The sequence below is a fragment of the Crocosphaera sp. genome (assembly GCF_030064895.1).
Taxonomy (GTDB): domain Bacteria; phylum Cyanobacteriota; class Cyanobacteriia; order Cyanobacteriales; family Microcystaceae; genus Crocosphaera.
The window spans coordinates 1-95,077 of the sequence record NZ_JASJEB010000005.1; the positions used below are offsets into that span (position 1 = coordinate 1).

A 95,077-nucleotide genomic window follows, 5' to 3' on the forward strand; every position below is an offset into this window, starting at 1 on the left:
GGACAAGTCAGAGCCGACTCCCTTGGATGAAGCAGGAAGTAAAATAAACTCAAACCAAGTTATCATGAGCCTAAAAACTTGATGGGTAAGTTTGAGTAAGTTTTATATAGCGGAGTCTAAAACAGTAAACGATTAGGATGAACATCGACGGTTCTAGGGAGTATTTTTTGATTGGCACAGCCTTCTGATGAAGTACAATTATCTTCATAAAGGGCTAACTCAAACCAAAATGTTGTACCGATTCCCACTTCACTAATCAAATTAATTTGACTATGATGTTTATCAATAATATTTCTAACAATTGATAGTCCTAAACCTGTTCCTTCAAGGGTATGAACTCGATTTTCTACACGGAAAAAACGATCAAAAATAGCCGCTTGATCTTCGGGGGCAATACCAATACCGCTATCAGAAATTTCTACTCTAACACAAGATTTATCATTAAATTGTTTTGATTTAGTTTTAAAATAATAAGCACGAATGACAATTATCCCCCCAGAAGTAGTAAACTTTAGAGCATTGCCAACTAAATTAGTCATTACCTGTAACAATAAATCATAATGTCCTAAGATTAAAGGTAAATTTGATTCAACTTCTTTCTTGAAAGTTAACTGCTTATCTTTGGCATTCAATTGATAACTTCTTAGAGTTTGTTCGATTAATTGGGATATATCTACCCCATTCAAATGATAGGTTTTAGAAGATTCTAAACGGGATAAATCTAAGACATCATTAACTAATCTAGTCAGGCGATCAGTTTCATGATTTGCAGTTTCTAGAAATTCTTTTTTTTCTGTTTCTGTTAAGTCTTCTCCAAATTCTGAGAGGGTTTCTATAAAAGATTTAATGTTAAATAAAGGGGTTCTTAACTCATGAGATACATTGCTAATGAATTGACTTTTAGCTTCGTTTAATTCTACTTCACGGGTAATATCTTGTACCGTCATCACTATTCCTTTCAGGGTTTCTCTCTGTTTATCAAAAACTTGAGTTAACAAAACTCGCACAATTCTTGATATAGGTTGGCTGATATTAATGCGATATTCTCCTGGGCTAATCCTGGGTTGTAAAGCTTGATTTTCCGAGGTTTCATCGGATTCTAATTCATCAGAAACAGTCGTACTTTGCAGCATCATTTGTTCTAAAGGAAGTTGTAACTGCTCCGTCAATTCTGAGGGTAAAAGTTCCAGTATATTTTGACCAATGACATTTTTCCCATCCCAAACAAACATCCGTCTTGCTGTGGGATTAACTAACAATAAGTTGAGATCAGCATCTAATAAAATTGCCCCATCAACAATAGTAGAAACTAAGGTATCTAATTTCGCTTTTTCTGCCGTTAATTCCTCTATATTTTGCTCTTCATAGCGTTCAAGACGTTTGGCCATTTCATTGAAACTAAAAATTAATTCCCCTAATTCCCCACCAAAGGGAAGATTAATTCTTTGTTTAAAGTTTCCAGCTGCAATATTTTTAACCCCCACTAATAATTCTTTAATAGGAAGAGTAATCGTTAAAGCATTAAAAACTGCCCCTAAAATGACCATAGCCCAAATAGCAACAAAAACAGCGATGGTAACATCACGGGTTAAATTAGAAGAATTAACCACTGTTGCATTGGGATTAATACCAATAGCTAAAAACCCTAAATTTTGCCCTTCATGTTTAAGAGGAACGAAAACATCCGTTACTTCCCCGTTGGGACTTTGATGTTGTCTAACTGAGGGTAAGCTATGGTCGTCGGAGGAAAAAGTAGGCAGTTGTAAACGACGTTCAATAGTCAAGGAATTTTGAACTTCAGCCGATGAATAGGGGATACCAAAGAAAATTTTTCCTGTGTTATCAGTGTAAATGATGTAACGAATACTGGAGGTGCTTTGATAAAAACGACTGGAAAAACGAGCAACTTCTGTTAAATTATCTTCAGCAACCAGAGGGGCTACATTAGAAGCGAGTAATAACCCCAAATCTCTACCAAAGCGCGTATCATTTAGTTGCGCGTCCCTCTGAATGGTATTAACTGCCCAAAAGGTTAAACCACTCATAAATAAGGAGACGGCCAGAGTAGCAACCGCCATTAACTTGGTTTGCAGGGTGAATTCTGACCACCAACGTCTGAGAATCTCTTGAATTTGGGATAGGAGGTGAAACAAGGCTAACTTAGTTCAAGATTTTTTTGCTTTTATTATCGCCACATAGGAGAGACGTAATCTCCCTCTTTTATGTTCTCATCTTACCCTATGTCTAGGGTAGTCTCCAATCAATTCTTTCAATATATTTTTTGATGCTTTCAGTAAAGGCAGCTCCAATTAATCCTTCTGCCTTCTGCCTTCTGCCCCCTGCCTCCTGCCTTCTTCAAGAATGAGGTTGTCCAAATAAGACTAGAGAACAACTTAATTTTTTGAGAACTTCTGTAGTAATATCACTCACGGCTAAACCACCTACGGTACGACGACGAAAGGATCTTAAAATCAACAAATCAAACTGATGAGAAGCGCGAATAATTACTTGTGCAGGATCATCATGAATTATCATTTTTATTTGATATTTTTCTGATAATTTGTATTCAGTGATTAACCGCAATAAGCTAGTTTTAAATTCTGCAATTTGGTCTTGTGGTGTTTGGCGATCGCAGATATGTAAGAGGGTTATTTTTCCTTGGTTAGAATCAGCAAGTAGTTGAGCAAATTTAATGGTTTCTAAAGTAACTTTACTTAAGTTTTTGATCGGCACTAAAATTCTGTTTAAGTTGACAGGATTATCCAACAAACGCATTACGGCAACAGGACAATGAGACGACCAAAATACAGTATCTAAAATTGTTCCAAATAGTCTCGCTTTTAAGCCGATATTTTCACTCCATCCCATGATAATTAAGTTAGCATTTTTTTCTTTTGCACTGCGACTAATTCCTTGAGCAACGTCATCATCAATACGAATAATAGGTTGAGCATCTACTTCAAATTCTTGACTAATTTCTATTGCTCGCTCCAATAATATTTGACCTTGTTTAAGGTTTCCATCTACTTGTGGATCATCCATGTGAACACCAGCATTAGCAATACAAACCGGAACAATAATCCCTGATTCTTGTTTAGCTAATAAAGAACCCATTTCCAGCAAATCTCGTTGAGTATAGGGATTATAAATAGGTATAACTACAGTAAAATGATCATTCTTTGTTTCAGTTTGTAATTGGGGCAACCATTCTTCTAAGGTATTTTCTATACTTCTATCTTCTTCATTTTCTCTTGTTTTTGGTAACGGCAATTTTGTGGCGAACTGTGCTGTTAAGACTGGTCCTAAAATAGAGGTAATTAACATTAACACAATAATGCTATTAAAAATAGTTTCGTTGAGCAATCTTTCCCCTGCTGAATTTTGAACCTGATAAGCAGCTAAAGCCGCAGCTAAAGTTGCAGCAACTTGAGGTAATGACAAAGACCACATAGTAAGTGATTCAGCCCAAGTATAACGATAAATAAACTTAGCAGCCGTTGCAGCCAGTAATTTAGCAACTATCAAACCACCAACAATACCAATTACTAAAGGTAGTTGAAATTCAATAGTCTTAATAAAAGCTGGAATGTCTAACAATAGTCCCATTCCTATAAAAAAGAAGGGAATAAATAACGTTCCTCCTACAAACTCTACCTTCTCTTTAACAGGACCATTTCCTACCACATCATTTACAGCTAAACCAGCCAAAAAAGCCCCAACAATTTTATCAACATTGATTAATTGTGCGCCTATAGCAGCTAGAAAAACAGCTAATAAAACAAATAAAAACTGATTACTTTCCTCATCACCACTGCGCCTAAAGTATTCTTTCCCTAACCAGCGAAAACCAAAAAGAATAATAACAGAATATAATCCCAAAGAAACCAATTGAATAACTAAACTAACCGCCGAAAAATCTCCACTATGAATAGAAACACAAATAGCTAACACTAACAAAGCAGCAATATCAGTAAAAATAGTTGCTCCAATAGTAACCATCACAGCTTGATTCTTAACCATTCCTAAGCGTTGAACAATAGGAAAACCTAACAAAGTGTGAGAAGCTAAAAGGGAACCAATTAAAATAGAAGAATTCCAGCCATAACCAAAACGAATACCAACATAAGTTCCCATTAATAGGGGCAAAAAGAACGTCAAACTACCAAAAACTAAAGAGCGTTCTTTTGTTTTGCGAAATTCATCCAAATCTATCTCTAAACCTGCCACAAACATGAGATAAATTTTACCAATATCGGAAAATAATGCGATACTCTCTGAATCAGCATCTAACAGATATAAGCCATCTTTTCCTAAGACAACACCAGCAAATAGTAACCCCACTAAACCAGGAAGACGTAACCGTTCAAAAATAGGCGGTAACGTCAAAATAACTAATAATAAGATTGTAAAAGAAACTAAAGGATTATTGCGTAAAAGAGATAACAAATTTTCCATTTAGGTTAATCTTAGCTGATTACTTTAATCATTTTGACATACTCCCCCATTAACCGCTACGCAGTATAACAGGGGATTAGTAATCTGCTGTTTTTGAGTTCAGAATTTGTGTGCGTGAAGTACCTCCATCACGTCACAGAGATAGGCTATGCCGGAATAATCGTCAAAAAACCGCGCTGCTACCTCATCCGAAATTTTTACAGCCATATCACGATTGGGAGTAAGCACCTCGAACTTTATATTTGAGTAGGTGTCGGAAACAGTGGGTCGTCCGGAGGAGCGCACGTTACGACTACCTTTACCGCCAGCGTCTACAACTGTGTAACCGGTAGCCCCGGCTTCATCGATAATTTTGCCGATTTTTTTCAGGAGCAACTTCTCCGTAACGATGACGAGTTTGGTGGCTTGCTGAGTCATTTTCGATACCTGTATTAATTAAACTAAATAGAAATTTGAGTAAACGGCAGCATTCTGTATTATGGCACTTATCTAGTGCAGCGTGGTGAAAATAACCCACCAGTCTCCAAAGGCTCAAACCCTTACCAATCAATACTTTTGCCTTTTGCCTTTTGCCTTTTGCCTTTTGACTTCCGCGTAGCGGCACTAGCCGCCGCGTTGGTCTTTGGGTTGGGGGAACACAGGCACACTGCGACCCCTCCCAAATCAGCCGCCAAGTGCCTGAGCCAGACCGATAAAGAGCGGTATTCCGATGGCCAGAGCAACCGGTGTACCGACGGCTGTGGAGGAACCAATATAGGCGGAGGGGTTAGCTGAAGGAATCCCCGCTCGTAAAGTGGGAGGACCTGAGATGTCGGAACTAGAGGAGGCGATAACGGCTAGGATTACTACTCCGCCAAGGCTAAATCCGGTGAGATAGTGTGCAATCAGTCCCAAACCGAAGGCAATAAGTCCATGTAATAACGGAGCTATAAAAGCATAGATGGCGTACCATTGACCGACTTTCCGTAGCTCGCCAATCCTTGCAGTGGCTTCCATTCCCATTACCAGCATCAATATGGAAAGTAACCCACGGAAGGGGGGAGCAAAGAAGTTATCATAGACGCTGTCAGGCACGGTTACCAAACCTAGAGCGAGGCCAAGTAGCAGTGCGGATAGGGCTGAACCCTGAAGACTTTCCTTGATAATGGGCCATATTTTCACCTTCTCGCTTTCGCGCTTAGGATACCCCTGTGCAGTAATGCTAGTAGTGCTAGCAGTGCTATGCTCTCCGTAATATTCTTGTTCGCCGTAAAATTCCTGCTTGCTACGATACTCCTCTTCAGCAATGCGCTGCTTTTTCTTGCTGGAATAAACACTGGCTAAGACGATAGCAGTCACGAGTGCTGGTATGTCCATGAAGGGATAGAGTGCTGCTGCCCAAGCTTCGTATTCGATACCTTCTGTTTCCATTAGGGTTAGGGCTGCAGCGAGGGTAGAACCACTCACCGCACCAAATAAGCCTGATGTGGCAATGGCATCTAGGGTTTTGACCTTCGGCATTTTGGCCAGGGTGTAGCGACCGATGAAGACTATTAATATCCCTGTTACCACAGCTAAAAAGGCGGGCAAAAGCATCGCCGCAAGGTTGGCATTACGAATGGCAATACCGCCGCTCAAGCCAACTTTGATGAGCAGCATGAAGACAATAAACTTATAAACAGCATCGGGAATTTGCAGTCTACTATTGACGGCTGCAACAACCATCCCACCAATTAGAAAGCCTAGTGTGGGGGACTGCAACTTGCCTAAAAAGAGCGTCACGAAATCAGATAAAAAATCCATATTGTAATTTCTCCTTAATTATTTCTTAGGGGTCAGGAGATAACAGAATAGAGTTAAATCAATTACCCTTTTATTTCTCATTGATTTAACTCTATCTCATTTTGTCCATAAAAGCTCAAAAAAATCCAAAAATTTGAGAAGTATTATTTTATTTAATTGATAATTTAAGCTTATGATTTCTAGCTAAGTCATAGGCTTTACTGAATTAACCGTGTTTCAAGAAAAAAATTAAGGATTGATGACATTATGGTTGTTTATCCTTTCGTTTCCTTGACTATATTTTCCATAGTTAACTAAAAATAAATATTTATTCCTCTATTAACTTCCCTTTATTTATGATCCCAAACAAATTATTAAGTTTTATGGATAAAATATATTTTGTAGCGAATGTTACAGAATTATTTGTTATAAATAGTAATGAGGGTGAAATAAACCAAAGAAGAAATCACCATAAGCAATGGGAGTTTAAAAATTATGTCTACCCAACAACAAGCAAGAGCGTTAATGATGCGTCATCATCAAATGGTCAAAAATCGTCAACAATCTATGTTAGGACGCGCGGCCGCTGAAATTGGTGTTGATGTTGAAAAAGATTATTGGACTACCATTCAAGGTAAACCCTGTTCTGGTTTCCGTAGTTCTTATGATCGTTGTCATGCTGCGATGAGTTAGTAATTTTTAATGTTTTTTCTTGATCATAGTAACTCAATGAAACTATTGCAGTATCGACAATCATAAGGTGTTCTTAAGGAGAAGGACACCTTATTTTGATAATGAAAATATTTATAGTATTTTCATTATTATTTATCGGAATTAAGACAAGAAAATTTTTTCCAAGATAAAAATACGATTATTTAATTTATCTTAATAAAAAGTCACTTTTAAAGAATTTATATTGGCGAGAAGATCAGGTTTTGCAGCTAAGATTATTTGATAAAATATAGATAATGATTTAGGAAAATATAATCATGTTATTAACTATAAAAGCTAAAGCAGTGTTTATAGCATCTTTGATAGTTGGTATTTCCTTAGCCTCTTCACCAGTCGCTTCTGCACAAGAAGGTCCTTGTCTAGGAATTTCCGATAAAAATCCTTATCCTTCCTATGAATCAACCATAAATCCCTTTCCAAGAAACCAATTACCTCCAGGTATTTTTGGTGGTGAATTAGACCAGGGTTTAGTGAGGACATGGAATCCAAATTCAAATGTTAATTTACGTCAACAAGCTAATACGAGTAGTCAAGTATTAAGAAATATTAGCGATCGAAGTGTAATACCACTATATGGTGGATATTACTCTGAAGATAATTATTGGTGGTGGTTTACAGAATATGAAGGGAAGAAAGGATGGATTAGATCCGATTATGTATGCGGTGATCCTCAATAATGCGATGCGATTGAGGCAGATTTCAGATTAAGACATCTCCCCAGAGCAGTACGCTGGTGCTTACTACTGGATTGGTTTTGACTATATTTCAAACCTAATTCAGTTATTTGGTTTAGAGGATAAAAGTCATCTTTGCTGTGGTGGATAGTGATAAATCGGTTATATTAAGGGAATGTTACAAATTTATGATAAAGTAATCCCTGTTTAATCCTATTCATCTTTGAGAACATTATTGAGCCAACTTACGTCTATAAGACCAATACCAGCCTGATCGGGCAATCGTATAATGACACAATTACACCACGCCTTTACTCTATTCCTCAGTTTGCTGGTGGAAGCTTTCCCCTTTTTGCTGTTAGGGGTATCCTTATCAAGTGCCTTACTCCTCTTCATAGATGAGGGAAAGTTAATAGCAACTATTCCTAAAAATCCCTTATTAGGGGCGATCGCCGGTAGTTGTATCGGTTTTCTTTTTCCGGTGTGTGAGTGTGGAAATGTGCCAGTAGCGCGACGGTTTCTTCTACAGGGACTGCCCAACTCAGCAGCTATCGGTTTTTTATTAGCAGCCCCCACAATTAACCCGATTGTAATTTGGTCAACCTGGGTGGCGTTTCGGGGTCAACCAGAAATTGTTTTTTATCGCATTCTTTTCTCTTTGATCATCTCCATTGCTATTGGTTGGATTTTCAGTGTACAAAAAGATCCCCGTCCCATGCTACAACCTTTATTGGCCAAACGGATCACCATGTTATCCCGTAAACCCAAGTTTGCCCGTTCCAGAAAACAAGAACCAAGCTTAAAAGAGTCGATGTTATTACAGTCGGGGACATTTTTACTGGGAAGCGATAAAGGTCCAATGCGACTAGATGAAACATCAGTGGCAACATTAACCATGAGTTCCGATCAATCATCGGTTCTGAATGGACGTTTAAAATTATTTCTGGAAAATGTTACCCAAGAACTGAGAGAATTAGGAGGGATGTTAATTGTAGGCAGTGCGATCGCGGCTTGTCTACAAGTCTTTGTTCCTCGCGAGATTGTTTTGAGTTTGGGACAGGGAAGCATTAGTTCAATCCTGGCCATGATGTTATTAGCGGCCATTGTTTCTATTTGTTCAACAGTAGATGCATTTTTTGCTTTATCTTTTGCCTCAACTTTTACCACGAGTTCTCTGTTAGCATTTCTGGTGTTTGGGCCGATGATCGATATTAAAGCTGTTGGTTTAATGCTTTCAATTTTTCAACCCAGAATGATAGTTTATTTATTCGCACTGGCCGGACAGTTAACCTTTATCTTGGCTTTGTTTCATAGTTACTTTCTCTGAAATACCTGTCTTAAGTAATGGAGAATGGATAAGTCGAGTGTAGAATAAGGAAATATTAAATTCTAAATTCTTATCTCTCCTGTAAAGGATCGGTTTTCGGCCGAATTAATTCATTATCAATTGTCAATTATCCATTGATAAAAGAGGTCAAATAATCTTGATGAATGTACTATCTAAATTGAAACTTACTCCTAAGCTAAAGCTTTTTTTACCAGGTTTAGATATCTTAGCTATTCTCGCTTGGGGTGTTCTACTCTTCAAATATTGGGTAACCCGTCAGCTAAGATTATTAATCCACCCTAACTATAATTTGCTGGTTCTTGCCACTGGTATCCTCTTAATTATTTTGGCAGGTATCAAAGCTTGGTTATGGGTTCAAACCCTGCGTCAAAAGGGTAATAGTGGGGAAACCGTGGAACATATCACTATTTTTCCCCCAGGATGGGGTAGTAGTTTCTTGATTATTTCTGCGATCGCTGGTTTTATTATTCCTCCGACCATTTTTGATAGTCAAATGGCTTTGCAACGGGGTATTTCAGGAACTTTACCCATCACCCAAAGCGAAATTCAAAGCTTTGCCTTGAATATTAAACCAGAAGAAAGATCGCTAATCGACTGGATCAGAACCCTTAATGCTTATCCCGAACCGGATGCTTATAAAGATCAAAAAGCCAATATAACGGGGTTTGTGGTTCATTCTCCTTTACTCCCTGAAAATTATATCTTATTGAGTCGTTTTATTATTACCTGTTGCGCTGTGGATGCTTATCCGGTGGGACTTCCTGTTAAGTTAGAACGAGATCGTAGTAATTATCCTCCCGATACTTGGCTACAAATAGAAGGGGAAATGATGACGGAAACCCTGACTATTGATAGACAAACTATGCAACAAACACGGGCGCAAAAACGACAGTTAGTGTTATCGGCTAATAGTATTACGACTATTCCGACTCCTAATGATCCTTATGGGTATTCTAATTAGTTATCAGTGATCAGTTATCAGTTATTACTTCTCTATATAAAATGATGAATAAACTTATATTAAAAGAACCAATTGATAGACTCTCTGTATTATTAATTGGAGGGTTTAGTGTCCTCATTGCTGGTCTAATGATTGGGGATAAACTTTGTGGGGAAAATTGTTTTTTAAGAAAAGGTCCCCAAGTTGAAAAGTTTAGTTGGCAAGAACAAATTATTAGTAATAAAGATCGGGCGTTTATTTTGACTTTTGATCGTCCGATGGACAAAGAAACAGTGGAGAAAAATTTAGTTATTGATCCCCCTCTTCCTGGTAAAGTAAGTTGGGCTGGCCGTCGTTTAGCTTACACAGTAGAAGCTCCTGTTGCTTATGGACAAACCTATACGGTTCAGTTAAGCGAAGCAAAAGAAAAATTTCGGGAAAATAATCAACAAGGTCAAGAAATGGAACCCTTTGTAGGAACATTTCAAAGTCGTGATCGCGCTTTAGCTTACATAGGAACTCAAGGGAAAGAAAAGGGTAAACTCGTTTTTTATAACATTACCCAACAACATAAACGTATGTTAACACCACCTGATTTAGTGGTAATGAATTTTGAATTTTATCCCGAAGGCGATCGCATTTTATTTTCTGCTTATCAGGAAGGTTTAGGTATTGATGGACTGCGAAAATTGAAACTTTATACGGTTACTACTGGGGTTATTAATGGAGTGGAAGATAGTAAAAATAATCCTCCTGGTAAAATAGAAGAAATTTTAGATAACGAAACTTATCAAAATAATCAATTTGATCTTTCTGCTGATGGTGAAACTATTGTTATTCAAAGAGTTAACCGAGAAAATCCGGCTGACTTCGATTTATGGATAGTTAGAAAAGGAGAAAAACCAGAAAGGTTAAAGGTAACAGGTGGTCATTTTGAAATCACGCCTGATAATCAAGCATTAGCTGTTGCTAGGGGTGAAGGGATTGGAATTTTACCATTAGAACCGGAATCAGAACCTTTAGACTTTTTACCTAAGTTTGGTCAATTATTGGATTTTTCTCCTACAGGAAATTCAGCCGCGATGGTTGATTTTAATACAGATAACGCGAATTTGCGTTACACAAGATCATTATTCTATGTTAATAATCAAGGCATTCAAAAAGAACTTTTAAACACAGAAGGATCCATTGTTGATTGTCAATTTACTCCTACGGGAAATCAATTATATTGTTTACTTACCGAACTATTAGAAGGAGAAGAATATCGAGAACAACCCTATTTTGCTAAGTTTGATATTAAATCAGGAGAAGTTATGCCCTTAGCTAAATTATCCGATTATCAAGACATCAAACTTAGTTTATCTCCTGATGGATTAGCCTTATTATTTGACCAAGTTTTAACCAGTGATGATCCTCGCTTAAAAGATAATTTAACTAATAATTCTGGTCAGGCGATCGTAGGGGGAAAATTATGGTTATTAATTCCTCCCATTAACAATAACCCTGATAGTAAACCAGACTTAAAAGAGTTGCCTTTAGTTGGTTTTCGTCCTCAATGGCTACCTTAAATATTTGTCACACAGTTGCTGAGTTTAATTAATATCATTCTTCAAAATGGCACAAGATGTGAGCCAAAAAGTTATACAAAGATAGTATTATTATACTATTTGGCAATTTTTGCAACATTACCTAATTTTTACTCCAATATTTGAATAATTTAGGTAAATACCAACCAATTACTCCTGATATAAAAGCGGCGAGAATACTTAACAAGACAAACCAGGTGAATGGATGAACTTTTTCTCCAGATAAGGATATGGGATTTTGTGGTGTTACTTGACCCGAACTAGAAGCAATTATTCCGCCAATTGTTATTGCAGCACCAGCAGAAGAAATGCTCGATTGTAGTTGACGATCTCGTTCGGCTTGATCTATCTCAACAATACCACGAATGGAATCAATAGCTCTTTCTAATAAACTGGTTCCTTGGACAAAATAGCTTAAATCGGCTTGAATTTGTGCTTGAAAAGTTTTGCAATATTCATTAGAGAATTGTTCTAGAAAAGCTAAAGCTTTTGGTTCACTTAATTCTAGTTCTTCTCGAATAAATTGTATTGTTGTATTGTAATTATCAGTATGGATAAAAATACTGTTGCGGCGAAATTCTAACTTTCGCAAAAGTTGAGCATATTTAACACTTTGCTTCGTTAGCTCTTTAAGCTCATTTTTAAGTAATTTAAGATCATCAATAGTAAGGAGATCGCCAGAAGAGATATCTGTAAATATTTTATTAACTGATTGCTCTACATTTTCATATTCTTTATAAATTTCCTGATAAGTATATCGACTATTGTGAAATTCTCTGATAACTTTATTACGAAAGAAAAGCAAGTCAACTAATAAATCGGAAGCAGTCTCTAACTTATCAAATGTTGCAGGATCTTGAAATAGCCATACTAAAACATGACGATAATTTTCTTTTGATTGAATTAAGCCATATTCAAAGATCGGACTACCTAATAAATCTCCTTCAAGGTGAAATATAGGACATTGCGTTTTATCGATAAAAAAAGCTTCCAGGCATTCATCAGCTAAATGTTTTAAATATTTACGACCTAACCTTTGTTGTTCCTTATCTATCCAGGCTGTAATTATTAAAGTTTGTCCTAAATTACTCTCAATAGAATCTGGTAATAAGCAGGAATTAGGATTAAACTCTTTCAGAATTGAAGTTCTAGTTTTTATTCTGGTATTCTCAAGTTTTTGCAGATCTGGATTAGGAAATCCTAAAGAAAAACTCAAACCATAACTATCATCAAGTTGAACAGGATAAACGAAACCCTCTAACTCAAATGCTTCATTCTGATAATTAATTTTAGCATTTATAGGTAAGTCAGCCTCATTAGACTTTAGCAGATTCAATTTTTTGCAATTAAGCTCCTTCTCTTTTAAATCTAGTGTTTCTTTGATATAAAATTGAGGAAAAATAACGTCGTGACATTTATCCCATAATAATTTTTCATTTAATTTCTCTTTACTGCCAAGGTTAGGAGTTTTAAATAAATGAAAAGCATATAAAGAAACTTGCGGGGAATAGATAATTTCAGCCATAAAATTCCCTGACTAATTATTATTTTCTTGAGAAACTTGAGATTTCTGTGCTTGAGTCTCCTCTATTTTTTTCTCAATTTCATTTATTAATTCTGATTCTGGCAAAGAAATATTGGATATCCATTGTTCCTGATCAGCTTGATTACCACCCTTGTGTCTTATTGCTCTTGCTCTTAAACTTCTCATTCTTAAACTTTCTCCCAAGGGTTGATGATTGGCACACCAGTCTACAATAGCATCAGCGATCGCATCATCAGATTGATCGTTTTTCAACTTTTTTAGGGTTTGGGAGAGTTGTGATAAGTCTTGTATAGCTTGTGAATCTAAATTTTCATTCGTTAATAAATCACAAAAACCTATAAATATTTGACGATCATTCATTAGAAAATACTCCAAAATTACTGACTGGTTTAATTATATTTATTTATAATTTACTGTCCGATGGCACAAAATGCAGCCCAATAGATTGGTTTAGCATAAGGTTGCTCTTTGTCTGCTGATTTGACCTCTCGTTCTAGTTCTTTTTGTCTGTCTGGATCTAAGTTAAATTGTTGCATCCATTCTAATACATCTGTCTTGGTAACTGAACGTAACCATAATTGAGCAGAATTAAGGGCTTGGGCAACAGATGGATGATCTAATACTATCAGATTCTCGTAAAACTTAATCATTAAAATTGCCGTGGCAGTATCGCTGACAGCCCATTGACTAGCAACGATACTAGGGCTACCCGCCACTAAAAAGCCACTAGGTAACCCAATATATTCATCTCCACCACTTTCAGGATTAGTTAAACCCGTTTCGCAAGCAGAAAGGGTGACTAATCGACAAGGAGATAAATTCAAAGTGAAAATTTCCTTTAACAGCAAACATTGCTGTAAGTCGTAATTTTGTTGCTCAGTGGATTGAATAAAGCGTGAAGGTTCCGTTGTCGATTTACCTTCAACCTCAGATCCTGATAGTATCAGAGGTGAACTTAAAGGTGCTGCAAAATTGAAATAGCTATGGCAGGAGAAGTGAATAAAATTAGCTGCTTGTAACTCTTTTTGTGTTTTCTTTTTCTTCCATGCCGCTTTAGTCGCATTTTTTTCCTCCAAGACAAAGGAATCATCAAAATATTGCTGAATCGCTTTCACTTCCACACTGGCAAAATTAAGATCCTGGGTTGGGTTTTGAATCGCAAACAAACCTCGATCCCTATCCCCTGGAACATCAGCCTGAGAGCGTTTTTGACTTAGCTGCAATAGCTGACAACTAGGAGCATAGCGAACACCATCAGTAAACTTATCCAATAAACATTGATCCACATCAATCGGTAAGGCATTGAGGGGTAACAGGTGCAGATAGCTATGGGGAACTAAAATCAGTTGATTGCAGTTGTCGGGAATTTTCTCCAGTATCGACTTAAGTTGCAGCAGGTTAGCTAACTCTTCGAGACGAGATTCCAAGGTATTACCCCAATGATAATATTTATCCTGATGGTAGTCTGCAAAATAGTCCCGTTGCCATTGATCTAATTGCTCTCTTTCTGCGGAGGTAAACTGCCAAACTTCAGCTTGTTGACTGTTCTTGGTGATTAAAAAAGTATAGAATCCCTGATCTGTAAGATACCATTCAATAATTGCCGTGCGATCGCCGATTTGGTCAATAATTTCTGGGTAACGAATCGGTTGAACCGCCTGAGTTAGAGCATAAGCAGGATCTAATTCAATAATTTCTTCCAGCACCTGATCGAATTGTTGCTGTAAATCCTCTAAGCGTGTCCTTAACTGCCTAGCATAGAGTTGATTTAAATTAACGCCAGTATCCTTAGTAACTGCCTCACTTTGGATCTCGTCAATTGCTTCAAGATCGTCATCCTCCGTAAACAAATTATCTATTACATTATCAACTATAGATTTAGATTGTTCTGCCCCATCCTCTGGAATATTATCCAATTCCTGCTGCTTGGCTAAAATTTCTCCCTTCAAGTTGTCCAAACGTTGCAGAACTTCTTTACTAATTAGATTGGATTTATTATCCAAGTCGGAAAAAAGCTGCACCAGATTTCGCGCTTTACTTCGCTCTACATATTCCAGTGCCAACTTTGGTTGATCGTTATTAAGACAAGCTTGCACAGTTTGAGTATAAATATCAATCGCCTTGCTTATAATCTCACTACGATGCTGATCGCTACTCGCCCAGCTACAACTAACCTCTACCGCTTGAATCGCTGCGGTATAACCTTCTATGGCTAACTGCCATTTTTCCTTGTTAAACGCCGCATCTCCCATATCTCGCCCAGACTGCAAACGCCTTTTAGGGAAAGCGGTGGGAGCAAATATCTCCAGAGAAGCACGAAAATAACTAATTGCTCGATCTAGATTTCCTAAATCACGATATACAGTAGCCAAATTATATTGAGTCATCGCCCAATTTTCAGGAAATGATTCTCGGGTGTCTATTTCTAATGCAGCTTCTAAACAAGTAATCGCTTCTGGGTATTTACTCGCTTTACAATATGCGATTCCCAAATTATTTTGAGTACCTGCCCACTTTTCAGGAAATGATTCTCGGGTGCCTATTTCTAATGCATTTTGGTAATGTTTGATCGCTAAGTCAAACTTTTCTTGATCATAATAAACATTCCCCAGATTATTTTGAGTCATCCCCCAATCTTCAGGAGATGCTTCACGGGTGCGTATTTCTAATGCATTTTGGTAATGTTTGATCGCTAAGTCAAACTTTTCTTGATCACGATAAACACTCCCCAGATTATTTTGAGTCATCCCCCAAGATTCAGGAAATGATTCTCGGGTATATATTTCTAATGCATTTTGGTAAGATTTGATCGCTAATTCAAGGTTTTCTGAGCGATCGCCTCTTATTCGCTCTGCATTAAGAATGCCTAACTGATTCTGAAGCATTGCCCATGCTGTGGGAAAATTAGAGCGAGTAATATACTTAATCAAGACTTCACCTATGGCAATAGCAATCTCAAGCTGACTAGCACGATTTCCTCTGGGAAATTCGTAAATGTATGTGCTAAGCGTCAATAGCTTATTGAGCAAAATGAGTTTTTGCTTACCACCCGACTGTCGTATTTTTAATTCAGCCTCTTCACGTACCATCAAGGCGAAGTTATCGGTTAGCTTTTCCTGATACTGTTCTAGAAGTTGATCAACAGCTTCCTGACTTTTAAGACAAGCATCTAAAATGCGTTGCAAAACGTCACGAGAACTAATCTCATGATTTCGTTTCTGGGGGTCAAATCCTTTCGACTTCTTCGACTTCTTCGACTGCTTAGAATTTTGCGACATAATTAACCAACTGACGACGCAATGTCATATCAAACCTTTTACTAGAGTATCATGGACTTTAACAGCCCTTCGGGCGAGGCAGGAGGCAGGGGGCAACCCACCCCTAACCCCTCCCAGGAGGGGAACAGGAGGGAAGATTTTTAGTTAAAGTCAAGCCCATCTTGGTGCGCTTTTTGCCTCGCCCAACTGGGTTTAAGTCCCCCACCAAAATCTGCGATTTGGTGGTCTCGGGTTAGATGCGGGTTAAAATCCCCATCTATACCGGCCTCCTGCCTCCTGCCTTTCAACTCCTGCCTTCTTTTAACTAAGTTCTCGTATATCCGAGACTGTCCCATTCACCGCAGCAGCGACAACCATCGCCGGACTCATTAACAAAGTTCGTCCTGTGGATGATCCTTGACGGCCTTTAAAGTTACGATTAGAGGAAGAGGCACTAATTTGATCCCCTTGTAACTTATCGGGGTTCATAGCCAAACACATAGAACATCCGGCTTCACGCCATTCAAAACCAGCTTCGACAAAGATTTTGTCTAACCCTTCTTTTTCGGCTTCTACTTTTACCCGTTCTGAACCCGGAACCACAAATGCTTTGACCCCATTGGCTACATGATGGCCTTTTGCAAACTTAGCAGCTTCTCTTAAGTCGCTAATGCGTCCATTGGTACAACTCCCAATGAAACAGACATCAACTTTTGTCCCTTTTATGGGACTTCCAGGGGATAACTGCATATAACTGTAAGCTTCTTGGGCGATCGCGCGATCGCCTTCGGGTAAACTTTCAGGGGTGGGAACGGGTTCGCTGATACCAATACCTTGACCGGGTGTAATACCCCAAGTTACCGTAGGTTCGATCTCAGCAGCATCGAAGGTAACAATATCATCGTACTCTGCATCGGCATCAGAAGCCATACTACGCCACCAACTAACCGCTTTTTCCCATTCGTCTCCTGTGGGGGCAAAGTCTCGCCCTTTTAAGTAGTCAAAAGTGACATCATCGGGGTTAATATAGCCACATCTGGCCCCACCTTCGATGGACATATTGCAGACAGTCATCCGTTCTTCCATAGACATAGATGCAAAGGTGGTTCCGGCGTATTCGTAGGCGTATCCTACACCCCCTTTAACCCCGAGTTTACGGATGATATGGAGGATGACATCTTTAGCATATACCCCCGGTGGTAAAGTGCCATTAACTTCGATTTTACGCACTTTTAGCTTGGATAGGGCAAGGGTTTGGGAGGCTAAGACATCTCGTACTTGAGAGGTTCCGATGCCAAAAGCGATCGCCCCAAAGGCCCCGTGGGTGGAGGTATGGGAGTCACCGCAAGCAATGGTCATTCCGGGTTGGGTAAGTCCTTGTTCCGGGGCAATGACATGGACAACCCCTTGATTCCCGGAACCGATATTATAGAACCGAATACCGTTATCTTTGGCACTATTTTCTAATGCTTGTATCATCTCTTCTGCTAGGGTATCAACAAAAGGACGGGCCTGGTTTTCGGTGGGGACGATATGATCAACGGTGGCCACTGTGCGATCGGGATACATGACTTTGAGTCCTCTTTCCCGTAACATGGCAAACGCTTGGGGACTCGTGACTTCGTGGATCAAATGCAGTCCGATGAAGAGTTGGGTTTGTCCTGAAGATAATATTTGAACGGTATGGGTATCCCAAACTTTATCGAAGAGTGTTCCTTTACTCATGGATGTTTCTGGCTTTTCTTTATCACGCTATCTTTTTATTATGAAGGGTTTTAGGGATTTGTTGACGACTTTTAAGCCATGATTTAATTTTTGTTCATTGTTGTTAGGTTGAATTTTGAGATCACTGTTAACATCAAGGATAAGCTATTCATAATGAGACCAAACAGAAACAACTTTAATTACTCTGGTTTCGTCATTTTAATAAGATTTATTATTGACGGGAACATTTAAGTCTTTGAGAATTCTATCAACTCGTGTGATACTTTTTCCTTGTTGATAAGCAATGGAATTTTCAATATATAACTAAAAAAAGAGGAGTCCTAAAACAATGTTAAAAAAAATAGCGATCGCAGCTACTGCGGCCACCTTTTGGATGGGTTTAACATCAGTGAGTTCTGCACAAAAATTCACAGATATTAAAGACAACCCCTACGAGTCTGAAATTGACCAAGCAGCCAATATGCTAATTATTTCCGGGTTTCCTGATAAGACTTTTCGTCCTGAAGAAACTGTAACCAGAGAACAGGCCATTTCGATGATTATTGATGGACTTCAGACATTAGTTGCGGTCAATATTAATGAAAAACCTAACCGTCGTCTGCGACCTTTTCTAGATGTAGATGATTCTCGTTGGAGTGCAGCTAAAATTAATTGGGCGCAATGGAATATTATTCCGGAAGGAACAGCGACAGGAAATTTTAGACCTACTGACTATATTACCAGAGCAGAATTATTAGCTTTTCTTCGTCGTTCCGCAGAACTTCTGAAGGCGAAGTTAGGGCGAGAAACTGTTTTAACGAGTAATAAAAAAGAAGTTAAGTTTAGTGATGTTTCAGGGTATAATCAGCAATTAACCTTACAAATGTCTGCCTATTGTGGTGTTGCTTCTCCTCTGAATGAAAAGGGAACTAATTTTGCTCCTAATGAACCTGCGAAAAGAGACTATACAGCAGCCGCAATTTTAAGAACTATTAATTGTGTTAGAAACGATTATAACTAACCACAGGGTTTGAATTAAAGCATCAATAAATTGGTGGGTTGTGGTGCATTTATTTGGCATTTAACCCACCCTTAATACTAAATCCGCTTTAGATAGTAGACAATCATTTTGATGAGCAGAGGAAGCAGGAGAGGCAGAGGAGGCAGGGGGAGACAGAATATTACTCTACGATAATAAGCAGATTGGGTATAACACCTTCCAGGAAGGGAAAAGTATGGTAAATAATTAACCTAAATAATTAAGATTAAGTATTAATTTTGCCAAGCTCCTTGTTCCCTTAAAATTAGTTTTTCTCCTTGATAAACGAGAAGTAGGCCATCATTTTTAACAATATAACGATAGTTACCATTAATAAATTCGTAACCCAAAAATCGGCAAGGGGTGACACCATCGGCACAAGTTGTATGGATAGTTTTACCAACTAATTCTATACTGTCTCCTGTATTAATATTAATGCCTTGGTATGAGACATTATTACAAGTAACTGCCCCTTCAATACAGTTAGAACGAAGAACAATATTTACATTTTCAGTCCTTAATCTTTGGATGCTAACACTATCATAAATTTCAACATATAAATTATAGGTTGCATTGCCTCTTGTTCCCCCCACAATAATTTTATAGTCCCCATTCATTGGTAAAACAAGACCAATATCTGTAACTTCTTCTGTAAGAATAGTATTATTAGGAGAAACTAAATCAAAGACAGCATTATTTTCCAAAGAAGTTAAAGAGATTTTCATAATTTGTGACTGGTTAGCCCTTAATAAATAAATATCCCTTGTTCCCCTAACCACAGAATCATTAACCGTAGTTGAAATTTCACCGCGATTAAATTGAATGCGTGTGGTGCGATCTCTTTGTGTAATAATATTGATTGAAGGTTGTGCTTGAATAGAAGTTGGGTTTAAGCTTGAACAAAGAAGACATAAACCCAACAATAATTTTAAAGATTTCATAATTAGTTATTGCTTAATGAACTAAGTTTTTTAACATCTTCATCACTGAGTAACCAACCCATTGCCCCTGCATTTTCTTGCGCTTGTTTAGCATTTTTTGCACCAGGAATAGGGATAACATCACCTTGAGCAATTAACCAGTTAAGAGCAACTTGAGCAGGAGTTTTGTCGTATGTTTCTCCTAGTTGTTTTAATTGATTAATAACTGGTTCAATTTTCTTTAAACCTGATGCAGAAAATTTAGGGTCAATTTTTCTGGCACCTATAACTTCTTCTTGTTTTTCTGGGGTATATTTTCCTGTTAATAATCCTTGGTCTAAAGGACTATAAGCGAGAATTGTCACTCCCAATTCACGGGCTTTATCTAAGATACCATTCTTTTCTATGGTTCTAGTTAATAAAGAATAACGCACTTGATTAACCGCCAAAGGAACATCATAAGTGGCTAAATAATCATAAGCTTGCTGCATTTGTTTAGCGGAATAATTACTAACTCCAACAGTAAGAATACGACCTTTTTTTACCTCTGTGGCTAAGGCTTTCATTAAGGTTTCTTGTCCCATGAAAAAATCAAAGGGCATATGCACTTGATATAATGCAACTTGATCGACATCTAATCTGTCTAAACTAGCGGTTAATGCTTCGGTAACTGCATCCCGATTAAAACGCCAGGGTAAGGGAAAATATTTGGTGGCTATTTGCACCGGTTGGCTGTTTTGTTTGAGAAATTTACCGATTAGTTTTTCGGACTCTCCTAACCCGTAAACCTCTGCAGTATCAAAAAAGGTTGCACCGGCTGCTACGGCTGCATTAAAGGCTTGTTGTACGTCTGTTTCGCCATAGTTGGAACCGTAACCCCAAAATAAATTATCTCCCCAGGCCCATGTCCCGATACCTAAGCTAGGAAGTTGAATGTTTCTCACGGATAGTTGATTGCTTTGCATAGATTCTTTGATGACGGTTCGTTACATTTATTTACATTATTTTAAAACATCTCAAGTTTTCTTGAAGGAGGCAGGAGTTTGAACATTGGAAAAAGATAAGCTGTTAAGGGTCTAAATTATGACCCGACAATGAGAATTTGTATTATAAACTTATTAACTATTTAATTTTAGTCCTATGGTTGCTCTATCTAAATCTTCTCCTCTCACTCCTGAAGAATATCTGGAATGGGAAAAAGAACAGGAAATCAAACATGAATATATAGCTGGAGAAATTTTTGCAATGGCTGGTGCTTCTGATACTCATGTTACTATTTCTCTTAATATTGCCTCTTTATTACGAAATCACGTAAGAGGATCAAATTGTCGAGTATATATCAGTGATATGAAAGTAAGATTAGAAAAGTTTAATCGTTTCTTTTATCCTGATGTCCTAGTTACTTGTGATTTAAGAGATCAAGAAACAAACAATTATAAATGTTATCCAAAACTAATTATTGAGGTTTTATCGGACTCCACAGAAGCGTTTGATAGAGGAGATAAGTTTATTGATTATCAAAGCTTAGAAACTTTAGAAGAATATGTGTTAATTAATACTAAACTCAAGCGAATTGAATGTTTTAGAAAAAATGAGAAAGGTTTATGGGTGTTGGAAGTTTATCATGCAAACTGCACTACTTTTCTGCTACAAAGTATTAATTTTAAGGGATATTTAACAGAAATTTATGAAGATGTTATATTTCAGGAATGACAAATAAATATAGGAATCAGTAATAAAAAGACTACATAAGCTGTTGTGCATTTAAACCACATATCATTAAGTTAAGCAACATATTATAAAACCCTCTCCCCGTCTCCCTTTCCCCCCGTCTCCCCGTCAGTTTAGTATAGTAAATTAGATGCTTAACATCGCCCCCCTTATTAAAGAGGGGCAGGGGGGATTACTAATTTTTATTAGCTTGTTGTGCCTCAGCTTGAACACATTCTAAAACTCGGACCATAGCGGCCACAGTGTAGTCACGGGTTGCTTTTTCGTCGGGTCTAAAAGCGGTTCCCCGTTCATTCATAGGGGTCGCTACACCACAATAACTAGACATTTGAGTGATAACTGAGTTCGCCCAACTCCCAGAAGTATCAGAAAAGGCGATCGCTTCTTGGGTTTGTTGTAGTTCTCGTGGTAAGTCTAAGCGATTTTTCAGATGGATGGCCATACGACGCATGGTATCCATTAACTCAGCCCGACTAATGGGTTCACCTGGTTGTAAAGTATTATTAGGGTTGCCAATATTGAGGAAATTCCACTGGGCCCACTTAATTTTTTTGGCACTCCAACGGGAATCATCCACATCTTTAAAAGGAACAACATCTCTTTCTGGGGTAGCATCTAAATCAACTTTATAGACGGTTCCAATGCCATCAACCGCCATAGAAATCAACTCTTCGCGGGTCACAGGTTGGTCAGGACGGAAGGTATTATCATCAAACCCAGACACTAAACCCATTTTAACCCCTTTGTTGATTTGGGCTTGGTAAACGTTGTTGTTAGTATCTGTAAAACTAGGTTTAGAAGCGGTTTGGTTAGGGGAGGTACTGTTGCCCGGTGAGTTATCAGCGATGTCACCACCTGCTGCGATCGCTGCTTGAGAACCGCTAAAATAGAAGTGGCCTAGAACTTTATCTTTATAGGTGCGTTTGGTGAATTGCCAACCAGGATAAAGGTTAATTTTCATGAACCCTTGGGCCATTCCTTTGGTGCTACCAAGGACAATTTCAGTGTAACCTGCGCTTCTGGGACTTCCTACTAAGACTAATTCTCCACCACGGGGAACCACACGCAATAAATAGTCTAAACCGAGATCATTACCGTCGAGACGAATGGAATAACCGTTACTGTCTGTAGAACGACGACAAATGCCGGTAAAATCAAAATTGAGTAATAAAGGTTCGATTAAGACGGGGTTAGCACCATTTTCTGCCCAACAGTCTCTTTTGTCAGGAACTTGTTCGATAACTAAAAGGTCATATTTTCCTTCTCCGTAGGGTCTAGCAACGGCGATAACTTTACTTTGATCTAAAGCAGTCTCGCTGAAAGTGGAAGCTTTAACGGGAAGATTGACGGGAATTAAACTACTAAGGGTAACAGTTGCTAAAGTAGCTAATTTTAGGGGTAATCTAGATATTTTCATGTTTTAAACTATAAGGTGATGTTCTAGGGTTTCTAGAATAATAGCGAAAGACAATCCCATTCATCGCTTTTTGTAGACCGATTTCAGGGGAATGGAGTTCCATTTATAGCAGTTTTCAATTTAGTGTGGGAACCTGAGTTCGGAGTTAGGAGTTCGGAGTTCGGAGTAGGGGTCAACGGCCGTTGACCCCTACTTTGTTGGTGAAAGAATCAGTGTTTGAAACTTCTGATTTTGATGAAATGAAAACTGCTGTTAATAGAATTATGACAAAGCTGCTCAATTTTGAGTTGATGGGAGTGACAATTATTAAATTGCCTATTCATTATCAAAATTTTCTTGAAAATAAATTAAGTTTTAAGATGTGTCATTTCATTTATCATTCGTGAGGAAACTGGTATAAGCTGAATGCTTAAAATAAATAATTAACTTCTATTATTTCTGTATATTCAAATTCATTAGGACTTTGTTGAACTAAGGGATAATCAACACCATGAAGACAAATTGTATCTTTTTCGCAGTCTGGTTTCGGTGAATGATAGACTAGAACATATTCTTTTCCCACATAATTATTTGTTTCTTCTTGTACTTCACCACGCCATTGAGTTTTGGTTACTAAAATAATTAATTGATTGGCTAATTTAGGAATTGATTTGGCTACTTGTCTACGATAAATTTCATCTAAACTACCAAAAGGAGAGTCCATAACAATAGGAAAGGTACTACTATCGGGACCCATTAAAGTATTTTTTTGACTCCAGTTTCTCACACTATCAATAATTCCCCCAATAAAGGAAAGACTTAAAATTTGATTTTCTCCTGTTGAAGCGGCGACATTAACAGCTTTTCCTGATGTATTTTCGATTAAGTTTAACTCATAATTTTCGCTGAGTCTAGGAATATAGGGAGTAAAAGAAATAGAATTAAAAATAGCTTGAACTCGTCTTTCTAAAGAGATACGAAACTGTTTTTCTAGACGACTTCTAACTTCAATTAATCGTTTTCTTGCTTCTCTAGCTGCTTCAATTCTTCTTTTGGCTAAAATTTGTTTTGCTTCTTTTAGTTTTTGTTTATTAATCTCTTTATCTAAGGTTTGTATTTCTTTTTCAACAGTGGTTAATTGTTGTTTAATTCCTCCTTGTTCTAGTTGTAATTCTCGAATTTTTTGTTTGATTTTGTCTAAATTTTCTTGTGATTTTCTAATCTCAGCATCAGGATAATCACGAAACTTTTGATTAATCTCGTCTAATTCTCTTTCCACTTTAGATAGTTCTAGTCTAGATTGTTCAAGTATAGCTTGTTTGTCATCCACATTTTTCCAAAAATTAATCACCTTTTCTTCTATCTCACTAACTTGAGATTCTAAGCGGATAGCTGATTCTTCAATAGCAGCGATTCCAGCTTTATTCATCCATTGTTTTACCTCTTCATAATAAGAATTTCCTTCGATTAATTCTTGACCACAAATACAGATTTGACGCTTTAATAACTGTTCTACAAATTGTTGTTTAATTCCACTGGGTAATTCTCCTCGTTGGCGTAAATCTGTAATTATTGCATTAAATTTAGGAATAACACGGTTTAAAAGTATGAGATGACCTTGATTAGAAATAGCATTTTTTATCTGTTTCTTGGCATTTCTAATCTGATTTATTAAATCATGTTCTTGTTTTTCTAATTTTATTTTTAAGTTTTTTATTTGTTCGTTAGCACTTAAATCAATTAATTTTTTTGATAATTTTTGTTGTTTTAATTCTTCGGATTTTATGGTTTCTATAATATGTTCTTGTGTTTGTTGGAAGTTATTTCTTTCTTCTTCTAATTTTGTTTTTTCTTCAAGCTTTTTCTTGATATCAATATCTCCAATTATTTTTAGTTCACCTTCTAATATTTTTTCTGCTTTTTTCAGATGATCAATGGAACGATCCAATACATTTACGCCTAAAAGTTCTTTTGTATCTTCAGCAATACCACTCTTATCATTACTACGAAAAATATGATCAATATGTTCGCCATCAAAAAAGAAATATTGATGTAAACTTTCTGGTAAAATTCGGTTAATAATATGCTCAGGTTGTTGTGAAGGAGGATACCAACGACCATCTTCTGTTGCTACTAACATAAATAATTTATTTTCACTGTATTGAATCTTCCCATTTTGATCTAAACAAGCGTAACATTTTCGTTTAACTTGATAACGTTTATGTTCATGTTCAAAATAAATTTCTACCCAACACTCTACAGATGTTCCTATTTCAACCTGCATAATTGCCCGTTTATTAATTAATAATTGAGGGGCAATAAAAGCAGCCGTAAACTTCTCGTATAAAACCCAGGTAAAAGCGTTTAATAATGTAGTTTTACCAGACCCATTATTTCCATGAATAATGGTGGTATTTTCTTCATCAGAGGCAAGAATAATCTCTGGAGTTATGCCATAAAATTGTCTAAAATTGCATAATTGAATCGATAATAATTTCATTGAATTACATCTTTAATAATTTGAACTATATCATCATTAATATTTCTTGGTGATCGCTGAGATAATTTACTTTTTTCTAAAGCCAAAACTCGTTCAATAATCTGATAAATTTCTGGTGATGCAGTGGTAATAGGTTCTTGAACTTGACTAACATTAACATCTTCATCCATCATTACTAATCGCTAATTTATTTTTTCTATAGCATCACAAAAAATGCTTAGGACACATATAGCATTTCCCATACTTGTAAGGTACAGAGTTTTCTAGTTTTAGGAGTTCGGAGTTCAGAGTTCGGAGTTCGGAAGCGCGATATTAGGTGTACCTCATGAGTCAGAGAAAAGCTATAAATAAAATTTCCTAAAAATAATCTGTAAGGCTATATCCCCCGATTATTACACAAATAACAGAAAATCCCTATTAAACAACATAAAATGTTATCAAATAGGGATCTTTTTCTTCTTTTTTGCTATTGACTTTTAAAAGAAACCTAAACGATAGCCACTATTTTGATAGTTGGTGTTCTGTCTGTTGGAATCTAGAGACAAATTAGACTGTAAAGTAAGAACAAAATCTTGCGCCGGTTCAATCGCAATAACAGTTGCTTCTCCACCGCCAATAATTCCAGCTTCTGGTAAACCCCATCCAGCCAAAGTTCCTACCGCGGCCCCGGCTAATACTTCTAACGCATCAATGCGACGATCGCCTGTCACTCCTGCAATAATAGCGGCGGCCCCGGCCCCGGCTACCGTACCCCCTAAAATTTCTACCACACTCGCCCCTTCTCGGATGGTTTCAGTTCGAGTCACCACTCTAGATGTAGCATTAAAGGGATATCGTTGACCATTAATAATGATTTCACGGGCAATAAATTGAGATCCGCCACGAACCGGTCTAATTTCTCCGTTAACTTCGCTACCAGCCGGAACTAATACGTTGCGGTTATTGTCACGGATGGTTGCTGCGGTTCTCAGGGTGATAGGTAAGGTTTCTTCTGGACTGACCAAAATTCTTTCCCCGTTTTCAAACTGCATGGGAATGCGGGTTCCAGCAGGAATGGTAACGCTGGTGTTGACAGGAGAGTTGTTTTGAGGGGGACTTGGTAATAATTGCGCGCTTGCCGGTTTTAAGTTAGAAAATGGCGAAATTGCTGTAATTCCCATTAATAAGGCGATCGCACTAGCTATTCCTGATTTACCATAGTTTAAGTTCAACATAATATACCCTCACGTTTTGAAGTCAGAAGTCAGAAATCAGAAGTTTTAATTCAACTTAATTTCATCATAGAACAAAGTTTTATAGGATGTCAGTCCCATAATTAAAAATAAAGTTCCTTTCTTAAGTGGAAAAAAGGGGAAATCTTTAACGAAGTCAGAAGTAAGAAAATAGGAGTTTAACTCATGAATGAATCCGTTACAGTTATAGCACTAAGCATTTTGGTTAGTAGGTTTTTTTGTTCCCTGTTCCCCATTCCCCGTTCCCTTTCACCAAAGTCTATATGTCCTAACTATTTTTTGTAGTGCTACAGGTATGACTTGGTAGAAGTCCTGAAAGGTATTGAAAACAAATTTGAAAAAATAGAGATAAAGTTTGAGAAACTAACCACAATTTTGGAAATCACCTCAATTGACTTCTATTTCACTAGAAATAACAAGGGCATAATCTTGAGGCCCCTCAGGAATATCAGATCCAATTACAGTGATTGTCCATTCTCCGATTTCTGGAGACTTTACTACAACACCTTCAACATTGTTAATCTCATCAGGTTTTCCTTGTTGCTCAAAATCATTACCCAGATATAATCTGCCTGTAGGACTAGTTAATCTTAAATTCAGATTATTGACCAGTCCTTCTCCGGGATAATCAGTGTAGACTAAAGTCACTTTAAGCGGTACCACTGAACTTTTAATCATTAATTGATACCGACGAGATTCGTCTGTTCTTAATCCTTCCCACTCATCAATAAACTTTACTTTTGTAGAAGAGGGAGGATTAAGAACTAGAGAAAGATTAATCCTACCCCATCCTTGTTCATTATTAGGCCATTGGTCAGAGGAAGGATGTTTATAGCGATAATTAATCAGTTGAGCAGAGTGAATTAGAATCCCTTTGACCAACGCAGAACTAGGATTGCTGATTTTCTGTTGTTCTCGCAAATATTGTCGCACTAAAGCTGCAGACCCTGCCACCAAGGGAGTTGCCATTGATGTCCCCCCCATGTACATATAATGGCGTTTTGCTGGGGTAAATGCACCCCAAGCAAAATGATTACTAGCAATTTGGGAAGAACGGGTTGATAAAATAAAGGTTCCAGGGGCAATCACATCAGGTTTATAACGACCATCTTCACAGGGACCTCGACTGCTAAAAGCAGCAATATCATCAATACAGTCGGCCATTTTGTCTGATTTAATAGGGTCATAGGGAAACTGATCTGGCCACCATTGACCATAGGTATCAGAAAATTGAGCATGGCGTTGATTTTCTGAGGCACCAACGGTTAAACAGTTTTTAGCAGTGCCAGGGGAATTAACACTTCCAGGATCAATTCCCATTGTTGAAGAATTCTGTTCTCCATCATTACCTGCAGCAACCACCACTAGAAAATCTTTATGCTGCCAAACAAATTGATCTAATTGAAAAGCACGTCGATCGTATTCCCCAAAATTGCTACGACCCCACGAATTGGAGTGAATTCGCGCCCCTTGATCATAGGCTTCCTGAAAGAGGTCTTTTAAATTCAGTGGAATGCCATATAGACCTGATTTAGGTGGCATTTCCCCATAAGTATTAATATACCATAAAATTCCTTGAAGATTCCACTGAGGCATTTGTTCAAGGGCTTGAAAAATTAACTTTGCCTTTGTTGCCATTCCTGTTGGTTTAACAGAAATTCCTAGTTCTTCTGCAAATGTTCCATCTCCTAATGCACTACCAGATACATGGGTCCCATGTCCTGAATGTTGGTCAATGGGGGGATCTTGATGACCAAAATTTGATATATATTCTTCACGCAGCAGGGTGGTAGGAACAATGGGATAACTTCCCAGAAACTCAACCCTATCTTTAAAGTCCGGGTGTATTGTCTCTATATCTCCTGTATCTAGTCCTGTATCTGCGATCGCAATTTTTTCTCCTTGTCCCGTTAAGTCTAAATCAGTGGTTTGGGGATCGGGATTGGACGTAATAACTTTTTCAGCGATAATATAGCGTGCTTGTTCATTAAATAGTCGAGGAATAGTTTCTTCTTCTAAGGATTGTAATCCTGTTAATTGAGCAATATTTTCAAAGGATTCTAAGGCATTGGCATCTTTGCTAACATCAATCACTAGGGTTGTTTTGCCTGGACGGTTGGCAATACGAATTCCTTTATTTTCTAATTCGTTCGCCCCTTGATTGCGGTCATCTTCCGTAAAAAAATCAGCAATTAAAATTCCTGGTACAGTATTTTTCTTACGGCGAGTGTTTGATTGGGAACTCGCTGCTTTGATTCTAGCTTGGGCGATTGCTTTTTTGAGTTCTTCTTCTGTGGCATTAACAGGCGTTTGATCGATATTTTGTAAGTTTTGAGGATTAACTCGAATTCTGGGAATGTAAGGTTTGATGTTTTCAACCCCTTCCACATTGTCCTTGATTTGTTGAATGATGTCCTGATTAGGAACAGAGACAACAATTTCTCTACGACCAATGGGACGTAAAATAGTAGTACCTAGATTCTCGATCTGAACTTTCCAGTCATCAAGAATAGGCATATTGAAGTAAATAACTTGATCTCGCATAGTTCCTTTCTTGAGCTTGAGTTTAAGATTTGTACTAGATTCAAAGTCGGAACGGATTTCCATTGAGGATAGGATTTCTATGATATAACCTGGATAAAGTTCTTTTATCTTGGCTATCATACTAAGGTTAACTGAAACTATAACAAAATGCTTATAGGAACGGATAATCCCTATTTCAGGAATTATAGTCCTAACTTGGTCTTCAGAACAGTAAATTCGACACCTTTTATATAATCTGGCTGAAATTTTTTCTATCGCAACATTAAGTAAATCTGACTTGTAAGGTGGCTTCTCTGTAATTTTTTCTAAAACTTTTAATTCGTATTCTCCCCCCAGTTCATTCATCCACATCAAAGCCTTTTCGAAATCAGACTCATCTGAGGGAGCAAACAATGTCACTATTCTTTGAATTGTTTCAATATAAAATCTAACTGTTCGGCTCAAACTATTAAAATCATCTAATTTAATATTCTTTTCGCCACGAACTTTATCCAGTGTTTTCACTGATTCGTCTAGACATTTTCCCATTGCAATTTGATCTTGTTGATTTAGATCCCCTGGTTGCTCAATAACTTTTTGATAAATTCTTTCCAATATTTCACGCTGTTCATCAGCTATTATCTCAATTTCTTTAGGAGGCGAAGCCAAAGTTTTTTTGATCATAATCATATTAATTGGCAAACAATCTACAGAGAATCTAGAATGAGGAAACATCCCATTTTCGTACGCTCATCACTCAAAGCCACGACAGACAGGTATTTAAGTCACGTTTAAACGGTTAAGTTATTTTTATTGGGATATCCCCCAGAATATACTATATACCCAACGACATTCTATCTTTAATTTTATCTAAATCTAAGCCTAACTTAACATTTCTTTTACTTCTGCAAGAAGTTGACCAGGTAAAATTTCGATTTTGTGGAGAAACTTCCTTTTAGGATTATTTTGAATTTCTTGTTCTATCTCTTGATCATCGATTTTAGAAAGGTTACTTAAAATAATAATAGGTAAACTCTTATTTTCTTCTATTATTTTCTTATAAAAAATAATCCCTGTTCTTAATCCTCTCTCAATACCTTTTTCTTTTGATAATTTCCCACCTCGCATCATAATATCAAGAATCAGTAATTTTATTTCTTCTTGACGCTTATCAAAGTATTCTAAAGCATCATCAATATTTTCAGCTAATTCAACTTCATAGTTAGATAACTTTAGTTCATTAACATATACCTCCATTCTTACTGGTTCGTCATCTACAATTAGAATCATTTTATATCTCCTTGATTGATTACTGTTTAGGTGGGTGTTTAGGTAAGAGAAGATGAAACTCTGTCGGATCTCGATTATACTTTAATATTAAATCACCTCCTAATTGTTTCATAATATTTTTTGAAATTGACAAGCCAAGTCCCGAACCTAATACGTCCATTTCTTGTGCTTGCCGACTACGAAATCCCTGTTGAAATATTCTATCACAATCTTCTTCATTTATTCCAATGCCCCAATCTTGGAATTTAATAATGAAGAGTTCTTTTTTTTCTTCAACTTCTAAGAAAACTCTAAATTTATTCGGATCCTTTTTTAGAGAAGTAGACAATTCTTTAGAGTATTTAATTGCATTCACAAAAAGATTAGAAACTACTTGATTTAGCTTTGTTCTATCTGTAGAAATTTTAATCATATCAACGATTTTAGGATTGTATCTTATATTTTTAGGAGAAAGTTTAAAATTTCTAAATGTAGGACTTAATTGATTAATAGTTTTAACAATGATATCTCTAACAACATTCGTTCTGGCAAAGCGTAATTCGCGAGCATTGGATGTTCCTAGTAGATATTCTATTTCTCCGACCTGATTGGCTAAACTTTCCGCATCAGCCAATATATCATTTAATTTAACAATAATATAATTTTTATCTTGTTTGTCAATCTCCTCAATTTGATCATTAACTTTATGACGTAACAAAAAATCAGCATTACTTTTTATACCAAAAATGGGAGATTTGAATTCGTGCATACTTTTATCAATCATCCCTGCTTTTAGTCTTTCTAAAAAATTCACAGAATAATCTATCAAGCTCTTGATAATTTGGATGTCCTCTTCATAAATATATTGTCTATATATTTTTTCATAACCAACTTCAATAGTTCCTATTACTAGATTTGTCGAAGGTTCAATCATAGGAATAAACGCTCTAATTAGATCATAATGTTTATATTTATGGTAAATTTTATCATCAAATCGATCATCAAATTTATCAATCACTTCTATTTTTCTCTTTTGAACAATATCTGATTGAATATCATTATCTTGTAACAAATGAGAAACTTCTTGCTTAAATTCTTCCTGAGCTTTTTTTGATATAAAATGTCCAGCGACATATTCACTTTTTATAGTCGTTTGTTCAGAATTAATGAGAGAAATATTAATCCATGTAAATTTTAAAATATCAGTAATAGTAGTAATTATAATCTTAATAATTTCCTCGTATTTTTCTGCTTTTAAAATTTTTTTTTCAATTTTTCGTAGTTTCCGAAATTTTTGTTCAGATTCAATTATTTCTAAACGAATAGCAGCAAAACGGGCTAATAACCAAAGACGTTCCCTATCATTTTCGGAAAAATAATTTGTTTTATTACTTTCTAGATTAATCAAACCAAAACATTTTGATCCGGATTCAATTTTTTGACCAATTCTAACAGGAAGATCATTAACTACAATAGGAATATCTAACTCTGAACAAGTATCTGGGTTATGTTCAATATAGATATCATATAAACGAGAATTTTTCAGATCGTTAACCAATATAGGTTTTTCGTCTTTAATCGCTTTACCTGTGATTCCTATTCTATCAGTTTCAATCTTCTTTTTTCGTATTTTTTTTGATGAACTTCTATAGTCGGTTTTTTTATTTCTATTAGCTGTTTCTAGCTGACCTGTTGTATGCTTTAGTTTGCTTACCCATACTTCTGTTAAACTGACTAATTGTATAGCTCCTTTTTCCACATAATTCCATACTTCGTTAGCTTCAGATTTTTTGATCATTTCTAGCATGATATTGATTAATTTTTGTAATTTTTGTCTATCTTCAGATTCCAATTTATAAATAGCAGATAAAGTACAAGTACCCAATATTTTTAATATTTCTCTTTTTGCCTTGCTCAAAGTAAATGGGGACTTGTTTTCTTTAATTAATATATCAAGTAACCCAACAAATCTATCTTCACTTCTTAAAACAATTGTCGCGATAGAATTCCATTTTCTTCTTTCAATTTCTTCCTGTGACACTAATCTAAAATTTATTTTTCTAATATTTTTAATATAAAATACTTTATTTTTTTTTGTGTAATTATTGAAGTCAAATTTGCGCTTAATTGTAGGATGATTTAAGTCGAGTTCAATTTTTCTATATTCATCATCTACTCCGTGGGAAGCATAACCAATTGACAATTTTTGTTCTTTGTTATTTAATACCCATAAAATACAACTATCCACATTTAAGATTTCACAAATCTTATCAGGTAATTTTAAGAGAAATTTATGAGGAGATAGAGATGCTAAATCATCCGATAGCTGACTTAACTTTGTTAGTAAAGATTGATTGTTAATAGTATTGTTCATTAGCGGAGTCTCCTTTGACCAAGTTTTCTGGTACGAAATACCCGAAGTTGACGATTTCTGATCAGTTTAGTTTATTCACTTTGAGCCAATTAATTTGCTTCCAGTCATTTAGCTGTTCCGAAAATCACATGATGTAGTCCATATCCCAGTATATGTTCATATTTTCACAAGTAGAACTTATATGTAACATTTGTTTAAAGATGAATGCCTCTAAGTAATTCAGAGATCGCTACTACCCTATTCATTAATAACAACTTTTGGTTTAAGAATTTGATGAGTATCTTTAGAAATAATTTGACTCATTCCTAAAAATTCTCCCACTTCGTTATTAACCTGAATAATGTGACTATTGCTAACATTATTAATAGTATCAATGGCAATTTTTTGTCCTTGACACCAACGTTTACCTTCTTCTAGAGAAAGAGTAATACTGGGCAAATGTTTTAGTAGTAATTCTGGTTTATTTAAAGAAAATTTTTCTTGTTCAATTTTTTTTTCTAACTCTTCTAATGTGAGAGTTTCTGATAGCATCATGCCACAACTTTTAGTCCTGGTTAATGCTGCTAAGGTTCCTCCAACTCCCAATTTTTCCCCCATATCTCTAGCGATCGCTCGAATATAAGTCCCTGGCCCACATTCAATATTAACTACTAATTCCGCAAATTCCTCTATGTAAAAATCTAAAACCTCAATTTTGTCAACTCTAACTTTTCTCACAGGAACTTCCACTGTTTCCCCTTTTCTTGCTAACTCATATAATCGTTTCCCATCTCTTTGAATCGCGCTATAAATAGGGGGTATTTGTTCAATTTCGCCTAAAAAATCGTTTAATAAGGGTTTAATGTCTTCTATAGTTAAATTAGAGGTAGATTGACTTTTAATAACCTCTCCTTGAAGATCATCAGTTGTGGTTTGCATACCGAAGCGAATAGTAGCTTTATAAGCCTTATTTTCTGGTAAAAAAGGTAAGAGACGAGTTGCTTTACCCACTGCGATCGGTAAGACTCCTGTTGCTGCGGGATCTAGAGTCCCTCCATGGCCTACTTTTTTGATGTTTAACAGTCGTCTAACTTTAGCAACACAATCATGAGACGTAAACCCGAAAGGTTTATTTAAAGGGATAAATCCAAACATAGGATAACTGGTAACTGGTAACTGGTAACTGTTCACTGATAACTGACCAAGGTTTTGCTATCATAAAAATTAAAGAATAGTAAAGTTTTATTAAGAACCTTGACAGCTAACTTGAAACCTTATCATAAAAGCACTTTAGCCCATCAGTGGCACGCCTTAGACATTGTTTGGGAAGGAGATCAAGACGTAGTTAAGCGTGGACTTCCCCATGATACCTTATCCCCTGCGTGGCAAATTTTACTGTTGGGAGATGGTTCCCCTACCCGTCATTTACAACTGTTGACCACGGAAAAAACAGAGGTTGATCTCATTGATATGTCTCCCATTGGTAGCGAAGACGACGGGGCCCCACCCCAAGTTGAGATTGTACCAGAACCTCGTTTAAGACGACAGGTTTGGTTACGGACAGCATCGGGACAAAGATTAGCTTATGCGACTTCTTGGTGGGATGCTAATCATGTGGATGAGTATTTACAAAATCGTTCTTTACCCATTTGGGACAGTTTATCACGGTTACATACAGAGTTATATCGTGATATCCAAGGGGTTTATTATGGTCATTCTCCAGTATTAGAACAAGCATTTCAAGAAAAGGGACCTTTTTGGGGAAGACATTACCTATTTTGGCACGATCGCAAACCTTTAACTCTAATTTACGAGGTATTTTCCCCTTATTTACGCAAGTATTTAGGACCGATGAGTTAGGAGTTCGGAGTTAGGAGTTCGGAGTTCGGAGTTAGGAGTTCGGAGTTCGGAGTTAGGAGTTCGGAGTTCTAATACTTCCCACACTCCCCACACTTCCCACACTCCCCACACTCCCCACACTCCCCACACTTCCCACACTCCCTACACTCCCTACAGCTTAATGATTATGTGCGCCCAAATAATCACCTTTGCCTATTTCAACGCCACAATGACGGAGAATATTATAAGCAGTGGTAACGTGAAAGTAAACATTAGGAAGGACAAAAGACAAAAGGAATGTTTGTCCATCAAAGGTGAGGGTGTTTCCTCTCATGTCTAGTTCAATTGTTTTCTCTTCTGTGCCATCAATTTGTTCTGGAGAAAAAGTTTCTAAATAGGTAACGGTTTGTTTAAGGCGATCAATTAGTTCAGGAAAACTGGTTTCATTATCCTCCATAACTGGGGCCTCAACACCAGCTAGTTTAGCAGTTCCCCGTCCGGATATATCTGAAGCAATTTGTATTTGTCTGGATAGGGGAAACATATCGGGGTAAAGACGAAAGCTGATCAACACTTCAGGGTCAATTTTTTTCGCTTCAGCATGGGCTGCACCTTTTTCTAAAATCCCTATTAAGTTATTTAAACTACGAATCATCGGTTGAACACCAGCTTGATACATGGAAACTGTCATGATGTTGCTCTCAACTGTTAACTAATATTGTAGGGGTCAACGGCCGTTGACCCCTACGGAAATGTCTAGCTCAATCATTCCTAGTCTACATTTTCTGCTACCCAAATTTAGCAAATTCGCTAAAATAAGTTGATTAATTTAGTTATCAAGGAAATTATGTCAAAATTGTTAGGTTTAACCGTTATCAGCTTGCTTAGTTTTCAAAGTAGTATTATGTTTGCTTCGGTGGCAAATGCACAACAACCTTTATATTTGGCTTATCCTCCTAAAAATCATAAAACCACTTCTGATAAAATATTCTTGATTGGTAGTGCTTCACCTCAAGGAGAGGTTACGGTTAATGGACAAAAAATAGAGCGCAGTAAACAGGGACATTTTGCTCCATCTTTCCCTTTAAAATTAGGTGCTAATCGCTTTGTTTTACGCCACAATAATGAAACTATTAATCTGACAGTCACCCGTAATTCTACAATCCCAAATATTCCTCAAGGGGGCGGTTTTGCTAGTAATTCTTTGACTCCGAATCGAGCAATTTCTGTATTGCAAAATACTCCTGTATGTTTTGGTGCGATCGCTTCTCCTAATGCTGACGTTTCTGTTACTATTGCTAATCAAACTATTCCTTTATTACCACAAAATAAATTAGTTGAACTTCCTCCTAATAATTCTATTCTTACTGATTCTAACGAACCTATTATTAACTCGGTTACTAAATATCAAGGTTGTACAAAATTTGATAGAATTGGTAACTTAGGAACGCCTAATTTTCAATTAAAAATAAATAATAAAACTATTGCTCAACAAGGACAAGGTAAAGTTAATATTCTCAATCCTAATCAATTAAGAATTGTTGAAGTTATAGCCGATGCTGGTGTTGCTAGAACGGGACCAAGTACCAATTATTCTCGTTTAACTCCTTTACCTAAAGGAACCACTGTATCAGTTATTGGTGAAGAAGGTGAATGGTTACAACTTGATTATGGTGCTTGGATAAAGGCAAATGAGACAAAAATTGTCCCTAATTTATCCTCAGCAAAAGCAATTATTAAGAGTGCAAAATTTGAAAAGAATACGGAAGAAACTAAAGCTATTTTTCCTTTAACTTTACCTGTTCCTGTTTCTCTTCATCAAATGGGTAATAAGGTTACATTAACTTTATACAATACTACTGCTCAAACTGATACGATTTTTTTAGAATATGAACCCTTAATTAAAAGTTTTTCTTGGCAACAAGTTAGTCCAGGCAAAATTGAATATTATTTTGAATTACATTCGGAACAACAATGGGGATATGATCTAAACTATGAAGGAACAAACTTGATTTTTACGTTACGTCATCCTCCCAAAATTGAGAGTCAAAATAATCAGCCTTTGAAAAATGTCAGAATCCTTTTAGATCCTGGCCATGGGGGTAATGAACTGGGCGCAAGAGGACCTAATGGTTATCCCGAAAAGTCTGTTAATTTAGTAGTTTCTAACTTATTAAAACAAGAATTATTAAAACGAGGGGCAACAGTTTATATGACAAGAGAAAGTGATAAAGCTGTTTCTTTACGAGACCGTATGAAGATGATTGATGAGATTAAACCGACCATTGCTTTATCGGTTCATTATAATGCTTTGCCTGATAATGGAGATGCTATTAATACCGCAGGAATTGGAATGTTTTGGTATCATCCTCAAGCGGAAAATTTATCGAAATTTCTGCATGATTATTTAGTAGAAAAAGGGCCACGTCCTTCCTATGGAGTCTTTTGGAATAACTTAGCTTTAACCCGTCCCCATACCTCACCTTCTGTATTATTAGAATTAGGATTTATGATCAATCCTACGGAGTTTGAATGGATAACAGATGCACAACAACAGCAAAATTTAGCTGTTCTTTTAGCTAATGGAATTACAGAATGGTTTAGTGAAAAACAAGATTGATATTTATTAACTGGTCATTTCATTTATCATTTATCATTCGTTTGGAAGTAGGATTGAAACCTCTCCCAAACTTCTTTCTCCCTAACGGGAGAAGCTTGAAACCAAAATGAAAGATGTTCAATTTTCAATGTTCAATGTTTGGTAACTGATAACTGAATCTCTAGTAAACTTGATATACTAGAGATAAAGTTTACATCTTGCTTAACCCCTAAATCATGAATAGAGTTGATTATCTTCGTATCAGTCTTATCGATCGCTGTAACTTTCGCTGTCAATATTGTATGCCGGAAGGTGCAGAATTAGACTATATTTTACGTCAAGAATTACTCACTCATGAGGAAATTATTACTTTATTAAAAGAAGTATTTATACCGCTAGGATTTTCTAAATTTCGTTTAACAGGGGGTGAACCTTTATTACGACCTGGTATTGTTGATTTAGTGCAGGATATTGCTTCATTATCTGCAACAGAAGACTTATCTCTGACAACAAATGGCTTTTTATTGTCATCCTTGGCTAAAGATTTATATGATGCAGGATTAAAGCGGATTAATATTAGTTTAGATTCTTTAGATCCCGATACTTTTAAGAAAATTATTGGTCATAAAAACGCCTCTATATGGCAGCAAACTTGGTCAGGTATTCAAACTGCTTATGAGGTAGGTTTTGACCCTTTAAAATTAAATGTTGTGGTTATTCCTGGGGTCAATGAATCGGAAATTGAAGCTTTAGCAGAATTGAGTATTGATAAAAATTGGCACATTCGTTTTATCGAATTTATGCCTATTGGTAATGCTGAATTATTCAGCGATCGCACTTGGGTTCCTTCTGAAGAAATTAGAGAAAAAATAAGACAAAAATGGGGTTTAATTGAAAGTAATATTAAAGGAAATGGACCAGCAGATGTCTTTAAAATTCCTGGGGCCAAAGGTACTTTAGGGTTTATTAGTCAAATGTCAGAATGTTTTTGCGATCGTTGTAATAGAATGCGTCTATCTGCTGATGGTTTATTACGGCCTTGTTTATTAAATGAAACAGGACAAATTGATCTCAAAAATTTATTAAGAAAGGGAACCAAAACAACAGAAATAAAAGAAAAAGTTGCTCACTTATTATCTATGAAACCAGAGATTAATTATAAACAAAGAGAATCAGGAAATGATACTGGAATTTATAACCGTACCATGTCCCAAATTGGGGGATAATAGCAGTTTTCAATTGGGTGTATCAAAATCTAGATTTAGTGAAGGTGGGGTGGGAAATGTGGGAAGTATTTTTCTTTGAGTTTGTAATCTATGCAAATGATATCATTTTCATCAACTTAGACTATCAACCTGAGTTCGGTGTTAGGAGTTCGGAGTTCGGAGTTATAATTTTAGCAACGAAATCATTAGGGTTTGAGACTTGTCAATTTTGCCAATTCTCTATCAATTTCCTTATGTCGAACTCAGGTTATCAATGTTTATATTGTCGGGTTCAACTGCCGTTGAACTCGATGTTTTTTTTGTTTAATCAATAAATAACTACAGGGAACAAAATAAAGTGCGAGTAAAGTTGCCCCAAAAATACCTCCAGCAATAACAACAGCTAAGGGTGGCCAAAATCCGCCTCCTCCTAATAATAAAGGAACAAAGCCAATGGTGGTGGTAAAAGTTGTAGTTAAAACATGACGAGTGGAATGTAAAACCACTTCTCGAATGGCGCGAGGATTGCCTAATTTTGCTTCAGGATCGTCTTTAATAGCGGTTAAAACAACGATAGAATCATTAATTGCCACTCCCACCAGGCCAATTGACCCAATAATAGCCATAAAACCGAAAGGATAGTCAAATAACCAGAGTGAAAATAATCCCAACCCCACCGAACAAATTCCCACCACACCAATAACGCCGGCTAAACGAAACGATCCCAGAGATAACACCAAGGTTGCAACCATGATAATAGTTAACCCACCAACCAAGGATAATAAACCCCCCACTGCATTATTTCTTTCCGCTGCTTCTCCGCCAATTTCTAGGGTATAACCATTAGGTAAAGCAAAATTAGCATTTTCTAGGCGTTTTTCAAAGTCTGACAAAACTTGAGAGGGCAATACTCCTGTTTCGATGAATCCTTGAACAGTATTAACTCGTTTTCCGTTGCGTCGGGTAATTTGGTTAATTTCCGGTAAAAGGGTGACATTCCCCACAGAGGTTAAGGGTATTGACTGTCCATTTGCAGTTAAATCTAGGGACCGAATGTTATCTAAGTCTCCCCTTTGTAAACCATCCACCCGAACTCTGACGGGTAATTCTTCGGAAGATTCGATGATAGTTCCCCCTGTAACCCCTTCTAAATTGGAATTTAACTGAGTCGCAATAGTAGCATTACTAAATTGGGTTAAACGACTTTTTTCTTCATCTATTTGTAACCCCAATTTGGCTAAATTCTCACTGAGACTATCACGGGTATGGGTAATATGGTTAACTTGGCTAAATTCTTTCCTTAATTTTTCGCCTAAATCGCTTAAAATATCTAAATTTGAGCCATATACACGAACTTCAACTGGTGCATCTACTGGAGGCCCTTGTTCCAGGGAACGCACTAATACCCTAGCATTAGGGTATATTTGATCGAGTTGGGTTTGTAGAATAGGAATTAAGGTACGAGAAATTTCAGGAGATTCTGTTTCTACTAAAGCTTGAGCGTAATTTGGCTCATTTTTCCGTCCTTCAACCAAATTATAGTAAAATCTGGGCGCACTTCGACCAACAAACCAGTGAACATTTTTCACCCCTTCGTGTTCTAAAATCAACTGACGCGCTTCTAAAACTTGATCACGGGTTTGACTGAGGGGAGTAGATGCAGGAAATTCTAACTCCAGATTAAATTGATCCCGATCTGCTGGAGGGAAAAACTGTTCTTGTAGGGTTCCTGCTTGCATAAAACCGATTATTGGTAAGAAAAGGGCTAAGAAAATGCCTAAAATGGGATATTTAAACAGTTGATGTAAACTCCAGCGATATTTTCGGGTTAACCATCCCCAAGAAAATCCTTGATTCAACCATCGCAAGGGTAAAAAAGAAGAGGAATGGAAATTTTTGGGGCTAAAATGAGCCGCAATAGCAGGAATAATGCTTAAAGAGATTAAAAGTGAGAAAATTAAGGCAATAATAACGTTAATACCAATAGTTCCTACAAATTCTCCTGATGGCCCTGGTAATAAGGCAATTGGTAAAAATGCGCAAACGGTGGTTAAAGTGGATGCAAGTAAGGGAATAAAAAGATAATTTACAGTCTTTTTAATCGCTTTAGTGGGATTTAAGCCCGTTTTTAAACGATTTTGTACTTCATCCACCACCACAATCGCATTATCGATTAATAACCCTAACGCAACAATTAATCCAGTGATGGACATTTGATGTAGGGGAATATTTAACCATTGCATCCCTGCAAACACCATCAACCCTGATAATGGTAACGCGATCCCGACAATTAAGGCTGATCTCCAGCCCATCATTAATAATGTTACGGCGAATACACAAGCTGCACCGAGTAAAAGATTGAAAATTAAACTGGTAAGGCGATTTTCTACATAAGGGGTTTGATCAAAGATTATATTAACCTCTAATCCCCTGGGAAGGGTTTCCCGAAAGCGATCTAAGCTTTGATAAACTTGTTGGGACCATTGATCTATGCGTTGATTGGATCGCACTAATAAAGCAATGGCGATCGCTGGATGTCCATTAATAATGGCAATATCTGAGGGAGGTTGCTGTATTCCTTTACTGACTAAAGCAATATCTCCCACACGGGTAATTTGACTAGAAAGGGAAGATTGTAGAGGTATTTGTTTAATTCTTGCTAAACTGTCTAATTCTGTATCAACTTCTAGCAATAACTCATTTTCAGCATTTCTCAGTTGTCCTGATGCTACTTTAGCGTCACTTTCTTCAATGGTTTGAGCAACTTGTTGTGGGGTTAACCCTAAACTAGATAGTGCAATGGGGTTAATTTCTACTAAAATCTCTTCATCGGGTTCTCCTCGTAATTCTACGTCTTCTGTTCCCGAAATTGAACGTAATTCGTCTTCTAACATCTTCGCACGACGGCGTAAAATGGCATAGTTAGGATCATTATCCTGTTCCCAGGTTACACCAATTAACATGGCGTAAGCTTTGATTTTTATTTCTTCAAATTCGGGTTCAGTTGCATCTAGAGGCAGATCAACCTTAGCATCATTAATTTTATCTCTAATTTGGGACCAAATTGGCTCCACTTCGGTAACTTCATCCTGTAATTCTACAGTAATGAAAGAAAGTTCACTTTGAGAAACGGAGTCTAAGGTTTTAATTTCCTCAATTTCTTGCAATTTATCCTCTAGTTTCTCGGTTATTAGGGATTCCACTCTTTCCGCATTAGTTCCTGGCCAAAAAGTGGTGATGGTTGCAACCCGTGATATCAGTTCAGGATCTTCCATTCTCGGAAGTAGTTGAAAGGAAGATAAACCAACAAAAAGAATTAGGAGAATTGTTAGGATTAATAAGCGTAAATTTCGATAAAAGATAGTAGCCATTTTTTGAAGTCAGAAGTCAGAAGTCAGAAGTCAGAAGTTTAATTGATGAAAAATCAAGATCAGAAATGTAATTGATAAAAAATCTATAACTGTTAACTGTTCATTGTTCATTGTTTACTCTTCACTAATCACCGTTTGTCCTGGTACAATTCGTTGAGTTCCTTGCGCAATAATGCGATCGCCTGGGTTAATGGTTCCCCTGACTAAAACTCGGTTACTTTCGGTGTATAAAACCTCTATATCTCTTTTTTCAACGATTTGTGTGCTATTTTCTCCTTCAACAACCACATAACAAGACCATAAACCGCGATCGCCTTTTATTAATGCTGTAGTCGGTAACCAAAACCCTGATTGAGAGATGGTTTCACTCACATTTAAACGAGCGATCGCACCTTTAGGAACTCGAAACGCGGCACTAGATTCTAGGGTTAAAATGATAGTTTGAGTACGGGTAGCAGCATCTACTTCGGGTAAAATAGCGGAAAGATTAGCTATATAATTTTTATTATTAATTAAGACAGAATATCTATTTTTTTGCCTAATTGTGGATATTTTTTCAACGGGAATACCAATTCTTACCTCTAGCTTACTATTTTCCACCAATTTAACAATTGACTGTCCTGTAGAAACCACTGTCCCTTCATCAATCAACTGTTGCGCAATAGTTCCAGAGTAGGGTGACTTGAGGTTACTTTTGTTTATATCTAAATTTATCCGTTGAATACTAGCTTCTAATTGTTTAATAATCGCTTGTTGTGCATTAATCTTTTCTATTCTGGTTCCTGCTAATAGCTCATCCAGACGACTCTGCGCTTCGGCCAACTGTGCAGTTAAAGCATTACTATTAAAAGAAACTTCGTCAAGTTGTTCGAGAGAAATTGCACCCTCTTGATAAAGATATTCTCTTCTTTCTCTTTTTGCTACTTCTAAACTCAATCTTTCTTGTATTTGCTGAACAATAGCTCTTGCTGCATTAATTTCCTCTGGTCTAGCACCCCGGTTTAATTCGGCTAAAATAGCTAATTGTTGAGATTTTTGCGCCTCTAACTGCAATTTCTCTGTTTCTAGCTGAGAAGTATCCAGTGTGGCAATAATTTCTCCCTCGGCAACCATATCGCCTTCATCTATATACAAGTTAACTACTTTTCCCCCTCTTTCAAACCCCAAGGAACTTTCCCTTATGGTTGCTGTCTCTCCTGTATAGGTTCTTTCAATTGAATAGCGAGAAATTGGGGCAATTTTAAGGGTTTTGACCTTTAAAACAGTAGGAGAAGTTGCCGAGGGTGATTTAAATTGAGTTGTTTCTTGGGGACGATACTGACTCCCCACCATAAACCCTGCTAACATTAATCCTCCACCCATGATGATCGTAAGGAGTAAATTCCTAAAATTCATCTTTTTTGCGGTAATAACAAACGAATTCTCTTTAGTAGCGGATTTATGCCATGCTTTACTCATGATCTTAAACCTATATATCAGGTTTTGTATTATAGTAACTAACTATATATACAACTTGTTGAATACACTTTTAATGTATATTCAACAAGTTGTATATGTCAAGGAGACTTTTTTGCAAATCTTGTTATTGGGTGAAAAAAACCAATAATTGAGTTAAATTGATGATAAAAACCGAAGAAAAAGCAATGGCATTAACTCACACGATTTTAGTTACTATAGCGACCGAACCCCATACAGGGTATGAAATTTGGAAAAATTTTGAAGAGACATTGAATTGTTTTTGGAAAGCGAGTCAACAACAAATTTATCGAGAATTAGGAAAAATGGAACAAAAAGGATTAGTTAATTCAGAAATGATTTTTCAACAAGGTCGTCCTAATAAAAAACTTTATTCAATTACAGAACAAGGAAAAATAGAATTAGAAAAGTGGATAAGTTTCCCATCTGAACCCACAGTTATTCGAGAAGATTTATTAGTTAAAATTAGAGCCGGATCTTTAGTAAATCCAGAAATTATTCTGCAAGAACTAAAACATCGTCGTCAAATTCATCAAGAAACTTTAACCCGTTATCAACAAAAAGAAAAAGATTATTTAAAGAATATTGATAGTTTAACTCCATCGGATTATTGTCTTTATTTAACCCTGAAAAGAGGAATTATTTATGAAAATGAATGGATTGAATGGTGTGACGAAGCTTTAGAATATTTCAGTAGTTTAAAACTAGATTCTTGATAATTCTGATGTGAACTGTAAATTAGTAGCAACATGAGCTAATGTAGAAATATCTTCAATATTTTCTAAATAAGGAATCATTCCCAAAATAGGAATTTTGGTCAGAGACTCAATCAAAGAAATAGGAGTAAAATCAACAATTTCTTGCTCAGATATAGGTTGAAAACAACTTAAAATAATCCCCTTTAAATTAACATTATGTTGACGGGCCAAAGCAACATTAGCAACCGTTTGAGCGATCGCCCCTAACTTAACAGGAACCACCAAAACCGTCTCTAAACCCCAGTTTCCTGCAATATCAGCCACAGTTAACTCCCAAGTCACGGGGGACCCTAACCCACCCAGTCCCTCCGCTAAAACGAGCTTTTTACGCTGCTGTAAATCATTTAACCCCTGCTGTACCAGATCCAAAGGAATAGGACGGTTTTCCCTTTGTGCAGCCACAGGAGGGGCGACAGGGGTATCATAACGTAGGGGGTTGACTATCTCTAGATCGGGGAATAATTTTTGATAGTGTTCGCGATCGCCGATCCCAGTTTGTATTAATTTAATCAACCCTAACGACTCTATGGGGTGATGGGTTTGCCAATAAGCAGCTATTGCGGAGGTAACAACAGTTTTACCTATTTCGGTATCAGTCCCAACGATAAATAAGGTGGTCATGTTCCCAATTAATAATTAACAATTAACAATTAATAATTAATAATAGTTGATCGGAGGAAGTTACTCCCCGTCTCCCCGTCTCCCCGTCTCCCAGTCCCCCAGTCCCCCAGTCCCCCCCTAAAAATTTAATCTAGGTTTAAAGCTGCGATCGCTTCTTTTATTTGTCCCTGATTTGGTTTGTCTTCTTCGCAGACTTCAAAGGTTTTTTGAGAAGCTGTTGGCCAATGTAGCAGTTGTAAACAAAGATCGGCGATCGCATCTCGACTAACTTGGCCTTTTAAGTTATCTCCTTGCTCAAAAAATAAGGCTTTATCCCCAGGTTTCTCGGTTAAAGCGCAAGGACGAATAATCGTATAATTTAACCCACTCTGACGTAATACGTCTTCTCCTTTCAACTTCCAGGTGAGAATACCACCCAGTTGATCGTTCATTTTTACAGCCGGGGGTTGTTCTTCTAAATTTATATCAGATCGACCGGGACGAGTAACACCGGCAGAACTAATTAAAATAAATTGTGGGGTGTTAACTTTGCGTCCGTAAGCTTTAATATTACTAACATCTAAGCGAAATAAACCAGGAGAAAATTTCGGGTTTAAACCCCCATCGTACTCGAACTTTGTTTGCATTAACTGCATAGAATAGATACAACTGGGGTCAAACTTTCCCATTTCTGGTACGGTTTTGGCACGAAAGACCGGTATCAACTCAGAAAAAGGAATACGTACCGTTGTCGGGATGTTAGAAAAGGTATCAAAAGAGTAACTATAACCAACACCATCCCATTTCCCTTCGCAACGAATGATAAATTTATAGCGTTTACCGTCTCCTTCTACTCTTAATTCTATGCCTTCATATTCAGACAGATCCACCGGAGGAGTTAAATTTTTCGTTCTAACCGAAGCAAAACCCCCATTATTAGCGATGGAAACGTTTCCTGAAAACACCGCTTTATTTTGTTCTAAACGCATATTACTTTCACTAACCCCTCCCATCACCACATCATCTACTGCACCCCAAGTCTCTTTTATTGCTTCTGTGGGATGACTAAAATCAAATAATAATTTGGTATCGGATCTCAGATATTTTTTTACTACCTCCGTTAAGTTTTTCATGCCTAAATATTCCACTGTTTCAGGAGTATCCACAACTTGTGGCATATAAAACTTAATTCCCTGGTAATATTTATCACGGTTAGGGGTGTCTCCTTCTACCGGTTGTACACGGGTTCCTACACAAGAAATAACGGCCGAAACATTTTCTAATAGTCTGGGGGTCAAGGTTTCGGGACGGGTAACGTCTCCCTGAACAAGTTCCACTTTCTCATCAAAAAGGGGTTTAGCTGCTTCCATATCCCGTACTAAGGCACGAACATAATAATTTTGTTCTAATAAAAGACGAACCACACGCTTACCGACACCTCCTGTGGCTCCGGTAACTAAGATCATACTCATAGTTTCATTATTTAGGTTAACTGAAGGGCGATCGCTTGGCTGAAATAGTTTTTGCAGATCACTAACAAACGGAATCAATTCAAAATAGTTTAAGGTGTTTAGAAAACGCCCTAAGTCCCATGATTTACGTTCTTGCTCACTCATCGAAAAATTGGGTCTGAAACCCCGTCCTTTTAGGACGGCTTTACAATCCCCTAACGGGAGCGAGTTTTGAAACACCGATAAGGCCGAGACTCGCAAACTCGTTTAAAGTCCCTTCCCACAACACAACTAAGATGTCCTGTCTAACAGCACCCAACCAATTGGGTTTACAGATAGTCCGAACTAGGGAGGTATTCGGAAGTGTGTGCTAAGCTGTGTCTCAATGTGGTATTCACTTCTTGCGTCACCTAGATTGGTCTAGGCAATCCCTGCACTTTCAGGGCAGGGTTGGTGAAAATCTGCTCTTAAGCTTAGATCGTTAATGATTTTTTAATCACTAACTAATCATAACAACAACAGCAATCAGGTTGCTAGTGCAGCGTAGTGGAAATAACCCACCAGTCCCAACAGCCTCAAACCCTTACCAGCCGCTAAGTTATTCTGCGATCACTCCGAACAGAAAAAGGTGAAAAATCTTTCATTTATCTTTCATAATCGTTCATATAAACTTCATGTAAAGATCATTCAATAATGTTTTTCTATTAGATAAGCAAAAACTTGAAACCGTTTACAACAAGTTTAGAGGTTACCCGTATGAATCTTTATCCTTTTAAGTCTGAAAGCCTTAACCAGATGAAAGCTGCTTATAGTACCCGTCGTGTTGACTTGAGTAAAATTGCTACGATATTAAATGGCAATCTACACCCTCAAGTTGGGGATTTAGTTTTAGCAAAAATCGATAAAATTGGTCAGCATACTCGTATTGAGTTGGCTACAGGAAGAAAAGCGCAATTATTCCCAGGGGATGAAATTATTGTTAGTTATGGTAACCGTTATGCTCCGGATCAATTTGAAGCTATGATACCCGAAGATTTATCCCCTTGCCATTTAGTAGCAGCGGGCGGTTTAGCCTCAAAAATGTTGTCAAAACATACTAAAATTTCTTCGGCGACTACCATTACACCTTTAGGGTTACTCGGGGATGATAATGGAAAACGAATTAATCTCAAAGATTGGACTTTACCTGCTACCAATTATATTGGTCAACTTCCCCCAACCATAGCAGTTGTTGGCAGTTCCATGAATTCTGGAAAAACCACTACTGTTGCCAACTTAATTAAAGGTTTACATCTATCCGGGCTAAAAGTTGGGGCCGCAAAAATTACAGGAACCGGTGCAGGGGGTGATATTTGGTTAATGAAAGATGCAGGGGCAAACCTTGCTCTTGATTTTACGGATATGGGGTTTCCTTCTACCTATAAACTCTCTTTTGAGAAGGTAGAAAGAATTTTTCTCACCTTAATCCATTATTTGGCAGCCCAAGAAATGGATGTCATCGTTTTAGAAATTGCCGATGGTTTGTATCAAGAGGAAACCGCAGCATTAGTGTCTTCTTCTATATTTTGTCAACGAGTTCAAGCAGTTCTCTTTGCTGCTAATAGAGCGTTAGAGGCAACTGCCGGACAACAATGGTTAAAACAATACCAACTACCTTTATTGGGAATTAGTGGAACCCTTACCATGTCTCCTTTAGCCATGAAAGAAGCAGTGACAGCCACAGGATTGCCCATTTTTACCGGTCAGCAACTGCAAAAAGCTGCCATAGAACTGATTTCACATCCAAAGACAATTAATGACCCGTTTACCACAACGTTAGGAGATAACAAGACATTTCAAATGTGTTAATTATTCTCTTAATTGTCTTATGGTGAAATGAATAAAACAAGACCCCTCCAGACCCTAGGGTGGGCAAATTTAGAGATTTATCTGGACTACATAATCAAGTAGAAAACTTTGCCCATCCTACAAAACTGCTTTTTAATGTTCTCTTAACCAAAACGCTGATTGTGAACTGAAGTAATGAACAAAACAAAGACTCCTCCAGCTATTTATGGCCATCGAAAATGGCTATTAATTAGATTGATTATTAATGGGTTTGCCCAAACCTTAGCCACCCTAGCTAACGCAGCGATCATAGAAATGACATTTGATCGTCTGATTATTGATCATCAATCTCATAGCTTTGGACTATTTATCTTACCCATTATCCTTGCATTATTGGCCGCTATTGGGGCCATTGCATGGTTACGAATGACAGAACGCATCGATGCGGAGTCCCTTGGACAAGATTATGCGGATGAAATTCGTTTAACGTTGTATCGTCAGTTAAGTCGTCTTAACCCCAGAATTTTGCAAAACCGCAGTCAAGGGGCTGTTTCCCTCCGTTTTGTTGGGGATTTAAACGCTTTGCGACAATGGGTTAGCTTAGGGTTAGCCCGTTTAACGGTTACGACTACTATTACCCTAGGGGTGATGTTGGTGTTAACTTTCATTAGTTGGCCGTTAGGGTTAAGTGTGAGTGGAGTTTTAACTATCGGGCTTTATATATCTCTCAACTGTGGACAACAACTGCAAATCAGAGCAAAAGAAGCTCGTCGTTATCTGAGTCGATTGGCTGGTAATATTAATGAAAAAGTTGCAGCGATCGCGGTTGTACAGATTTTTGGTCAATCCCACCGTGAAGAAAAACGGATTGCCCGTCAAAGTCTTCAACTCAAAGAGGCTAGAATCGAACGGGCTAAAGTGGCCGGACAGTTACAAGGGGTTATGGAAGCTACCGCTTCTTTAGCGTCTGCTATGGCTTTATTTGTGGGGGCAATGGAAGTGTCTGCCGATCGAACTACACCAGGAACGGTGGTTGCTGCCATGAGTCTTGTGGGGTTATTAGTTCCCCGTCTGCGAGAGTTGGGACGAGTGCAGGAATATTGGCATAATTTTCGAGTATCTTACGATAAAATTGAGGAATTTCTAGATATTCCTAGCTTAATTACTGAAAATACTCATGCACCTGATTTAATCGTTAAACAAGGACATCTGGCCTTTGAGTCAGTGAAGGTGGCTGAGGTATTATTTGATATTACGGTTGAGGCGAAAGCAGGCAAAGTGGTGGCTTTAGTCGGTCCGAATGGTGCCGGAAAATCCACCCTTTTAGGGTTGGCTGCTCGTTTATTCGATCCAGATGGGGGTAAGATTCGTTTAGATGGGCAAAATTTAGCTAATTATAGTTTATCTTCTGTTCGTCAAGCGATCGCTATGGCTGGACCAGATTTACCCCTACTCAGAGGCAGTATTAAACGAAATTTACTGTATCGTTGTCCTGATGCGTCTCCCGAAGAAATTAGTAGGGTGTGGCAACTGTGTGGTATCTATGAATTATTGGCTGAGTTACCTCAAGGAGAGGACACGAAAATATCAGAAGGGGGTAAGGGTTTATCTTCTGGACAGCGACAACGCATTGCTTTAGCTAGGGCAATATTAGGTAATCCGGCGGTTCTATTATTAGATGAAATTGATGCTAATTTAGATGTAAAATCTTCTGCTATTGTTGATCGGGTTATTAATAATTATTCGGGAACTGTTTTATTAATTACCCATCGTCCTGAACGTTTAGCGAATGTTGATATCATTTGGTATTTAGAAAATGGACGGTTATTAGAAGCAGGAGAGGCTAAAAAAATGTTACAAAATTATTCAGTTACTCGTTTATTTAATTCCCAGAAATTGTTAACACAATGACCTTAATCATAATTTTTATTCAAAATTAAATTCATCGCAGCTTTGGAAATTTCTGAATTACTGTGATTAACTCCTTCTACTTCAATTAATTGCCATTGAAAATCAATATTGTCTTCTATGGCAATGTTTCTTGCTGTTTCATAAAAAAAACGTCCCCTTACTAATCGATTTTTTCCTTGTTGATTGGCTTCAGGAGTTTTACGTAAATGTTGATCATTTTCATCTGTATCTTTTGTTCCTAAGAGAATTATTAATTTTTTCGTTAATATCTGTTTTAACTTATCTTTTTCAATTCCTGAATTACCTAATCCATAGGGAAAAGATATATTAAAATTGGGCATTGTATACCATCCAGAATTCGCTGCGATCGCTGTTTTAAATCTTGCATTTGGATTAAACATAACTAATCGATGGACAAATTGCCCTCCGGCTGAATGGCCATAAATTGTATAGTTTTCTGTTTCTAAATTTTGATTAATTTTAACCGCATCGAAAATGCATTCAATGGTTGTAAATGTCCATTGATTAGGATTAATTGATTTTCCTGAACGTCGAAACATATTACCCTGTTGATAATGGCGACTTTTGGGATAATATTGTTTAGAAAATTCGGGAACTAATAAAATAAAATCATTTTGTTTTGCATAATTAATCCAAACATCTCTATATTCTCTAGCATTTCTTTCTACACCATGTAAAACAAAAACAATAGGCGTTACTTTTGTAAGGTTTAAAGGAAAATAAGACCAAACTGTAATTGGTTTTTCTAGGTTTCCTTGGTAATCAGTAAATATAAATTTTCCTTTTCCTGGAATTAATTGAGTAATTTTAATCGATTCATTTACTAACATTATAATATATAAAAGTCTAAAATTTAGAAAAAATATTAATTCAAGAAAGAGATAAATTAACTTGTTCTAATAGATCTCGAAAACGAAACGGTTTCTCAATATATTTTTTGACATTAAATGCTTGTCCTTTGCTTCTAGTTTCTTCTTGATCCCAAGCAGTCATAATGAGGACAGGAATTTGATTTCCTTTGTTCCTTAATATTTCCAAAAAAGTCCAACCATCTATTACAGGAAGTCCTAAATCAAGAAGTATCAAATCAAATTCTTTATTTTGAGTCATAGACAAGGCTTTTTGTCCATTATTAGCAATAAAAGTGACAAAACCTTGTTTTTTTAGCCCTTTTTCTATAAATTGTGCTAAACGGGGTTCATCTTCAACAATTAAAATATGACACATTGAGCAATAATATCCTAAGTTTAGACGCTGGAGTATCTTTAGTCTAACTCTTTATGGATGAAATAAATTTCAAGATTTAATGAGAATTTTATCATTTTTCTTTCAAAAAATAAATCCACAATTCAAATCAACTCGCTATCTATCCATCGATAACCAATACCTCTAACGGTTGCAATTATATTTTTACCCAATTTTTTGCGTAAATAACCAATATAAACATCCACAATATTAGAACCAGGATCATAACTATAACCCCAAACATGATCGAGTAATTGTTGACGTGTCATAACTTGTCCCTTATGAGAAATAAAAATTTCCAGTAGCATAAATTCGGTATTAGACAACTCAATTAATTGATGATCAAGATACACTTGACGACTCCGCAGATCAAGAACAATATTTCCTGATTGTAACTTCATGGGGACAGGGGTAAAGTTATTAAGATTATTGCGTAAACGTAAACGTATTCTTGCTAATAATTCTTCAAAACGAAAAGGTTTAGTTACATAGTCATCTGCACCTCCTTCTAACCCTGCAACCTTATCTTTTATATCATCTCTTGCTGTCAGAATAATAATAGATAAATTCATACCTTGACCCCGTAATTCTTCTAAAATAGTCAAGCCATCTTTTGAAGGTAGTCCTAAGTCTAATAACATTAGATCAAATTGTTCACTAAACGCCATGTCTAAGATAGTTTTTGGATGAGAAGCAACCTCAACAGTAAATCCATTTGCTTCTAAACCTTTTTTTACAAAAGCAGCGATTCTAGGTTCATCTTCAGCCAGTAAAATTCGATTCATCAGTTTTTATTTCCTTATATATTCTAGATTTGATGGTTTTTAATAGTCGATGTCAGGTCTATCATTTGTGGGTAAAAAAATAGTAAATTTAGAACCTTGATCAACTTGACTAACACATTCTATTGAACCTTGATGCGCTTCTACAATGGCTTTTACAATTGATAAACCTAATCCAGATCCTTCCATTTTATCCTCAGAATTTCCTTGAAAAAATCGTTCAAAAAGATATTCTTTATCTTCATCTTCTATGCCATTTCCATTATCTTTGATCCAAATTTGAATATCATTTCTATCTTGATGAGAACCAATAATAATGGTTCCATTTTCTTTTGTATGTTGTACGGCATTTTGAGCTAAATTCATTAAAGCTTGAGTCAGTCTTTGACGATCGCCAATAATTTTTGCAGTTGCCTTATTTTCTAATAACCATTGACGAGATCCTAACCCCATAGCCTTATGATAAATTTCTTCAGTAAAAGCGGGTATATTTATAACTTCTTTTTGGAGAAAATCAGGTCTTTCTGACTTCGCTAACAATACTAAATCATTAACTAAACGATTCATTCTCTCAATTTCATCTAATACTAATGTGATGGTTTCTTCTTGTTCTTGGGGATCATCTCCCATTAATTCTAAATGTCCTTGAATAATGGTGATTGGGGTTCTTAATTCATGACAAATATCATTCAAGAAATGACGTTGACTTTCAAACGCATTCTCTAAACGATTAAGCATTTTATTAAAGGTATTAATAAGATCATAAATTTCTCCCGAACCCTCTAGAGCAAGACGCTGGTTTAAGTCAAATTGTCCAATTTCATTAGCAACTTTTGTTAAAGATTTTAGGGGTTTTAAAATTCTTCCAGAAGCTACCCACGCTAAAATAATAGCAAAGATTAATCCTACAAATAAAACCTGGATAAATATCAGTAAAATCTCAAACGCTTCTTCTCGTTCTCCAACATTATAATGAACTGCGATAAAAACCCCTGCAATTTTGTCATTAATAATAATTGGTTTCAGTGAATATTGAAAATAATCTAAATATGAATTGAGTTGTTTCGGTTGTGTTATTGATAGGTTATTAAACTCTGTCCAAGTTTTCATTAAGGCTGATTCTTTTTGAATTTCTTTCGGTAAAAAACCAGGGACAGAACGATAGAAGCGATTATTAACAATTGTAATCAAGTAATTATCATCTTCAGGATTAGATTGAGATAAAAATTTATCTAAAATGGTTTCCAATTGAGTTGAATTAGGATCATTTTGTAAGTCATTGGAATGTTCTACTAAAAATTCCTCAAAATTTTCGACTTCTTTTTTTAAGTCTTCTTTGACCCTGATATTAACTTGATGAAAAACCAGTTGATAGACAATCGGAATTGCAATTCCCGTAAATATCAACATTAAACTAGCATACCAAAGCAAAATTTGAGAACGTGCTTGCCATAACACACTTTTAGACAAGGTTTTTTGTAGACTCAGTAAGTTAGTTAACAAGCTGATGATCATTTATAATTACATCCTACAACAGTTTCTTGATGGGCTTAATTGTATTGATGTTTTTTAAGGATGTCAATCCCATTATTAGTAGAAATAAGTAGAAATAAGTGGTATAAACCTAGTCCATCTTTAAACCTGGAGTTTTGAGATAGGATCAGGTATGATGCTCTCAAAGTCAAATTAAGTAAAACTTATTAAATTGTCAGAAAATTCTTGGTCAAAAGTGGCATAAATTTTTGAGTAACCTTTTCAGCAAAACCTAATTATTATTATTTTTTAATTATTAATTAACCATAGCAACAACAGCAACCAGATTGCTAGTCCCTTAGAGTTTTCCACGCCTTCCTTGAGATTGCCTAGAGTTGCGCTGAATAATCAATTTCAGACATCTTGCTCCCTTGGTTCTACTTGAGGAAATATAAGCCTCTAGCTTGGTTGCTGTTATTGAGAGTTAACGAGACAGACATAAACTTATACAGGGTATTCTCCTTTGAACTTGTTGTTTTACCTTGCTAGTTATCTGCCAGGGAAGCTTTGTTTATTAGCTTCATCTTCAATCTAACATCTTACTTTGACATCTCCTAGTTTTCGCAATCAAACTTTACATTACAGGGATCAAGAAAATATTGGTTGTTTTTTAGGTATTTATCTTTAATTAGTAGATCATAGCTTATAAATTTTTCGATAATGTTGCTTCTACTTGAACATCAAATACTGTAAGTGAACTACCCCAACTATATATTAGAACTCTTGCAAAAATATTTTATGCTATGATTAAAGGCTATTTGTTTGATAATTTAACAAATTAATTAGCCAAATCGTAGTTGTAAAGTCCGGCTATTAAGTTTGCTCTTAATCCAAATATAATGTAACCCTCGATTGAACTAAGCTTAAAGTCCAGGTATATTGGAGAGCGAGTAAGTGCCAACTGCTACCGTATTAACTATCCTAAAACCGACACCCATGACCTCATCTAATCCAGACTTATCGCCCGCACCACTCAATATATTTATTTCTTACTCTCATCGTGATGAGAAACTACGGGAAACTCTAGGACTTCATCTTTCGTCATTGCAACGGCAGGGAGTGGTTAAATCCTGGCATGATCGAAAAATTAGCGCGGGTATGGAGTGGGCACACGCAATTGATGAAAATCTCAATTCAGCCAAGATTATTCTGCTGTTGATTAGTGAAAACTTTATCGCCTCTGACTATTGTTATGATATTGAAATGAAACGGGCGATCATACGCCATGAGGAGGGGGAAGCGCGGGTGATTCCGATTATTTTGAAGCCAGTAGATTGGAGTGGTACTCCCTTCGGCAGGCTCCAAGCATTACCTAAAGATGCGAAGCCTGTGACGACTTGGAGCAATCGGGGTGAGGCATTTTTAAATATTACTGAGGGGATTAAAAAAGTGGCTAGGGAAATAGCGATGATTATGCCAAAAAAACAGCCTGCTGTTATCAATCAACCTTCAGCAATTCCCAATGCTGTGGAGTTGACTAAAATAAACGGCCAAAAACAGCTTAATATTCGTGAAACGGATATTTCTGTAGTGGAAAGTTATGGTAACTTTTACATTGTCAGATCTCGACTGGAAAAGCGTTGTTATGAAGAAGTATTAAAGCCTGGGATGCTGATTCGCATCAAGTCTCCCGACAAGATGGGAAAATCTTTTATGATGAGTCGGGTTTTAGATTCTGTCATTCAGAACGGATATCGCACAGCCATTATTGATTTACGAGAAGTGAACCAACAAATTCTTTTAAATATCAATCAATTCTTGCAGTGGTTTTGTGCTTATGTAAGTGACCAATTAAATATCGATCAAAGTCCTGAAGAGAATTGGAAAAAGTTTCTGGGAGCTAACCCTAATTGCACAAAATATTTCGAGAAGTATCTCCTTTCTAATACGGATGAGCCACTGGTGATTGCGATCGATAATTTTGATTGTATTTTCGATCACCCTAATATTGAGACTGATTTTTGCGGCTTGTTGCGTGGCTGGTTTGAAAAAGTGAATACCAATAAGGTGTGGGCAAAGTTACGCCAGATTATTGTTTATTCGCAAGAATCCTATGGAACTAAAGATATTAACCAATCCCCTTTAAATGTTGGCTTTTCAATTGAACTTGACGAACTAGATTCATTACAAGTATTAGCTTTAGCTAATGCCTATGGACTATCGTGGACTGAGGTAGAAACGGAAAAACTTATGGATATGATCGGGGGACATCCCTATCTAGTCCAAATGGCCCTCGACCGGATTGCACACCAAGATATCGCTCTTGACGAGTTATTAAAAATTGCCCCTACTGAAGAAGGAATTTATGGGAAATATCTGAACGAACGGCTGCAGCGTTTGGAAGAAAATCCTGATCTCGCAGAGGCAATGAAGCAAGGAGTAAATTCCGATTTTCCCGTTAGCTTGGGAGGCAAGGAAACGTTTAAACTCGATAGCATGGGATTGATTAAACGACAGGGTAATGATATCGTACCGCGATGTAATTTATACCGCTTTTATTTTAGAGACAGATTGAGGTAATAATATGGCTCTTGAATCATCTGTCGATGGGTTAGCGGTGGGGACTTCTTTCTATCACCTCAAGGGGGGAAGTTTGCCTGCTGATGCGCCAAGCTACGTAGAACGGCAGGCTGATAGAGAGCTATATAAGCGTCTCAAAACAGGGGAATGCTGTTATATATTTAACTCGCGGCAGATGGGTAAATCTAGCTTGCGAGTCCACGTAATTCAGGAGCTACAGCAGGATGGGGTTTTTTGTGTCACTATCGATCCACAAACGATTGGTACGCAAATAGAGCAATCCCAGTGGTATGGCAGTATTATCTATAGCCTTGTGCAAAGTTTTGGTTTAGAAGATCGCTTCGATTTAGAAACTTGGTTGGAAGAACGAGAACGAGTTAAACTTTCACCTGTGCGCTGCTTAAATGATTTTATTTCTCAGGTTTTATTAACAGAAATTTCTCAGCCTATTGTCATCTTTGTCGAAGAAATTGATAGGCTGCGAAGCCTTAATTTTGAAGTTGATGATTTTTTCCTACTAATTCGTTCCTTCTATGAAAATCGCGCCCACGATTCAAAATTCAAGCGGCTATCTTTCGCCTTGATTGGCGTTACTACACCAAGAGATCTGATTAGCGCACACAATCATTCTGTCTTTAATATTGGCGTGGCGATCGAGATGAGCGGTTTTCGCTTAGAAGAGGTAAAAGATTTACACATTGGCTTAGTCGGAAAAGTTAACAAGCCCCAATTTGTTTTGGCTGAAGTTCTGAAATGGACAGGCGGACAACCTTTTTTAACGCAAAAATTGCTCGGTTTAGTGCTTCAAGCAGCAGAAGCAAAGAATCCAGATTTATCTGAAGCAGATATTGCAGCAGGGATCGAACAAATTGTTCAAAACGGTATTATTAATAATTGGGAAGATCAGGATGTACCGGAGCACCTCAAAACCTTACAAGATCGTGTATTTCACAGCGACGAACGGCTGCGGGGACGGTTGCTGGGGATGTACCAACAGATTTTAGCTAGTGGCAGCATTGAGGCTGATGAGAGTTACGAGCAACTGCAATTGCGGCTGACGGGTTTGGTGGTGCAGAGAGAAGGCAAGCTACAGGTTTACAATCCGATTTATGCAGCAGTCTTTAACCAGCAGTGGGTAGTTCGCGCCTTGGCAGATTTGCGCCCTCGTTTTTATGCGGAGGCGTTTCGGGCTTGGCAGGAGGCGCAAGAGAAGCAGAAAGAGTCGTTTTTGTTGCGGGGGCAAGCACTTGAGGATGCGGCAGCTTGGGCTAAGGGAAAGCGGCTGAGTACAGAAGATGATCATTTTTTGGATGCTAGTCAGGAACTAGAAAAACAGGACATTCAAAAAAAGTTAGCAGCGGAAGCACAAGCCAATGAGATTTTGACAGCGGCACGAAAACAGGCAGAAGCGGAATTGGAAAAGAAGAATCAGAAATTGGCAGAAATCCAGGAGGCACAACAACAGGCAGAAGAGGAATTGGAAAGGATGAATCAGGCATTAGTGAAAAACAAAGCGGAATCCGCCAAAATTATCAAAAAAGCGAATCGGCGCAATAGGTTTAGTTTGTTAGGAGCCGTAGGAGCCATTGCGATTGCCTCTGTTGCTGTACCAATTTCCCTCATGGCAGTAAACCGTCTCAAAATAGTGCAGCAGAATCTCACAACAGCCCAAGAGGAAACAGCACGGTTAGAGAAGGACAAATCACAACTCGTTAAGGATAAGAGCGAACTAGAGATCAGTTTTCAAAAAACGCTGGAAAAGGAAAAAAATGCCAAAGCAAAGGCAAAAGAAGCTCATAACAGAGCCAGGGAAGCCAATCAAAAATTTAATGAAGCCCAGGCAAAATTGACAACAGCCAATCAAAAAGTGCAACAAGCAGAAGCTGATTTAAAAATTTCTCAAGAAAACTTGAGAGATACAAGACAAGATAGACAAAAAGCTCTTAAACAGTTAAACTTAGCCAAAGAAAATTTAGACAAAGCCAAATATGAGCAAACCCAGGTAGAAAATCGGTTAAAGTTAGCTCAAGATGGATTAAAACAGGCTTTAGTCGCCCAAAGACAAGCCCAAGAAGTAACGAAACTAGAAAGAGATGTGTTGACTTCAGTGCAACAGTTTGAAGCTGGCAAAGAAATAAGTGCTTTACTGTTAGCCATGAATACTGGACAAAAATTGAATACATTAGTGCAAGAGAATACTTCTTTGAGAGATTATCCGACAGTTAGTCCTATCTCAGCCCTCCAGATGATCCTTAACAGGATTTACCAACAAAATCAATTTATGATTGAAAGTGATATCAAACAACTTAATCAAGTAATTTTCAGTCCAGACGCAAAGCAACTGGCTACGGCAGGAGATGACGGCATAATCCGCCTTTTTGATTTGTTCGGAAAGCCATTGTATACATCAGAGAAACGTCCAACTGGAATCAATAGTCTCAGTTTTAGTCTTGATGGAAAGTATATTGCTAGTGGTGACAAGAATGGTCAACTGTGCCTCTGGGAATTGTCTCAAGACAAATTAGTCCTGAGAGAATGTCAAGAAGCGCATCAAGGTTGGATCAATAGTGTTAATTTTAATCAAGAATATCTGGCTACAGGAGGCAAAGATGGAATCGTTCGCCTCTGGAATTTGAAGAGCGAGAAAATTCGAGAATGGTCAACCAATCAAAGTGAAGTTGAGACTGTCCATTTTAGTCCAGATGGCAAGCATATTGCTACTGGAGGAAATGACGGCAAAATAAGCTTCTGGAAATTATCAGGAGAGAAAATTCGAGAATGGAAAGGACATGAAGGTCGAGTTAGAAGTATTGATATTACCGTTCAAGAAGGCCAACAATATTTGGTTAGTGTCGGCAATGATGGCATGATTCGTCTTTGGAACTTATCAGAAGAGAAGATTCCTGATAATGAATGGCGAGCACATAAAAGTCAGATTAAGAGCGTCAGTTTTAGTCCTGACGGCAAAATTCTAGCGACTGTAGGACAAGATGGCATCCTAAAGTTATGGGATCGTTTAGGACGACAGTTAGCTCAATTAAAGGCAGACATGACAGGCAGCAATAGTGTTAGCTTCAATCCCACTCCAGAAGCGCAACGCCTAGCCTCAGTTGGAAATGATGGTACAATCCGTCTCTGGAATCTATCAAGGGAACTGATTGTTGAATTTAAATCTGGTGACTTAGACGAAATCAGTAGTGTCAGGTTTGATTCAGAAGGAAGGTATATAGTTACAAAGGAAAAGAATGGCACAATCCGTCTAGGCAACTTATCTAATTATCAGTTGCAACCTTTTGTCGAGCAACAAAGTAGAGCAGCATTTCGTTCCCAAAAACAAGGTTTAGTAACTTTTGGGACAGATGGACAAGTTCGGTTATGGGATTTATCTCGAAACTTAACCAGTGCACCAATAGCTCATCGTGATGCGATGAGTCTAAATTTCACTCCCAACGGAGAATATCTAATAATTCTTACATTAAATAATCTATTTCAAGTTTGGGACTTAGAAGAGAAAACATTAATTACAGAATTGCCAGGATACCCACCTCAAGATATTGCCAGTATCGATTCCGATTCGGAAGGACTTACAATAGCAGTAGCAAGAAAAGATGGAAACATTGAAATTCTAAGTCTTTCAGGTCAAAAATTAGCTCAGTGGGATAGCCATCAAGGAGAAATTACCAGCATCAGTTTTGATTCTAAGGGAGAACGCTTGGCGACGGCGGGAAAAGATGGGAGCATCCGACTTTGGAGTCGTTCTGGTCAGGAATTAGGCCAATTAGAAGGCCATCAGGGTCAAGTTAACAGCCTTAGTTTTAGTCCAAATGGACAGCGACTGGCAACGGCCGGAGAAGATGGCAGGGTCAGACTTTGGGTGGTGCCGTCAGGTCAGCAACTCGCTCAACTTGATGTTTTACAAGGTTTTGATAATGCTGAAATTGAAAGTGTCAATTTTAGTCCTAATGGAAAGCTGCTAGCAGTTGCCTTTAATGTCCAAGAAAAAGCCCTACCACCTGAAGGGAAAGTATTAGTGTGGCATACTGAGGAATTGAGGGATTTATTAGCCCGTGGCTGTCACTGGCTCTCATACTACTTAGTCCGCTATCCTGATAGTCAAAACCTCTGTCCGAAGGAAGCTCAACTTAAAGGTTGGTAATAATTCAAACCCTATATCCTGGTTTATTGTAGATTTTAATCTTTCGTCAAAATTTAAATTGAAAACAAAGGAGTTAGTAAAAATGGCAATTTTTTGGAGAAAACTACTTATACCTAATCAAAAATATACCTGGTCTTTACTCTTAGGAATTATGGTTTTCCTCACCTCAGCGGATACATACCGCCAAGGGATTTCCCAAGATATTCCTAATCCAGAAGAAGCCTCTCAGAAGGCAGAAAAATTTAGTCCCGAACAGCTAACCTCTGTCGAAATTGATGAAAAACTACGAGATCGTTTACGCTTTGATCCGAGATGGCAGCCAATCTTACTGGCTGTCCGAGACGATATCGATACTCTTAAATGGACTAAGACAAAAGTAGACAATCTAAAAAATCCTATCTGGAAGCGTTACGGCGCAAAAGTCTATCCCCTATTAGACTACTACACTCGCTTTGGAGATCCCCTACGTCAAAAGTATGGTCTTGCTGGCATTCGTAGTTTAGGTAAACCTTATACTACTCTCTGGCTGAGTAAGCAGTTACAACTCAACCGAATTATTTTAGCCGGAAGTTATCAAACGTGGAACTTTTCTGAAAAAGAATTGGCTTTTCTTGACTTTTTTCCAAGTAAAGAACTCTTAGAAAAGGAGTTTGGGCTAAATGAGCCAAAGATACGCCAGAAACTGATCAAAATAGCCAAAGAAAATTTGCAGCCTAAAACATATATTTACTACTATGAGCAGCTAAATCATAATTTTCTTATTGAATTTTTAGGATATAATTACAACCAAACATCGGCTGATTCATCATTTGATCCTAATTCTGAACCGGCCCTAAAAAAATGGGATCAATATGAAAGACTAACAGCTTTGGGTAACAACCAAATTCAAGAGATACTGAGTTATTACCGGAACTTGTCAAAGAACAGTCAGGAAGCTCTTCTAGCTTCCCGTTTGGGAGAGATTAAAGCCGGCGAAATTCATCAAGCGGGTAAAACTTTATTGCAAAATCTTGCCAATGACCAGACTTCCCCCTATCGACTTTGGTCTATTGCTGAGTTAGATAGGCATGGCGACCCTCAAGGTTCGGCACTTCTTGAAAAAATCCTTAATGGAGAGCTTAAGGAACTTTATAGTTTGACTACCTTCGCCGGACATAGTTTTTTCATCCCTACAGAATTTCGCCCTCGTTTTGCTAACGATTTACCTGGCGCTCATGCCTATCTTTTATTGGTAGCAATGGCTCATAAATATCCTCAATCGAAGTTCATCAAAGGCTGCCGTGAATATGGAGATTTAACAGGATCATCCTACTTTGGTGGAGAGCCTCGCAGTAAGGAAATCCAGAAGCGTAACGCTTCCAAAACCCCCGCCGAAAAAGTTCAAGGTTGGCAACAATGGCTTAGTCTCTATGGAGATCATCCAGGTGCTGATGATGCAACCTACCATCTTGCTAAAAGCTTACAGGAACAAAATGATAGCTTAGGAGCAATGCGCCAATGGCTGAAATTGATGACGCAACACCCTGGAGATTGGGATGTGTCTGACTATGCTTGGCCTTATGTACGAACTCTTTTGGATGTTGGATTGTCTATCGAACAGCTTGAAATTATTCTCGAAGAAAACCGTAATAAAGCTATTACTCCTCTACTTAAATATGCTTTAGCAGTTCGACAGGCACGGCTACACAACTACGCTCAGGCTTTACAGCTGTCTAATGGATTGGATTTAACAAAAATGTCTACCGAAGTTTTGGGAAGCTATTACGAACCTGCTCGCCAATACTACCTCAGAGGTGATTTAGCTCAACTTCAGACACAAATGCAGGCCATGTTGACAGAACAACGCCAACGGTGGCAACGATTACGTAATTGGCAACAAGAAAATACACCAGAATCTCGCTATCGTATAGCCTCCAATTGGTCTAATTTCGGAGGTTGGAAGAATGGGTATCTTCCCTTCTGGGGTCAAAACCGCATTAACCACCTGCCGATCTTAGACTACGGTTGGTGTAGTGAATATTGGGCTTGCGATTTGTATCAACGAGACGGGGATACAGTGAGATCTTTATACCAAAACGCTAGTCAAAACGCAGTAGCACTGTCTTTCTATGAAAAGATTCTTGCCGATCCTCAAACACAACCTAAAATACGGGAAAAAACCCTTTACATGATTGCTTCTACTTTACTAACGCAGTGGGAGTGGCATCCCCCAGAAGAAACTCTAGCTATTCATCCTCTACCCGGGGTTTCAGGTGAGCCATCGGCTCAAAAAATTTGGCAAGCTGTTAACCTTCGTGAAGTTCAAAAACAAGCTTATCAAAGCGATCCACCAGATTACGACTTGCTCCGCAAAGCCACAAAACAATGGGAGGAAGCTCAAGCACAAGCTCTCAAAGCCATCCCCCTAGACTATCAAGAGCGGATCGACCAAATCATTGCTCAACTAAAAAAGGAGTTTCCTCAAAGTTCCTACATTGATGACCTGCTATTTTCCAGTTACTTTCTGAGTCGAAAGCCTAGTTATCTTCAGGAAATTGTTAAAGAATATCCTAACGGAGATCGTGCTACCGATGCAGCTAAATTTTTGAAACAATAGATTTGAGAACCGGATTTAGTATTATTAGTTCACTGTTTACAGTTTTGGTAAAAATTACTATAATTGAATTGGAAGACTAAAAATACTACCCATGTTAACTTTCAATCCCAGTTTAACCCCATCACTCCAAGAGAGTAGCTTACTGACAGACTTGTATCAGTTAACTATGGCTGCTTGTTATGCAGGGGAAGGTATTGCCGAAAAAAAAGCCAGTTTTGAGCTATTTGTGCGCAGTTTACCCGATAATTTTGGCTATCTGATCGCAATGGGACTGGCCCAAGGTTTACAGTATCTAGAAAATTTACGTTTTACAGCAGAACAGATCGATTATTTGCAAAGTACAGGCATTTTTGACCATGTAACCCCTGAGTTTTGGTCATTGTTGCAAAACCAAGGTTTTACGGGAGATGTTTGGGCTGTTCCCGAGGGAACCGCTATCTTTGCCAATGAACCGTTATTGCGAGTTGAGGCTCCTTTATGGCAAGGGCAAATAGTCGAAACCTACCTTTTAAATACCCTGAACTATCAAACTTTAATCGCCACCAGAGCAGCGAGAATGCGCGATATAGCAGGAGAAAAGGCAATTTTGTTGGAATTTGGCACAAGACGTGCTTTTAGCCCTCAAGGGGCAATTTGGGCGGCTAGGGCAGCTTTAGCAGCCGGTTTTGATGCAACTTCTAATGTTTTGGCCGCCAAGGAACTGAAGCAGCAACCCAGTGGTACTATGGCCCACGCTTTGGTGATGGCTATTAAAGGCTTATCTGGCAGCGAAGATGAGGCGTTTATGGCTTTTAATCGTCACTTTCCAGGTGCAACTTTATTAATCGATACCTATGATACCGTAACTGCAGCGCAACGGTTAGCTGAAAATAGGGAAATAGAGGTTAAAGGGGTTCGTTTGGACTCTGGAGACTTGGGAACCTTGTCCCAAAAAGTGCGATCGCTACTACCAAAGGTGAATATTTTTGCCAGTGGGGATATTGATGAATGGGAGTTGCAACGGTTGCGAGCAGAAAACGCTAGTATTGATGGGTATGGGGTGGGAACTCGTTTGGTGACGGGACAACCGGTTAATGGGGTCTATAAATTAGTAGAAATAGACAACATTCCCACCATGAAACAATCTAGCCATAAAATGACTTATCCGGGGAGAAAACAGATATTTCGTCGCTATAATAACGGCATAATAAACAGCGATCTTTTGACCTTAGCTGAGGAGGTTATGGAATTAGGAGAAACACCCTTATTACAGTTAGTCATGAAAGAAGGTAAATTATTACAAGAAAATGAATCTTTAGACACTATTCGTCAACGGGTTCAAACCTCTCTTAAAAGTTTACCGAAGGACACTCATAAGATAACGAAACCTAGTCCTATTCAAGCTAATATTTCTCAACAGTTAGAAACTTTACGTCAGTCTTTAATTGTTTAACTTTAGGATAAAATTGTATGACAAGAATTGCTCTCTTTGGAACCAGTGCCGATCCCCCAACTGCGGGACATCAATCGATTATTCAATGGTTATCCAATCATTTTGATTATGTAGGAATTTGGGCTGCTGATAACCCTTATAAGGATCATCAAACTTCTTTGGATCATCGTCTGGCGATGTTGAAGCTATTAATTGATAATATTGATTCTCGGAGAGATAATATTTATCTTTCTAAAAGTTTAAGTAATCGTCGCAGTTTAATTAGTGTTAGCAAAGCTAAGGAAATATGGGGAGAAGATGCAGAATATTTTTTAGTTATTGGTTCTGATTTAGTTAAACAAATTCGTCAATGGTATCGGATTGATGAATTATTGCGAGAAGTTTCCCTTTTAATTGTTCCTCGTCCTGGTTATGCTATCAATGAATCTGATTTAAAAGCGTTAGAAGATATAGGAGGAAAATATAAAATTGCTGAGTTAAATGCACCGGCAGTTTCTTCTACTGCTTACCGACAACATGGTAACGAAAATGTCTTAATTCAATCGGTTCAAGATTATATTCATCAGGAAAAATTATACGCATGAATTCAAGCAATAATAAGTTAAGTTTAGAGGATTTTAAAGTAGGAGTTGATAATGTAATTTTTTCTATCGATTCTTCAAAAAATAGACTCTTAGTTTTATTGGTTAAACGCTCAGATAAACCTTATATTAATCAATGGTGTTTACCAGGGACTTTAGTGAGAAAAGGAGAATCTTTAGAAGCAGCAGCTTATCGTATTTTATCGGAAAAAATAGAGACTAATAATTTATATTTAGAACAACTCTATACATTCGGAGGACCGGAACGAGATCCCAGAGAATCACCTGATAGTTATGGGGTTCGTTATTTATCTGTTAGTTATTTTGCTTTAGTGCGTTTTGAGGAAGCAAAATTAATAACAAAGCAGCATAAAACTACTTGGTATATGATAGAAAAAGTTCCTCAATTAGCTTTTGATCATAATCTTATTTTAGACTATGGTTATCAACGACTCAAAAGCAAATTAGAATACAGTCCTGTTGCTTTTGATGTGTTACCAGAGGTGTTTACTTTGAATGATTTATATCAATTTTATACCACTGTTTTAGGAGAAAATTTTGCCGATTATTCTAATTTCAGAACCCGTTTGCTTAAGTTAGGTTTTCTGATAGATACTGAGAAAAAAGTTTCTAGAGGTGCAGGAAGACCAGCAACTTTATATCGTTTTGATTCTGAAGCATTTGCACCGTTGAAAGATAAACCTTTTGTTTTTATTTAACCCTTAAAATTACCAAAAATCACTACTATTATGAAAATTGCGATCGCTCAACTTAATCCGATTATTGGTGACATCGAAAACAACGCCAAAAATATTTATAATGCGGCACAAATAGCTGTAGAAAAAGAAGCGGAGTTATTATTAACTCCTGAACTTTCTTTATGTGGATATCCTCCCAAAGATTTACTATTGAATGATAGTTTTATAGAAATTTTATGGACAGAGTTAGAAATATTAGCTAGTAAAATCCCTAAAAATATAGCGGTTTTAGTGGGAACAGTTATCGAAAATCCTAATGCTTATCATGAGGGAGAAAAACCCTTATTTAATAGTATTGTTTTAATAGAAAATAAAACTATCAAACAAATTTTTCATAAACGACTTTTACCCACCTATGACGTTTTTGACGAAGATCGATATTTTGAACCAGGAAAAGAAAGTAATTTCTTTCAATTATCTTCTAATATTCCTCATACTAAACCTCTTAAAATTGGTGTGACTGTCTGTGAAGATTTATGGAACGATGAAGAATTTTGGGGAAAAAGAAATTATGAAAATAACCCCATACAAGACTTAGTTAAATATGGGGTTGATTTAGTAGTTAATTTATCTGCCTCTCCTTATAGTATTGGTAAACAAAAAATTAGAGAAGCTATGTTAAAACATAGTGCAGAACGGTATAAAATTCCGATTATTTACACTAACCAAGTAGGAGGAAATGATGACTTGATTTTTGATGGAAATAGTTTTGCTGTTAGCAGAAAAGGTGAAATAAGTTTACGGGCAAAAGGGTATCAAACTGCTATAGAAGTTATCGAATATGAGCAAAATATTCAAGATTTACAAAACAGTTATATTGCTAATTACTTAGAAACAGAAGAAGAAGAAATTTGGTCAACTTTAGTATTAGGATTAAAAGATTATGCTACTAAATGTGGCTTTTCTAAAGCTATTTTAGGGTTAAGTGGTGGTATTGATTCATCCTTAGTTGCAGCTATTGCTGTTGAAGCATTAGGCAAGGAAAATATACTAGGAATATTAATGCCATCCCCCTATAGTTCAAGTCATTCTATTAGTGATGCAGAAGCATTAGTTACTAACTTAGGAATGAAGAGTCATACTTTAGCTATTGGGGATGTTATGAAAGCTTATGATTTACTATTAGAACCCTTATTTAAAAATACAGAATTTGGAGTTGCCGAAGAAAATTTACAATCCAGGATTCGTGGTAATTTATTAATGGCTGTTGCTAATAAATTCGGACATTTATTATTATCAACCGGCAATAAATCAGAAATGGCAGTGGGTTACTGTACCTTATACGGTGATATGAACGGAGGTTTAGCCGTTATTTCAGATGTCCCTAAAACCCGTGTTTTTAGCCTTTGTAAGTGGTTAAACCGACATCAAGAGGTAATACCCCATAATGTCATAGTTAAGCCCCCTAGTGCCGAATTAAAGCCCGATCAACTGGATCAAGATTCCTTGCCACCTTATGATATTTTAGATGCTATTTTAGACAGATTAATTCATCGTCATCAATCTATCAAAGAAATTGCAGCAGCCGGGTTTGATTATGATACAATTTGCAAGATAGTAAAACTGGTGACCCGTGCCGAATTTAAGCGCAAACAAGCCCCTCCAGGTTTAAAAGTAAGCGATCGCGCATTTGGGACCGGTTGGAGAATGCCTATTGCTAGTCGTCGGAAGTTGCATTAATGAGTTTAACAGTTTTAAACCTCTACGGAAGTTCAAATTCTTATTGTAGGGGCATAATATTATTATGTCCATTATGATTATATTAATTACCATAAAAATCTTCATCTAATATCTGTTTTTGAGAAAAAGGACAACTTTTAGGATATTCATTTTCTTCAGGAATACGAACCCCGAACTTAGCAAGTTTACCCTCTTTAAGAGCGATTTTTCTAGCATCAGTGTAAGCTTTTTTAATTGCAGTTTCTAAATAAGATTTAAGAGAAGGTGTATCCCTTAAATTTTTCTGAACTCGTTGACGATGTTCAATAATAGAACGATACCAGCTATCTTTCATAGATGACGGTGCATCATGTTGTACTTCTAGTTTAAGTAAATGAGCTAAGAGAATCATCAAATTACTTTCTAATGCTCTTTTTTCTGATTTTCCCAACTCTGTTAATTCCTCAATTAAGTTATCAATATCTAAAGAGGAAAAGTCACCCTTTTGTAATTGATAGATAGTTGTTTCTATCCACTGCTGAAAGTCTTGTTCGTAAAGTTTTTTAGACATATAATTAATAGTTTAAAATAGTCAAGAAGTTAGTTTATACTCCATAAAAATCTTCTTCTAATATCTGTTCAATTGTAAAAGGACAGTTTTGAGGGAAAGAAGGAAGAGTATATGGTTTTGACCTTTCCACTTTTTTATTAGCCATTTTTAACGCTTTATTGTAATTAATTTCTAATTGATTTAAAAAATAATTATAGTATGTCTTACTTTCTAATAAAGCTAATAAATTATTGCGAAAATTATCGATTTCATTTTCCCAACCATTAAGATATAATTCCCGATGATCAGTCCAATAGCAATAAAATAGTAAATGAGATAATAAACGATAAGTCAAACTATTAATTTCCCTTTTATCACGATTTCCCAAACTTTCAATTTCCTCTACTAAGTTATCCCAGTCTAGTGAATTAATATCTCGGTTTTTAAGGGCGATCGCTTGCTTTTCCAACCATAAAGCAAAATCTGTGTCGTAAAGATTAGTTTTCACTTCCTTTTTTTCTTATGTTTATAACTGATCATAGCATATTACTATTTAATGCAATCTAACTTATTTTTGTGATATGATAAAAATGAATTAATTTATTTTGATAAGTTACTGATGAGACAAGTAATTATTTACCCTGGAGAAGATGATTATTGGGTTGCTCAATGTCCTAGTTTACCTCCTTGTATTAGTCAAGGAAAAACTAAAGAAGAAGCGATCGCTAATATTAGAGAAGCAATAGAATTATATCTTGAAGTTCTCCAAGAAGAAGGCCGTGTTATTCCTGAAGATAAAGTGGAGACATTAACGCTGACTATATGAGTAAACTACCTCAAATTTCAGGGAAAGAATGTATCAAAACATTAAAAAAACTTGGGTTTTACATAAAGCGTTAAAAAGGTAGCCATATTATTCTCTGTAGATATGAACCTTTCACAGAAGTACGTTGTACCTAATCATAAAAATATTGATGAAGGAACTCTAAGAGCTATTATTAGACAGTCAAAATTAGAAGTAGATGAATTTATATAATTATATAAGAATAAATAGGTGATGGCATTTTTAAATATCAGAAACTGCTGTTACTTTAATTTCTAAATCATCTACAATGGGTAAATTATCATCATAATGATTTAAGGTGATATTTTTAATGAGTAAAATAGGTTCTTTAAGCTGTATCATTTATCTATATAATTTTTTATAAGCTTGTTTAATTCCTTTTTCAAAAGCTACATAAATTTTTATCAGGCAACTTCAAGGGTATAATGTAACACAAGTAATTCATGTTCTTTTAAAATTGCCATTGCATATTCTTGTCCTTGGTTATCAGAAAATTCAACTAAATAATGCTTTTCCCCTTCTCTTTCATAAACTTCCACAACCGTTCCTACTTGTCCACTAGGTAAACTTTTAACAGACTCATATTCTGGTTCAACCAAAGTTAATCTTTCTTTAGCAATAGGACGGATAATAGCGACTGTGTCTAAACTTAAAATATTGGTCATAATATTCACCTAATAAATGCAGAAATAAGACGAGGGTTAGATTTATTATAGCCAATTTCCCAAATAGTCCGAAGGATCATTTTTTCTTGATTAGGTATTTTCCAGTCTACCTTAAATTGTTCACCAAAATTTGTTGTTGCTTGTTGTACAACTTCACCTTCAACTGCTGCTACTCGAATCATTTGTAATAATAGTTCAGCATTGTCTTGAGTAATTCCTAAACGGGACTTAAATACTCTAGCTTTATGTTTTCCACTAGAATGTTCTGGGTTTAAACAATAGTTAATTAACTTTTCTCTAGGAATTTCTGCTTTGTCTCCGTTAGGTAATTTCATATTTTTATATAACTGCGATCGCTAATTTTAATAAAATATACTAATTTTATGACGTTTTTCTATGAGGTAATTGTTGTTTAGTTTCACTTTCTAATAATTCTTGAGCAATATTTTGATTAATTTCATTGAGTTCTTTTTGTATCTCTTGCTTTAGTTGTGTTTTTTCAACAACTTTTTCAATAACTTTTAAATATAAGGGTTGTACCTGTTCATCGGTTAGTTTTCCGTCTTCTTTGATTCTGTCAATTGTTCTTAGTAGCATTTCGACCGACTCATCATTAATTTGAGTTTTCTCAGAGAAGATAAAAGAGATAATTAAAGGTAAATAAACTAGAATAATGCCGAAAATTGTATATTGAAAAATAGATAAGGAAGCAAAATCAACAATATTATTATATTGACTCAGTAACGGGTTAAGTAATGTGATAATTGCGTGTAATAAGACTCCCATTAAAATACCTAATGACGTTCTTGCTGGTTCTCTAACAACTATAAAGTTTAGAGATATTCTGATTAGTCTTGTTCCTATATCATTGAAATTTTGCATTATCTTGAATCTAAATATTAGTTGACAATAAGAATACAATCATTAATTTAAATTTTAGGTTGAGGTAAACCATTCTTTAATTCGATCATAATTTCTTCTTCTATTTCTTTTAAGTCTTCCTCATTGAATAATTTTTTAGGACTGTTTCCATCAGTGAAGTCAATATTTTCTGAATTTTCTTCAATAAAATTAATCATTTCTCTTGCTTCAAATTCATTTCCTCCATAAAATCCTTTTTTTATTCTAAAATTGACTAATAAAGTGTTTAAGTAAAGTAAAGAAGCATAAATTAAACCTCCAAGGATAAAGTAAATATTGATTTCAAATTGATTCCATAAAATTCCCAAGACACTGTAGATAGTTATTGCTATTAGTAATATAAGAATAGCATTTATGTTTCGATCCTTTAGGTTATTCTTAAAAATTTGAACAACAGATATTTTTCTACTTTTCTCTTTTACCTTTATACTTACTTGAACAGGTTTATTCAATTCTGTTTTTATTGTATCAGAATATCGAAAATGTAAAATCGTTGTTAATAAAAACTTGATAAACAAAAAAGTAATTTTCAAAGAATAAGAAAAAATTTTCGAGTTGTTAGATTTTGATGTATTAGGTTCAGACATAACTATACTTTATCTATTCAAGGTTGTTTTTTCATCTATTTTTCTCAAAAAGAAAATATCATTTTGATCTTCTCTTTTAAGTAAAAGGGTAACAAGATATTGAATTTGTTGTTTTTCTTCTGAGGAAGCAACTTGATAAGCTTCTGCAATTTCAGAAGGAACTTCAAGGGTAATTGTAGTCATATTTATTACTTAATTATTTGAAATCATTATAGCATGATAAATCAAATACAATAATAATACTCTTAACTTATTCATCATTAATTTAATCTATTTCATCATCATCGGGTAAAGTTTCCATTTCTTCGGCAATTAAGTCTTGAAAACTTTCATCACAATGAACTTGCAAATGAATAGTTGCTGTTAATATTTCAGCTAAAATTTGTGCTTTTTGTTTTTCTGTAATATCAGATAATTGAAGTTGATTGATTAAAACATTAACATTATTGCATTCTTGAGATATTTCTGAAAGCAAATTATTTAAAGTATTGTTGTTAATGGGTAAAATAGTTTCTCCTTGACCATTAGCCCCAGGAACTTCAGGACAAATAGCCCAATATCCTCCTTCCTCTGCTGCTTCAATAATGGCTGTTAATTCTCCTTTCATAATCGTTTTTTAGATAATTTATTTAGTCATAATAACGCAAAGAAAAAAATAAGGTGGGCAATGCCCACCCTACAAAATTAAGTAGTGCGGAACCTGGCTAATTCTTTGCCGGTCTTAGCATCATGAGCATGAACCGTACAAACCAAACAAGAATCAAAAGAACGCGCCACATGACCCACTTCTACGGGGTTGGTGCTATCTTCGATAGGAATACCCACTAACGCCTCTTCAATGGGGCCTCTGGTATCACTACCATCCCTTGGTCCAACATTCCAAGTGGTAGGTGCAATAACTTGATAGTTCTTGATTTTACCCTTTTCTACTTCCACCCAGTGACATAAGGCACCACGACTCGCTTCGGTACCACCCCAACCGCGGCCATCTTTTTCTTCGGGTTTGATGTACCAAGGTTCGTTTAACTTAAACTCACGCAGACATCTTTCAACTTCCCGATAAAGTTTAACTGATTCGTGCATCCGTGCAAACTCACGAAGATGGATGCTAGGACCACCCATTTTCTTGAACATATCCAAGATTAAACCGTCATAGTGTTGCCAACTTTCTCCATGCTTACCACCAGCAACTAACTGACGCGCAAGAGAACCTACTTCCATACGGCCCAAGTCCTTATGAGACACAGCAGTGGCCCAGGAATATTTACCCTCGTAGTCGTTGGTATTGATATGCTTAGGTTGAGTGGTGCGATCGAAAGGATGAACGTCTGCGGTTCCCTCTTCGTACCAAGCATGGCTAGTATTTTCCCGTGCAAAGGTATGATCTACCATATGATGTTGATCGGTGAAGCTATCGTAAACACCACCTTTCATAATAACTGCCGCGTTACGGCCTTCAATGGTGGGTTTTTGATATCTGTCTTCGTGGGGGAGATAACCCCAGGTTAAATAACGGCCAGGACCACCACCATATTGATGTAAACCGATATCTAACCCCATACGCCAATAGAAACCGAGATCGGAGTTCGCATGGTCAGGACTCTCATCTAACCATTCTAAGAAATCTTCGTAGGTTTGGATCTCTTCGTATCTTTCTAAGGAACATCCTAACCACACCGGTTCTAACCAGTTGGTACGGAAATATTCCATAATGCCCCAACCTCTAGTAATATCGGTTAAAGTGGGCGCACACATGACACCACCGGGAACCATATAACTAGAATGGGGCCATTGTCCCCCGAATAAAGCATATAGTTCTACAGGTTTAGCAGAGGTGGTAATAGCGAGTTCATAAGACGTTCCCGTAAACGCGCTAAAACGCTTACAAGCTTCTTCATAAAAAGGACTATTTTTGTACTTTTTATTGGTTAAGTCGATCGCATACAAAGCGTAGAAATGTCTGGGGTGACTTTGAACAGTTTCGACTAATTGTCCTAAATTTCTTGCTAGGATAGCGTTACGAGGCACTTCTGTACCCCAGGCCGTATCCAAGGCCCAAGAAGCGGAAGTTAGGTGAGATGCGCCGCAAATACCGCAAATACGGGGAGTTACAATAAGACCAGCTTGGGGATCTTTTCCTTTTAAAATTACCTCAAAACCGCGAAATAATTCGGCCTTTGTCCAAGCATTAACCACCTGGCCATCTTCAATATCAACCCTAACGTCTAAGTCCCCTTCCACTCTCCCAACTGGGGATATTTCTAGTTTTTGTACTGCCATAATGTTACTCTCAAGAATGGTCAAATATTCAATAAAATAGGGGTAAACGGCCGTTCACCCCTACGGATAGTTAAACAGTGAAAATGTCCTCACTGGCCCACGCAGGACTTGCATCTTTAGAAACAACCGTCATTAACGCATAATCTTTCTTATTGATACCAGAGGGTAACTCTTTGGGAACACCCATAACAGTCTGTGTTTTAAAGACCGTTCCTGGTTTAAGATCATGGAAAGGAAACTCAGGTTCTGTACACCCTAAACAGGGCATACCTGCACGAGTTTTTGAGGATACTCTATTCCATAAGATACGGTTACAGGAGGAGTGAGTCATAGGCCCACGACATCCCATATCATAGAATAGACATCCAGTGCGTTGTCCGAAGTCTTGGGTGGTTGCTTTGTAGGAAAAGTGCATATTCCTGGTGCAACCCGTCTGGGTGAAGCTACGGAAGAAAGTTTGAGGACGGTGGAACTCATCAAGGGTGAGATCCCCAACTCGTCCGGTGGCCACTGCAACTAATATTTGAGAAATCCAGTCAGGGTGTGACGGACAACCGGGTATATTAATAACAGGTAAGCCACCTTGGGACACATAATCAGCCCCCAAGAAACCGCCTTTATCCCGTTTGAGGAACTGTACCCCTTGGGACTCACTCGGGTTGGGTTCCATTGCTGGAATACCCCCGTAAGTTGCGCAGTCTCCTACTGCAACGACGAAACCAGCTACTTTGGATAACTCAATTAACCAGTCTTTCATGGGACGACCGGCAAAACGGTTCCATTCTCCGGTTCCGTTGGGGGCATTGACTACGCTTCCCTCATAGACTAATATATCTACAGGGACTTTGCCATTGACACAATCGTTTAATAATTGTTGTACTTCATCACCTAATTGCAAACCAAGGGATGGATGCCATAAGACATTGATCCCAAAGTCGGTGATTAAGTCTACGACGGTGGGTTCTTCTGCATTGAGAAATGATATAGTATTCCCAGAACAGGCACCACCTTGCAGCCATAAAACATTAGCCATAGACTCTCTTCGGATGGGTTTTCAGTTAATTATGCTACGATTTCCCTTGATCCTTATCAGTATTTAAGCTTTATTTAACGGTTATTTAATCAATGTTTGTATACTGTATATATTCTTATTATTTGTTGATATTTTGTTCTGTTTTATGATGAAATTATAACATAAACTTAGCAATAATGTACCAAAATTTACAGCTTTTTGCCTGTGTAGGGTGAGCAATGGTCGAAGGTTATTTTGATTTTGCATACTTTTTCGACTTGCCCAACTTATGGCTTATTAATGATAAATTATGATTAAAAGTCTTTTCTGTTATGCTAGGGAAAAATTAAGAATAATTATCTAAATAGCTAGGGAAGGTGGGCAATGATTTAAGGTTATTTTTTATTATATAAACTTGCTTGATTTGCCCACCCTACACTACACTATCAGTAAAAAAATATGCTTAAAAGTCCTTTAAGATATCCTGGTGGAAAATCACGCGCTATTAAAAAAATACAAGAACAATTTCCTAAAAATTTTAATTTCTCTGAGTATAGAGAACCTTTTGTGGGTGGTGGTTCAATATTTATTTATATTAAACAAATCTATCCTAATATTGATATTTGGATCAATGATTTAAACCCAGAATTATACTTATTTTGGAAAATTGCCCAATCTGAATTAAAAGCATTAGTTACGGAACTTAGACAGATTAAAAAGAATAGGACAGATGGACGAAAATTATTTAAAGAGTTACGTGAAATTGATATTGATAAAATATCTGATTTTGAGAGAGGAGTACGTTTTTTTGTGTTGAATAGAATTACATTTTCAGGAACCATTGAATCAGGAGGATATTCAGAAAAATCTTTTCATACTAGATTTACAGAATCATCTATTGAACGCTTAGAAAATTTGGGTTATATTCTCCCAGGAATTCGTATTACAAACTTAGATTATAGAGAAGTTGTTAACCAAAAAGGAGAAAATACATTTATATTTTTAGATCCCCCATATTTAACCGCAACTAAATCTAGATTATACGGAAAAGATGGCGATTTGCATACATCATTTAATCATCAAGACTTTGCCCAAACAATGAAACAATGTCAGCATAAATGGTTAATTACCTATGATGACTCTGAAGAGATTAGAAACTATTTTCAAGACTTTAATATTATTCCTTGGCAGTTACAATATGGGATGAATAACTATAAACAAGGAAAAGCAGAAAAAGGACAAGAAATATTTATTAGAAACTATGATATAAAAGAGCAATTAGAAAATAATAATAATACGAAAACTGAACAATTATCTTTAAAATTGAATATTTGATCATCAAAAACGAGACAATAATAATAAGATAAACCAAAGTAAGTCATCATCATCTGTTTCAGTTGTTATTACTATGTAAATTAAATAAGATATTAAATATTGTCAATAATTACTTTAATTTTTATGGTTATAGATACAAGTATTTTAGCTTTACCTAAAGTATCCTTAGAAAACAGAGAAAACTTACCGCAAGTTTCTGGTATTTATTACGTTATTGACCAGAATCATATAATTTGGTATATTGGTCAAGCAAAGGATTTTCAAGCTCGTTGGAAAAGTAAATCTCATCATAGATTATTTCAACTTAAGTCACAGAAAAAAACAAAATTTGAAATTTATTATCAAGTTCTGGAATCTTCCAAGCTAAATGAAATTGAACAACAAGAAATATCTAAATATCATCCTCGTTTAAATCAAAGTAAAGTTAAACATAAAAATGTTAGACCATCAGAAACCCTATTAAGAGAAACTTTAATTAAGTTATCTGGGTATATTGTAGTATTAGGAATTGAACCTCCTAGAGAACTAGACTCTAATTTAATTCAACAGTGTAAATATTATAATGAAAGTTGGTGGGTTCAAAAGAAAGTTTTAAAGTCTAATGTAATCCATCTTGGTCTGAATGCGACTAAAATAAGTCAATTTGCCAATGAAGAAATTGAGACTTTTAGTTGTTTAATTGATAACCCATTTAAAAGCAGGAAAAACTATTCTAATAAATGGCAACAACCTCCTGGTACTAAGAAAAATCCACATATTGCCGTTGGACAATGTGCTAGAATTCTTATTAATGGTTTTGTTATTGAGGTATCTTTAATTTACGGACTGGAAGACTTATTAATAGATAAAAAAGAAACTTATTTAGCATCTGAAAATATTTTTAGTCTTAGTCAACAATCATTAAATAAATTAAAAAATGGATGGTTTAAAGCTTTAGCAAGTATTTATCCAATAAAAGAAGAAATAAAAGAAAATAAAAAGAATTATCCTAGTAATTTAGTCCTTTCAAGATTACAACCTTATACAGAAGATCCTATCCCTCTTGTTTTTAAAGAAAAGTTAGATAAGTCTATATTAAAAAACCATATTCAGAAAATAAAAGATGATTATAAATTAGGAAAAAGAGGTATAGGTAGTCGTTCAAAAAAAACACAAGAATATGAATTAACACAAGTAAATCAGAAAAAAGAATTAGATAAACAAAATCATACATTTCCTCTTTTTGCTATCAGTAGTTGGTCTTCTAGATTACTTAAATATGTAGATCGTTTGCCTTTATATTCAGGAATTTATATTGTTGAAATTGTTGCCAATAGTCAACACTTTGTATTTTATGTTGGTCAAGCCAAAAATCTACGTTCTAGTTGGATAGGAGATAAACATCATCTTCATTCACAATTAGATAGATGCAAAGAAACACTATTTTACATGGTTTATTATCACGAATTTTCTGAAGAAAAATTAAATGAGAAACAACGATATTATATAGAGTTACTTGATCCCATACTAAATATCTAAACCTATTCTTATCCTGTCCATTTAATCAAGATATTCAAGAGTAGATAAATGTCCCCCCAAGTCCTTTTTATTATATTAAAATATGAAAATTTGTAATAAGTTTGTTATTTTTTGTTTAAACAATCTAAAAAACTGTATAACAAAGCCAAAAAATAGCTAGAATAAAGACAAGATTTAAAATTGAGTGAAAAAAATTATGCCTAGAGTTAATCCCCATACATTACAAATGCACATATCTAGAATGTTTGACCAGGGACAATCATTTTTTTGCGCTATAAAAGTACAAGATTGGTTAAAAGATCAAAAGGAAGATCCCAACGCCTACGAAATTTCATTTCATACACAACCAGTACCACCTAATTCTAATCTAAAAACAAACATCAGAATTGAATTAAAACGCAAAGATGGACAACAAGTTGATCCTTGGTTACAAGAAGAAGTTAACCGTAGTAGTTAAAATTTATTGGAAGCAAATTATACTTGTCGTAATCTTTAAAAAAAATCGGTACAATATATAAACATCTTAATGAACCATTGCAAAAATACTATCTCCAACTATCCCAATAACCTAACAGTGATCGACAAAACCAGCGACCAATCAATCCAAAACCTAGCTCTAACTATAGCCCAAGCAGCCGAAGATCGCAAAGGAAGTGACATTACTGTACTCAAAGTTACAGAAGTTTCCTTTTTAACCGATTATTTTGTCATTATTACCGGATTTTCTCGAACCCAAGTCAAAGCTATTGCAGAAGCCATCGAAGAAAAAGTTTATCAAACCCATCAACAAGTTCCCAGACAAACCGAAGGAAAACAAGACGGAAACTGGATCTTACAAGACTTTGGCGATGTGATCGTTCACATATTTCTACCCGAAGAACGAGAATTTTACAATTTAGAAGCCTTCTGGGGTCATGCAGAAAGGTTAGAATTTTCAACATTAGAAGTTACACAAGCATCATCATCATGAGGGAATCATCCATACAAGTCTGTCCAGTACCCCTAGAACAACAACCAGTTAACGAATACGAGGAGTTAAAAGAATCCTGGTTTTTTCGCTGGGCAACTCTAGACAATCCCCTGTTTATACGCAAAATAGCAGTAATATGGGTTTTAGGTTGGCTGCTAACCAGTCCCATTGCCGCCGCCAGTTTTGCTCCTAGTAAATATGTCTTACCCTTTGTCCTGTTCAGTAACTTAGGTGCAGGATTAATTTTAGCCTTGATTCTACTACAATTATTTTTCGGATGGCATTATGTCAGCGATCGCCTGAAAAAAGAAACCATCTTTTACGAAGAATCAGGATGGTACGATGGACAAACCTGGCCCAAACCCCCAGAAATGTTAACCCGCGATCGCCTCATTGTCTCCTATCAAATTAACCCCATTTTAGGACGCTTAACCCGTACAGGTGGACTATTAGCCCTATTTATGGCAGGGGATAGCGTAGTTTGGCTATGTTTATGATTATCAATTAATTTTTTATATGACCAGCAGAGTAAAACGTCACTTAACACCAAAACTAGAAGTTCACCTACTGCGAGAAGGGATCGTCGAATCAACCCATCACGTTGAGGCCACTGTCTGTGATGATCGAGGCCGAGTCTTATCCGTCGCTGGTAACCCCGAAACCACTGCTTTTGTCCGTTCGGCCCTCAAACCCTTCCAAGCTTTGGGTGTCACCTCCACGGGAACCCTAGAACGCTATGATCTCACTGATAAAGACCTAGCCATTATCTGTAGTTCCCATCAAGGAACCGTTGAACAAGCAAGACAAGTGTTTAACGTCCTCTGGCGCGCCGATATTGATCCTAGTGCCTTACAATGTCCCATTCCTCCGGGGCGCAATAGTCCCCTGGAATATAACTGTTCGGGGAAACACGCCGGAATGTTGGCTGTGTGTCAGCAACGAGGTTGGCCTTTAAGTACCTATTTAAAGCGATCTTCCCCCGTACAAAAGTTGATTTTAGATAAAATTGGCGAATTATTGGGAATTCCCGGGCCTGAGTTAATCGCGGCCCACGATGACTGTGGCGCGCCCACTTATTCTATGAAACTCTCCCAAATGGCGCATTTATACGCTCAGCTATCCTCTGGGAACCGTCTTGATCTCGAACGAATTTTGCGATCTATGACCTATTATCCCACCATGGTAGCCGGAGTCGGTTCTTTTGATACGGAGTTGATGCGTTTAACAGAAGGTGAATTGATCAGTAAAGCAGGGGCAGAAGGAATTCAATGTATTGGCCGTGTGGGAGAAGGTATGGGACTAGCTATTAAGGTGGTTGATGGCTCAAAACGGGCTAAATCGGCTGTAGCTATCCATATTTTAAGACAAATGGGTTGGATCAGTCCTAGTGTAGCGGAAACCCTCTCCGAAACTTTTCTGATTTTGAGCGATTATAAACGCTTAGACGTGGTGGGAGAGTTAGTTATGTCTTATTGATGGTTGTCTAGGAAATATTAATTAGGGAATTAATTAAGGGTGAACTTAAAGGTTAATTGTTATTTCTTGATTGTCATTGCCAGGGATGTGAATTACTACTTAGGTATTTTAGTCATGAGGTTTTTCTGTTACCCTTTGCCCTTTCCCTGTTTCCTTTAACCAAAATCTATGTGTCCTAACCATTTTTTGTAGTGTTATAGGATGAATCTTTATTCGATTTTTCTCTCTTCAACATATTAAGGATTATCAAGAAAGTGTTAATAAAGATTTTATAAAGGATAAGCTTATAAAAGAGCATTCGGAGGAAATGGTTATGAGATGGCCAATAAGAAGAGTCGAGCAGTCAAATAATAATGATATGTCTCAAGCAGAGAAAATTAAGAGAAAACTAGGTAAGTATCAAAGAAATTATAGTGTACTTGCTCTAGGTTGGGTTTCGGTTTATCGTAGTTTAGTCATTGCTATAGCAATACTTAGTGCGAGTGCAGCCGTTGTGGTAAATTTGGAGTGTTTAGAAAATGGCATCCGTATATCTGACACAAATGAAACTATTAGTCGCAACGATATAGTTTCTGTATTAGCTGCATCATCAACCCTTTTAACCACTGTGTTAGGTGCCTTGGGATTAGAAGAAAACTGGCGGGCTAATCGACAAGCAAGAGATAGAGTAAAACAATTAGAACTGGAGTTATTAAAAGGAAATCCTAATTATGACTTAATTGTTTCTAAGTTACAAGTAACAATTGATGATCGTGTATCTGATTCTTTTAATGATGAAAGTCAACCTAATAATGGTCAAATATCGGATATTGATGACTTATCTGAACAATCTATAATAGTAATAGCGCATCATTAAGTAGTGAAAATCGAATTGAGTTGATAGTATTTCTTTATCACTACAATGAAGAAATACTATATTTTTCAATGCTATATATCTGACTGAAGGAAGAAATTCTATTTTTTAAATTTTCCTTTAATTCGAGACAGTAATAGATCAACTTCTGGTAATTTTAATTGAATGGATAAGACCAGAAAAATAGTAAACGCAGTAACCACAGATAATAGTAATTGTAACAATTGTAAGGCTAAATTATTGCCAGTATAAAACTGTTCCCAACCCCAACTAACACCGTAACTACCAACACCAGCTAAAAAACTAATTCCTGTTAAAGCTAATAACTCCTTACCCCATTCTTGTAAAGGTAAACCCCCTAAACGTTTATTGAGAATGCCTAAGAAAATAATCAAAGAAACTACATTAACCCCAATAGTTGCAAATACTAAACCAGGAGTTTGAAACGGTTTATATAACAAAAAATCTAAAAAACCATTGAGAAAAATATTAAAAATACTAACCCTAAACGGCGTTTCTCCATCACCTAAAGCATAAAAAACCCTAACTAAAACATCCCTAGCCAAATAGAAAAACATTCCAATTCCATAAGCCATTAAAACAGGAACAACCAGATCAACATCAGCCGATTTAAAAGCACCTCTTTGATAAACAACCCGAATGATAACAGGGGCTAACGCCATAAAAATAGCCGTTAACGGTAACATACTTAAAGCCGTTAAGAATAACCCTTGACGAATTCTTACCTTTAATTCCGGCCAATTTTCTGGGGCAGTTAAACGAGAAAAAACCGGCATAAACGGCACTAAAATCATATTAGAAATAATGCCCAAAGGCGTTAAATAAATGAAAGTTGCATAACGCATAGCCGCCGCCGCATTCTCGATAAACGAAGCAAAAAAGAGGTCAGTAGAAACATTAATCTGTAACATTCCCGATGATAGGGTAGCTGGGCCCATCACCTTCATTACATCCATAACCCCAGGAATACGCCAATTAAAGCGCAACCGTAGTTTGCCCATTCCTGCTTGCCATTGGGCCCATAGTTGCGCTAACCATTGTAAAACCCCTCCTGCAAGGGTTGCTCCGGCTAAAACCATGCCCGCTAAATACCAATTTTCGGGGTTATTCAGATTAGTTCCTAACTGCCACATTAAGGTCACAACACCAATAACAATGGCTACACTAGAAAATAAAGGGCTAATACTGGGTAAGAGATATTGATCAGCAGCATTGAGAGTTCCGAAACCGATACCAACCAGTCCCGCTAACAAAGCCAAAGGGGCCATTATTTGTAACTGCTGAACAGCGATCGCTTTAACCTCACCTTCCAACCCTGGTGCCAAGATAGAGATAAACGTATCTGAAAAGACGATTAAAACAACCGTAACCGCCAATAAAACTACACTTACTAAGGTAGTTACCGTTTCCACTAACGGAGCAGCTTCCGACTTGTCTCGTTTCGCTAAAACACTAATTAAAGCACTATGAAACGGTCCATTGATACCCCCCAGTAAAATCAATAAAAAACCAGGGATAACGTAAGCGTAGGCGTAAGCATTAATTACTGGGCCAACCCCAAAAGCTGCTGCGATCGCTTGTTCACGGACTAAGCCAAATATTTTACTAACCAGGGTAGCTACAGCCACAAGGCCAGCAATACTTACTAAAGAACGGGATTTTTTTTTGTTAAGAGACACGACACTCCCCACGACAAATTTTCAATTATTATTAAAGATTCCGTGACTTGATACTGCTACTTGACACTCCCTCCGTTAAGCTGACGCTGTAACGGGGGATTCTTTGTTCTCAGAGGTTACTTTCTTAGACAGAATTACTCCTGAAGTGCGCTTTCCAATCCGCCGTGAGACGGCGGTTGGGTCGCACTTCAAAGTAGCGGTATCCTCTCCCAAAGCGTTTAGGCCATCCTGTAGCCAAGTTCCCGAATGCCCTGCGGTACTTAATCCAATAAGAATATTAATGGCTGCGTTTTCGTTCCTTGCTCAGGTATCCTCTTCCCCTTCAAGCAAAGCGCGATACTCTTGGGCAGTCATGATTTCTTCTGATTCATCATCGGGGTTTTCAATGCGGACTTTGAGTAACCATCCATCACCGTAGGGATCATCAGCGATGGCCTCAGGGGTTTCGATCATGTCTTCATTGCGAGCAATCACAGTTCCTGAAACGGGAGGGTAAAGGTCTTCTGCTGCTTTAACTGATTCAATAGAACCAAAGCTCGTCCCCGTTTCCAAAGAGTCTCCCTCTTCAGGTAATTCTAGAAAGACGAGATCCCCTAATTGCTCGATCGCATAGGCACTGATACCAATAGTAGCGATTTCCCCGTCTAAACGGATATATTCGTGGGTATCTAAGTATTTTAAATCTTCAGGAAATTCTAGCTCCATGACCTATCCTCAAAATTAGTTCAAGATTTTTCTTTTTCAATGACCACCAAAAAGGGAGGGCGAAAGCTCTCCCTTTCCTGTTGTTACCTTACCTTATTTCTGCGGTAAGCTCCAACTTAGTTCTTGGAAAAGTAGCTTGACTAATTATTCAAATAAATCAATTAACCAATCTTCATCTATTTACATCTATTGTGAACTTTTTATCATGTTTTTGCCCCCAAAGGCTGATAGACTTGACATTTTGTCAAGCCAACTTTATGTTATTTAATATTTATTATTCAAATTTTTGATTTCTATTAGTTAGCGATCGCTTATTATCAAAGGGTTTTATGATAGACTGGAATTCACCTTCTGAATGATAGATAATTAATAAGTAAGTATATAAAGAATGCCCCTTGATTTTCGCAACATTAATACATTGTGGTCTTCTATTATTGTGGAGACTTTATCTCGTTTAGGGTTAACCACTGCAGTTATTTGTCCGGGATCTCGTTCTACTCCTTTAACCCTTGAGTTTGCTAGTCATCCTGATATTGAAACTATCCCTATTTTAGATGAGCGTTCGGCTGCTTTTTTTGCTTTAGGAATAGCCAAAAGAACCCATCTTCCTACTGCTTTGATTTGTACATCTGGAACAGCAGGAGCAAATTTTTATCCAGCAGTTATTGAAGCGAAAGAAAGTCAAGTTCCTTTATTAATTTTTACGGCTGATCGCCCTCCAGAATTAAGAAATTGTCATGCAGGACAAACTATTGATCAGGTTAAATTATACGGTAATTATTGTAATTGGCACACAGAATTATCTTTACCTTCTGCTGAGATAAAAATGTTATCTTATCTCAGACAAACTATAATTACAGCTTGGGATCAGACCCTAGTTCCTTATCGGGGAGTTGTCCATTTAAACTGTCCGTTTCGTGAACCTTTATCTCCTATTTCTGCTCAGGAAAATGAAAGTTTATTCTCTAAAATAAATATTGATAATTTTTTTAATAATATTTATCAGGGAAACAAAGAATTATTGTTGACATATTTTGTAAGTGATTACTTACATTACTGGTTATCTAAACCTAAAGGAATTATTATTGCTGGTACTTTTAATACTGATAATTCTTATTTATACTGCAAGCAAGTCTTCTCATTATCCACCTTATTAAACTATCCAGTTTTAACAGAAGCCTTATCTATTCTTAGAAATAATGCTCAAGGTTCCCCCAACATTATTAATACTTATGATATTATTCTTCGTAATAGTCAACTAGCTGATGAATTAGTGCCTGATATTGTTATTCAAGTTGGAGAATTTCCCACCAGTAAAAAATTAAGAGCATGGTTAGAAAATAGTCAAGTGGAACGTTTTATTATTGATAATCGCCCTGACAATCTTGATCCTCTTCACAATAATACTCATTATATTCGCGGACATATTCATGACTTAGAGATATATTGTGATGAAAGATATATACCCGATAAACCAGATTTATCCTATCTAAAGAAGTGGAAAAAAACAAACAGAATAATCAATAAAAATATCAGAGCTAATTTTGATCAAATCAAGGAATTATCAGAAGCAAAACTCTCTTATATTCTATCCAAAACTTTACCAGAAGAAACTACTATTTTTATTGCCAATAGTATGCCAGTACGTTATGCTGAATTTTTCTGGATGCCTAATAAACGTGAATTAATACCCTATTTTAATCGAGGTGCAAACGGAATTGAAGGAACATTATCTACTGCTTTAGGAATCGCTTACAAAGGAAAAAGTAGTGTGTTAGTCACAGGAGATTTAGCACTTTTGCATGATACTAATGGTTGGTTAATTAGCAAATATTTTCAAGGGCATTTAACCATCATTTTAATTAATAATAATGGGGGAGGAATTTTTGAAATGTTACCTATTGCTAAAGAAGAATCTTTTTTTGAAGACTATTTTGCAACCCCCCAAAATATCGATTTTTCTCAATTGTGTGCAACTTATAATATTGAACATATTTTGATCAAAAATTGGACACAACTAAAACGATTATTAAAGACTTTACCCTCAACAGGAATTCGTGTGTTAGAATTACAGACCGACCGAAAAAAAGATGCTATTTGGCTACAAAATAATCTGGAACAATTATCCATAATTGATGAAATATAGCACTTCTCATACTTGTGAGGTACAGAGTTTTCTAGTTTTAGGAGTTCGGAGTTTGGAGTTCGGAGTTCGGAGTTCGGAGTTTGGAGTTTGGAGGCGCGATATTAGGTGTACCTCATGAGTCCGAGAAACGCTATATAGCTTCTTTTTGCCGCACAAACAGTAACATAGGTATCCTGACTGTAACAAGCTTTGAGCTTGTTCTACAATTAATTATGATTTATACTTTTCCCCAAGCAAATTCAGTTGATTTCTCACAGATTCGTCTAGAAATTCGTACCATTCAAGCTAAATTAGTCGAATGGAGACGTTATCTACATCAACGTCCAGAATTAGGCTTTCAAGAAGAACTTACTGCCGATTTCATCCATCAAACCTTAACAAAAATAGGCATTCCCCATGAAAAAGGTATTGCTAAAACCGGCATTGTGGCAACTATTGAAAGTCCCTATCCCGGCCCTGTCTTAGCCATTCGCGCCGATATAGACGCTTTACCTATCTATGAAGAAAATGATGTCCCCTATCGTTCCCTCCACGAAGGAACAATGCACGCTTGTGGACACGATGGCCATACTACCATTGCTTTAGGAACCGCTTATCATTTGTGGCAACATCGTCAAGACTTCAAAGGAACGGTGAAAATTATTTTTCAGCCGGCGGAAGAAAGTCCGGGCGGGGCAAAACCCATGATAGAAGCAGGAGTGTTAAAAAATCCTGATGTAGATGCTATTATTGGGCTACATTTGTGGAATAATCTACCCCTGGGAACCGTAGGTGTTCGTAGCGGTCCATTAATGGCTGCTGTAGAGTGTTTTCGTCTCAATCTTTTCGGAAAAGGTGGCCATGGGGCAATGCCTCATCAAACCGTTGATTCTGTGGTGGTTAGCGCACAGATTATTAATGCTTTACAGTCTATTGTGTCTCGTAATGTTAACCCTATTGATTCAGCAGTTGTAACTGTGGGAGAATTACACGCAGGGACAGCTTTAAATGTTATTGCTGATACGGCTAGAATGAGTGGGACAGTACGTTATTTTAATCCTGAGTTTGACGGCTATTTTGCCCAGAGAATTGACGATATTGTTAAAGGTATTTGTCAAGGTTATGGGGCAGAATATGAGTTAGATTATTGGCGGTTATATCCCCCTGTGATTAATAATGAAAACATGGCTGCTTTAGTTAAGTCGGTGGCTGTAGAAGTAATAGAAACTCCTGTGGGTATTGCTCCTGAATGTCAAACAATGGGAGGAGAAGATATGTCTTTCTTTTTAGAAGAAGTGCCGGGGTGTTATTTCTTTTTGGGTTCGGCCAATGCTGAGAAAGGCTTAAATTATCCCCACCATCATCCTCGTTTTGATTTTGATGAAACTGTGTTACCGTTAGGGGTAGAAATGTTTATCCGTTGTGTAGAAAAATTTTGTAATTAAAGTCTATGAAAGTTAAAACAATAATTGCCAAGGTTTTATTATTAGGGGTTGGTTTAGTTCCCAGTCAACTCCTTGCTCAAACAAGTTTACCTTTGTCTGAAAATTTAATTAACTTTAATTCTTCTCAAGGGGAAATCTTCTTAGTAGAAAGTCAAGCGCGTCAAGATTATATTCCGCTAAGTCTTCAGTTTGAAACTCAAGATAATTTAGCTTTTTGTGGTGTTGCTAGTATCGTTATGGTGTTGAATGCTTTGTCTATTCCGGCACCAACAGCAACAGAATGGGTGAGATATAATCGCTTTACTCAAGACAATTTTTTTGATAACCCAAACACAGAAAATGTGATTAGCAAAGAAACTGTTTCTCGACAAGGAATGACTTTACAAGAGTTAGGGGGTTTATTAGAAAGTTATCCCCTTGATGTAGAAGTTTATCACGGAGGAGAGGTAAGTTTAGAGGAGTTTCGTCAACGAATTGTTGATAATTTACAACAAGAAAATAATTTTGTTTTAGTTAACTATTTAAGGTCTAGTATTGGACAACAAAGAGGAGGTCATATTTCCCCTATTGCTGCTTATCATGAAGAAAGCGATCGCTTTTTAATTTTAGACGTTTCTCGTTATAAATATCCTCCAGTTTGGGTGAAAGCAGAAGAACTTTGGAATGCTACTAATACTATTGATTCTACTTCGGAAAAAACCAGAGGATTTGTATTAATTAGTTCTCAATAATCTCTCAATAACTAATAACTGATAAATGATAAATGATAACTGTTTACTGTTCACTGCTTTCGCTTAAAATATCTGAAATAACAGGAGAGAGATTTTTTCCTAATTGTCCACTACGGATTAATTCAGCATAAGTATCAGCTTCAATGTCTAATAATCTGTCTCTTAGTAGCTGCATAGCGATAGACTTTAGTTGGGGATATTCTGTTTGAAATTTAGCAATTTTTTCTTCTATGGATTGTAATTCACCTTTGACTAATTCTTGTTCATAGCGATAAAATTCTGAGTCAATACTAGGAGATTCATCTAACGTTTGAAAATAATCAAGGACTCTTCCAATAGCAGTTTTTCTGGCTAATAATTCCGAATATTCTTGGCGTAAAGGTTGATCTCCTACTAAGTTTAATTTTTTCAGTACCAATTGTGTAGTTAACCCTTGAATTAATAAGGTAAATAAAACTACACCGAACACTGTATCAATAATATCTTGTCTTCCAGTTAAAGAAACTGGTACACTTAAAGCCAAGGCAATAGAAACAGAACCCCTTAATCCACCCCACCAAAGTACAGTTTGTTCCGATAAACTGATATCAACCTTTGTGAAAACATTACTCAAATTTGCCAGTGCAAAAATAGCAATTAAACGAGTAATTAAAACAGCAATAATAGCGATGGTAATAATCCCTAAATTATCACTTAAACTACTAAACTTTATTTGATCACCAATCAATAAAAAGACAATAGAATTAACAAAAAATGCCAAGAAATCCCAAAACTCAGACACTAATAATCTCGTTCTAGGATTCATACCAATACGAGAACCAAAATTACCTAAAATAATCCCTACTGTTACCACAGAAATTACCCCAGAACCTCCTAATTCTTCCGTAATTAAATAAGTTCCATAAGCAGAAACTAAAGTTAAAGATTGTTCAACCAAAGGGAGATCAAACCGTTGGGTTAAATAAGAAATACCAAAGCCAACTAAACAACCCACACCAATACCAATTCCCACAAACTTTAAAAAACTAACCACTGTATCCGTCACCGAAAAAACTTCCGTTCCTAAAGGTATTCCCACCAATAATAAGAAAGCTACAACCGCAACTCCATCATTAAATAAACTCTCTCCCTCCATCAAAACAGTTAACTTTTTACTTGCCCCTAACTCTCGAAATAAAGCCACCACAGAAACAGGATCAGTAGCAGATAAACTCGCCCCTACTAATAAAGCAATAGGTAAAGTTAAATCAGTCAATTGACTTAACGCCAAAGCAATACCAACCACAGAAATAATAACACCTATTACCGCAAATAAAACCACAGGAATCCAATTTTCTTTCAGCGATCGCCAACGAATATTCCAAGCAGCTTCAAACAATAAAGGAGGTAAAAAAATCTCCAAAATTAACTCAGGAGAAAGATTAACCAAACGAACATCAATAAATGCTAATCCTAAACCAACAATTACTAATAAAAGTGTATAAGGAATTTGTCGAAACCAAGCAAAAACACGAGAGACTGTGGCCACACTCAAAGAAACCGATAAAACCACCAAAAATTGTTCTAAATTTTGCTTAATGGCCACATCAGCAGCACTAGCTTCTAAACTCATAGGATACTCCTCATTATTGATAGATAAGAAACAGGAGTTCAACGAAAAGAAATTTATGAATAATTAGCAACAAGTCTGAAGTTTCAAACCCCGATGATTTTTTTCACAAAATAACAATTCTGAACTCCGAACTCCGAACTCAGGTAAAAAAGATTGCTATATTAAGGACGGAAACTATATTATCTGTCCACAGTTGTGAAGATGTCTCAGTCAGTGTCTACTTGGGGAGATACACCCCTAACCAACCCACCAACCCCACAACAACTTTATCAGATGCAAAGCCATCTCGATTTAGTTTTGTTGGCCAGCGAATGCTTAATACCCATAGATGCAGATATAATGCTACAAGCTGCCCTCGACTTAGACATCAGCACTACTTTAGTAGAAAAAACACAACTGTGGTCAAACCGAGACGCAACAGAAACAGATCATTCCTTAGAAAGCTTCACCCTGGAACAACTTCGATCGCTAATTTTGATAATTTGCTATATTAACCAACAATATCAAGAATTGATTCGTCGTGCTGTCACCCTCCTAGAACAAATGACAGCACAAAACCAAGATCCTGCGCAAACCACTTTATTAGGCAACTATTTAGAAAAATTTAGTTACTTTTATGCCAATTATGCCAAAAAAACCGAGGAAATTAACCTATCATCGGAACAACAAGTACAATTAGCGTCAAAACTATTAATTGATTTATTATTCTACAGTGGAGACAATGGTTACGATCGCTTGTGGTTAGCTTTACTCGATTATCAATCTTGATTTAAACCAGAACTTGCTTAAATTAATTGTTTATAAATAATGTTATTTAATAATACCCCATTACAAACCTATACCCCTCCAACCTGTACCCTAAAATTATGGGATAAACGCCCTCTATTATCCCGTTGGGGAGAATTAGTTGCCTTAAATCATATCGAATTTGAACTACAATTTGATGATCCTCGACTCCTAGAAGAAGATCAAGTCACAGTAAAAGGCGATCGCTTGCAACTAGAATTATTACGCAACGTTGTTCAAGCTTATGTGAAAAATTTTCTGCATCAAACCTCCTGTCATGGCAAAAAGCCAACAGAAACAGAATTATCTCCGAATAAATCTAACCATCTTCCTTCCCTATCCTTTCAAAGCTTACTCACCCATCATCTGTCCTTAGGATCATTAGCCTCCCAAGCCTCCCATGAATCAGTTACCTTAAGTGTTTCTCAACTGTTTGACTTGCTAAATGCTCTCGAAGCCTACCATAACACCATTGTCACATTAGCCGACCCCAAAACCACCCCTTTAAAGAAAAGTTTAGGAGTTTGGATTGCAACAGGTACCGTAGCAGTCTTAGCCATTTTAATTCCCACAGTGGGGGTAAGGTGGTTTAGACAAGTAACCTCAACGGATACCGGTGAAGAAGATACCACAGAAACAACAGAAAACCCCCTCTCCTTTCTAGATGTCTTACCCCCCGTACCACCACCCCCAAAAACACCCCTTCCTGACCCTTCCTTAGCCCCCACCTTGGCTACTCGTGACCCCTTACCACCCCCTGGACAAATTGACGAAGGAAATCCCCCACCCCGTAACCCTAATGTTGCCATTCAAGCCCCTAGTTTACGGGTACTGCCGCCACCACCAGTGGCACCTCCTGCACCTCCCAAACCCAATACCACGCCTTCTAATAACTCAGTAACCGTTGAACAGATTCCAGCACATCTTCTGCCCAACGGACAACCCCCTATTGTTATGCCCAGTTTACCCCCAGAAACGGCCCAACAACTGATTCAAAACCCAACTTTACCCACACCCCCAACCTTACAAGCAAAGGTTCCTCGTCAAGAAACAAACACTCCACTGTCTTTATCATCAACCAGAGAGCAAAATCAACTGACCATTCCCGATGAGTTATTATCTCCAGAATCTATAGTTACCCCAAAACCTCCCCCAGAAACCACCCTTCTCGATGCCATTCCTCAAGTTACTCAAGTACGCGAATATTTTAAGGAACGCTGGGAACCTCCTCAAAATTTACAACAAACATTAGAATATCGTTTAATTGTTCAAGAAGACGGTTCTCTCAAGCAAACTATCCCTTTAGGTCGTTCTGCTGCTATTTATCTTTCTCAAATTCCTTTTCCTACCCCTGGATCTGATTTTGTCTCTCCCCTGGCAACTCCCAATAGTCAAACTATTCGCTTAGTTTTAATTCCTAATGGCAGGGTTAAAACGCTTTTGGAGTAGATTTCAGTGATGGGGAGTGTGGACAAAATATTGATATTTTCCTCATCTACTCCCTCAAATAATTGTTTAACGGCTATCCCTACTTTTTGCAACAGAACCTTCTTACATGAGTGTTTTTAGGTAACGTTTAAATATCAAAGTTAGACCTAATGAACCAAGGGTAAGAATAGCAAAATTTGAGCTAGGTTCAGGAATTGAAGGTTGAATTGATACTTGTTGTTGTAAAGGACTAAAAAAGTCATCCAGTTCCTCTGGAGTATCAAGAATAACTAGATTGTCATTTACCAAAATAGTTGCAGAAGTTACCTCAATTTGAAAATCTATTTCATCATCATCAATAATATTGTCTGTGCCTTGAAAAGTAACTTCCGATAAATCAAATGTTGTATTAAGGGGAACAACACCACCAATAGGATCTGTATAACTAAACTCTGTTTCAAAAATGGGAGGCGTACTTGGGGTCATTATTTCTGTGACTGTTGTAAAAGGATGACCTAGCACCCCTCCTGATTCTTCAGAACTTATAAAGAGTAGTTCAGCATTATTGACTAATACTCCATAATTAATAGCTATTATACTGGTGTCCATTGAATTTAACTTAATGGTAAAAGTAATTTCTTCTTCTTGTTCTAAAACTAGATCATTGACTACATTACTATCTAAGGAGTTTCCATTAGCAACAACAAATATTGAAGCAGCATCTGTTGGTTTAATTAAAGTAAGATTACTGATGAAGATTAAGGTAGTAATTAGATATTTTTGATAATGTTTCATGATTGATGAATGTGTTGGCTTTATTTTCATCATTTTAACGACAGCAAGGTATCAGATAAATTGCCCTCAAGCTAACACAAACCTCTACTTGAAATCAACCTACTGGACTGTTTCCGCTAAAGAGCGTACATTAGCCTAGGATGGGTTAGACGGCTATAATTGACGCTATCATAAGAAGACATAGAGTCCGTCGTAACCCACCATTTTTGTTCAAACAATCTACTACTTGTTCTCTGGTTGAAATTTTGTGGGAAATGCTACTAAAAAATTTCAGTAAAGTACCAATTTTCTGAGATTTATAATCTCTTGGGTTGAAGATAATACAGAGGTATTGCCTCCGCATTTTTCGTTTTAGTGGAATCGGTTGACTAATCTCTATGGATTCAATTAAGATAATCTAATATATAAGATTAACTCATAATTTATGGGTCTTTTAAATTAATAAAAAGTGATTGATAAAGAAACTTTAAACTTATTAGAATGGCCTCGGCTTTGCCAACAGTTAGCAACCTTTGCTGCTACGAAAATGGGAGCCATAGCAGCCCGTAATTTACCTATACCGACCAGTTTAGAAGAAAGTAAAGAACTATTAGCCCAAACTAAAGAAATTTATGGTTTAGAGCAAAATTTAGAGATAAAATGGACGTTTGAAGGCATAACAGATGTGGGAGACTCCCTAAAACGAGCTACCCTAAAAGGTGTTCTTTCGGGAAAGGAACTGCTAAATATTGCCACGACTTTAGCAGGAATGCGACGTTTAAGACGTATTATCGATGATTGTGAAGAATTACCCGTTTTAAAGGAATTAGTAGCCGATATTCGTACCTATCCCGAACTAGAAAAATCCATCCATCACTGTATAGACGAAGCCGGAAAAGTAACAGATCGCGCCAGTCCCAAACTAGGACAAATTCGTCATAATTTAAAAGAAGTTAGGGATCGGATCTACCAGAAACTGCAAAATATTATGCAGCAAAAAGGAGGCTCGATCCAAGAACCTGTAATTACTCAACGGGGCGATCGCTTTGTAATTCCCGTCAAAGCAGGGCAAAAAGAACAAATTCCAGGCATTATTCACGATACTTCTGGCACAGGGGGGACTTTTTACATTGAACCTAACTCTGTCGTGCAGATGGGCAATAAACGCCGTCAATATTTACGACAAGAAGAGAGAGAAGAAGAAGCTATTTTTCGGCAGTTGACAGAAAAAGTGGCCGAGGTGGCCGAAGACTTAGAATATTTACTAGCGATCGCGACTGTTTTAGACTTAGCCACCGCTAGGGCCCGTTATAGTTTCTGGTTGGGAGGAAACGCCCCCAGGTTTATCGAAAATAAAGAAACCATCACCCTCAGAAGGTTACACCATCCCTTATTAGTCTGGCAGCAAAAACACGAACAAGGATCACCAGTTATTCCCATTAACGTACAGATTAACCCAGATATCCGAGTTATTGCCATCACTGGACCCAACACCGGAGGGAAAACCGTCACCCTGAAAACCGTTGGTTTAGCTGCTTTAATGGCTAAAGTTGGTTTATTTGTCCCGGCCAAAGAACCAGTGGAACTGCCTTGGTTTGGAAAAATATTAGCGGATATTGGGGATGAACAGTCCATAGAACAAAATTTATCCACTTTTTCCGGTCATATTCGTCGTATTGTTCGTATTTTAGAAGCATTAGATCAGGGAACAGTTACCAGTGAACAGTTACCAGTTACCAGTGAACAGGAAGCAGTGTTATCTGAAACTCCCCCCACTCCCCACACCTCCCACACCCCCCACACTCCCCACACTCCCAGTCCCCCCGTCTCCCAGTCCCCCCGTCCCCCCGTCTCCCACACTCCCCACACCTCCCACACTCCCAGTCCCCCCCTCTCCCAGTCTCCCCGTCCCCCCGTCCCCCCATCTCCCAGTCTCATCCTTCTTGACGAAGTAGGTGCCGGCACAGATCCGGCAGAGGGTAGCGCATTGGCGATCGCTTTATTACACCATTTGGCTGATAACGCACAGTTAACCATTGCCACCACCCATTACGGAGAATTAAAAGCCCTCAAATACGAAGATTCGCGCTTTGAGAACGCTTCGGTGGAATTTGATGATCGAAGTCTTTCCCCCACTTATCGGCTATTGTGGGGCATTCCAGGGCGGTCTAATGCCCTAAGTATTGCTCAACGTCTGGGGTTAGATATTGATATTATTGATGAGGCCAAAACTCGCATTGGGGGACTGTCTCAAGATGTTAATGATGTCATTGCCGGTTTAGAAGCGCAGCGTAGACAGCAGGAAGAAAAGGCCCAAGAAGCACAGAAGTTATTACAACAAACTGAGAAGTTTTATACCGAAGTTACGGAAAAAGCTACTGCTTTGCAAGAGAGGGAAAAAGATTTAAAACGCTATCAGGAACTAGAAGTACAAAAAGCGATCGCTTCTGCTAAACAAGAGATTGCTCAAGTGATTCGTAACTTACAGAAAGGTGATAAAACAAGCCAAAATGCTCAAAAAGCAACGGATGCTATATCTAATATTAGTCAACGTCAGTTACCCAAAAAAGTTAAACCCAAGGTGAGTTATCAACCCAAAGTTGGAGAAAAAATTCGCCTCTCTAACTTAGGACAAACTGCCGAAGTATTAGCGGTTTCTAGTGAAGATGAAGAGGTAATGGTACGGTTTGGTTTGATGAAAATGACTGTTTCTTTTGGGGATATTGAGTCATTAGATGGTCAAAAGGTAGAAACTAAAGTTAAGGAGAAAAAACAAGCGGTTAAACCCCCACCCCAACCCAGTAAACCCAAAGACGTTCCTGTTATTCGTACTTCTAAAAATACCATTGACATTCGGGGGAGTCGTGTCGCTGAAGCAGAAGCAGACTTAGAAAATGCGATCGCCCAAGCTACGGACTCTGGGGTATTATGGATCATTCATGGCAAAGGAACCGGTAAGTTACGTCAAGGAGTTCATGAGTTTTTGAAACGTCATCCTCAGATTGCTAGGTTTGAGTTAGCAGCACAAAAAGAAGGGGGTTCCGGGGTAACATTAGCTTATTTTAAGTGATATTGACACTCTCCCGAATCCGCTACGCTAAATTCGGGAGATTCTTCTCTCACAGGCTCGAATCAGCGCCAATCAAAGATTGACCCCCATAGAACGCCTCCAGAAGCTTCTTGATGCAGTCACTCATGGGGGAAACCCCCAAGACCGCGCTGCATCGCATTTTCATTCACGGGCTGCCCGACCGCTACTAATCCTCGATTTCTTATTACTTGACTGGCTGCAACATCACGATTTGTTGTGTACCCACAATTAGGGCAATAATGGATTCTATTTGACAGACTCTTTTTGCCTGTTTGGGTATTGCAATTAGGGCATATCTGACTGGTGTAGTCTTTATCTACCTTAAGAAAATAGACATCTCTTTTCCAACAAACATAAGCCAAGATGTTGAAGAATTGACCGAA

At 37.0% G+C, this 95,077-nt stretch carries 76 protein-coding genes and 1 pseudogene; 35 read left to right on the forward strand and 42 right to left on the reverse strand.

What is annotated here, in order from left to right; all coding sequences use genetic code 11:
• Nucleotides 1–116: 116 nt before the first annotated feature.
• The 4 genes from nblS to QNJ66_RS02010 form a co-directional block, all read right to left on the reverse strand.
• Nucleotides 117–2,153, reverse strand: a complete 2,037-nt coding sequence (gene nblS / locus QNJ66_RS01995; protein WP_300502548.1) for a two-component system sensor histidine kinase NblS — start codon at nt 2,151–2,153, stop codon at nt 117–119.
• 202 nt (nt 2,154–2,355) lie between these two features.
• Entirely contained in the window at nt 2,356–4,455 is a 2,100-nt protein-coding gene (locus QNJ66_RS02000) for a cation:proton antiporter (RefSeq protein WP_300502550.1), read from the reverse strand.
• A gap of 99 nt (nt 4,456–4,554) precedes the next feature.
• Entirely contained in the window at nt 4,555–4,872 is a 318-nt protein-coding gene (locus QNJ66_RS02005; protein WP_300502552.1) for a hypothetical protein, read from the reverse strand.
• 246 nt (nt 4,873–5,118) lie between these two features.
• A complete protein-coding gene (locus QNJ66_RS02010) occupies nt 5,119–6,237 on the reverse strand; it encodes a sodium-dependent bicarbonate transport family permease (protein ID WP_300502553.1) in 1,119 nt (372 codons plus the stop codon).
• Nucleotides 6,238–6,711: 474 nt separating this feature from the next.
• On the opposite strand from QNJ66_RS02010, the gene QNJ66_RS02015 reads away from it, so the two are divergent.
• The 5 genes from QNJ66_RS02015 (at nt 6,712) to QNJ66_RS02035 (ending at nt 11,478) form a co-directional block, all read left to right on the forward strand.
• Complete coding sequence (locus QNJ66_RS02015; RefSeq protein ID WP_300502555.1) at nt 6,712–6,909, forward strand: hypothetical protein; 198 nt, start codon at nt 6,712–6,714, stop codon at nt 6,907–6,909.
• 296 nt (nt 6,910–7,205) lie between these two features.
• Nucleotides 7,206–7,625, forward strand: coding sequence for an SH3 domain-containing protein (locus tag QNJ66_RS02020; RefSeq protein WP_300502556.1), 420 nt, complete (start codon nt 7,206–7,208; stop codon nt 7,623–7,625).
• Nucleotides 7,626–7,911: 286 nt separating this feature from the next.
• Nucleotides 7,912–8,949, forward strand: coding sequence for a permease (locus QNJ66_RS02025; protein WP_300502558.1), 1,038 nt, complete (start codon nt 7,912–7,914; stop codon nt 8,947–8,949).
• A gap of 160 nt (nt 8,950–9,109) precedes the next feature.
• Nucleotides 9,110–9,931, forward strand: a complete 822-nt coding sequence (locus tag QNJ66_RS02030; RefSeq protein WP_300502560.1) for a TIGR03943 family protein — start codon at nt 9,110–9,112, stop codon at nt 9,929–9,931.
• Between the two features lie 41 nt (nt 9,932–9,972).
• Nucleotides 9,973–11,478 (forward strand): Ig-like domain-containing protein, encoded by a 1,506-nt coding sequence (locus QNJ66_RS02035; protein ID WP_300502561.1) that lies wholly within the window; start codon nt 9,973–9,975, stop codon nt 11,476–11,478.
• A 121-nt stretch (nt 11,479–11,599) separates the two neighbouring features.
• Here QNJ66_RS02035 and QNJ66_RS02040 read toward each other — a convergent pair whose 3' ends face one another.
• The 4 genes from QNJ66_RS02040 to leuC all read right to left on the reverse strand — a co-directional run bounded on the left by QNJ66_RS02040 (nt 11,600) and on the right by leuC (nt 18,024).
• The gene (locus QNJ66_RS02040; RefSeq protein ID WP_300502563.1) at nt 11,600–13,021 is read right to left on the reverse strand and encodes a hypothetical protein; all 1,422 of its coding nucleotides are present in this window, start codon (nt 13,019–13,021) and stop codon (nt 11,600–11,602) included.
• A gap of 12 nt (nt 13,022–13,033) precedes the next feature.
• Entirely contained in the window at nt 13,034–13,402 is a 369-nt protein-coding gene (locus QNJ66_RS02045) for a hypothetical protein (RefSeq protein ID WP_300502565.1), read from the reverse strand.
• Between the two features lie 50 nt (nt 13,403–13,452).
• Nucleotides 13,453–16,320 (reverse strand): CHAT domain-containing protein, encoded by a 2,868-nt coding sequence (locus tag QNJ66_RS02050; protein WP_300502567.1) that lies wholly within the window; start codon nt 16,318–16,320, stop codon nt 13,453–13,455.
• A gap of 300 nt (nt 16,321–16,620) precedes the next feature.
• The gene (leuC, locus tag QNJ66_RS02055) at nt 16,621–18,024 is read right to left on the reverse strand and encodes a 3-isopropylmalate dehydratase large subunit (protein WP_300502569.1); all 1,404 of its coding nucleotides are present in this window, start codon (nt 18,022–18,024) and stop codon (nt 16,621–16,623) included.
• 328 nt (nt 18,025–18,352) lie between these two features.
• Here leuC and QNJ66_RS02060 point away from each other — a divergent pair, with 328 nt between their 5' ends.
• Nucleotides 18,353–19,024: an S-layer homology domain-containing protein gene (locus tag QNJ66_RS02060; RefSeq protein ID WP_300502571.1), complete on the forward strand. Its 672-nt coding sequence runs from the start codon at nt 18,353–18,355 to the stop codon at nt 19,022–19,024.
• Between the two features lie 251 nt (nt 19,025–19,275).
• Here QNJ66_RS02060 and QNJ66_RS02065 read toward each other — a convergent pair whose 3' ends face one another.
• Nucleotides 19,276–19,983, reverse strand: coding sequence for a hypothetical protein (locus QNJ66_RS02065; protein WP_300502573.1), 708 nt, complete (start codon nt 19,981–19,983; stop codon nt 19,276–19,278).
• A gap of 2 nt (nt 19,984–19,985) precedes the next feature.
• Complete coding sequence (locus QNJ66_RS02070; protein ID WP_300502575.1) at nt 19,986–20,927, reverse strand: aldo/keto reductase; 942 nt, start codon at nt 20,925–20,927, stop codon at nt 19,986–19,988.
• Between the two features lie 175 nt (nt 20,928–21,102).
• On the opposite strand from QNJ66_RS02070, the gene QNJ66_RS02075 reads away from it, so the two are divergent.
• Nucleotides 21,103–21,675, forward strand: a complete 573-nt coding sequence (locus QNJ66_RS02075; RefSeq protein ID WP_300502577.1) for a Uma2 family endonuclease — start codon at nt 21,103–21,105, stop codon at nt 21,673–21,675.
• Nucleotides 21,676–21,868: 193 nt separating this feature from the next.
• On the opposite strand, the gene QNJ66_RS02080 is transcribed toward QNJ66_RS02075, so the two are convergent.
• The 8 genes from QNJ66_RS02080 to truB form a co-directional block, all read right to left on the reverse strand.
• On the reverse strand, nt 21,869–23,110 hold the full coding sequence (locus QNJ66_RS02080; RefSeq protein WP_300502579.1) for a DUF3747 domain-containing protein: 1,242 nt from the start codon (nt 23,108–23,110) through the stop codon (nt 21,869–21,871).
• Between the two features lie 409 nt (nt 23,111–23,519).
• A complete protein-coding gene (locus QNJ66_RS02085) occupies nt 23,520–25,589 on the reverse strand; it encodes an AAA family ATPase (protein WP_300502581.1) in 2,070 nt (689 codons plus the stop codon).
• On the reverse strand, nt 25,586–25,762 hold the full coding sequence (locus QNJ66_RS02090) for a hypothetical protein (RefSeq protein WP_300502685.1): 177 nt from the start codon (nt 25,760–25,762) through the stop codon (nt 25,586–25,588). Before QNJ66_RS02090 ends, QNJ66_RS02085 begins: the two co-directional genes overlap by 4 nt.
• A gap of 303 nt (nt 25,763–26,065) precedes the next feature.
• Nucleotides 26,066–26,803 (reverse strand): hypothetical protein, encoded by a 738-nt coding sequence (locus tag QNJ66_RS02095; RefSeq protein ID WP_300502582.1) that lies wholly within the window; start codon nt 26,801–26,803, stop codon nt 26,066–26,068.
• A gap of 405 nt (nt 26,804–27,208) precedes the next feature.
• Nucleotides 27,209–30,028 (reverse strand): S8 family serine peptidase, encoded by a 2,820-nt coding sequence (locus QNJ66_RS02100; RefSeq protein ID WP_300502584.1) that lies wholly within the window; start codon nt 30,026–30,028, stop codon nt 27,209–27,211.
• Between the two features lie 198 nt (nt 30,029–30,226).
• On the reverse strand, nt 30,227–30,634 hold the full coding sequence (locus tag QNJ66_RS02105; RefSeq protein WP_300502586.1) for a response regulator: 408 nt from the start codon (nt 30,632–30,634) through the stop codon (nt 30,227–30,229).
• A 19-nt stretch (nt 30,635–30,653) separates the two neighbouring features.
• On the reverse strand, nt 30,654–32,987 hold the full coding sequence (locus QNJ66_RS02110; protein WP_300502588.1) for a GAF domain-containing sensor histidine kinase: 2,334 nt from the start codon (nt 32,985–32,987) through the stop codon (nt 30,654–30,656).
• 237 nt (nt 32,988–33,224) lie between these two features.
• The gene (gene truB / locus QNJ66_RS02115; protein ID WP_300502684.1) at nt 33,225–34,121 is read right to left on the reverse strand and encodes a tRNA pseudouridine(55) synthase TruB; all 897 of its coding nucleotides are present in this window, start codon (nt 34,119–34,121) and stop codon (nt 33,225–33,227) included.
• A gap of 99 nt (nt 34,122–34,220) precedes the next feature.
• On the opposite strand from truB, the gene QNJ66_RS02120 reads away from it, so the two are divergent.
• On the forward strand, nt 34,221–34,826 hold the full coding sequence (locus QNJ66_RS02120; RefSeq protein ID WP_300502590.1) for a chorismate lyase: 606 nt from the start codon (nt 34,221–34,223) through the stop codon (nt 34,824–34,826).
• A gap of 157 nt (nt 34,827–34,983) precedes the next feature.
• On the opposite strand, the gene QNJ66_RS02125 is transcribed toward QNJ66_RS02120, so the two are convergent.
• Nucleotides 34,984–35,496, reverse strand: a complete 513-nt coding sequence (locus tag QNJ66_RS02125; RefSeq protein WP_300502592.1) for a DUF1993 family protein — start codon at nt 35,494–35,496, stop codon at nt 34,984–34,986.
• Between the two features lie 156 nt (nt 35,497–35,652).
• Here QNJ66_RS02125 and QNJ66_RS02130 point away from each other — a divergent pair, with 156 nt between their 5' ends.
• Both QNJ66_RS02130 and moaA read left to right on the forward strand, forming a co-directional pair.
• Nucleotides 35,653–37,425, forward strand: a complete 1,773-nt coding sequence (locus QNJ66_RS02130) for an N-acetylmuramoyl-L-alanine amidase (protein WP_300502594.1) — start codon at nt 35,653–35,655, stop codon at nt 37,423–37,425.
• A 215-nt stretch (nt 37,426–37,640) separates the two neighbouring features.
• Nucleotides 37,641–38,630 (forward strand): GTP 3',8-cyclase MoaA, encoded by a 990-nt coding sequence (moaA, locus tag QNJ66_RS02135; protein ID WP_300502596.1) that lies wholly within the window; start codon nt 37,641–37,643, stop codon nt 38,628–38,630.
• Nucleotides 38,631–38,887: 257 nt separating this feature from the next.
• Here moaA and QNJ66_RS02140 read toward each other — a convergent pair whose 3' ends face one another.
• Nucleotides 38,888–41,980 carry an efflux RND transporter permease subunit gene (locus QNJ66_RS02140; protein WP_300502598.1) on the reverse strand — a complete coding sequence of 1,031 codons (3,093 nt, stop codon included), beginning with the start codon at nt 41,978–41,980 and terminating at the stop codon, nt 38,888–38,890.
• Between the two features lie 114 nt (nt 41,981–42,094).
• The gene (locus QNJ66_RS02145) at nt 42,095–43,438 is read right to left on the reverse strand and encodes an efflux RND transporter periplasmic adaptor subunit (RefSeq protein WP_300502599.1); all 1,344 of its coding nucleotides are present in this window, start codon (nt 43,436–43,438) and stop codon (nt 42,095–42,097) included.
• A gap of 161 nt (nt 43,439–43,599) precedes the next feature.
• On the opposite strand from QNJ66_RS02145, the gene QNJ66_RS02150 reads away from it, so the two are divergent.
• Nucleotides 43,600–44,172, forward strand: a complete 573-nt coding sequence (locus tag QNJ66_RS02150) for a PadR family transcriptional regulator (protein ID WP_300502601.1) — start codon at nt 43,600–43,602, stop codon at nt 44,170–44,172.
• On the opposite strand, the gene bioD is transcribed toward QNJ66_RS02150, so the two are convergent.
• Both bioD and QNJ66_RS02160 read right to left on the reverse strand, forming a co-directional pair.
• The gene (gene bioD / locus QNJ66_RS02155; protein WP_300502603.1) at nt 44,161–44,835 is read right to left on the reverse strand and encodes a dethiobiotin synthase; all 675 of its coding nucleotides are present in this window, start codon (nt 44,833–44,835) and stop codon (nt 44,161–44,163) included. The genes QNJ66_RS02150 and bioD overlap by 12 nt on opposite strands.
• Nucleotides 44,836–44,960: 125 nt before the next feature.
• On the reverse strand, nt 44,961–46,430 hold the full coding sequence (locus QNJ66_RS02160) for a CIA30 family protein (RefSeq protein WP_300502605.1): 1,470 nt from the start codon (nt 46,428–46,430) through the stop codon (nt 44,961–44,963).
• A 591-nt stretch (nt 46,431–47,021) separates the two neighbouring features.
• Here QNJ66_RS02160 and QNJ66_RS02165 point away from each other — a divergent pair.
• Nucleotides 47,022–48,113 (forward strand): DUF1611 domain-containing protein, encoded by a 1,092-nt coding sequence (locus QNJ66_RS02165; protein WP_300502607.1) that lies wholly within the window; start codon nt 47,022–47,024, stop codon nt 48,111–48,113.
• Between the two features lie 174 nt (nt 48,114–48,287).
• Nucleotides 48,288–50,003 carry an ABC transporter ATP-binding protein gene (locus QNJ66_RS02170; RefSeq protein WP_300502609.1) on the forward strand — a complete coding sequence of 572 codons (1,716 nt, stop codon included), beginning with the start codon at nt 48,288–48,290 and terminating at the stop codon, nt 50,001–50,003.
• A gap of 2 nt (nt 50,004–50,005) precedes the next feature.
• On the opposite strand, the gene QNJ66_RS02175 is transcribed toward QNJ66_RS02170, so the two are convergent.
• The 4 genes from QNJ66_RS02175 to QNJ66_RS02190 all read right to left on the reverse strand — a co-directional run bounded on the left by QNJ66_RS02175 (nt 50,006) and on the right by QNJ66_RS02190 (nt 53,509).
• Nucleotides 50,006–50,854, reverse strand: coding sequence for a hypothetical protein (locus tag QNJ66_RS02175; protein WP_300502610.1), 849 nt, complete (start codon nt 50,852–50,854; stop codon nt 50,006–50,008).
• Between the two features lie 40 nt (nt 50,855–50,894).
• Nucleotides 50,895–51,251, reverse strand: a complete 357-nt coding sequence (locus QNJ66_RS02180) for a response regulator (protein ID WP_300502612.1) — start codon at nt 51,249–51,251, stop codon at nt 50,895–50,897.
• Nucleotides 51,252–51,373: 122 nt separating this feature from the next.
• Nucleotides 51,374–52,054 (reverse strand): response regulator transcription factor, encoded by a 681-nt coding sequence (locus QNJ66_RS02185; RefSeq protein ID WP_300502614.1) that lies wholly within the window; start codon nt 52,052–52,054, stop codon nt 51,374–51,376.
• A 39-nt stretch (nt 52,055–52,093) separates the two neighbouring features.
• A complete protein-coding gene (locus QNJ66_RS02190) occupies nt 52,094–53,509 on the reverse strand; it encodes a HAMP domain-containing sensor histidine kinase (protein ID WP_300502615.1) in 1,416 nt (471 codons plus the stop codon).
• A 969-nt stretch (nt 53,510–54,478) separates the two neighbouring features.
• Between QNJ66_RS02190 and QNJ66_RS02195 the strand changes: the two genes are divergently transcribed.
• The 7 genes from QNJ66_RS02195 to QNJ66_RS02225 all read left to right on the forward strand — a co-directional run bounded on the left by QNJ66_RS02195 (nt 54,479) and on the right by QNJ66_RS02225 (nt 67,307).
• Nucleotides 54,479–56,104, forward strand: a complete 1,626-nt coding sequence (locus QNJ66_RS02195) for an AAA-like domain-containing protein (RefSeq protein WP_300502616.1) — start codon at nt 54,479–54,481, stop codon at nt 56,102–56,104.
• A 4-nt stretch (nt 56,105–56,108) separates the two neighbouring features.
• Complete coding sequence (locus QNJ66_RS02200; protein WP_300502618.1) at nt 56,109–60,260, forward strand: AAA-like domain-containing protein; 4,152 nt, start codon at nt 56,109–56,111, stop codon at nt 60,258–60,260.
• Nucleotides 60,261–60,342: 82 nt separating this feature from the next.
• Entirely contained in the window at nt 60,343–62,856 is a 2,514-nt protein-coding gene (locus QNJ66_RS02205) for a hypothetical protein (protein ID WP_300502620.1), read from the forward strand.
• 91 nt (nt 62,857–62,947) lie between these two features.
• On the forward strand, nt 62,948–64,288 hold the full coding sequence (locus QNJ66_RS02210) for a nicotinate phosphoribosyltransferase (RefSeq protein WP_300502622.1): 1,341 nt from the start codon (nt 62,948–62,950) through the stop codon (nt 64,286–64,288).
• 17 nt (nt 64,289–64,305) lie between these two features.
• A complete protein-coding gene (locus QNJ66_RS02215) occupies nt 64,306–64,872 on the forward strand; it encodes a nicotinate-nucleotide adenylyltransferase (protein WP_300502624.1) in 567 nt (188 codons plus the stop codon).
• Nucleotides 64,869–65,588 carry an NUDIX domain-containing protein gene (locus tag QNJ66_RS02220; protein ID WP_300502626.1) on the forward strand — a complete coding sequence of 240 codons (720 nt, stop codon included), beginning with the start codon at nt 64,869–64,871 and terminating at the stop codon, nt 65,586–65,588. The genes QNJ66_RS02215 and QNJ66_RS02220 overlap by 4 nt, the downstream gene beginning before the upstream one ends.
• A 30-nt stretch (nt 65,589–65,618) precedes the next feature.
• Nucleotides 65,619–67,307, forward strand: coding sequence for an NAD+ synthase (locus QNJ66_RS02225; protein WP_300502628.1), 1,689 nt, complete (start codon nt 65,619–65,621; stop codon nt 67,305–67,307).
• An 82-nt stretch (nt 67,308–67,389) separates the two neighbouring features.
• Here the strand turns inward: QNJ66_RS02225 and QNJ66_RS02230 are convergent, their stop codons facing one another.
• Together QNJ66_RS02230 and QNJ66_RS02235 are read right to left on the reverse strand one after the other, a co-directional pair.
• Entirely contained in the window at nt 67,390–67,857 is a 468-nt protein-coding gene (locus tag QNJ66_RS02230; protein ID WP_300502630.1) for a DUF29 domain-containing protein, read from the reverse strand.
• 34 nt (nt 67,858–67,891) lie between these two features.
• On the reverse strand, nt 67,892–68,344 hold the full coding sequence (locus QNJ66_RS02235) for a DUF29 domain-containing protein (protein WP_300502632.1): 453 nt from the start codon (nt 68,342–68,344) through the stop codon (nt 67,892–67,894).
• Nucleotides 68,345–68,455: 111 nt separating this feature from the next.
• On the opposite strand from QNJ66_RS02235, the gene QNJ66_RS02240 reads away from it, so the two are divergent.
• Both QNJ66_RS02240 and QNJ66_RS02245 read left to right on the forward strand, forming a co-directional pair.
• A complete protein-coding gene (locus QNJ66_RS02240; protein WP_300502634.1) occupies nt 68,456–68,662 on the forward strand; it encodes a type II toxin-antitoxin system HicB family antitoxin in 207 nt (68 codons plus the stop codon).
• Nucleotides 68,659–68,872: pseudogene (locus QNJ66_RS02245) on the forward strand (type II toxin-antitoxin system HicA family toxin). Before QNJ66_RS02240 ends, QNJ66_RS02245 begins: the two are co-directional and overlap by 4 nt.
• 212 nt (nt 68,873–69,084) lie before the next feature.
• Here QNJ66_RS02245 and QNJ66_RS02250 read toward each other — a convergent pair.
• The 8 genes from QNJ66_RS02250 to QNJ66_RS02285 form a co-directional block, all read right to left on the reverse strand.
• A complete protein-coding gene (locus QNJ66_RS02250; RefSeq protein WP_300502636.1) occupies nt 69,085–69,345 on the reverse strand; it encodes a DUF4926 domain-containing protein in 261 nt (86 codons plus the stop codon).
• A gap of 5 nt (nt 69,346–69,350) precedes the next feature.
• Nucleotides 69,351–69,680, reverse strand: a complete 330-nt coding sequence (locus QNJ66_RS02255) for a DUF6883 domain-containing protein (RefSeq protein WP_300502638.1) — start codon at nt 69,678–69,680, stop codon at nt 69,351–69,353.
• A 46-nt stretch (nt 69,681–69,726) separates the two neighbouring features.
• Nucleotides 69,727–70,227 carry a hypothetical protein gene (locus tag QNJ66_RS02260; RefSeq protein ID WP_300502640.1) on the reverse strand — a complete coding sequence of 167 codons (501 nt, stop codon included), beginning with the start codon at nt 70,225–70,227 and terminating at the stop codon, nt 69,727–69,729.
• A 47-nt stretch (nt 70,228–70,274) separates the two neighbouring features.
• Nucleotides 70,275–70,853, reverse strand: a complete 579-nt coding sequence (locus tag QNJ66_RS02265) for a hypothetical protein (RefSeq protein WP_300502642.1) — start codon at nt 70,851–70,853, stop codon at nt 70,275–70,277.
• A 9-nt stretch (nt 70,854–70,862) separates the two neighbouring features.
• A complete protein-coding gene (locus QNJ66_RS02270) occupies nt 70,863–71,036 on the reverse strand; it encodes a hypothetical protein (protein ID WP_300502644.1) in 174 nt (57 codons plus the stop codon).
• Between the two features lie 82 nt (nt 71,037–71,118).
• A complete protein-coding gene (locus QNJ66_RS02275) occupies nt 71,119–71,460 on the reverse strand; it encodes a type II toxin-antitoxin system HicB family antitoxin (RefSeq protein ID WP_300502645.1) in 342 nt (113 codons plus the stop codon).
• A gap of 77 nt (nt 71,461–71,537) precedes the next feature.
• Nucleotides 71,538–73,133, reverse strand: coding sequence for a nickel-dependent hydrogenase large subunit (locus tag QNJ66_RS02280; RefSeq protein ID WP_300502646.1), 1,596 nt, complete (start codon nt 73,131–73,133; stop codon nt 71,538–71,540).
• A gap of 70 nt (nt 73,134–73,203) precedes the next feature.
• Nucleotides 73,204–74,166, reverse strand: a complete 963-nt coding sequence (locus tag QNJ66_RS02285; protein WP_300502647.1) for a hydrogenase small subunit — start codon at nt 74,164–74,166, stop codon at nt 73,204–73,206.
• Nucleotides 74,167–74,604: 438 nt separating this feature from the next.
• Between QNJ66_RS02285 and QNJ66_RS02290 the strand changes: the two genes are divergently transcribed.
• From QNJ66_RS02290 to QNJ66_RS02320, 7 genes are all read left to right on the forward strand, one after another.
• The gene (locus QNJ66_RS02290; RefSeq protein ID WP_300502648.1) at nt 74,605–75,480 is read left to right on the forward strand and encodes a DNA adenine methylase; all 876 of its coding nucleotides are present in this window, start codon (nt 74,605–74,607) and stop codon (nt 75,478–75,480) included.
• Nucleotides 75,481–75,603: 123 nt separating this feature from the next.
• Nucleotides 75,604–76,998, forward strand: coding sequence for a GIY-YIG nuclease family protein (locus QNJ66_RS02295; RefSeq protein WP_300502650.1), 1,395 nt, complete (start codon nt 75,604–75,606; stop codon nt 76,996–76,998).
• Nucleotides 76,999–77,194: 196 nt separating this feature from the next.
• Nucleotides 77,195–77,455 carry a hypothetical protein gene (locus QNJ66_RS02300; RefSeq protein ID WP_300502652.1) on the forward strand — a complete coding sequence of 87 codons (261 nt, stop codon included), beginning with the start codon at nt 77,195–77,197 and terminating at the stop codon, nt 77,453–77,455.
• Nucleotides 77,456–77,524: 69 nt separating this feature from the next.
• A complete protein-coding gene (gene rsfS, locus QNJ66_RS02305; RefSeq protein WP_300502654.1) occupies nt 77,525–77,968 on the forward strand; it encodes a ribosome silencing factor in 444 nt (147 codons plus the stop codon).
• Nucleotides 77,965–78,465: a CGLD27 family protein gene (locus tag QNJ66_RS02310; protein WP_300502656.1), complete on the forward strand. Its 501-nt coding sequence runs from the start codon at nt 77,965–77,967 to the stop codon at nt 78,463–78,465. Before rsfS ends, QNJ66_RS02310 begins: the two co-directional genes overlap by 4 nt.
• Before the next feature lie 19 nt (nt 78,466–78,484).
• The gene (locus QNJ66_RS02315; RefSeq protein WP_300502658.1) at nt 78,485–79,444 is read left to right on the forward strand and encodes an asparaginase; all 960 of its coding nucleotides are present in this window, start codon (nt 78,485–78,487) and stop codon (nt 79,442–79,444) included.
• A gap of 313 nt (nt 79,445–79,757) precedes the next feature.
• Nucleotides 79,758–80,300: a hypothetical protein gene (locus tag QNJ66_RS02320; protein ID WP_300502660.1), complete on the forward strand. Its 543-nt coding sequence runs from the start codon at nt 79,758–79,760 to the stop codon at nt 80,298–80,300.
• Between the two features lie 98 nt (nt 80,301–80,398).
• Here QNJ66_RS02320 and murJ read toward each other — a convergent pair whose 3' ends face one another.
• Entirely contained in the window at nt 80,399–81,997 is a 1,599-nt protein-coding gene (gene murJ, locus QNJ66_RS02325; RefSeq protein WP_300502662.1) for a murein biosynthesis integral membrane protein MurJ, read from the reverse strand.
• 303 nt (nt 81,998–82,300) lie between these two features.
• Complete coding sequence (gcvH, locus tag QNJ66_RS02330) at nt 82,301–82,702, reverse strand: glycine cleavage system protein GcvH (protein WP_300502664.1); 402 nt, start codon at nt 82,700–82,702, stop codon at nt 82,301–82,303.
• Nucleotides 82,703–83,090: 388 nt separating this feature from the next.
• Here gcvH and menD point away from each other — a divergent pair, with 388 nt between their 5' ends.
• The 3 genes from menD (at nt 83,091) to QNJ66_RS02345 (ending at nt 87,003) form a co-directional block, all read left to right on the forward strand.
• Nucleotides 83,091–84,848, forward strand: a complete 1,758-nt coding sequence (menD, locus tag QNJ66_RS02335) for a 2-succinyl-5-enolpyruvyl-6-hydroxy-3-cyclohexene-1-carboxylic-acid synthase (protein ID WP_300502666.1) — start codon at nt 83,091–83,093, stop codon at nt 84,846–84,848.
• A 212-nt stretch (nt 84,849–85,060) separates the two neighbouring features.
• The gene (locus tag QNJ66_RS02340) at nt 85,061–86,272 is read left to right on the forward strand and encodes a M20 family metallopeptidase (protein WP_300502668.1); all 1,212 of its coding nucleotides are present in this window, start codon (nt 85,061–85,063) and stop codon (nt 86,270–86,272) included.
• A 5-nt stretch (nt 86,273–86,277) separates the two neighbouring features.
• Complete coding sequence (locus QNJ66_RS02345) at nt 86,278–87,003, forward strand: phytochelatin synthase family protein (RefSeq protein WP_300502670.1); 726 nt, start codon at nt 86,278–86,280, stop codon at nt 87,001–87,003.
• Between the two features lie 43 nt (nt 87,004–87,046).
• On the opposite strand, the gene QNJ66_RS02350 is transcribed toward QNJ66_RS02345, so the two are convergent.
• A complete protein-coding gene (locus QNJ66_RS02350) occupies nt 87,047–88,615 on the reverse strand; it encodes a sodium:proton antiporter (RefSeq protein ID WP_300502672.1) in 1,569 nt (522 codons plus the stop codon).
• Nucleotides 88,616–88,816: 201 nt separating this feature from the next.
• Between QNJ66_RS02350 and QNJ66_RS02355 the strand changes: the two genes are divergently transcribed.
• Both QNJ66_RS02355 and QNJ66_RS02360 read left to right on the forward strand, forming a co-directional pair.
• Nucleotides 88,817–89,383, forward strand: a complete 567-nt coding sequence (locus QNJ66_RS02355; RefSeq protein ID WP_300502674.1) for a DUF3038 domain-containing protein — start codon at nt 88,817–88,819, stop codon at nt 89,381–89,383.
• Nucleotides 89,384–89,422: 39 nt separating this feature from the next.
• The gene (locus QNJ66_RS02360; RefSeq protein WP_300502676.1) at nt 89,423–90,850 is read left to right on the forward strand and encodes a DUF4335 domain-containing protein; all 1,428 of its coding nucleotides are present in this window, start codon (nt 89,423–89,425) and stop codon (nt 90,848–90,850) included.
• Between the two features lie 102 nt (nt 90,851–90,952).
• On the opposite strand, the gene QNJ66_RS02365 is transcribed toward QNJ66_RS02360, so the two are convergent.
• Nucleotides 90,953–91,624, reverse strand: a complete 672-nt coding sequence (locus tag QNJ66_RS02365) for a hypothetical protein (RefSeq protein ID WP_300502678.1) — start codon at nt 91,622–91,624, stop codon at nt 90,953–90,955.
• Between the two features lie 448 nt (nt 91,625–92,072).
• On the opposite strand from QNJ66_RS02365, the gene QNJ66_RS02370 reads away from it, so the two are divergent.
• Nucleotides 92,073–94,673: an endonuclease MutS2 gene (locus tag QNJ66_RS02370; protein ID WP_300502680.1), complete on the forward strand. Its 2,601-nt coding sequence runs from the start codon at nt 92,073–92,075 to the stop codon at nt 94,671–94,673.
• Nucleotides 94,674–94,792: 119 nt separating this feature from the next.
• Here QNJ66_RS02370 and QNJ66_RS02375 read toward each other — a convergent pair.
• On the reverse strand, nt 94,793–95,077 hold a 285-nt coding region (locus QNJ66_RS02375), incomplete at its 5' end, for a transposase (RefSeq protein WP_300502682.1).

Bases quoted from the DNA above. Each gene is read 5' to 3' on its own strand.
- QNJ66_RS02110 (WP_300502588.1), bottom strand. From the start codon at position 32,987: ATGAACAATACTATTAACAATCAATCTTTACTAACAAAGTTAAGTCAG.
- QNJ66_RS02320 (WP_300502660.1), top strand. From the start codon at position 79,758: ATGAGATGGCCAATAAGAAGAGTCGAGCAGTCAAATAATAATGATATG.
- QNJ66_RS02035 (WP_300502561.1), top strand. From the start codon at position 9,973: ATGATGAATAAACTTATATTAAAAGAACCAATTGATAGACTCTCTGTA.
- bioD (WP_300502603.1), bottom strand. From the start codon at position 44,835: ATGACCACCTTATTTATCGTTGGGACTGATACCGAAATAGGTAAAACT.
- QNJ66_RS02180 (WP_300502612.1), bottom strand. From the start codon at position 51,251: ATGTGTCATATTTTAATTGTTGAAGATGAACCCCGTTTAGCACAATTT.
- QNJ66_RS02070 (WP_300502575.1), bottom strand. From the start codon at position 20,927: ATGCAAAGCAATCAACTATCCGTGAGAAACATTCAACTTCCTAGCTTA.
- QNJ66_RS02145 (WP_300502599.1), bottom strand. From the start codon at position 43,438: ATGAGTAAAGCATGGCATAAATCCGCTACTAAAGAGAATTCGTTTGTT.
- QNJ66_RS02345 (WP_300502670.1), top strand. From the start codon at position 86,278: ATGAAAGTTAAAACAATAATTGCCAAGGTTTTATTATTAGGGGTTGGT.
- QNJ66_RS02025 (WP_300502558.1), top strand. From the start codon at position 7,912: ATGACACAATTACACCACGCCTTTACTCTATTCCTCAGTTTGCTGGTG.
- QNJ66_RS02045 (WP_300502565.1), bottom strand. From the start codon at position 13,402: ATGAATGATCGTCAAATATTTATAGGTTTTTGTGATTTATTAACGAAT.
- QNJ66_RS02230 (WP_300502630.1), bottom strand. From the start codon at position 67,857: ATGTCTAAAAAACTTTACGAACAAGACTTTCAGCAGTGGATAGAAACA.
- QNJ66_RS02075 (WP_300502577.1), top strand. From the start codon at position 21,103: ATGGTTGCTCTATCTAAATCTTCTCCTCTCACTCCTGAAGAATATCTG.
- QNJ66_RS02215 (WP_300502624.1), top strand. From the start codon at position 64,306: ATGACAAGAATTGCTCTCTTTGGAACCAGTGCCGATCCCCCAACTGCG.
- rsfS (WP_300502654.1), top strand. From the start codon at position 77,525: ATGAACCATTGCAAAAATACTATCTCCAACTATCCCAATAACCTAACA.
- QNJ66_RS02015 (WP_300502555.1), top strand. From the start codon at position 6,712: ATGTCTACCCAACAACAAGCAAGAGCGTTAATGATGCGTCATCATCAA.
- QNJ66_RS02250 (WP_300502636.1), bottom strand. From the start codon at position 69,345: ATGACCAATATTTTAAGTTTAGACACAGTCGCTATTATCCGTCCTATT.
- QNJ66_RS02040 (WP_300502563.1), bottom strand. From the start codon at position 13,021: ATGGCTGAAATTATCTATTCCCCGCAAGTTTCTTTATATGCTTTTCAT.
- QNJ66_RS02005 (WP_300502552.1), bottom strand. From the start codon at position 4,872: ATGACTCAGCAAGCCACCAAACTCGTCATCGTTACGGAGAAGTTGCTC.
- QNJ66_RS02065 (WP_300502573.1), bottom strand. From the start codon at position 19,983: ATGAAATCTTTAAAATTATTGTTGGGTTTATGTCTTCTTTGTTCAAGC.
- QNJ66_RS02360 (WP_300502676.1), top strand. From the start codon at position 89,423: ATGTTATTTAATAATACCCCATTACAAACCTATACCCCTCCAACCTGT.
- QNJ66_RS02225 (WP_300502628.1), top strand. From the start codon at position 65,619: ATGAAAATTGCGATCGCTCAACTTAATCCGATTATTGGTGACATCGAA.
- QNJ66_RS02000 (WP_300502550.1), bottom strand. From the start codon at position 4,455: ATGGAAAATTTGTTATCTCTTTTACGCAATAATCCTTTAGTTTCTTTT.
- QNJ66_RS02280 (WP_300502646.1), bottom strand. From the start codon at position 73,133: ATGGCAGTACAAAAACTAGAAATATCCCCAGTTGGGAGAGTGGAAGGG.
- QNJ66_RS02125 (WP_300502592.1), bottom strand. From the start codon at position 35,496: ATGACAGTTTCCATGTATCAAGCTGGTGTTCAACCGATGATTCGTAGT.
- QNJ66_RS02140 (WP_300502598.1), bottom strand. From the start codon at position 41,980: ATGGCTACTATCTTTTATCGAAATTTACGCTTATTAATCCTAACAATT.
- QNJ66_RS02020 (WP_300502556.1), top strand. From the start codon at position 7,206: ATGTTATTAACTATAAAAGCTAAAGCAGTGTTTATAGCATCTTTGATA.
- QNJ66_RS02150 (WP_300502601.1), top strand. From the start codon at position 43,600: ATGATAAAAACCGAAGAAAAAGCAATGGCATTAACTCACACGATTTTA.
- QNJ66_RS02050 (WP_300502567.1), bottom strand. From the start codon at position 16,320: ATGTCGCAAAATTCTAAGCAGTCGAAGAAGTCGAAGAAGTCGAAAGGA.
- QNJ66_RS02300 (WP_300502652.1), top strand. From the start codon at position 77,195: ATGCCTAGAGTTAATCCCCATACATTACAAATGCACATATCTAGAATG.
- QNJ66_RS02340 (WP_300502668.1), top strand. From the start codon at position 85,061: ATGATTTATACTTTTCCCCAAGCAAATTCAGTTGATTTCTCACAGATT.
- QNJ66_RS02270 (WP_300502644.1), bottom strand. From the start codon at position 71,036: ATGACTACAATTACCCTTGAAGTTCCTTCTGAAATTGCAGAAGCTTAT.
- QNJ66_RS02010 (WP_300502553.1), bottom strand. From the start codon at position 6,237: ATGGATTTTTTATCTGATTTCGTGACGCTCTTTTTAGGCAAGTTGCAG.
- QNJ66_RS02290 (WP_300502648.1), top strand. From the start codon at position 74,605: ATGCTTAAAAGTCCTTTAAGATATCCTGGTGGAAAATCACGCGCTATT.
- QNJ66_RS02130 (WP_300502594.1), top strand. From the start codon at position 35,653: ATGTCAAAATTGTTAGGTTTAACCGTTATCAGCTTGCTTAGTTTTCAA.
- QNJ66_RS02165 (WP_300502607.1), top strand. From the start codon at position 47,022: ATGAATCTTTATCCTTTTAAGTCTGAAAGCCTTAACCAGATGAAAGCT.
- QNJ66_RS02220 (WP_300502626.1), top strand. From the start codon at position 64,869: ATGAATTCAAGCAATAATAAGTTAAGTTTAGAGGATTTTAAAGTAGGA.
- QNJ66_RS02090 (WP_300502685.1), bottom strand. From the start codon at position 25,762: ATGATGGATGAAGATGTTAATGTTAGTCAAGTTCAAGAACCTATTACC.
- QNJ66_RS02285 (WP_300502647.1), bottom strand. From the start codon at position 74,166: ATGGCTAATGTTTTATGGCTGCAAGGTGGTGCCTGTTCTGGGAATACT.
- gcvH (WP_300502664.1), bottom strand. From the start codon at position 82,702: ATGGAGCTAGAATTTCCTGAAGATTTAAAATACTTAGATACCCACGAA.
- QNJ66_RS02170 (WP_300502609.1), top strand. From the start codon at position 48,288: ATGAACAAAACAAAGACTCCTCCAGCTATTTATGGCCATCGAAAATGG.
- QNJ66_RS02310 (WP_300502656.1), top strand. From the start codon at position 77,965: ATGAGGGAATCATCCATACAAGTCTGTCCAGTACCCCTAGAACAACAA.
- QNJ66_RS02295 (WP_300502650.1), top strand. From the start codon at position 75,604: ATGGTTATAGATACAAGTATTTTAGCTTTACCTAAAGTATCCTTAGAA.
- QNJ66_RS02200 (WP_300502618.1), top strand. From the start codon at position 56,109: ATGGCTCTTGAATCATCTGTCGATGGGTTAGCGGTGGGGACTTCTTTC.
- QNJ66_RS02240 (WP_300502634.1), top strand. From the start codon at position 68,456: ATGAGACAAGTAATTATTTACCCTGGAGAAGATGATTATTGGGTTGCT.
- moaA (WP_300502596.1), top strand. From the start codon at position 37,641: ATGAATAGAGTTGATTATCTTCGTATCAGTCTTATCGATCGCTGTAAC.
- QNJ66_RS02080 (WP_300502579.1), bottom strand. From the start codon at position 23,110: ATGAAAATATCTAGATTACCCCTAAAATTAGCTACTTTAGCAACTGTT.
- QNJ66_RS02365 (WP_300502678.1), bottom strand. From the start codon at position 91,624: ATGAAACATTATCAAAAATATCTAATTACTACCTTAATCTTCATCAGT.
- truB (WP_300502684.1), bottom strand. From the start codon at position 34,121: ATGTTTGGATTTATCCCTTTAAATAAACCTTTCGGGTTTACGTCTCAT.
- QNJ66_RS02205 (WP_300502620.1), top strand. From the start codon at position 60,343: ATGGCAATTTTTTGGAGAAAACTACTTATACCTAATCAAAAATATACC.
- QNJ66_RS02210 (WP_300502622.1), top strand. From the start codon at position 62,948: ATGTTAACTTTCAATCCCAGTTTAACCCCATCACTCCAAGAGAGTAGC.
- QNJ66_RS02185 (WP_300502614.1), bottom strand. From the start codon at position 52,054: ATGAATCGAATTTTACTGGCTGAAGATGAACCTAGAATCGCTGCTTTT.
- QNJ66_RS02315 (WP_300502658.1), top strand. From the start codon at position 78,485: ATGACCAGCAGAGTAAAACGTCACTTAACACCAAAACTAGAAGTTCAC.
- QNJ66_RS02160 (WP_300502605.1), bottom strand. From the start codon at position 46,430: ATGAGTGAGCAAGAACGTAAATCATGGGACTTAGGGCGTTTTCTAAAC.
- QNJ66_RS02260 (WP_300502640.1), bottom strand. From the start codon at position 70,227: ATGCAAAATTTCAATGATATAGGAACAAGACTAATCAGAATATCTCTA.
- QNJ66_RS02105 (WP_300502586.1), bottom strand. From the start codon at position 30,634: ATGATTCTAATTGTAGATGACGAACCAGTAAGAATGGAGGTATATGTT.
- QNJ66_RS02060 (WP_300502571.1), top strand. From the start codon at position 18,353: ATGTTAAAAAAAATAGCGATCGCAGCTACTGCGGCCACCTTTTGGATG.
- QNJ66_RS02255 (WP_300502638.1), bottom strand. From the start codon at position 69,680: ATGAAATTACCTAACGGAGACAAAGCAGAAATTCCTAGAGAAAAGTTA.
- QNJ66_RS02265 (WP_300502642.1), bottom strand. From the start codon at position 70,853: ATGTCTGAACCTAATACATCAAAATCTAACAACTCGAAAATTTTTTCT.
- QNJ66_RS02175 (WP_300502610.1), bottom strand. From the start codon at position 50,854: ATGTTAGTAAATGAATCGATTAAAATTACTCAATTAATTCCAGGAAAA.
- QNJ66_RS02095 (WP_300502582.1), bottom strand. From the start codon at position 26,803: ATGTTGAACTTAAACTATGGTAAATCAGGAATAGCTAGTGCGATCGCC.
- QNJ66_RS02350 (WP_300502672.1), bottom strand. From the start codon at position 88,615: ATGAGTTTAGAAGCTAGTGCTGCTGATGTGGCCATTAAGCAAAATTTA.
- QNJ66_RS02100 (WP_300502584.1), bottom strand. From the start codon at position 30,028: ATGATCAAAAAAACTTTGGCTTCGCCTCCTAAAGAAATTGAGATAATA.
- menD (WP_300502666.1), top strand. From the start codon at position 83,091: ATGCCCCTTGATTTTCGCAACATTAATACATTGTGGTCTTCTATTATT.
- QNJ66_RS02275 (WP_300502645.1), bottom strand. From the start codon at position 71,460: ATGAAAGGAGAATTAACAGCCATTATTGAAGCAGCAGAGGAAGGAGGA.
- QNJ66_RS02085 (WP_300502581.1), bottom strand. From the start codon at position 25,589: ATGAAATTATTATCGATTCAATTATGCAATTTTAGACAATTTTATGGC.
- leuC (WP_300502569.1), bottom strand. From the start codon at position 18,024: ATGAGTAAAGGAACACTCTTCGATAAAGTTTGGGATACCCATACCGTT.
- QNJ66_RS02030 (WP_300502560.1), top strand. From the start codon at position 9,110: ATGAATGTACTATCTAAATTGAAACTTACTCCTAAGCTAAAGCTTTTT.
- QNJ66_RS02355 (WP_300502674.1), top strand. From the start codon at position 88,817: ATGTCTCAGTCAGTGTCTACTTGGGGAGATACACCCCTAACCAACCCA.